Origin of the sequence: Oricola nitratireducens, from assembly GCF_014904745.1 — a bacterium.
GTDB classification, from domain to species: Bacteria; Pseudomonadota; Alphaproteobacteria; order Rhizobiales; family Rhizobiaceae; genus Oricola; species Oricola nitratireducens.
The window spans coordinates 54,761-170,103 of sequence record NZ_JACZCS010000050.1; the positions used below are offsets into that span (position 1 = coordinate 54,761).

General features: G+C 62.6%; 101 protein-coding genes and 2 tRNA genes (2 of these 103 running past the window's edge). 40 read left to right on the forward strand and 63 right to left on the reverse strand.

The annotated features are described in order from the left end of the window. The 3 genes in view from IG169_RS20850 to IG169_RS20860 are tightly spaced (at most 16 nt apart) and all read left to right on the forward strand, a layout consistent with a single transcriptional unit that may run on beyond the window. On the forward strand, positions 1–65 hold the 3' portion of the coding sequence (locus IG169_RS20850; protein ID WP_193178505.1) for a hypothetical protein. Its footprint begins 199 nt before the window's first position; 65 of the gene's 264 nt are visible here — the last part of the coding sequence; its start codon lies beyond the left edge, outside the window; its stop codon occupies positions 63–65. A gap of 13 nt (positions 66–78) precedes the next feature. After that, positions 79–1,044, forward strand: a complete 966-nt coding sequence (gene lipA / locus IG169_RS20855; RefSeq protein WP_193178197.1) for a lipoyl synthase — start codon at positions 79–81, stop codon at positions 1,042–1,044. A 16-nt stretch (positions 1,045–1,060) separates the two neighbouring features. Continuing rightward, positions 1,061–1,534, forward strand: a complete 474-nt coding sequence (locus tag IG169_RS20860; protein WP_193178198.1) for a type II toxin-antitoxin system RatA family toxin — start codon at positions 1,061–1,063, stop codon at positions 1,532–1,534. Here IG169_RS20860 and IG169_RS20865 read toward each other — a convergent pair. Together IG169_RS20865 and IG169_RS20870 are read right to left on the reverse strand one after the other, a co-directional pair. Next, positions 1,531–2,067 carry a CinA family protein gene (locus tag IG169_RS20865; protein WP_193178199.1) on the reverse strand — a complete coding sequence of 179 codons (537 nt, stop codon included), beginning with the start codon at positions 2,065–2,067 and terminating at the stop codon, positions 1,531–1,533. The genes IG169_RS20860 and IG169_RS20865 overlap by 4 nt on opposite strands. Next, positions 2,060–3,289, reverse strand: coding sequence for a bifunctional 2-C-methyl-D-erythritol 4-phosphate cytidylyltransferase/2-C-methyl-D-erythritol 2,4-cyclodiphosphate synthase (locus IG169_RS20870; protein ID WP_193178200.1), 1,230 nt, complete (start codon positions 3,287–3,289; stop codon positions 2,060–2,062). Before IG169_RS20870 ends, IG169_RS20865 begins: the two co-directional genes overlap by 8 nt. 159 nt (positions 3,290–3,448) lie before the next feature. Between IG169_RS20870 and dusB the strand changes: the two genes are divergently transcribed. The 10 genes from dusB (at position 3,449) to hflX (ending at position 16,419) form a co-directional block, all read left to right on the forward strand. Then, positions 3,449–4,480 carry a tRNA dihydrouridine synthase DusB gene (gene dusB / locus IG169_RS20875; RefSeq protein WP_193178201.1) on the forward strand — a complete coding sequence of 344 codons (1,032 nt, stop codon included), beginning with the start codon at positions 3,449–3,451 and terminating at the stop codon, positions 4,478–4,480. Beyond that, entirely contained in the window at positions 4,480–5,631 is a 1,152-nt protein-coding gene (locus tag IG169_RS20880) for a two-component system sensor histidine kinase NtrB (protein ID WP_193178202.1), read from the forward strand. The genes dusB and IG169_RS20880 overlap by 1 nt, the downstream gene beginning before the upstream one ends. Further along, complete coding sequence (ntrC, locus tag IG169_RS20885) at positions 5,628–7,082, forward strand: nitrogen regulation protein NR(I) (protein ID WP_193178203.1); 1,455 nt, start codon at positions 5,628–5,630, stop codon at positions 7,080–7,082. The genes IG169_RS20880 and ntrC overlap by 4 nt, the downstream gene beginning before the upstream one ends. A gap of 90 nt (positions 7,083–7,172) precedes the next feature. Beyond that, a complete protein-coding gene (locus IG169_RS20890) occupies positions 7,173–9,509 on the forward strand; it encodes a sensor histidine kinase NtrY-like (protein WP_193178204.1) in 2,337 nt (778 codons plus the stop codon). Next, positions 9,506–10,867, forward strand: coding sequence for a nitrogen assimilation response regulator NtrX (gene ntrX / locus IG169_RS20895; protein WP_193178205.1), 1,362 nt, complete (start codon positions 9,506–9,508; stop codon positions 10,865–10,867). The genes IG169_RS20890 and ntrX overlap by 4 nt, the downstream gene beginning before the upstream one ends. 27 nt (positions 10,868–10,894) lie before the next feature. Continuing rightward, positions 10,895–12,271 (forward strand): Trk system potassium transporter TrkA, encoded by a 1,377-nt coding sequence (trkA, locus tag IG169_RS20900; RefSeq protein WP_193178206.1) that lies wholly within the window; start codon positions 10,895–10,897, stop codon positions 12,269–12,271. 40 nt (positions 12,272–12,311) lie between these two features. Further along, the gene (locus IG169_RS20905; protein WP_193178207.1) at positions 12,312–13,796 is read left to right on the forward strand and encodes a TrkH family potassium uptake protein; all 1,485 of its coding nucleotides are present in this window, start codon (positions 12,312–12,314) and stop codon (positions 13,794–13,796) included. Between the two features lie 15 nt (positions 13,797–13,811). After that, on the forward strand, positions 13,812–14,675 hold the full coding sequence (locus IG169_RS20910; protein WP_193178208.1) for a D-amino-acid transaminase: 864 nt from the start codon (positions 13,812–13,814) through the stop codon (positions 14,673–14,675). Positions 14,676–14,815: 140 nt separating this feature from the next. Then, positions 14,816–15,067 (forward strand): RNA chaperone Hfq, encoded by a 252-nt coding sequence (gene hfq / locus IG169_RS20915; protein ID WP_193178209.1) that lies wholly within the window; start codon positions 14,816–14,818, stop codon positions 15,065–15,067. Then, complete coding sequence (hflX, locus tag IG169_RS20920; RefSeq protein WP_193178210.1) at positions 15,064–16,419, forward strand: GTPase HflX; 1,356 nt, start codon at positions 15,064–15,066, stop codon at positions 16,417–16,419. Before hfq ends, hflX begins: the two co-directional genes overlap by 4 nt. A gap of 73 nt (positions 16,420–16,492) precedes the next feature. Here the strand turns inward: hflX and IG169_RS20925 are convergent, their stop codons facing one another. The 14 genes from IG169_RS20925 to IG169_RS20990 all read right to left on the reverse strand — a co-directional run bounded on the left by IG169_RS20925 (position 16,493) and on the right by IG169_RS20990 (position 31,199). Beyond that, the gene (locus IG169_RS20925; protein ID WP_210326130.1) at positions 16,493–17,263 is read right to left on the reverse strand and encodes a hypothetical protein; all 771 of its coding nucleotides are present in this window, start codon (positions 17,261–17,263) and stop codon (positions 16,493–16,495) included. Positions 17,264–17,594: 331 nt separating this feature from the next. Beyond that, positions 17,595–18,428: a nucleoside triphosphate pyrophosphohydrolase gene (gene mazG / locus IG169_RS20930; RefSeq protein WP_193178211.1), complete on the reverse strand. Its 834-nt coding sequence runs from the start codon at positions 18,426–18,428 to the stop codon at positions 17,595–17,597. 76 nt (positions 18,429–18,504) lie between these two features. Next, positions 18,505–19,593, reverse strand: a complete 1,089-nt coding sequence (locus IG169_RS20935) for an imelysin family protein (RefSeq protein WP_193178212.1) — start codon at positions 19,591–19,593, stop codon at positions 18,505–18,507. A 319-nt stretch (positions 19,594–19,912) separates the two neighbouring features. Then, positions 19,913–21,295 (reverse strand): NAD(P)/FAD-dependent oxidoreductase, encoded by a 1,383-nt coding sequence (locus tag IG169_RS20940; RefSeq protein ID WP_193178213.1) that lies wholly within the window; start codon positions 21,293–21,295, stop codon positions 19,913–19,915. Next, entirely contained in the window at positions 21,292–22,773 is a 1,482-nt protein-coding gene (locus IG169_RS20945; protein WP_193178214.1) for an aldehyde dehydrogenase family protein, read from the reverse strand. The genes IG169_RS20940 and IG169_RS20945 overlap by 4 nt, the downstream gene beginning before the upstream one ends. Before the next feature lie 15 nt (positions 22,774–22,788). After that, positions 22,789–24,294: an aldehyde dehydrogenase family protein gene (locus IG169_RS20950; protein WP_193178215.1), complete on the reverse strand. Its 1,506-nt coding sequence runs from the start codon at positions 24,292–24,294 to the stop codon at positions 22,789–22,791. 10 nt (positions 24,295–24,304) lie between these two features. Continuing rightward, entirely contained in the window at positions 24,305–25,330 is a 1,026-nt protein-coding gene (locus IG169_RS20955; RefSeq protein ID WP_193178216.1) for an aminoglycoside phosphotransferase family protein, read from the reverse strand. Beyond that, a complete protein-coding gene (locus IG169_RS20960) occupies positions 25,327–25,671 on the reverse strand; it encodes a cupin domain-containing protein (RefSeq protein ID WP_193178217.1) in 345 nt (114 codons plus the stop codon). Before IG169_RS20960 ends, IG169_RS20955 begins: the two co-directional genes overlap by 4 nt. A gap of 10 nt (positions 25,672–25,681) precedes the next feature. After that, positions 25,682–26,041 (reverse strand): cupin domain-containing protein, encoded by a 360-nt coding sequence (locus tag IG169_RS20965; protein WP_193178218.1) that lies wholly within the window; start codon positions 26,039–26,041, stop codon positions 25,682–25,684. Continuing rightward, positions 26,038–27,315, reverse strand: a complete 1,278-nt coding sequence (locus IG169_RS20970; RefSeq protein ID WP_193178219.1) for a nucleotide disphospho-sugar-binding domain-containing protein — start codon at positions 27,313–27,315, stop codon at positions 26,038–26,040. Before IG169_RS20970 ends, IG169_RS20965 begins: the two co-directional genes overlap by 4 nt. A gap of 32 nt (positions 27,316–27,347) precedes the next feature. Then, positions 27,348–28,409 (reverse strand): ABC transporter ATP-binding protein, encoded by a 1,062-nt coding sequence (locus tag IG169_RS20975; RefSeq protein WP_193178220.1) that lies wholly within the window; start codon positions 28,407–28,409, stop codon positions 27,348–27,350. Beyond that, entirely contained in the window at positions 28,406–29,197 is a 792-nt protein-coding gene (locus IG169_RS20980; protein WP_193178221.1) for an ABC transporter permease, read from the reverse strand. The genes IG169_RS20975 and IG169_RS20980 overlap by 4 nt, the downstream gene beginning before the upstream one ends. Then, a complete protein-coding gene (locus tag IG169_RS20985) occupies positions 29,190–30,020 on the reverse strand; it encodes an ABC transporter permease (protein WP_193178477.1) in 831 nt (276 codons plus the stop codon). The genes IG169_RS20980 and IG169_RS20985 overlap by 8 nt, the downstream gene beginning before the upstream one ends. A 114-nt stretch (positions 30,021–30,134) precedes the next feature. Beyond that, positions 30,135–31,199, reverse strand: coding sequence for a polyamine ABC transporter substrate-binding protein (locus IG169_RS20990; protein ID WP_193178222.1), 1,065 nt, complete (start codon positions 31,197–31,199; stop codon positions 30,135–30,137). Positions 31,200–31,368: 169 nt separating this feature from the next. Here IG169_RS20990 and IG169_RS20995 point away from each other — a divergent pair, with 169 nt between their 5' ends. Further along, entirely contained in the window at positions 31,369–32,328 is a 960-nt protein-coding gene (locus IG169_RS20995) for a GntR family transcriptional regulator (RefSeq protein ID WP_246717489.1), read from the forward strand. Positions 32,329–32,420: 92 nt separating this feature from the next. Continuing rightward, positions 32,421–33,599, forward strand: a complete 1,179-nt coding sequence (locus IG169_RS21000; protein ID WP_193178223.1) for a glycosyltransferase — start codon at positions 32,421–32,423, stop codon at positions 33,597–33,599. A 189-nt stretch (positions 33,600–33,788) separates the two neighbouring features. On the opposite strand, the gene IG169_RS21005 is transcribed toward IG169_RS21000, so the two are convergent. The 9 genes from IG169_RS21005 to IG169_RS21045 form a co-directional block, all read right to left on the reverse strand. Continuing rightward, positions 33,789–34,283 carry a YbaK/EbsC family protein gene (locus tag IG169_RS21005; protein ID WP_193178224.1) on the reverse strand — a complete coding sequence of 165 codons (495 nt, stop codon included), beginning with the start codon at positions 34,281–34,283 and terminating at the stop codon, positions 33,789–33,791. Between the two features lie 2 nt (positions 34,284–34,285). Then, the gene (locus IG169_RS21010; RefSeq protein ID WP_193178225.1) at positions 34,286–35,107 is read right to left on the reverse strand and encodes an MBL fold metallo-hydrolase; all 822 of its coding nucleotides are present in this window, start codon (positions 35,105–35,107) and stop codon (positions 34,286–34,288) included. Then, positions 35,100–35,894, reverse strand: a complete 795-nt coding sequence (locus tag IG169_RS21015) for a TatD family hydrolase (protein WP_193178226.1) — start codon at positions 35,892–35,894, stop codon at positions 35,100–35,102. The genes IG169_RS21010 and IG169_RS21015 overlap by 8 nt, the downstream gene beginning before the upstream one ends. Positions 35,895–35,898: 4 nt before the next feature. Further along, positions 35,899–37,443, reverse strand: coding sequence for a methionine--tRNA ligase (gene metG / locus IG169_RS21020; protein WP_193178227.1), 1,545 nt, complete (start codon positions 37,441–37,443; stop codon positions 35,899–35,901). Between the two features lie 84 nt (positions 37,444–37,527). Beyond that, positions 37,528–38,589: a DNA polymerase III subunit delta' gene (locus IG169_RS21025; RefSeq protein ID WP_193178228.1), complete on the reverse strand. Its 1,062-nt coding sequence runs from the start codon at positions 38,587–38,589 to the stop codon at positions 37,528–37,530. A gap of 5 nt (positions 38,590–38,594) precedes the next feature. Next, on the reverse strand, positions 38,595–39,350 hold the full coding sequence (gene tmk, locus IG169_RS21030; protein ID WP_193178229.1) for a dTMP kinase: 756 nt from the start codon (positions 39,348–39,350) through the stop codon (positions 38,595–38,597). Beyond that, positions 39,331–40,506, reverse strand: a complete 1,176-nt coding sequence (locus IG169_RS21035) for a D-alanyl-D-alanine carboxypeptidase family protein (protein ID WP_193178230.1) — start codon at positions 40,504–40,506, stop codon at positions 39,331–39,333. Before IG169_RS21035 ends, tmk begins: the two co-directional genes overlap by 20 nt. Before the next feature lie 108 nt (positions 40,507–40,614). Further along, entirely contained in the window at positions 40,615–41,505 is an 891-nt protein-coding gene (locus IG169_RS24275) for a septal ring lytic transglycosylase RlpA family protein (protein WP_281435951.1), read from the reverse strand. 197 nt (positions 41,506–41,702) lie between these two features. Beyond that, positions 41,703–42,104 carry a hypothetical protein gene (locus IG169_RS21045; protein WP_246717490.1) on the reverse strand — a complete coding sequence of 134 codons (402 nt, stop codon included), beginning with the start codon at positions 42,102–42,104 and terminating at the stop codon, positions 41,703–41,705. A gap of 132 nt (positions 42,105–42,236) precedes the next feature. Here IG169_RS21045 and IG169_RS21050 point away from each other — a divergent pair. The 3 genes from IG169_RS21050 (at position 42,237) to IG169_RS21060 (ending at position 46,581) form a co-directional block, all read left to right on the forward strand. Beyond that, positions 42,237–42,326, forward strand: a tRNA-Ser gene (locus tag IG169_RS21050). A 594-nt stretch (positions 42,327–42,920) separates the two neighbouring features. Next, a complete protein-coding gene (locus tag IG169_RS21055) occupies positions 42,921–43,757 on the forward strand; it encodes a universal stress protein (protein WP_193178232.1) in 837 nt (278 codons plus the stop codon). A 124-nt stretch (positions 43,758–43,881) separates the two neighbouring features. Then, positions 43,882–46,581: a cation-translocating P-type ATPase gene (locus IG169_RS21060; protein WP_210326131.1), complete on the forward strand. Its 2,700-nt coding sequence runs from the start codon at positions 43,882–43,884 to the stop codon at positions 46,579–46,581. On the opposite strand, the gene IG169_RS21065 is transcribed toward IG169_RS21060, so the two are convergent. Together IG169_RS21065 and IG169_RS21070 are read right to left on the reverse strand one after the other, a co-directional pair. After that, positions 46,582–47,604, reverse strand: a complete 1,023-nt coding sequence (locus IG169_RS21065) for a sodium:calcium antiporter (protein WP_193178233.1) — start codon at positions 47,602–47,604, stop codon at positions 46,582–46,584. 131 nt (positions 47,605–47,735) lie between these two features. Further along, positions 47,736–48,674, reverse strand: coding sequence for a Crp/Fnr family transcriptional regulator (locus tag IG169_RS21070; protein ID WP_193178234.1), 939 nt, complete (start codon positions 48,672–48,674; stop codon positions 47,736–47,738). 89 nt (positions 48,675–48,763) lie between these two features. On the opposite strand from IG169_RS21070, the gene IG169_RS21075 reads away from it, so the two are divergent. After that, the gene (locus tag IG169_RS21075; RefSeq protein WP_193178235.1) at positions 48,764–49,585 is read left to right on the forward strand and encodes a universal stress protein; all 822 of its coding nucleotides are present in this window, start codon (positions 48,764–48,766) and stop codon (positions 49,583–49,585) included. On the opposite strand, the gene IG169_RS21080 is transcribed toward IG169_RS21075, so the two are convergent. Both IG169_RS21080 and IG169_RS21085 read right to left on the reverse strand, forming a co-directional pair. After that, entirely contained in the window at positions 49,582–50,019 is a 438-nt protein-coding gene (locus IG169_RS21080; RefSeq protein ID WP_193178236.1) for a L,D-transpeptidase, read from the reverse strand. The two genes, IG169_RS21075 and IG169_RS21080, sit on opposite strands and share 4 nt — an antisense overlap. Before the next feature lie 49 nt (positions 50,020–50,068). Next, on the reverse strand, positions 50,069–50,731 hold the full coding sequence (locus IG169_RS21085) for a phosphoribosyltransferase (RefSeq protein WP_193178237.1): 663 nt from the start codon (positions 50,729–50,731) through the stop codon (positions 50,069–50,071). An 81-nt stretch (positions 50,732–50,812) separates the two neighbouring features. Here IG169_RS21085 and IG169_RS21090 point away from each other — a divergent pair, with 81 nt between their 5' ends. Beyond that, the gene (locus tag IG169_RS21090; protein WP_193178238.1) at positions 50,813–51,844 is read left to right on the forward strand and encodes a glucokinase; all 1,032 of its coding nucleotides are present in this window, start codon (positions 50,813–50,815) and stop codon (positions 51,842–51,844) included. A 16-nt stretch (positions 51,845–51,860) separates the two neighbouring features. On the opposite strand, the gene IG169_RS21095 is transcribed toward IG169_RS21090, so the two are convergent. The 4 genes from IG169_RS21095 to IG169_RS21110 form a co-directional block, all read right to left on the reverse strand. Beyond that, complete coding sequence (locus IG169_RS21095) at positions 51,861–52,796, reverse strand: 1-phosphofructokinase family hexose kinase (protein WP_193178239.1); 936 nt, start codon at positions 52,794–52,796, stop codon at positions 51,861–51,863. Continuing rightward, on the reverse strand, positions 52,796–53,479 hold the full coding sequence (locus IG169_RS21100) for a CBS domain-containing protein (RefSeq protein WP_193178240.1): 684 nt from the start codon (positions 53,477–53,479) through the stop codon (positions 52,796–52,798). Before IG169_RS21100 ends, IG169_RS21095 begins: the two co-directional genes overlap by 1 nt. A gap of 11 nt (positions 53,480–53,490) precedes the next feature. After that, positions 53,491–55,887: a phosphoenolpyruvate synthase gene (gene ppsA / locus IG169_RS21105; RefSeq protein ID WP_193178241.1), complete on the reverse strand. Its 2,397-nt coding sequence runs from the start codon at positions 55,885–55,887 to the stop codon at positions 53,491–53,493. Positions 55,888–56,011: 124 nt separating this feature from the next. Next, on the reverse strand, positions 56,012–56,335 hold the full coding sequence (locus IG169_RS21110; protein WP_193178242.1) for a c-type cytochrome: 324 nt from the start codon (positions 56,333–56,335) through the stop codon (positions 56,012–56,014). Between the two features lie 351 nt (positions 56,336–56,686). On the opposite strand from IG169_RS21110, the gene IG169_RS21115 reads away from it, so the two are divergent. From IG169_RS21115 to IG169_RS21130, 4 genes are all read left to right on the forward strand, one after another. Beyond that, the gene (locus IG169_RS21115; protein ID WP_193178243.1) at positions 56,687–57,829 is read left to right on the forward strand and encodes an NAD(P)H-dependent glycerol-3-phosphate dehydrogenase; all 1,143 of its coding nucleotides are present in this window, start codon (positions 56,687–56,689) and stop codon (positions 57,827–57,829) included. Then, a complete protein-coding gene (locus tag IG169_RS21120) occupies positions 57,826–58,608 on the forward strand; it encodes an HAD family hydrolase (protein WP_193178244.1) in 783 nt (260 codons plus the stop codon). Before IG169_RS21115 ends, IG169_RS21120 begins: the two co-directional genes overlap by 4 nt. Before the next feature lie 3 nt (positions 58,609–58,611). Further along, complete coding sequence (gene ggpS, locus IG169_RS21125; RefSeq protein ID WP_193178245.1) at positions 58,612–60,132, forward strand: glucosylglycerol-phosphate synthase; 1,521 nt, start codon at positions 58,612–58,614, stop codon at positions 60,130–60,132. A 78-nt stretch (positions 60,133–60,210) separates the two neighbouring features. Further along, positions 60,211–61,431, forward strand: a complete 1,221-nt coding sequence (locus IG169_RS21130) for a glycosyltransferase family 87 protein (protein WP_193178246.1) — start codon at positions 60,211–60,213, stop codon at positions 61,429–61,431. 49 nt (positions 61,432–61,480) lie between these two features. Here IG169_RS21130 and IG169_RS21135 read toward each other — a convergent pair whose 3' ends face one another. The 4 genes from IG169_RS21135 to IG169_RS21150 form a co-directional block, all read right to left on the reverse strand. Continuing rightward, positions 61,481–62,551, reverse strand: coding sequence for a BMP family ABC transporter substrate-binding protein (locus IG169_RS21135; protein ID WP_193178247.1), 1,071 nt, complete (start codon positions 62,549–62,551; stop codon positions 61,481–61,483). A 71-nt stretch (positions 62,552–62,622) separates the two neighbouring features. Beyond that, the gene (locus IG169_RS21140; RefSeq protein WP_193178248.1) at positions 62,623–63,543 is read right to left on the reverse strand and encodes an ABC transporter permease; all 921 of its coding nucleotides are present in this window, start codon (positions 63,541–63,543) and stop codon (positions 62,623–62,625) included. Between the two features lie 11 nt (positions 63,544–63,554). Next, positions 63,555–64,634, reverse strand: a complete 1,080-nt coding sequence (locus tag IG169_RS21145; RefSeq protein WP_193178249.1) for an ABC transporter permease — start codon at positions 64,632–64,634, stop codon at positions 63,555–63,557. Continuing rightward, positions 64,634–66,211, reverse strand: a complete 1,578-nt coding sequence (locus IG169_RS21150) for an ABC transporter ATP-binding protein (RefSeq protein WP_193178250.1) — start codon at positions 66,209–66,211, stop codon at positions 64,634–64,636. Before IG169_RS21150 ends, IG169_RS21145 begins: the two co-directional genes overlap by 1 nt. 234 nt (positions 66,212–66,445) lie before the next feature. Between IG169_RS21150 and IG169_RS21155 the strand changes: the two genes are divergently transcribed. Further along, positions 66,446–67,699 carry a UbiH/UbiF family hydroxylase gene (locus IG169_RS21155; RefSeq protein ID WP_193178251.1) on the forward strand — a complete coding sequence of 418 codons (1,254 nt, stop codon included), beginning with the start codon at positions 66,446–66,448 and terminating at the stop codon, positions 67,697–67,699. Here the strand turns inward: IG169_RS21155 and IG169_RS21160 are convergent. Continuing rightward, positions 67,641–68,609: an AEC family transporter gene (locus IG169_RS21160; protein WP_193178252.1), complete on the reverse strand. Its 969-nt coding sequence runs from the start codon at positions 68,607–68,609 to the stop codon at positions 67,641–67,643. The genes IG169_RS21155 and IG169_RS21160 overlap by 59 nt on opposite strands. A 136-nt stretch (positions 68,610–68,745) precedes the next feature. Between IG169_RS21160 and hspQ the strand changes: the two genes are divergently transcribed. After that, positions 68,746–69,093, forward strand: coding sequence for a heat shock protein HspQ (gene hspQ / locus IG169_RS21165; protein WP_193178253.1), 348 nt, complete (start codon positions 68,746–68,748; stop codon positions 69,091–69,093). 4 nt (positions 69,094–69,097) lie between these two features. Here hspQ and IG169_RS21170 read toward each other — a convergent pair whose 3' ends face one another. Together IG169_RS21170 and IG169_RS21175 are read right to left on the reverse strand one after the other, a co-directional pair. Then, positions 69,098–69,760, reverse strand: a complete 663-nt coding sequence (locus tag IG169_RS21170; RefSeq protein ID WP_193178254.1) for a DsbA family oxidoreductase — start codon at positions 69,758–69,760, stop codon at positions 69,098–69,100. Next, complete coding sequence (locus tag IG169_RS21175; protein ID WP_428982275.1) at positions 69,757–71,571, reverse strand: extracellular solute-binding protein; 1,815 nt, start codon at positions 71,569–71,571, stop codon at positions 69,757–69,759. Before IG169_RS21175 ends, IG169_RS21170 begins: the two co-directional genes overlap by 4 nt. 223 nt (positions 71,572–71,794) lie before the next feature. Here IG169_RS21175 and IG169_RS21180 point away from each other — a divergent pair, with 223 nt between their 5' ends. Beyond that, positions 71,795–72,424 carry an invasion associated locus B family protein gene (locus tag IG169_RS21180; RefSeq protein WP_193178256.1) on the forward strand — a complete coding sequence of 210 codons (630 nt, stop codon included), beginning with the start codon at positions 71,795–71,797 and terminating at the stop codon, positions 72,422–72,424. Positions 72,425–72,493: 69 nt separating this feature from the next. Here the strand turns inward: IG169_RS21180 and mfd are convergent, their stop codons facing one another. Both mfd and IG169_RS21190 read right to left on the reverse strand, forming a co-directional pair. Next, a complete protein-coding gene (gene mfd / locus IG169_RS21185; protein ID WP_193178257.1) occupies positions 72,494–76,021 on the reverse strand; it encodes a transcription-repair coupling factor in 3,528 nt (1,175 codons plus the stop codon). After that, the gene (locus tag IG169_RS21190; RefSeq protein WP_193178258.1) at positions 76,018–76,308 is read right to left on the reverse strand and encodes an FAD assembly factor SdhE; all 291 of its coding nucleotides are present in this window, start codon (positions 76,306–76,308) and stop codon (positions 76,018–76,020) included. Before IG169_RS21190 ends, mfd begins: the two co-directional genes overlap by 4 nt. A gap of 99 nt (positions 76,309–76,407) precedes the next feature. Here IG169_RS21190 and recG point away from each other — a divergent pair, with 99 nt between their 5' ends. Beyond that, positions 76,408–78,516, forward strand: a complete 2,109-nt coding sequence (gene recG, locus IG169_RS21195; protein WP_193178259.1) for an ATP-dependent DNA helicase RecG — start codon at positions 76,408–76,410, stop codon at positions 78,514–78,516. Here recG and glmU read toward each other — a convergent pair. Beyond that, entirely contained in the window at positions 78,513–79,859 is a 1,347-nt protein-coding gene (glmU, locus tag IG169_RS21200; RefSeq protein ID WP_193178260.1) for a bifunctional UDP-N-acetylglucosamine diphosphorylase/glucosamine-1-phosphate N-acetyltransferase GlmU, read from the reverse strand. The two genes, recG and glmU, sit on opposite strands and share 4 nt — an antisense overlap. Before the next feature lie 240 nt (positions 79,860–80,099). On the opposite strand from glmU, the gene IG169_RS21205 reads away from it, so the two are divergent. Further along, positions 80,100–81,035: a DMT family transporter gene (locus IG169_RS21205; protein WP_193178261.1), complete on the forward strand. Its 936-nt coding sequence runs from the start codon at positions 80,100–80,102 to the stop codon at positions 81,033–81,035. Here the strand turns inward: IG169_RS21205 and IG169_RS21210 are convergent. Then, a complete protein-coding gene (locus tag IG169_RS21210; protein ID WP_193178262.1) occupies positions 81,032–81,799 on the reverse strand; it encodes a cytochrome c biogenesis CcdA family protein in 768 nt (255 codons plus the stop codon). The two genes, IG169_RS21205 and IG169_RS21210, sit on opposite strands and share 4 nt — an antisense overlap. Before the next feature lie 210 nt (positions 81,800–82,009). Here IG169_RS21210 and IG169_RS21215 point away from each other — a divergent pair. Further along, a tRNA-Lys gene (locus IG169_RS21215) sits at positions 82,010–82,085 on the forward strand. 489 nt (positions 82,086–82,574) lie between these two features. On the opposite strand, the gene IG169_RS21220 is transcribed toward IG169_RS21215, so the two are convergent. Further along, complete coding sequence (locus IG169_RS21220; protein ID WP_193178263.1) at positions 82,575–82,931, reverse strand: VanZ family protein; 357 nt, start codon at positions 82,929–82,931, stop codon at positions 82,575–82,577. Between the two features lie 672 nt (positions 82,932–83,603). Here IG169_RS21220 and IG169_RS21225 point away from each other — a divergent pair. Beyond that, the gene (locus IG169_RS21225) at positions 83,604–85,772 is read left to right on the forward strand and encodes a methyl-accepting chemotaxis protein (protein ID WP_343225689.1); all 2,169 of its coding nucleotides are present in this window, start codon (positions 83,604–83,606) and stop codon (positions 85,770–85,772) included. 127 nt (positions 85,773–85,899) lie between these two features. Here the strand turns inward: IG169_RS21225 and IG169_RS24280 are convergent, their stop codons facing one another. Together IG169_RS24280 and IG169_RS21230 are read right to left on the reverse strand one after the other, a co-directional pair. Continuing rightward, positions 85,900–86,028, reverse strand: coding sequence for a hypothetical protein (locus tag IG169_RS24280; protein WP_281435953.1), 129 nt, complete (start codon positions 86,026–86,028; stop codon positions 85,900–85,902). A 97-nt stretch (positions 86,029–86,125) separates the two neighbouring features. After that, on the reverse strand, positions 86,126–86,419 hold the full coding sequence (locus tag IG169_RS21230) for a hypothetical protein (RefSeq protein WP_193178265.1): 294 nt from the start codon (positions 86,417–86,419) through the stop codon (positions 86,126–86,128). Between the two features lie 139 nt (positions 86,420–86,558). Here IG169_RS21230 and IG169_RS21235 point away from each other — a divergent pair, with 139 nt between their 5' ends. Continuing rightward, entirely contained in the window at positions 86,559–87,491 is a 933-nt protein-coding gene (locus IG169_RS21235) for an endonuclease/exonuclease/phosphatase family protein (RefSeq protein WP_193178266.1), read from the forward strand. A gap of 7 nt (positions 87,492–87,498) precedes the next feature. Here the strand turns inward: IG169_RS21235 and IG169_RS21240 are convergent, their stop codons facing one another. From IG169_RS21240 to tpiA, 4 genes are all read right to left on the reverse strand, one after another. Further along, positions 87,499–89,151 (reverse strand): sulfatase-like hydrolase/transferase, encoded by a 1,653-nt coding sequence (locus IG169_RS21240; RefSeq protein ID WP_193178267.1) that lies wholly within the window; start codon positions 89,149–89,151, stop codon positions 87,499–87,501. Between the two features lie 143 nt (positions 89,152–89,294). Further along, positions 89,295–90,923: a CTP synthase gene (pyrG, locus tag IG169_RS21245; protein ID WP_193178268.1), complete on the reverse strand. Its 1,629-nt coding sequence runs from the start codon at positions 90,921–90,923 to the stop codon at positions 89,295–89,297. Between the two features lie 96 nt (positions 90,924–91,019). Continuing rightward, positions 91,020–91,454: a preprotein translocase subunit SecG gene (gene secG / locus IG169_RS21250; RefSeq protein ID WP_193178269.1), complete on the reverse strand. Its 435-nt coding sequence runs from the start codon at positions 91,452–91,454 to the stop codon at positions 91,020–91,022. Between the two features lie 77 nt (positions 91,455–91,531). Beyond that, a complete protein-coding gene (gene tpiA, locus IG169_RS21255; RefSeq protein WP_193178270.1) occupies positions 91,532–92,293 on the reverse strand; it encodes a triose-phosphate isomerase in 762 nt (253 codons plus the stop codon). A 139-nt stretch (positions 92,294–92,432) separates the two neighbouring features. Between tpiA and IG169_RS21260 the strand changes: the two genes are divergently transcribed. The 6 genes from IG169_RS21260 to lexA all read left to right on the forward strand — a co-directional run bounded on the left by IG169_RS21260 (position 92,433) and on the right by lexA (position 98,736). After that, complete coding sequence (locus IG169_RS21260; protein ID WP_193178271.1) at positions 92,433–94,325, forward strand: peptidylprolyl isomerase; 1,893 nt, start codon at positions 92,433–92,435, stop codon at positions 94,323–94,325. Between the two features lie 10 nt (positions 94,326–94,335). Further along, on the forward strand, positions 94,336–95,355 hold the full coding sequence (trpD, locus tag IG169_RS21265) for an anthranilate phosphoribosyltransferase (RefSeq protein ID WP_193178272.1): 1,020 nt from the start codon (positions 94,336–94,338) through the stop codon (positions 95,353–95,355). A 13-nt stretch (positions 95,356–95,368) separates the two neighbouring features. Next, entirely contained in the window at positions 95,369–96,187 is an 819-nt protein-coding gene (gene trpC, locus IG169_RS21270) for an indole-3-glycerol phosphate synthase TrpC (protein WP_193178273.1), read from the forward strand. A 1-nt stretch (position 96,188) separates the two neighbouring features. Further along, entirely contained in the window at positions 96,189–96,695 is a 507-nt protein-coding gene (gene moaC / locus IG169_RS21275) for a cyclic pyranopterin monophosphate synthase MoaC (RefSeq protein ID WP_193178274.1), read from the forward strand. After that, positions 96,674–97,912: a molybdopterin molybdotransferase MoeA gene (locus tag IG169_RS21280; protein ID WP_193178275.1), complete on the forward strand. Its 1,239-nt coding sequence runs from the start codon at positions 96,674–96,676 to the stop codon at positions 97,910–97,912. The genes moaC and IG169_RS21280 overlap by 22 nt, the downstream gene beginning before the upstream one ends. A 104-nt stretch (positions 97,913–98,016) precedes the next feature. Beyond that, positions 98,017–98,736 carry a transcriptional repressor LexA gene (gene lexA / locus IG169_RS21285; RefSeq protein ID WP_193178276.1) on the forward strand — a complete coding sequence of 240 codons (720 nt, stop codon included), beginning with the start codon at positions 98,017–98,019 and terminating at the stop codon, positions 98,734–98,736. Here the strand turns inward: lexA and IG169_RS21290 are convergent. Beyond that, a complete protein-coding gene (locus tag IG169_RS21290; RefSeq protein WP_193178277.1) occupies positions 98,730–100,958 on the reverse strand; it encodes a ComEC/Rec2 family competence protein in 2,229 nt (742 codons plus the stop codon). The genes lexA and IG169_RS21290 overlap by 7 nt on opposite strands. Before the next feature lie 316 nt (positions 100,959–101,274). Between IG169_RS21290 and gltX the strand changes: the two genes are divergently transcribed. Together gltX and gltA are read left to right on the forward strand one after the other, a co-directional pair. Beyond that, positions 101,275–102,696 (forward strand): glutamate--tRNA ligase, encoded by a 1,422-nt coding sequence (gene gltX / locus IG169_RS21295; protein WP_193178278.1) that lies wholly within the window; start codon positions 101,275–101,277, stop codon positions 102,694–102,696. A gap of 179 nt (positions 102,697–102,875) precedes the next feature. After that, a complete protein-coding gene (gltA, locus tag IG169_RS21300) occupies positions 102,876–104,165 on the forward strand; it encodes a citrate synthase (protein ID WP_193178279.1) in 1,290 nt (429 codons plus the stop codon). Positions 104,166–104,210: 45 nt separating this feature from the next. Here gltA and lpxB read toward each other — a convergent pair whose 3' ends face one another. The 11 genes from lpxB to pyrH form a co-directional block, all read right to left on the reverse strand. Then, positions 104,211–105,398 (reverse strand): lipid-A-disaccharide synthase, encoded by a 1,188-nt coding sequence (lpxB, locus tag IG169_RS21305; RefSeq protein ID WP_193178280.1) that lies wholly within the window; start codon positions 105,396–105,398, stop codon positions 104,211–104,213. Continuing rightward, entirely contained in the window at positions 105,398–106,285 is an 888-nt protein-coding gene (locus IG169_RS21310) for an LpxI family protein (RefSeq protein WP_193178281.1), read from the reverse strand. The genes lpxB and IG169_RS21310 overlap by 1 nt, the downstream gene beginning before the upstream one ends. A 3-nt stretch (positions 106,286–106,288) precedes the next feature. Further along, the gene (gene lpxA, locus IG169_RS21315; protein ID WP_193178282.1) at positions 106,289–107,125 is read right to left on the reverse strand and encodes an acyl-ACP--UDP-N-acetylglucosamine O-acyltransferase; all 837 of its coding nucleotides are present in this window, start codon (positions 107,123–107,125) and stop codon (positions 106,289–106,291) included. Positions 107,126–107,130: 5 nt separating this feature from the next. Next, positions 107,131–107,610, reverse strand: a complete 480-nt coding sequence (gene fabZ / locus IG169_RS21320) for a 3-hydroxyacyl-ACP dehydratase FabZ (RefSeq protein WP_193178283.1) — start codon at positions 107,608–107,610, stop codon at positions 107,131–107,133. An 11-nt stretch (positions 107,611–107,621) separates the two neighbouring features. Further along, on the reverse strand, positions 107,622–108,695 hold the full coding sequence (gene lpxD, locus IG169_RS21325; protein WP_343225690.1) for a UDP-3-O-(3-hydroxymyristoyl)glucosamine N-acyltransferase: 1,074 nt from the start codon (positions 108,693–108,695) through the stop codon (positions 107,622–107,624). 36 nt (positions 108,696–108,731) lie between these two features. Beyond that, entirely contained in the window at positions 108,732–111,071 is a 2,340-nt protein-coding gene (bamA, locus tag IG169_RS21330) for an outer membrane protein assembly factor BamA (protein WP_193178284.1), read from the reverse strand. Positions 111,072–111,265: 194 nt separating this feature from the next. Next, entirely contained in the window at positions 111,266–112,414 is a 1,149-nt protein-coding gene (rseP, locus tag IG169_RS21335; RefSeq protein ID WP_193178285.1) for an RIP metalloprotease RseP, read from the reverse strand. A gap of 74 nt (positions 112,415–112,488) precedes the next feature. After that, complete coding sequence (locus tag IG169_RS21340; RefSeq protein ID WP_193178286.1) at positions 112,489–113,310, reverse strand: phosphatidate cytidylyltransferase; 822 nt, start codon at positions 113,308–113,310, stop codon at positions 112,489–112,491. Then, positions 113,307–113,999, reverse strand: coding sequence for a polyprenyl diphosphate synthase (uppS, locus tag IG169_RS21345; protein ID WP_246717517.1), 693 nt, complete (start codon positions 113,997–113,999; stop codon positions 113,307–113,309). Before uppS ends, IG169_RS21340 begins: the two co-directional genes overlap by 4 nt. A 105-nt stretch (positions 114,000–114,104) precedes the next feature. Continuing rightward, a complete protein-coding gene (gene frr / locus IG169_RS21350; RefSeq protein ID WP_193178288.1) occupies positions 114,105–114,665 on the reverse strand; it encodes a ribosome recycling factor in 561 nt (186 codons plus the stop codon). A gap of 20 nt (positions 114,666–114,685) precedes the next feature. Continuing rightward, positions 114,686–115,343, reverse strand: partial view of a UMP kinase gene (pyrH, locus tag IG169_RS21355; protein ID WP_193178289.1) — the 3' portion only. The gene runs 74 nt beyond the window's last position; the window shows 658 of its 732 coding nt (coding positions 75–732); its start codon lies off the right edge, out of view; the stop codon is at positions 114,686–114,688.

Genomic DNA, 115,343 nt, shown 5'->3' on the forward strand with positions numbered 1-115,343 from the left:
GCGCCTTGTTCGGCGCCGTCTGGTTGCTTATTTTCAAGGCGTTGGCGCTCGCGTCACGCAGCTAGATCAGAGGACGACATGGTCACAGTGGTCGATACAGTCGAGGGCGCGAAAAAGCCCCGCCATCCGGAAAAGGCACACCGGCCGGACCAGCCGGTCCAGATGCGCAAGCCGGAATGGATTCGGGTCAAGGCGCCAACATCGCGCGGCTATTCGGAGACCCGGGAGATCGTGAAGTCGCACAACCTCGTCACAGTGTGCGAAGAGGCCGGCTGTCCCAATATCGGCGAGTGCTGGGACAAAAAACATGCCACCTTCATGATCATGGGCGAGATCTGCACACGGGCCTGCGCCTTTTGCAATGTCGCGACCGGCAAGCCCGCGCCGCTCGATGTGAGGGAACCTGAAAACGTCGCCCACGCGGTCAAGACGATGGGCCTGACCCACGTCGTCATCACGTCTGTCGATCGGGACGATCTCGAAGACGGCGGCGCGCAACATTTCGTCGAGGTGATCCAGGCGATTCGCGAGCAGGCGCCCGGCACGACCGTCGAAATCCTGACGCCCGATTTCCTGCGCAAGGAAAAAGCGCTGGAAAAAGTGGTTGCCGCCAGGCCGGACGTCTTCAACCACAATCTGGAAACCGTGCCGTCGAACTACCTCACGGTGCGGCCTGGCGCGCGCTATTTCCATTCGATGCGGCTGTTGCAGCAGGTCAAGGAAATCGATCCGACCATCTTCACCAAATCCGGCATCATGGTCGGGCTCGGCGAGGAGCGGAACGAGGTGCTGCAGCTGATGGACGACCTGCGGTCTGCCGATGTCGATTTCCTGACGGTCGGCCAATATCTGCAGCCGACAAAGAAGCATCACCCGGTTATCCGCTTCGTGCCACCGGACGAGTTCAAGTCACTGGAAACGATCGCTTATTCCAAGGGATTCCTGATGGTCTCGGCGAGCCCGCTGACGCGTTCGTCGCATCATGCCGGCGATGATTTCGCACGGTTGAAAGCCGCCCGCGAGGCAAAGTTGCGCGCCGCCTGAACGACAGCGAAACCCGATGCCGAAATTCCAGGATACGACCACCGTACCGCATAGCGCCGCGCAGATGTTTGCGCTCGTCGCCGATATCGAGCGCTATCCCGAGTTCCTGCCGATGTGCGAAGCGCTGAAGATCCGCGAAAGGCGCGAGCGCGGGGAGATGACTCTGCTGGTTGCCGACATGACTGTCGGATACAAGATGGTGCGCGAAACCTTCACCTCGCAGGTACTGCTGAAGCCCGCCGAAAGCATCATCGACGTTTCCTATGTCGACGGTCCGTTCCGCTATCTCGACAACCGCTGGCGCTTCGTGGACCGGGCCGACGACGGAAGCGACGTGAAGTTCACGATCGATTACGAATTCAAGAGCCGGACGCTTGGCGTGTTGATGGGCGCGATGTTCGACAGGGCATTCCACATGTTCTCGAACGCCTTCCAGAAACGCGCCCTGGAAATCTACGGCACCCCGAACCGCAACGCCGCCTCCGCCTAATCGACTGGCGGCACTTCCGGCGCCAGTTTGACCGTTTCCGTCAGGATCTCGATCGCCGTCATCACCGTCGCATGGCGAATGAAAGCGCGGCCGTGGTCGGGAAACACGGCCTTGTGGACAAATGTCGGGGCCCAGCCCGCCGAACAACTGAACCAGACCAGTCCCACAGGCTTCAGGTCGGTGCCGCCGTCCGGTCCGGCGATGCCGGTAACGGCGATGGTCACATCGGCATTGGCGCGGGAAAGCGCCCCTTCGGCCATGGCCGATGCGACTTCGCTGGAGACGGCGCCATAGCGCTCGATCATGTCCGGCGGAACGCCGAGCATGTCGGTCTTGGCCTCGTTCGAATAGGTGACGAAGCCGCGATCGACCATCGCGGAGGACCCGGCGACTTCCGTCAGCGTCGCGGCAATCAGCCCGCCGGTGCAGGATTCCGCCGTCGCGATCGTGACGTTCTTCTCCTTGCAGAGCGCCAGGAGCGCGCCGACATGGTCGAGAACTTCGTCGCCGGCATCATCGCCAAAGTCATTCATTGCTTGCGTTCCCCCTGGTTGCGAAGACTGCCGTGGCTGTTGCGAGCGCGACGATGCCCTCCTGTCTTCCGATGAACCCGATCCGTTCGTTTGTCGTCGCCTTGACGGAAACCCTCTCTATATCGATGCCAACGACCTTGGCAATGGAAGCGCGCATCGCCTCGCGGTGCGGTCCGATTTTCGGGGCCTCGCAAAGAAGCGTGACATCACAATGGGTTATCCGGCCGCCGGCATCGCGGACGAGATTGGCCGCGTGGTCGAGGAAGATATCGGAAGAGGCGCCTTTCCATTGCGGATCGCTCGGCGGGAAGTGGCTGCCGATATCGCCGGCGCCGATGGTCGCCAGAAGCGCGTCGGTCAGAGCGTGAAATCCGACATCGGCGTCGGAATGCCCGGAGAGCTTTCGGTCATGAGGGATTTCGACGCCGCACAGAATAATGTGATCGCCGGAGACCAGCTGGTGCGTGTCGTAGCCGTGACCGACCCGCACGTCGGGAAGGGCGGGGCTTTCATCTGCTTTCAACATCCGTTCGGCCTCCGTGAAGTCTTCCGGGAATGTGAGTTTGGCGTTTGCGCTTTCGCCGAGAACGATCCGGACCGGCAATGACGCCCATTCGAAAAGCGAGGCATCGTCGGTGAATTCGAAATCATGCTCATTGGCTGCACGCTTATGGACTTCGAGGATCGTCTCCAGCGGAAAGACCTGCGGTGTCTGCGCCCGGTAGAGGCCTTTTCGTGGTACGGTGCGCTCGATCATGCCGTCCGCGTCCGCCGCCTTGACGGTTTCGTAAACAGGTAACGCGGGAATGACGCCTGTCCGGGGATCGTCGCGGACAGATCGCGCCAGAGCGTCGAGCAGGACGGCAGAGACAAACGGCCGCGCCGCATCGTGGATGAGGACATGGGTCGGCGGATTTTCCGATTCGGCTAAAGCAGCCAGTCCGAGGCGGACGGAGTCCTGACGCGTCGCGCCTCCCGCCACGGCGTTCGTGTCCGTGGCAACCCCGTTCAGCGCCGCGTCGAGAAGCGCCTTGTCGTCCGCATGACGGACAATGACGACAGGGCAATTCGCATCCCACGCCCGGAACGCCTGAAGCGTGCGCGCGATAACGGCAACGCCACCGAGCAGGCGGTACTGTTTCGGGCCGCTGCCCGGCGCGGCCGCGCGTTCGCCGCGACCGGCGGCGACGATTACGACCCCAAAACTCAGCGTACCCTGCATTTTGGCCTTTTCATTGGGCGTTTGTAGCTGCAAAAGCGGCTTGCGAAAAAAATCCTCGATCCGGCCTGCTTTAACACACGGCGGCGATTGCACAACCGGCGCTGTGTGTCTAGTATTTAGGCAGAAGAGAATTCTGCCTAACATTCAGCCACAGGCGTTATGAACGAAATTGCGGTACCTCTGAAGGTCGGACCGGTCGAAGTCAGGAATCGGATTTTCCTCGCGCCCATGTCGGGCGTGAGCGATCTGCCGTTCCGCAAGCGTGCCTTCGAGCACGGAGCCGGTCTCGTCGTTTCCGAGATGGTGGCCAGCGAGGAGCTTTGCAAGGCGCGGGCCGAAAGCCGCATGCGGGCAAGCAATGGCGGATTGCCGATCCACATGCTGCAATTGGCCGGACGCGAAGCGAAATGGATGGCCGAGGCCGCCCGTATCGCGGAAGGCGAGGGCGCTGATATCATCGATATCAACATGGGCTGCCCCGCCAAGAAGGTGACCGGCGGTTATTCGGGATCGGCGCTGATGCGCGATCTCGACCACGCGCAGGCGCTGATCGACGCAACGGTCGGAGCGGTTTCCGTACCGGTCACGCTGAAGATGCGGCTTGGCTGGGACGAACACACGATCAACGCTCCGGAACTTGCGAAGCGCGCCGAAGACGCAGGCGTCCGAATGATCACGATCCACGGGCGTACTCGCGCGCAGCTCTACAACGGACGGGCCGATTGGCGACGCGTCGCAGACGTTCGCGACGTCGTCAGCATTCCGCTGGTGGTCAATGGCGATATCGGTTGTCTCGCGGACGCCCGCCGGGCGCTTGCGCTGTCGGGGGCCGATGCGGTGATGATCGGACGAGCGGCATACGGCCAACCCTGGCTGCCCGGGGAAATCGCGCGCGAGGCGGGCTTCTCCGGCGCCGGGTGCATAGCCGCACCGGGGCGCGACGATATGGCGGCTTACGTGACGAACCACTACGAGGACATGCTGTCCCAATACGGCGCCGAAACAGGCACTCGCCATGCCCGCAAGCACCTTGGCTGGTATCTCGACCGGCACGCTCCGATATCGCGCGACATGAGCGCGATCCGAAAACAGATCATGACAAGCAACCGCTCAGAAGAGGTTATCCGTTTGATTTCAGTTGTCCTGTGCGAAACCAGCAATGAAACGGTGTTGCCGGCGGAGGCCGCGTAATGGCGTTCACCTTGCGGAAAAAGGCGGAGCTGCCGGATCCCGGCCGCGCGCTGAAGGTTCTCGATACGCTGCGCGACCCTGTCGTGCTGATCGACGCGAACGATTTCATCGCCTTCTCCAATCTGGAGGCGGAGTATTTCTTTTCGTCGTCGCAAGGCCAGCTGGCGAAGTCCAAGATTCAGGATTTCGTTCCGTTTTCCAGTCCTTTGCTGGCGCTTATTGAACAAGTTCGCGAACATGAATCGCCGGTCAATGAATACCGTGTAGATCTGTCGTCACCGCGGCTCGGCTCCGACCGTGTCGTCGATGTCCATGTAACACCAGTAGTAGACGAACCGGGCGCGATGGTGATCGTCTTCCGCGAACGGTCGATGGCCGACAAGTTCGACCGGCAGATGACGCACAGGGGAGCCGCGCGGTCGGTGACGGGGCTTGCCTCGATGCTCGGCCACGAAATCAAGAATCCGCTGTCGGGCATTCGCGGCGCCGCGCAGTTGCTGGAGGCCGCCGTCAGCGACGAGGACCGCGCCCTGACAGGTCTGATCCGCGACGAGACCGACCGGATCGTTTCGCTCGTCGACCGCATGGAAGTCTTTTCCGACGAGCGGCCAATCGAACGCGAACCGGTGAACATCCATGTCGTCCTCGACCGGGTGCAACAGATCGCCGCCTCGGGATTTGCACGCGGAATCGAATTCGTGAAGTTCTACGACCCGTCGCTGCCGCTTGTCCTCGGCAACAAGGACCAGTTGATCCAGGTGTTCCTCAATCTCGTGAAAAACGCGAGCGAGGCGTGCGAAAACCGCGAGCATGCCCAGATCCGGCTGCGCACTGCATTCCGGCCGGGCGTGCGGCTCTCGATCCCGGGCGCCAATGAACGTGTCGCGTTGCCGCTCGAATTCAGTGTCGAGGATAACGGAACAGGCGTTCCGGAAGACATCCAGATGCACATGTTCGACCCGTTCATCACGACCAAGCAGAACGGTTCGGGCCTTGGGCTCGCGCTGGTCGCGAAGATCGTCGGTGATCATGGCGGGGTGATCGAATGCGACTCGCAGCCCAACAAGACTGTTTTCCGCATCCTGATGCCGGCCGCGCCGGCCTCTGCCATTGATCATATCCAGACCGTGTCGGGAGAAAAGCAATCATGAAGGGTACCGTCCTCGTCGCAGATGATGACGCCGCCATCCGCACTGTCGTCAGCCAGGCCCTGTCGCGGGCCGGATACGATGTCCGCGTAACTTCGAACGCATCGACGCTCTGGCGCTGGGTGACAGCGGGCGAGGGCGATGTCGTCGTCAGCGACGTCGTCATGCCGGACGACAATCTGTTCGACCTGCTACCCCGCATGCGCAAGATCAGACCGGATTTGCCGGTGATCGTGATGAGTGCGCAGAACACATTCATGACGGCGATCAGGGCCTCGGAGAAGGGCGCCTACGAATATCTTCCCAAACCGTTCGACCTGGTCGAAATGACCGGGATCGTCGGTCGTGCGCTGGCTGAATCGCGGCGCAAGAGCGACGACGGCCAAGCGGCGGCCGCGCCGAAGGAACATGAGGGCATGCCGCTCGTCGGTCGCTCGGCGGCAATGCAGGACATCTACCGCGTCCTTGCGCGCATGATGCAGTCCGACCTCACGGTGCTGATCAACGGGGAATCCGGCACAGGCAAGGAGCTTGTCGCGCGCGCATTGCATGAATATGGCAAGCGCAAGAACGGCCCGTTCGTCGCCATAAACATGGCCGCGATCCCGCGCGACCTGATCGAATCCGAACTCTTTGGCCATGAGAAAGGCGCGTTCACCGGTGCGCAGGCGCGCTCCACGGGCCGGTTCGAGCAGGCCGAAAACGGCACGCTGTTTCTGGACGAGATCGGCGACATGCCGATGGATGCGCAAACGCGGCTGCTGCGGGTGCTGCAGCAGGGCGAATACATGACCGTCGGCGGCAGGACGCCGATCAAGACCAATGTCCGCATCGTTGCCGCGACCAACAAGGATCTGCGCGCGCTGATCAATCAGGGCCTGTTCCGCGAAGATCTCTACTATCGCCTGAACGTCGTGCCGTTGCGCATGCCGCCGCTGCGCGAACGGCTGGAAGACATCGGCGATCTAGTGACGCACTTCCTTGCGAAAGTTCAGGGCGAAGGCCTCGAAGCAAAACGGATATTGCCGGAAGCGCTGCAACTGATGACGCGCTATCACTGGCCCGGCAACGTGCGCGAGCTCGAAAACCTCATCCGGCGTCTGAGCGCGCTTTATCCGCAAGAAGAAATCACGCCCGAGATCGTCGCCGCGGAACTCGACGCCGGCGAAGGCGCGGACCATGCGCCATCGGGTCTGCTGAACGGAGACGTCACGATTTCGCAAGCTGTCGAACACAACATGCAGGATTATTTCCGCTCGTTCGGAGACGGCCTGCCGCCGCCAGGCCTCTATCAGCGGGTTCTGGCCGAACTCGAGCAACCGTTGATCCTGGCGACGCTTGCCGCGACGCGCGGAAACCAGATTCGCGCGGCCGAGGTCCTCGGGCTGAACCGCAACACCTTGCGCAAGAAGATCAAGGAACACGGACTGAGCGTCTTCAAGGGCGGCGTATAAAACTGTTTGCGTTGTGGCGGTTTGTTGCAAAACCGCCACAATCTGTTGCATGTTGGCTACGCTGACCTATCGGAACTCAAGCGAGTCACCATGCCACTGATGCAGAGCGCCAAGGGCGCCATCGATCTTGGTGTTCACGATCGTGCGCACGCGCGTCGATCGCAGATTCGCGGCATCGCGATCGTCATCTGCGCCCTGGTGACGGCGGGTGTGTCGTTCGCCGTGCTTATCGGCTTGACGCCGATCCAGCCGACCAACAAGGTTACGCTGTCGGCGATCGCCATCAACGGTTTCTTCGTGTTCGCGTTGTTGTGGCTGATCGGCGCGGAATTGCGCCGAATTCTCAAGGCCCGCAAGGCGGGGAAGGCCGCCTCCAGGCTGCATGTGCGCATCATCGGACTGTTCGCCCTGATCGCCGCGGTTCCGGCCATCGCCATTGCCGTCGTAGCCAGTATCACGCTCGATCTCGGTCTGGATCGCTGGTTCGAGATCCGGACCAAGACGATCGTGGATTCATCGCTTCAGGTCGCCGAATCCTACATCAACGAGAATGCGATCAACCTGCGCGACGCCACGATCAACATGGCCTTCGCGCTCGACAGCCAGCGCCGTCTCTACAGTCTTGACCGGGAAGGTTTCCGCCAGTTCCTGACCCAGCAGGCGCGCGGCCGCGGCATGCTTGGCGCCTCCGTCATCCGGCCCGACGGCACCGTGATCCACAGCGCGGACATCAAGGTGGAGCGGCCGTTGCCGGCGCCGCCCAAGGATGCGCTGGAGGCGGCCAAGGACGGTAACCCGGTCATCATTCCGCCGGGTGTGACCAATCTCGTCGGCGCGATCATCAAGCTTCGCGAAATCCCGAATGCGATGATCTACACGATCCGCACCGTCGACGCGAAAGTCCTTGACGCGGTGCAGCTCATGAAGCAGAACCGGGACGAATATACGGGGCTCGAGAACAACCGCACGAACGTGCAGCTCGCCTTCGCCATCCTCTATTTCGGCCTCACGTTGATCATGCTGTTGTCGGCCATCTGGACCGGCATCGCGGTGGCGAACCGTCTTGTGCGGCCGATCCGGCAGCTGATCGGGGCGGCGGAAGAGGTGTCGGAGGGCAATCTCGACATTCGCGTCCCGGTCCGCGCCTCCGATGGCGATGTCGGATATCTCGGCGAGACCTTCAATTCGATGCTCGGCCAGTTGAAGGGACAGCGGGACGAAATCCTTCGCGCGACCGACGTGATCGACGAACGCCGCCGGTTTTCGGAAGCCGTGCTTTCAGGCGTTTCCGCGGGCGTGGTCGGCGTCGACGACGACGGCTGGATTACTGTCGGAAACCTGTCCGCAGCCCACATCCTGGGCACCGGCGACACGATTGCGGCGGGCACGCGATTGGCCGACATCTCACCGCATGTCGCCGAGGCGCTGGACGAAGTGCGCAAGAGCGGGCGGTCGGATGCGCGCAAGCAGGTAACCTTCCTGGACCGAGGCGGGCGCGAGCGGGTGCTCAATGTCCAGATCACACTCGACCGGGAAGTCGGCCCGAGCGAAGAGGCCGGCGTCGATGCACCTATACGTCACACGCATGTGATCACGATTGACGATATTTCCGATCTCGTGGAAGCACAGCGTTCGACAGCATGGGCCGACGTGGCGCGCCGGATCGCCCACGAGATCAAGAATCCGCTGACGCCGATCCAGCTTTCCGCGGAACGGTTGAAGCGCCGGTACGGCAAAGTCGTCGGGGACGATCGCGAGGTGTTCGACCAGTGCACGGACACCATCATCCGGCAGGTTGGCGACATCGGCCGCATGGTGGACGAGTTCTCCTCGTTCGCGCGGATGCCGAAACCCGTCATGGAGAAGAAGGACCTGCGCGAGACGTTGCGCGAGGCGACGTTCCTCGTGGAGGTCAGCCGCACGGGAATCACGTTCGAACGCGATTTCGACAAGCAGGAACTCGTCTGCGACTTCGATGATCGCCTCGTCGGCCAGGCGATCGGAAACATCATCAAGAACGCTTCGGAGGCAGTGGAGGCGCGTCAGGCCGCCAACGCATCCGGCGAACGCGAAGACGGCCACATTCTTGTTCGGGCCTATCACAGCGTCGCCGGCGAAATAGCCGTTGACGTGATTGACAACGGCAAGGGTTTGCCGATCCACAACCGGGCCAAGCTGCTCGAGCCCTATATGACCACCCGGGAGAAGGGGACGGGGCTGGGTCTCGCGATCGTCAAGAAGATCATGGAAGACCATGGCGGGCGGCTCGAACTGCACGATGCGCCCGCAGATTTCTATGAGGGACGCGGCGCGCTGGTCCGGCTGGTATTTCCGGACGCCGGTGCTTCGGCTATCGAAGCCCGGCCGCAGACGGCAGCCGATGACGCAGCGGACACGGCCCGGCCAATAGCCGAGAGGACAGCATGAAAGCGGACATTCTGATTGTCGACGACGAACAGGACATTCGGGAAATCGTTGCCGGTATTCTCGAAGACGAGGGGTATGAGGCGCGTACCGCCCATGACAGCGACAGCGCGCTTGCCGCGATCGCCGACCGCGCTCCGCGGCTGATCTTTCTCGACATCTGGCTTCAGGGAAGCAAGCTCGACGGCCTGGCGCTGCTGGACGAGATCCAAACCATCCATCCGGGCTTGCCGGTGGTCATGATTTCCGGGCACGGCAACATCGAAACCGCCGTTTCCGCCATCAAGCGCGGCGCCTACGACTATATCGAGAAACCGTTCAAGGCGGACCGGCTGGTTCTCATTGCCGAAAGGGCTTTGGAGACGTCGTCGCTGAAGATGCAGGTAAAGGACCTCAAGCGGCGATCGAGCGAGTCCAGCGAACTCATCGGCAATTCGGCCGCGATCAACTCGCTTCGCCAGACGATCACGCGCGTGGCGCCGACCAACAGTCGAATCCTGATTACCGGACCTTCCGGATCCGGCAAGGAACTCGTTGCCCGCGTGATCCACGCCCAGTCCGGTCGCGCCTCCGGTCCCTTTGTCGTCATCAACGCCGCCGCGATCACGCCGAGCCGCATGGAAACCGAACTGTTCGGCACGGAACCGAATGGCGGCGAACGCAAGGTCGGCGCGCTGGAGCAGGCCCATGGCGGCATCCTCTACATCGACGAAGTCGCCGACATGCCTCTGGAAACGCAAACGAAAATCCTGCGCGTCCTGGTCGATCAGGAGTTCGAGCGCGTCGGCGGCGTGCGGCGGGTCAAGGTCGATGTGCGCATCATTTCATCGACGGCGTTCAACCTCGAGGAACTCATCGAGGCGAAGCGGTTCCGCCGCGACCTGATGAACCGGCTGGCAGTCGTTCCGATCGACGTTCCGCCGCTCGCCGCGCGGCGGGAGGACATTCCGATCCTCGTGCAGGCGTTCATGAAACAGATCAGCGACCATACCGGTATCCGGCCGAAATTCATCGGCGACGACGCCATGGCGGTGCTGCAGACCCACGACTGGCCGGGCAATATCCGCCAGCTTCGCAACAACATCGAGCGGCTGATGATCCTGACCCGCGACGAGGCGGAGGATACGGTCATCGGCGTCGACATGCTGCCGGCCGAGATCGGAGAAAATCTGCCGCGGGCGCCGACGGCCGAGGATTCGCATATCATGGCGCTGCCGCTTCGCGAGGCGCGCGAGCGTTTCGAACGCGACTATCTGCTTGCACAGATTTCGCGATTTGGCGGAAACATCTCGCGCACCGCGGAATTCGTTGGTATGGAGCGTTCCGCTTTGCACCGCAAGCTGAAGTCGCTTGGCGTCTGACGTAAACAAACCGGGACGGAATTCCATATGCGGGTAATCATTTGCGGCGCTGGCCAGGTCGGCTATGGCATCGCCGAACGTCTCGCCGCCGAAGCCAATGACGTGTCTGTCATCGACATGTCGGCGGCGCTCGTGCAGCGCATTCGCGACACGCTCGACGTGCGGGGATTTGTCGGCCACGGCAGCCATCCCGACGTGCTGGAAGCGGCCGGCGCGGACCAGGCGGACATGATCATCGCGGTCACGCTCTACGACGAAGTGAACATGACCGCATGCCAGGTTGCGCATTCGCTTTTCGACGTGCCGACGAAGATTGCGCGCATCCGCTCGCAGAGCTATTTGCAGGCGCATTACAACAATCTGTTCTCGCGCGAGCATCTTCCGATCGATGTCATCATCTCGCCCGAACGCGAGGTTGGCGATGTCGTGTTGCGGCGGATCGCTTCGCCGGGCGCGACGGATATCGTGCAATTCGCCGAAGGCAATGTCACGATGATGGCGATCGAGTGCCGTGACGACTGCCCGGTGATCAACACGCCGCTCAGCCAGCTGACGGAACTCTTTCCCGATCTGTCCGCGACCGTCGTCGGGGTATGGCGCAACGAGCGTCTTTTCGTGCCGCATTCCGCTGACCAGCTACTCGCGCGCGACCTCGTTTACGTGATTTCGAGCCGCCAGCAGGTCAAACGCACGCTCAGCCTGTTCGGTCATGACGAGGCGGAGGCGCGCAGGATCATCATTGCCGGCGGCGGCAATATCGGCCTCTACGTGGCTGCCCAGCTGGAAGCGCGTCAATCGCGCGCCAAGGTCAAGATCATCGAGGCGGATCACGCGCGCGCGGTCACGGTCGCCGACCAGTTGCGCCGCACGGTCGTGCTGCATGGCAGCGCACTTGATCAACAGGTACTGGTCGAGGCCGATATCGAGGACAGCGAACTCATGGTGTCGCTGACCAATGACGATCAGGTCAATATCCTGTCGTCGGTGATGGCGAAACGCCTCGGCTGCCAATCGACCCTCGCGCTGATCAACGATCCCTCCTACCAGGGCTTCACCGAAAGCCTGAGCATCGATGCGCATATCAATCCGCGCGCGGTGACGATCTCGCGCGTTCTCCAGCATGTGCGCCGCGGCCGTATCCGGCAGGTCCACAGCGTGCAAAAGGGTCCCGCCGAGGTGATCGAGGCGGAAGCGCTGGAGACATCGCCGCTGGTCGGCACGCCACTCAGGGAACTCGAACTGCCGGAGGATATCCGCATCGGCGCGATTTACCGCGACGGCGAGGTCCTCAAGCCGGACGGCTCGATCAAGATCAAGGCCAAGGACCGGGTCGTCATCTTCGCGCAGTCCACTGCGGTCCGCCGCGTCGAGCAGATGTTCCGCGTGAGCCTCGAATTCTTCTGATGCACCGCCGGGACCGCGATATTTCAGGCGGGACAACGCCGTGCGGACCGTAATCTTCCTGCTCGCCTTTGCGTCCGCGCTGTTTTTCGGCTCTCTGGCAGCGCCGATCCTCGTCGGTTTCGCCTTCGGCGAGGCGGACCAGGTGGTCCGGCTTTCGATCCTCGCATCGAGCGGCGCCTTCGTCTCCACGGTCGTGATGACGGCGTCGCTCGGCTACCGGCATGCGCTGACGCCGAACAGGCTGATTCTCGCCATGGTTCTGGTCTGGCTTTTGCTGGCGCTGATCGGCACGACGCCTTTCGTTCTTGTCATGGGCCTGCCGTTCGAGCAGGCGCTTTTCGAGAGCGTCTCGGGATTGACGACCACCGGCGCCTCGACATTCGCGGCGCGCGAGACCATGCCGCAGTCGATCCTGTTCTGGCGGTCGCAACTGGAGTGGACCGGCGGGTTCTTGACGCTGGCTTCGCTTTTCCTCGTCCTGTCGCCGCTCGCGATCGGCGGCCTGCCGAAACATTCAGTGGCGGCCCATTGGCATCAGGATCTTGCGAGCGACCGTGACGACGGCGTCGATCACCTGAAGCATTACCTGCCGTTGCTCGCCGCCTATGGCGTCGCCTCGGCGCTTGTGTTCTTCGCGTTCGTCGCCAGCGGAGCGGACAGCCTGGGCGCCGCGCATCTGACGATGACGAGCATCTCGACCGGCGGCTTCAATCCACACGACGCGGACCTCGAATCGCGGCACGGGCTCGGTACACTCGCCGTGATGGGGCTGGTGCTTGCACTATCGGCGACAAGCCTTTTCTGGCAGCGCTACGACCTCGGCAATCCGGCGCGGATAATCTGGCGCAACAAGGAAGCCCGATGGGTCATCGCCCTGATCGCCGGGCTTACGGTTCTCTATATCGCGGCGTTTCGTTCGGTTGGCGGCATGGCCGGGCCCGGCGGGCAGGCGACAGCAGTCATCGAGAGCTTTTTCGCCGCGGCATCGGTGATCTCGACTTCGGGGCACGAGATTCGGCCGGGCGTGATCGCGCTGCTGCCGGAAGTGCTGGTGTTCTCGATCACGTTTCTCGGCGCCGCCGTCTTTTCGACGGCTTCGGGCCTGAAGGTTCATCGTCTCGGCGCGATGCTCGTCCAGTCTTTCAGGGAACTCAGCCTTCTGATTTATCCGAGTTCCATCACGCCGACGCGGATCGCAAACGCCGACTATGACGAGCGGACAATCGTCGAAACCTGGCCGGTGCTCATACTGCTTCTTGTCGTAACGGCAATCGGCGTGTTCGCACTTGCCGACGGGCAGGGCACGTTCGAAGCATCCCTGCTGTCGGCGATGGCGCTGGTGCTGAATGCCGGTGCGCTCTACGAAGCTTATATGCCTGTCGGGGCGTCGCCGGAAATGTGGCCCGAATATCGCGATTTCAGCGTTTTCGAACGGCTTGTCGGTTGCATAATCATGCTGCTTGGCCGATTGGAATTCGTGGCCGTCTTTGCAATCCTCAATCTCAAATACTGGTTGAGCCGCTGAATTTCGGAGTTTGCCGTGTCTCGCATCGCCTATGTCAACGGAAGGTACCCGCTCCATCGGGATGCCATGGTGCATATCGAGGATCGGGGCTATCAGTTCGCGGACGGGGTCTATGAAGTATGCGAGGTCGCACGCGGCTACATCATCGACATGACACGCCATCTCGACCGGCTGGCGCGGTCGCTATCGGAATTGCAGATTGGCTGGCCGGTGGACAGGAATGCCCTGGTTGCGATCATGCGCGAGGTCGTGCGGCGGAACCGGGTTCACGACGGGCTTGTCTATCTGCAGGTGACGCGTGGCGTCGCGCGGCGCGACCACGTGTTTCCATCCGCCGACACGAGGCCCTCTCTCGTCGTCACGGCGCGGCGCAGCGATCCCCAGGTTGCGCGGGCGCGCGCGGGCGAAGGGATTTCGGTCATCACCGTACCGGAAAACCGCTGGGAACGCGTCGACATCAAATCCGTCGGACTGCTGCCGAACGTGCTCGCGCGCCAGAAGGCGAAGGAAGAGGGCGCCGCCGAAGCGTGGTTCGTCGACCCCGACGGGTACGTGAAGGAAGGCGCCGCGACCAATGCCTGGATCGTTACGGCGGACGGCGTTCTCGTGACCCGCCCGGCCGATTTCGGCATCCTGCGCGGGATCACGCGGACCACGGTCATGGACGTCGCCGCGGCGCAGGGACTGAAGGTCGAGGAGCGCGGGTTCAGCGTTGAAGAGGCCAAAAACGCACGCGAAGCCTTCATCACCGCCGCGACCACGCTCGTGATGCCGGTGGTTCGTATCGACGGAACAACCGTCGCCAATGGCCATCCGGGCTCGGTATCGCTCGCCTTGCGCGACGCCTTTTTCGACGCCGCCGAGAAGACGCCGGTGTGATCGCGATCCTGCCGAAGCGAATTCCATTGCCGCATCATTAATTTACCGATTGAAAAAAATCGGCGGGGTTTTTACCATAGCGGATTGAAGCTTGCCGAAAACGCGAATATTCCCATAATAGTACAACATACGGAAAAGACATGGCCGAGCGCTCCCAAAATCTGCAAGACCAGTTTCTTAATGCGGTTCGCAAGCAGAAGATTCCTCTGACGATATTCCTCGTGAACGGAGTAAAACTGACGGGCGTGGTCACTTCGTTTGACAATTTTTGTGTATTGCTGCGCCGGGATGGCCACGCGCAGCTCGTCTACAAGCACGCCATCTCGACGATCATGCCGGGGCAGCCGGTGAACATGTTCGAGACCGAAGAAACAGCCGCGAAATCCGATTGAGCGAACATACCGAGAAACCCCCGCAAAACCTCCGCCAGCGCAAGGCAGAAGGGGAGGAACGCGAGCGCGCGCCGACCGTCGCAATCGTTCTGGAACCCGAGCTTCGCGCGCAGGCGCAGGGGACCGAAGCGCGACGTAGCGCCGCCAACCGGCTGCTCGAGGCCGAAGGCCTCGCCGAAGCGATCGATCTCGAAATCGTCCACAGCGCCATCGTGCCCGTCTCCAAACCGCAGCCGGCAACGTTGCTGGGTACGGGGAAGGTCGACGAAATCGCCGGCATCGTCGCCGCGACGGACGCGGGACTGGTCGTCGTCGATCATGCGCTGACACCGGTCCAGCAGCGCAATCTCGAAAAGGAATGGAACGCCAAGGTCCTCGACCGGACCGGGCTCATCCTCGAAATCTTCGGGCGCCGCGCGCAGACGAAGGAAGGCGCGCTGCAGGTGGAGCTGGCGCATCTCAATTACCAGCGCGGCCGGCTCGTGCGAAGCTGGACGCACCTCGAGCGGCAGCGGGGCGGGGCCGGTTTCCTGGGCGGTCCGGGCGAAACGCAGATCGAGGCCGACCGCCGCATCCTGCGCGAAAAGATCAAGCGGCTCGAACGGGAACTGGAAACCGTGCGGCGGACGCGCACGCTGCATCGCTCGAAACGCAAGAAGGTGCCGCTGCCGATCGTGTCTCTGGTCGGCTATACCAATGCCGGCAAGTCGACGCTTTTCAACCGGCTGACCGGGGCAGGGGTCGTCGCCGAGGACATGCTGTTCGCGACGCTCGATCCGACGCTCAGACGCGTACGGCTTCCCGGTGGAACCTGGGTGATCCTGTCCGACACGGTGGGCTTCATCTCCGACCTGCCGACGCATCTGGTCGCCGCCTTCCGCGCAACGCTGGAGGAAGTCCAGGAAGCCGACGTGGTGCTGCATGTGCGCGACATTTCCAGTGACGTCGCCAAGGAGGAGGCCGCCGACGTGGCGCAGATCCTGCGCGATCTCGACGTCAATCCGGAAGACGAGGAGCATGTGATCGAGGTCTGGAACAAGATCGATGCGATCGATCCGGCCACCAAGGAAGAATTGATCGCGCGCGCTGCCGCCGGGGCGCCCGGACAGGCCTCGGTTCCGGTTTCCGCGATCACGGGCGAGGGCATCGATCACCTGCTCAAGGAAATCGAGGACCGCGTCGCCGGAAAGCTAGTCGCGCGGCGCTTCTCGATTTCGCCCGACCGTTACAGCGATCTGGCTTGGCTCTACGAACACGGACAGGTGCGGAACCGCGAGACGGGCGAAGACGGGACCGTGACGGTCGAGGTCGACATGACGGCCGAGAACGCCGCCGCCTACGAGAGACGGTAAGGCACGCGCCGGCGGTTCCGCGCGCGATGCGGGGAGACCGGATTTCCGATGAATGGCAAGCTGGCATGCGTGCTCAAGACGTATCGCCGCGTCCCGCGTCAAGCACGAGCGAATGGCATTCCCTCAGCACGTCGTCGACCTCGTGAAAGGCCCGCTTGCGGTGGCCCGGCGGACGGCCCGGCCGCATCGGATTGAAGCGAGGCGAGCGGTTGAGGCCGAGATCGCGCTTCGCTTTCCAATGAGCGAGGCGGCGGGCCTGGCCGTCGAGATCGTCCAGCGCGCGCTTCAGCGATATCAGGCGGCGGCAGAGGCCGGTGGCGTCGACCGGATCGCCGGGCGTGGGCACGGGCCTTGCCGGCGTCTCCGGCCGGCGCAGATAGACCGGCACCGACCAGTCGCAGGAAAGGGAGCGGACACGCGGGATCGTGCCGGCATAGCGCCTGCGTTGGAAATCGAAGCGCTTGAGGGGATCGAGGAGCGGGAAGGCGGGGATCGCCGTCGCGGCTTTCGCGGAAGCGCGTTCGGGGTCTGCCGCGGGATTGCTAGGAGGGCCGATGACGACCCAGCCGGTGGGGCAGGGCTTCGCGCCCGCCCCGCCGGGTTGGCCGTTTGCCGGCGATGCCGATCGGAGGAACTCGACGACGAGGTCCCGCGCCGCGATGATCACAAGACGACGGAAAGCAGCTTCGGCGGGGCGCAGGATGCGCATGACATGGTTGCGCAGATGGCGCGGCAAAACCGCCGCCATTTCGCCATCGGCCAGCCCGGCCATGACGAACAGCATCGCGACGATGCGCCGGAGCGCGTCACGGTTGCGTTCGATTGCCCGGGGCCAGTTGATCATTCCAAGTTCTCCGCGCTTCGCCTTTCACGGAGAAGGGTAACGGAGGCGGGGAAGCGGTGGATAAGTCGGCAGCCGTTTTTCCGTGCCCGGTCTGGAACGCGTCCCGTCTCGTCCCGGACAACCGAGTCCCCTGGCCGTGGATCCTCGGGGCGACGACGGCGCTGCGCTTGTCTTGGGTCAAGCCCGAGGATGACGACTTGGGATTACGATAGACGCTAATCGCCTGGGTCTGCGACTAGCTGTGAAGCCAAACCATGGCTGGTCATCCTCGGGCTTGCCCGGAGGTTTCACGGCTAAACGCCGGAATTACACGCATCGCGAGGAGCGGCATTCAGTCGGCTGTTTTGGCTTCCTGCCAGAGCGCTTCCATCTCTTCCAGCGTCGCGCCGGCCGTGTCGCGCCCGGTCGCCTGGAGCCGCTTTTCGATATAGCGGAAGCGGGTGAAGAATTTCAGGTTAGCCGCCTCCAGCGCGGCCTCCGGCTCGACATCGAGATGACGACCGAGATTGACCAGCGCGAACAGCAGGTCGCCATATTCCTCCTTGATCTCGCGCTCCTGACCGGACTGCATGGCGTGACGGAGCTCGCCGATTTCCTCCTCGATCTTGTCGAGGATCGGCGGCGCGGTGTCCCAGTCGAAGCCGACGCGCGCGGCCTTGCGCTGCAGCTTGATGGCGCGCATCAGCGCGGGCAAGGCGCGGGGCACGTCGTCGAGGAGGGACGGGCGGTCGACCTCTTCGGCGCCGGCCGCGACCTGCGCGGCCTCGTGCCTTGCCGCCTTCTCGGCCTTCTCCTCGGCCTTGATCTTCTCCCACATGCCCTTGGCGAGTTTCCTGCCGCGCACGCTGTCGTCGCCGAACACGTGCGGATGACGGCGGATCATCTTCCTGGTGATCGCCTCGACCACGTCGCCGAATTCGAACCGGCCGGCTTCCTCGGCCATGCGGGCGTGATAGACGACCTGCAAGAGGAGATCGCCGAGCTCATCGGCGAGATCGACCATGTCGTCGCGCTCAATCGCATCGGCGACCTCGTAGGCTTCCTCGATCGTATATGGCGCGATGGTCTCGAAGGTTTGTTCGACGTCCCACGGACACCCGGTATCCGGATCGCGCAAGGCGGCCATGATTTCAATGAGGCGGGATATGTCGCGCGAAGGGGTCATGCGTCATGCGTAGTGCAAAGCGCGTTTGGCGGCGAGACGCTTGCCGCGCGGCTCCACAGGAAACACGGCCGGCCGGTCAATCGCCGTCGACGAAGGAGAATCCCGCGGACAGACCGATCGCGTCGCCATAGTCTTGGCTGAACCGTTTCTTCAGGTCGGAAAGCGTCGCGCGCAAGCGTTCCAGCTTCTCGCGCTGGCCCGGATCGGCGAGGGCGGCTTCGATAGGATCACCGATGTCGGCGGTTATCCCGATCGCGGTGTCAAGATCGCGCCTGATGTCCTCGGCGATCTGCCGGTCGGCCTCGGGTAACATCGTCGCCATGTTGCCGTTGTCGAACAGATCCTTCAGGCCGCGCAGATAGGCGCCGATGGCCGGAAGTGTGTTTTGCGACCGCCAGAAAAGCGCGAGCCTCGGTTTGTCCTTTTCCGGCGTCTCGCGCAGAAAACTTTGCAGCCGGACGTCGCGGATGGTCTCGGTGCCGTGCACCAATACGCCGAGGATCTGCGCCAGTGCTTCGCGCTCGTCGTGCAGGACGCGGTTGGACGGACCCGGATGCATCCAGACATCGGCGATTCCGTCCGGCTTCCGCCATGCCGTATCGAGCTCGCCGCCAATCGTCTTCAGATTGAGCGCGACGAGAGCGGCATAGTGACAGCGCCTGGCGCCATCAGGGCCGGACAGGATGTCCGATCCGGTGCCGTACAGGGCGTATTCGAGCGCGCTCAGCCCCTGAACGGCGACGCTTTTGGCCACGAGATCGTCGAGCGTCTGCGGATAGCCGCCACTTCCGGCGAACATCGCCTGCAACTGCTTCAGGCCGGTGCCGCGCGGGTCCGGGTAGAAGAGCACGCGTTCGAAGCGGTTCTCGGCGGTGACCGGGCCAAAACGGACCATCTCGATGCCCGCCCATGCAACGACGGCGTCGGAGAACGTCTCGCGCGCGACCGCGAGGCTTTCGCGCGACGGCATTTCGCACAGCGCGTCGATCCGGCCATTCAGCTGTTCCGCGGCAGCATGGAAGCGCGCATATCCCGGGCGGATGAAATCGTTGATCACGTCGGCCATCACGTCGCGAATGGGAGAGCCGGCCGCCGATGCGGCCGTGCAGGCCTGAAACGTCGCAACGAGAAGGAGAAGGGGTGCGCATAAGCGTCTGCGATACATCGTGCTTCCAATCATTCGACTGAGCCGGCATCGCGCGGATCATTCGGCTCTGGGAACCGAATAGCGGGCGCAGCTATGGTTTTTATGACAACCCTGTATGTTTGTCGCATAAGATGGATTATGGAACTGACGGGTTGTTTGATCCTTGTTGCGATCAAATGCAAAACCGCATGTTCTTGACGCCGCATTGAGCGATCAAACTGCGGTTTGCGGCTTATTCGCCGGATTCTCGCGCAGCAACTCATGGCCAACGGACTCAGGAAAAGACTCGCGCAATCTGTCGTGTTTTCCGAGACTTAAAGCCGTTATTTGATCTTTTTCAGGAAGCAAAGCCGATGCCCAGTGCATCAAGCAGACGCAGGAACGGCGGACGGCGGCCGGTCAAATCCTCCTCCGCCAGACCCTTCTGCGCCAGTTGAACGGCGAGACTGCGCAAAGGTTCTGGCGGGAAAGGAACCGGCCAGCGCCGCGTCATTTTCAGGCGCGTGCGCTCGGTGTCCCTGCCCGCAAGCAGATCCAACATGGTCAGCGCCGCAAAGCGGCTCGCCGACACGCCCTGCCCGGTAAACCCCATTGCGTAGGCAACCTGTCCTCCGAATGCGCGGCCGGCAAAGAATGTTGTCCGGGCGGAGGTATCGATGATCCCGCCCCAGGCGTGGGTGAACTTAACATCGGCGAGACTGGGGAATGTTGCCGCAAACTGGGTGGCCAGCCGCTCGAAGCTTTCATCACGTTGCAGATTGGCGGCGTCGCGGCGGCTGCCGTAGTGGTAGATGGCATCATATCCGGCCCAGAGCATCCGACCGTCCGGTGTCTTGCGAAAATAGTGAAACTGGTTGCCGCTGTCGGCAATGCTGAAGTCACCAGTCCAGCCTATGCTCGCCCACTGCGCCGCACTGAGCGGCTCGGTGACAAGCGAATAATCATAGATCGGGATGAAGGCGGCTTTCAGCCTTTTGAGCAATGGCGCCGCCGCATTGGTCGCAAGCACGACCCTGGACGCCATGACATGGGCTTGCGGTGTCTGCAAGACGATGTCCGCCCCTTTGCGTGAGACCCCGGTAACGGCGCTATTTTCAAATATCTCAACACCGTTGGCAAGGCAGACACGCCGCAACTCGCTGACGGTCCTCGCCGGGTGAATCAGGGCGTAGTTGGGTTCGAACAACCCCGCCACATAGGCCGGACTGTCGAGCTTCTCCGCCAGCGCTTCGCCGGATAACAGCGTGCATTCTATCCCGAAGCGCCGGTAGTTTCGGGCCATCGCTTGCAGACCTTCGACCTGCCACGGTGTGGCGGCGACATTGAGTTTGCCCGAGAGCCTGAACCCTGCATCGATGCCGTACTCTTCGAGATCCCGTTCATAATCGACGAGATTTTGCCTGCCCAGCCGGATCAGGGTTTCGGCTTCGCGCGGATGCCGGGCAAGGGCATTGGAGACGCCGTGCGATATCGACGGCGCACAAAACCCACCGGTGCGGCCGCTGGCTTCCCGACCGCATCGCCCAGCTTCGAGCAGCACGATGCGTGCGCCGGGCTGCTGTTCCCTGGCCTTGAGAGCAGCCCAGAGACCGGTAAATCCACCGCCGACAATTGCCAGGTCACAGCTCGTATCCGCAGTCAGCGCAGGACTTGCAGCCCCGGCATCGATTGCGCTGGTCCAGTAAGGCTCGGTGCTGGTGTTGGAAAGGGCCGCGATCATGGCTTGAGGTACCAGCCCCAGCTTCGCGTGTGGTCATAGCGGGTGATCTGCTTGATCTCGCGAAATCCCATGAAGCCCGCCTTGCCGAGTTCCCGCCCGATGCCCGAGGATTTGTAGCCGCCCCACGGCAGCTGAGTGAATGTCGGTTGCGAACAATTGATCCAGATGACGCCGGCGCGCAATTTCGATGCGACGCGTTCGCAGCGCTCGAGATCATCCGACATCACCGCTCCGGCCAGGCCATAGGCGCTGTCATTGGCAAGCGCCAAAGCTTCGTCTTCCGTGTCAAAGGGATTGACGCAGACAACGGGACCAAAGATCTCTTCGCGCCAGATGGCGGCATCGGTGGGCACATCGGCAAAGATCGTCGGCGCAATGTAATAGCCGGTGTTCATCCCTGCCGGCCGGCCGCCACCGGTCACCAGACGCGCCGTGGTGGATTTGCCCGCTTCGATCGCAGCAAGAACCTTGTCATATTGCTGTTTTGACACCACGGGCCCGAGCTTCACGCCTTCAGCCCCGCCCGGTCCGATGCTGATAGCTTCCGTGGCTTCCACCAGCCGTTCCATCAGCCTGGGATAGAGCCCGCGCTGAACCAGGACGCGCGACGTCGCGGAGCACACCTCGCCCTTGTTCCAGAAAATTCCGAACAGGATCCATTCGACCGCTTTCTCAATGTCGCAATCCTCGAAAATGATGAAGGGAGACTTGCCGCCCAGTTCGAGCGAAACGGTGCGGATTCCGGCGGCAGCCGCCGTCATTACCTTGCGGCCCGTCGGCACCGATCCGGTGAACGCCAGTTTGTCGACCAGCGGATGATCCGCCAGCGGCGCGCCGGCCTCTGGCCCGGTGCCGGTGACCAGATTGAAGACACCGGCAGGCAAGCCTGCCGCGTTGATGATCTCGGCCAATATCGCGCAGCTGACAGAACAGAATTCCGACGGCTTGAGCACGATGGTGCAGCCCGCGGCCAGTGCCGGAGCAACCTTCCACACCGCCATCAGCAACGGGAAATTCCACGGCGTGATCGCGCCGACGACGCCCAGGGGTTCTGTAACGACGGTGCCGGTGAACGCATCATCGCCGAGATCGACGGACTGCGCGCCATCCGCTTCATGACTCTCGGCAAGATCGGCGTAATAGTTGAACACGACGGCGGCGTCGCCGACATCCCATTCGGCCTCGGGGATCGGCTTGCCGTTGTCGCGGGTTTCCACTGCGGCGATCTCGGTCAGCCGTTCGGTGATGCCCCGGGCGATGCGGCGAAGAGCGGCCGCGCGATCTGCCGCCGGCATCTGCGGCCACGGCCCCTGATCGAAGGCCCGGCGCGCGGAGCGCACAGCCCGATCAACATCCTCTGCGGTGCCAGCCGCGATGCGGGCAAAGGCCGTCTCCGTGGCGGGGTTGATCGCCTCAAAACTTCCGCCTGCGTGCGGTGCGACGAATGCACCGTCGATGTAAAGCTGGGTTGTCTGCATCGGAGGTCTCCAGTCTCAGGATATCTTGCGCCCGCCGGCATCGAGGAACCAGTCGTCGGGATACGGATACCACCAGTCCTGGCGCACGGGTTTGTGATCGAGGATCACCATCTTGGAGCGGCGGAAGGCATCAAGCCCCATGCGCCCAAGCTCGCGCCCGAGGCCGGAGTTCTTCCACCCACCAAAGGGCAATGCGTCATTGTCGATCATCGGATTGTTGATCCAGACCATACCGGCTTCGAGCCGTTCGTGGGCTTCATGGGCCTCTTCCAGCGAGGTGGTGAAGACGCTCGCGCCAAGGCCGAATTCCGAGGCATTGGCACCGGTGATTGCAGCGTCGAAATCGCGGACGCGGACAATCGCCGCGACCGGCCCGAAACACTCCTCGTGCAGGATATCCATCTCCGGCGTGCAGCCGGTCAGAATCGTCGGTTCATAAAACCAGCCGACGTTGTGCTCTGGCGGGACCCGGCCGCCACAGACGACCTTTGCCCCCTTGGCCACAGCGTCAGTCACCAGCCGCTCCACCTTGTCGCGGGCAGCCTCGCTGACCAGGGGACCGATTTCGGACTTGTCCAGCCCATTGCCTATCCGCAAGCGCAGGGTTTCCGCCTTGAAGGCATCGACAAAGGCGTCATGGACGCTGTCCACCACATAGAGCCGCTCGGTCGAGGTGCAAACCTGGCCTGACATGTGGAAGGCGCCGGTCACAGCTCCCGCGGCGGCAACCTCCAGCGGCGCATGGGCCGTGATGATCATCGGGTCCGAGCCACCGGCTTCGATCACCGCGGGTTTCATTTTGGCGGCAGCCGCTGCGGCGACCGCCTGTCCAGCGGCGACCGAGCCGGTGAAGGCGACCGCGTGGGTCTTGCGGCTCTCCACCAGGGTCTTGCCGACCTCGGCTCCGCCCGGCAGGCAGGCAACAAGCCCTGCGGGCAGATCGGCAAACATCTCCATGAAAGCCAGCGTCGACAGCGTCGTTGCCTCGGCGGGCTTGATCACGCAACCATTGCCGGCAGCCAGCGAGGCGGCCACCGTCCAGCACATCAGCAGGATGGGGAAATTGAACGGCATGACATGCACCGACACGCCGAGCGGTTCATATCTGGCGAACTGCAGTGATCCCGCCTGCGTCGTCCCCGCGATCTTGCCCGCTTCATCACGGGCCATTTCCGCATAGTAGCGAAAGATCGGCGCGCAATTGGCGATCTCGCCGATCGCCTCCGGATAGGGTTTGCCCATCTCACGGCTCATCAGGATGGCGCACTCGGTGAAATCAGCCGCGTCGATGCGGTTGGCAAGGGTGTGGAGCGCCTTGGCGCGGGATTTCGCGTCCACGGTCTTCCAGGCCGATTGAGCCTGGTTGACCTTGTCGAGAACCATGTCGATCTCGTCCGGCGTGACGTTGGCGCGCAAGCCGACGTCCGCAAGTGTCGCAGGATCGACCACACGCCTCCCCTGTCCCAGGGATGGGTGGAACTCCGGATTCAGGAAATAACAGGGTTTTTGAATGTCCAGCATGGCAATTCCTTCAGGAAAGAGTGGCCAGCATCCGGCCGGCGTCGCGCCATCCGGGGAGCTTGGCATCAAGATAATCCGCGATCCCGGTGAGGCCGGCCGCTGTCAGCGCTTTTTGCATCTGGATTGCCACGCGGGGCATGAATGCCAGATAGCCGGGTTTGCCGTCGCGCCGCATCAGGCGAATGAACTGTCCCATCAGCCTTGTGTGCCGTTGCGCGCAAAGCAAATGATAGCGCTGCAGGATGTCATCGCGCGTCCCGCAAATGGCTGGCGCCGCGTCCAGATATCGCTCAAGCATCGCCTGCTCCAGGCCGGGGGCAAGATCCCGGCGTGCATCCTGCAACAGCGACGCCAGATCATATTCCGCCGCCCCCACGACACCGTCCTGAAAGTCGAGCAGACCGCAGGCTGCAACGCCCGGGCGGTCTTCGAGCAGCATCAGGTTGTTGATGTGGAAGTCCCGCAAAACCAGGGCCCGAGGCGCTTCGGACAGAGGCGCAAGCGCCCTTTTCCAGATCGCGCGGAATCCGGCGTCGAATTCGCCAGTATCGAGTTCAGCGGCGATCTCGGGAACAAGCCAGTGGGAAAAGCGAGAGATTTCCTCGAGCAGCATGTCCATGTCATAGTCGGGAACAGTCACCGCGCATGCTTGGGGGTGACTGTGCAACCTCAACAGCGCATCGATCGCCAACTGGTAGAGCGCGGTCTCATCATGTCCCTGGGCAAGAAGCTTGCCGTAGGTGTCGACGCCAAAGTCCTCGATCAGAGCCAGACCGACGGCTGGATCCGACCCATAGACGCGTGGCGCGCTCAACCCCAGGGAATTCAGATGACGCGCCAGACGTATGAACGCGGCATAGCCGACCGGATCGGTGCGATCCTCCATCAACAGTCTGCCTTCCCCGGTCAGGCGGCAGTAGCTGCGCGGCGAGGCATCGCTCGGCAAGGGTTCAAGTCCGGCATCGGACAGGCCGTGGCGCGCCAGAAAGACCGCAACCGGCGGTGCCAGACGTGGAAGGGTTGCTGCCATGTTCATCGGATCATGTAGACCTTCTTGATGGTCTCATGAACGGTGCAGACGCCCTTCCAGTCCTGCGGGAAAAATGCGGCGGTGTCCGGCGTGACCTCGATCACGTCGCCGCTTTCATGAACGTAGGTGCATCGCCCTTCGAGGAAGTGGCAGAATTCATCGCGGGTGACATGACATTCCCATTTGCCGGGCGTGCAGATCCAAAGGCCGCATTCGGATTGTCCTTCGGGACCCTTGTGCAGGACCACACCGCTGACCCGGGACTCACCCTCGATCATGGTCGGGATTACGCCCCAATCCACGGTTTCCGTCACCTCGAGGGGGTTGCGCATAACAGGCGTTTTCATCGGTCTGACCTTAGCTGAGCATGTAGATGTTTCGGATCGTCTCGTGGATTTCGGCCTCGCCGGTCCAGCCTGCGGGAAACAGGACGCAGGTGCCGGCCGCCACCTCAATCACCTCGCCATCGTCTGACCGGTAGGTGGCGCGCCCCTTGACGAAATGGCAGAACTCGTCGCGCGGGACCGACAGCCGCCAGCGTCCAGGCGTGCAATCCCAGATCCCGGTTTCGGGACTGTTGTCCGGTCCCTTGGCCAGCAAACGGCCGGTGGAATGGGAGGCCCCGGACAATGCATCCGGCTGGGCGCCCCAATCCACGAGATCGTCAAAGTCACAGGCTGCGTGAATATGCGGCGCACTCGACGCAAGATTGGTCATTTCGCCAACTCCGCCAGCAGCTTTGCCGCCTTCACCGGACCTTCGCAGGACTGCATATGGGTGGATATGCTGGCCAGTCGCTCCTGCATGGCGGTATCGGTCAGGCAGGCTTCGATCCTGGACACCAGCTCATCGTCGGTCCAATCGTACCGGTCCGACCTGAAACCGTAGCCGGTTTCCTGCACGCGCATCGCATTGTCATGGCCGTCCCAGACATAGGGCATGATGATCGCCGGCTTGCCGAAGAACAGGCATTCGGTGAACGAATTGTTGCCGCCGTGATGGATAACGGCATCCACCTGCGGAATGACCGACGGCTGCGGGAACCAGCTATCGATGATCACATTGGGCGGAATATCCGAATAGGCGTCCTTGTAATCGCCCACATTGACAAGCGCGCGGTAGCGCGACTTGCCGACCAGTTCAATGAGCCGCTTAAGCAACTCCGTATCACCGGCCCCCAGCGAACCGAACGAAATGTAGAGCAGCGGACCGTCATTGTTGGCCTTGAATTCCGGTACCGTGTAGTGCTTGTCCTTGCGCACGCAGCCCTCAAGGTATTGGAACCGCGCCGGATCGAGCGGCACATCGCGCTTGTAAGTCAATGGCTGGGGATAGAGCATCAGGTTCAGGTAAGGCGATGCTTCGAAGAACTCGCCCAGCTTGTAGGGCGTTTCCCCGCACTCGACCAGAAACGCGTTGAAATCATCGTGGATTGGCTTGATGACCTCTTCAAACCGGGCGCGGAAAGCGGCATGGCCGGCCTTGTCGTTCTCCGACATGCCTGACAGATGCGGCGGGATCGCCGGATCCTCAATCTCGTTTTCCGAGCAGGAAATGACGCGGACCCAAGGCACGCCGTACTGCTTGATCGCCGGAAACAGGATCACGTTGTCGACAGCGATCACGTCCGGCTTGATCTTCGCCAGCACGCCCGGCAGGTCCTTCTGCGCCCATTTGGCGCTGTCGACGATCGCCTCCCAGCACTCCTTGACGTAGTTGTCGATCTGGTCGATCGGAGCTTTGCGGAAATTCGGAATGTGGCCGTTGATGAAGTCCTCCCAGAACTTTGCCATCTGCTCGGGCGGCATCGGCTCGGAGAGCGCGACGGGATGGGCCTCGAAACCGTAACCTTCATAGACCTCCACAAAGCCGGGGTCCGAGAGGAAGACAGCCTTGTGTCCCATGGCGGTGACCGCCTGCGCGATGCCGACGGAGTTGAGCGCCGGGCCAAACGCGGCCTCGGGGAAGAAGGCGAAGGTTTTCTGTTCCATGATGTCTCCTCTGTTCGTTGTCCTCGGGCCCTTCAGGCCGGAAAGATGTGAGTGTCCCGCGCCAGCCAGCCCAGCGTGATGCGCTGACCGATCTCCGGGCGGTGATTGTCGGCGACGTCGGCGGTCATGCGGGCGACCACCGGGGTGTCCGACAACTCGGTCTCGACGTGCAGAAGCAGGTCGAGACCGTGATAGGCGATGTCCGATACGGTTCCGTCGAAATGATTGTCGCCGGCGTCGCCGAGGAACAGCCGCTCGGGACGCACGGCGGCAATGGCGTCGCCCTCGCCCACTCCGTCGCTCACATGGGCGGTGGCGATCGCTGTGCCGTCCGGTGCGGCGAAGCCGTTGTCGGTGCGCTTGACCTTCAGGAAGTTCATTACCCCGATGAAGTCGGCGGCATAGCGTGAGCCAGGCAGTTCGTAGATGTCCTTCGGTGAGCCCACCTGAAGCAGCGCGCCGTCCCTCATGATGGCGATCCGGTCGGCCATCACCAGCGCCTCCTCCTGGTCGTGGGTGACCATGATGAAGGTGATGCCGAATTCATGCTGCAATCGCTTGAGCTCGAGTTGCATCTCGCTGCGCAGCTTCTTGTCGAGCGCGCCCAGCGGTTCGTCGAGAAGCAGCACCTTGGGTCGCTTGACGAGCGCGCGCGCCAGCGCCACGCGCTGGCGCTGGCCGCCTGACAGCTGATCGGGTTTGCGCTTGGCGAGGTGGCTGAGCTGGATGACGTCGAGGATCGCGTTGACCCGCTCGGTGATTTCCGCCTTTGGCAGTTTTTCCATTTCCAGTCCGTAGGCGATGTTCTGCGCCACGGTCATGTGCGGAAACAGCGCGTAGGACTGGAACATCAGGTTCACCGGGCGCTGGTTGGGCTGCATGTTCGCTATCGAGGATCCCTCGATGAGGATGTCGCCGCCGCTCAGGCTTTCGAAGCCGGCGAGCATGCGCAGAAGCGTGGTCTTGCCGCTGCCGGAAGCGCCGAGAAGCGCGAAGAACTCGTTCTCCCTGATGTCGAGCGAAACGTCATCCACGGCCTTGACCGCGGAGAAGTATTTTTCGACGTTGCGGATGCTTAGAAATGCCTGGGTCATTGGCCGGGAAGACCTCCCTTGTTCAGTCGCTGCGACAGTGCGAGCGCGACGACCGAGACGGATATGACGATGGTTGCGAGTGCGTTGATCTCCGGCGTGACGCCGAATCGGATCATCGCGAAAATCTGCATGGGCAGCGTGATCGACGAACGCCCCGCGCCCGCCGTGAAGAACGCGATGATGAACTCGTCGACCGAAAGCGTGAAGGCGAGCAGCCCGCCCGCGACGATCGCCGGCATCAACACCGGAATGACAACCCGGTAGAGCGTGATCATGGTCGATGCGCCAAGATCGGCGGACGCTTCCACGATCGACCAGTCGAAGCTCTTGAGCCGCGCACGCACGACCGCGCAGACGAAGGCCAGGTTGAAGACCACGTGGCTGACGGTGATCGTGTGCAGACCCATCTTGATGTTGAGCAGCGAGAACATGCTCAGAAGCGCGATCGCGAGCACGATGTCTGGAATGATCATCGGTGCGAATATGATGGTCTCGAGCCACTTGCCGTTGCGGCGGCGGATTTCCACGCCCACCGCCAGAAGCGTGCCGAGGATGGTCGCCAGGATCGTCGAGGAGACGGCGACGATCAACGTGTTGCCGGCAGCCTTGAGGATGTCAGCATCCTCGAGCAGCGATCCGTACCATTTGACGGAAAAGCCGGTCCAGGCCGTGGGCAGGCCGCCCTCGTTGAAGGACAGCCCCACCAACACCGAGATCGGGATGTAGAGAAAGGCGAAGACAAGGCCGAGGATCAAGAGCATCAGCCGGAAGGTGTTGCGGTCAGCCATCGCTTTGCCCCTTGCCGTTGGAGGCGCGCTCGGCGACCACCGCCTGCGCCATCAGAAGCCCGAGCATGACGAGGATCAGCACCATCGAGAGCGCCGCGCCGAAGGGCCAGTCGTTGGCGGTGAGGAACTGGGCGTAGACCAGATTGCCGATCATCTGGAACTGGCCGCCGCCGAGCAGTGCCGGCGTGACGAAATTGCCGATCGACAGCACGAAGACGAAGACGAAGCCGGTGGCGATCCCGGGAACGGTCATCGGCAGCGTGATGCGGCGGAATGTCGTCCAGGCCGAGGCGCCCAGATCACGCGAGGCCTCGGTGACCTCCGGGTTCATCCGCGACAGCGGCGCGTAGCAGGCGAGGATGACGAAGGGCAGATAGTTGTAGACGAGCCCGACGATGACGGTCTGCTCGGTGTAGAGCATGCTCGGCAGCTCGCCGTTGTAACCCAGCCAGCGGGCGATGTTGACGATCAGGCCCTCGCGATTGAGCAGGACGATCCAGGCATAGGTGCGCACCAGATAGTTCGACCAGAAGGGCAGTACCGCGAAAAACAGAAGAGTGGGCTGGCGCCGGCGCGGCATGGCCGCGATCGCATAGGCTGCGGCGTATCCCAGCACGCAGGCGATCGCGGCGGAAAGTCCGGCGATGCCGGCCGATTTCAGGAAAATCCTGAAGTAGAGCGGATCGAAGACCAGCGCGAGGTTTTCGAGCGTCCAAGTGTATTCGATGCCGCCATAGATGCCCCGGCGGAAGAAGGCGAGCACCAGGATCAGCGCACAGGGAATGACCATGAGCGCGGTCAGCCACAGGAGCGCGGGGGTCATCAGCAGAAGGGGACGGCGGTCAGTGGTCATGGGGAGAGCCTGTGCCGGCCGGGCCGGCATTCGACAGGAGGCGCTTCCCGGACATGGGGTGTCCGGGAAGCATCGGCTGGGAGATCAGTTGGCGGCCTTGATTTCGGACACGATGCGCGAATATTCGCGCTGCGCGTCGCCGACATCACGAAGCTGCTCGTATTTCAGCATGTCCGCGGGCTTGAAGGCCATGTTCGGATAGGTCTCCAGCAGTGACGGATCGACACCTTCCATCGCGGCCTGATTGGGCACCTTGTAGAGAATGTTCTCCGCCGCCCAGCGGTGGTTGGCTGCATCGAGGATGTAGTTGACGAAGGCGTAGGCCGCATCCTTGTGTTCGGAGGCCTTGAGGATCACCATGGTATCGACCCAGAGGTCGGAACCTTCCTTCGGGATGACATACTTGATGTCTGCGTTCTCGCCGATGCCGTAGTTGCACCAGCCGTCCCAGGCCTGCACCAGTTCGGCTTCGCCCGACACCAGCTTGGCGTAGAAGGTGGTGTCGTCATAGGCGAGCAGGGTTTTCTTCGCCTCGATCAGCAGATCGCGGACCTTGGCCATCTTGTCCGGGTCGGTCTCGTTGACAGAGTAGCCCAGATCGAGCTGGCCGGCGGCAAGCAGCCAGCGGTCGGTGGCGAGCATGGTGGTCTTGCCGGCCACGTCTTCCGACGGCTTCAGCAGGTCGTCCCACGACGTCGGATCCTTGACCAGGTCGGAGCGGTAGCACAGGCCGGTCGTGCCCCAGGCGTAGGGCACCGAGAAAGCGTTGCCGGGATCGTGCGGCAGTTCCGTCGCCTCCTTGTAGAGGTTGGCGAGATTGGGGATCTTCGAATGATCGAGCGTTTCGGCCAGCCCCAGGTTGTGCAGCACCTCGGCGAATGGCGAGGAGACGAAGACCACGTCATAGCCCGCGCCCTTGGAGGCGATGAGCTTGCCCATGATCTCTTCATTGGTGGCGTGCAGGACAAGTTCGGCTTCGTTCCCGGTCTGCGAATTGAACTTCTCGATCGCGTCGGGGGCCATGTAGCCGTCCCAGTTCGAAATGGTCAGCGGCTCTGCCATGGCCGGCGCACCAAGGGCCGCAACCATTGCGGCCGCGAAGACGCCATTGCGCAAGAAGGCACGGGTGCGCGGGGAATGTCTGGTCATCAAGTTCACCTCCAGGGTCATTGTTGAGACGCCGGTGCGGACGCCCGGCTGTTTTTGACTTGCGATTCTTGGTGATCGCCTCTACTCAAGTATTAATGTCGCAAAAGATACGTCAATTTGTTTTTGCAGTCTTTTTTCGGCAGGCGCGCCAGATACCGAAGTTGAAGCGTTGCGCCGCCTGCCCTGGAGGCATTGGATGATGCGGACCCGGAGCAATACGCGGCAGAACCATTTGAAACTGGCGCGGCGGATCATAGAGGTCGCGCTGGAGCGCGGCATGAACCGCGGCGACCACTTGCCGGAAACCACATTATCGGAAGCCTGCGGCGTCTCCCGAACGCCGATACGATCCGCTCTCAAGTTACTGGAATCAAATGATATTGTACTAAGGCGGGAAGAAGGAGGCTATTTTCTCAATCATTCGCCGGAAGAAATCGGGATCAACGGCATATCGCGACTCGACGACATGGAGGGCTCGCTCGCCGCACGCATCCTGTCCGATCGGGCCGAGCGGCGCATCACCGATGTGCAGTCTGTGAGCGCCCTCGTCCGTCGCTACAACGTCCCGAGATCTGCTGTACTAAATGCGCTAAAAATACTGAGTATTGACGGAGTCGTCGCGCAGTTGCCGGGCCGGGCTTGGGCCTTCCAGCCGTTGCTCGACACGCCCAATGCGCTCGCCGAGAGCCTTTCCTTCCGGCTCGCGCTCGAACCGCAGGCGATCACGGCGCCCGGCTTCGATATGGACAGCCAGAAGGCCGGCTTGCTGCGCCAGCAGATGGAGGATTTTCTCAGGCGCCGCGACGGAAGCATGAGTTCGGTCGAGTTCCTGCATCTCGATTGCGCCTTTCACAGCCTGATCGCGGAAAGCTCGGGGAACCGCTTTGTCTGCGGCGCGCTTCTGGCGCACCAGCGCCTGCGACTGACCACGCAAAAGGATCACAGCATTCCGGATTTCCGGCTCCGGCAATCGCTGGAAGAGCATCTCGACATCCTTGACAGCCTCGAAAGGATGCAGCACCAGCTGGCGGCCGACCAGATGGTGCTGCACCTGCGTCGCTCGCAGATCCGCAAACCGCAAGCCGTCAACCGCGGGTTGCTGCCACTCGCACGGAAGGGAATGGCGTGAACAAACCCGTAATCGCCCTCTTTCCGGAAGCAAGTTTCGGATCCGCTCTCAACTGCGTCGGCATTGCCCAGCAGCTGCAGCGTCAGGGCGCCATGCCGGTCTTCATCTGCCATCAGGGCTTTACCGGCGTCTTTGACGAGTACGGGTTCAAGGAATACCAACTGCCGGCTTCGCCGAAGGCAACCAGCCAACGCACGGAAGAAACCTGGCAAGCCTTCATCAACGCCCATCTCGAGCATTTCAACCAGGATCCGACCACCCAGTTGCAGACCTATGTCCGTCCAACCTGGGATGCCATCGTCGACTCGGCGATCCATGCCGAAAAGGGCCTCGAATCCCTCATCAAGCGGATCAGGCCCGATGCCTTCGTGCTGGACAACGTGATCATGTTCCCGGCCATCGCCAATGCCGGCGTGCCATGGACCCGGGTGGTCTCCTGCGCGGAAACGGAAATCCCCGACCCTGCCGTGCCGCCCTACCTGTCGGGCATGGCAGCCGATGACCCGGAACGCGGGCACTTCGAGGCAGCCTATCTCGAGGCCACCGCCCCGGCCCACCGGCGCTACAATGCCTTTCGCAGGCGTCGCGGTCTTGCCGCCCTGCCCCCGGGCCGGTTTCTGGAAACCTCGCCGCATCTCAATCTGCTGCTCGCACCGGAGGCGGTCCGGTATCAGCGCCAGCACCCGCTGCCCGAGGATCTGTTCGTGTTTCTCGAAGGTTGCGTGCGCGAGGAAGCGCAGTTCGACCCGCCGCCCCTGCCGGTCAATGACGAGCCGATTATCTATCTCAGTTTCGGCAGCCTCGGGGCCATCGACACCGAGCTCATCGGTCGCATGATCGAGGTTTTCGCCACTTTCCCCGCGCGTTTCTTCGTCAACGTTGGAGGCTTTATCGAAAGCTATCAGAAAGTGCCCGACAATGTGTATCTGGGCAGCTGGTTTCCGCAGCCCTCCATCGTCGCCCAGGCCGACCTCTTCATCCACCACGGCGGAAACAACAGTTTTTGCGAAGCGCTCTATTACGGCGTGCCGTCGCTGATCATGCCCTATTGCTGGGACGGGCACGACAATGGCTTGCGGGCGGCGCAAACCGGCACCGGGATCCACATGCAGCGCGACACATGGACACCAGAGCAGCTATGCGATGCGATGCTCACATTGCTGCATGATAAAAGTCTACGAGAGCGGATGCTGCGGATTTCCCGGCACATGACGAAAGCAAACGGGGCTTCGATGGCGGCGAGCTCGATTCTACGCGCACTCGGACAGTGATCTCGCCTTAGGTTCTGTCACAAATCGCAATACCGATTTGCAGGCCCTTGGTTGTAACAATCGAAGCTGCATAGCTGATGCAACACGACGCCGGCATGAATATCGCCGGCCAGATGCGTTGTCTGGCGGGCGATACCGCCCGAAAGAGTTTTAGCAACAGTGCCGAAACCGCATTATCTGGAACTGATATCAGGAACGGACCGAGACGATCCTGGGCGATATGGCGTCGGCCAGAGCCTTCGGGTCGACGCTGAACACGCTGTCCGGCCGTCCGGCCGCCGCCCAGACCGTGTCATAGTCCAGCAGGCTTTCATCGAGATATGTGGCGATCGGCGCCTTGTGGCCGACCGGTGCGACGCCGCCGATGGCGAAACCGGTCTCGTCGCGCACGCGGCGGCCGTCACAGCGCTTTAGCTTCAGTCCGTACTCGCTTGAAATATAGTCGAGATCGGCGTTGTGGTTTCCGGAGACAAGCAGCAGAACCAAGGCGCCCGTGGATGCGTCCTCGAAGACCAGCGACTTGACGATCTGGCCGACTTCACAGCCGCAGGCCGCTGCCGCGTCTTCGGCGGTCCTTGTCGATTGTTCCATAATCCGGAGTTCGATTTCGAGGCCCAGACGCTCGGCGTCATGCGCGACGCGCTCCATGCTCGATCCCGGTTTCGGAACGATGGCTCCAGACATTCTCAGGCTCCCAGTTCGATGACCAGACCGTCATGGGCCGGTTCGACATGATCGGGTGTTTCGCGTTTCACCGTCTCGTAATCCATCGGAATGTGCATGTGCGTCAGATATGTCCGCCTAGGCTTCAGCACGTCGATGACCTCGAGCGCCTCCTCCAGCGACATATGGCTCGGGTGGCGGCGGTATTGCAGCGCGTCGACGATCAGCACGTCGAGACCCTGCATGCGCTCGAGCGTTTCGTCGGGATAGGAACTGACGTCGGAGCAATAGGCAAAATCCCCGATGCGAAAGCCGAGCGAGTGGATCGAGCCGTGACGCTGCAATAGCGGTTCGAAGACGATCGGACCCGCCGGTCCCGTGACCGGAAACGGAACCTGATGGTCAATGGGATGCCGTTTCAGGATCGGCGGATAGGAACTGCCCGGCGGCGTCTCGAAGCAATAGCCGAAGCCCTCGACCAGCCTTGCATAGGTGTCGTCGTCGGCCCAGACGTCCATGAGACGTTTCTGCCACAAGACGAAGGTGCGCAGATCGTCGATGCCGTGAATGTGGTCGGCATGGGGATGGGTGTAGACGACGCCGTCCATCTGGCGGACCTGGGCGGCGAGCATCTGCTGGCGGAAATCGGGCCCGGTGTCGATGACGACGCAGGTCTTTTCGCCCGACGGAAGGATGCGTTCGGCGAGCAGCGAGGCGCGCAGGCGGCGGTTCCTCGGATTGTGCGGATCGCAATTGCCCCAGTCGCCGTTCAGCCGCGGCGTGCCCGGCGACGAGCCGCAGCCAAGCACCGTGTAGCGCATGATGGCATTACCGGCGTCAGGCATCGTGGCGCGGCACCTTCGCAAACAGGCGGTAGAAGTTTTCCGTCGTCGTCGCGGCGATCTCGTCGAGCGTGACGCCGCGCGTATCGGCGAGAACCTGCGCCGTGTTGACCACATAGGCCGGCTCGTTGCGTTTTCCCCGGTATGGCGGCGGCGCGAGATAAGGCGCATCGGTTTCGACCAGCAACCGGTCTGCCGGCAGGTCTTTCGCGATGTCGCGGATGGCTTGCGAATTCTTGAAGGTCAGGATGCCGGAAAAGGAAACGTAACCGCCGAGCGCGATGCCGGTCTCGGCCAATGCGCGGCCCGACGAGAAGCAGTGCAAAATGAAGGGGAAGGCCCCCTTCCCTTCGGTTTCCCCGGTCAGGATCGCGGCCATGTCGTCATCGGCGTCACGGGCATGGATGACCAGCGGCAGGCCGGTGCGTCGCGCCGCCTCGATATGGCGGCGAAAGCCTTCGGCCTGCGCTTCGCGCGGCGCCTTGTCGTAGAAATAATCGAGGCCGGCCTCGCCGATCGCCACGACCTTGTCGCCCTCCGCCAGGCGCACGAGATCGTCGGCGGTGACGTCGAGTTCCTGATCGGCCTGATGCGGATGCGTGCCGACGGAGCAGAACACGTCCTCATAGGAGTCGGCAATAGCGCGGATGCCGTCGAACTTCTTCACCCGTGTGGAGATGGTGACCATGCGCACGATGCCGTTGTCGCGGGCGCGCTGGACGATCGCGTCGCGCTCCTCGGCGAAATCCGGAAAATCCAGATGGCAGTGACTGTCGACAAGAACTGTCATAAGCCTATGACTCTGCTTCCTTTTCCACATAACGCGGGAAGACGCCCGACGGCGCGGGCAACTCCGTGCCCGGCACCAGCATCTTGTCGAGGCTGGCGAAATCGCGCGCATCGGCCGGCGCCGCGACGAGATCGAGCAGCTTGCCGGTCGCCTCCGGCATGTAGGGCCGGGCGAGGATCGCGATGCGGCGCACGGTCTCGGCAACGACATAGAGCACCGTCTTCATGCGGTCCGGATCGGTCTTGCGCAGGGCCCATGGGGCCTGGGCGTCGATATAGCGGTCGGCGGCGGCGACGATGTCGAAGGTGGCCTCGATCGCCTTGTGGATAGCCTGCCTGTCCATGGCATCGCGCGCGGCGGCGAGCGCCGGGGCGCCCGTCGCGAGCAGCGTCTCGTCTTCGGCCGTGAACGCACCATGCTCGGGTACCTTGCCCTCGCAATGCTTGGCGATCATCGACAGCGAGCGCTGCGCCAGGTTGCCAAGGCCGTTGGCGAGGTCGGCATTGATGCGGTTGACGATGGCCTCGTGGCTGTAGGAGCCGTCATTGCCGAACGGCACCTCGCGCATGAAGAAGTAACGCACCTGGTCGAGCCCGTAGGCGTCGATCAGCGCGAAGGGATCGACAACATTGCCGACCGACTTCGACATCTTCTCGCCCTTGTTGAACAGGAAACCGTGCGCGAAGACGCGCTTCGGCAGCTCCACGCCCGCACTCATCAGGAAGGCCGGCCAGTAGACCGCGTGGAAGCGAACGATGTCCTTGCCGATGATGTGCATGGCCGGCCAGTAGCCCCAGCGATCAGCGTTTTCGTCCGGAAAGCCGGCGGCGGTCAGGTAGTTGGTCAGCGCGTCGACCCAGACATACATGACATGGCTGTCGTTGCCGGGAACCGGAACGCCCCAGTCGAAGGTGGTGCGCGAAATTGACAGGTCCTTCAGACCGCCCTTGACGAAGCTCGCGACCTCGTTGCGGCGTTCGGCCGGCAGGACGAAATCGGGATTCTTTTCGTAAAGCTCCAGCAGCTTGTCGCCATAGGCGGACAGGCGGAAATAGTAGCTTTCTTCCTCGACCCACTCGACCGGCGAACCGAGCGGTTCGCGGCGCACGCCGTCTTCGCCGAGCGTCGTTTCGCTCTCGTCGAAATAGGCTTCCTGGCGCACCGAATACCAGCCGCCATATTTGCCGAGATAGATATCGCCATTGGCTTCCATCCGCCGCCACAGTTCCTGGACGGATGTCTTGTGGCGTTCCTCGGTGGTGCGAATGAAATCGTCGTTGGAGCAGCCGAGCGCCTCGACCATGCGGCGGAAAACGGCCGAGTTCCTGTCGGCCAGCTCGATCGGCGCGATGCCTTCCTTTTCCGCGGTCTGCTGCATTTTCTGGCCGTGCTCGTCGGTCCCGGTCAGGAAGAAGACGTCCTTGCCGTCGCAGCGGGCGAAGCGGGCCAGCACGTCGGTCGCGATCGCGGTGTAGGCGTGGCCGATATGGGGAACCCCGTTGGGGTAGAAGATCGGCGTCGTGATGTAGAAACGTTCTTTGGCGGACATGTGTGCTCAAGTGAAATGAGAGTGGCGAGGTGCCCTGCTCTATCCGATTTCATCCGGAAAAGAAAAGGCGAAGGCGTTGAAAAATCAGCCGGCGCGAACGGCTGAAATAAGGTCGTGAACATCCGATAGCATCGACAGAAAGTCCTGCTTGCGGTCCAGATTGAACGCATCGGAAAGGCGCATGTGATCCTGGATCGCCATGTCGGCGATCGCGATCCTTTCGGCGGCGCGCAAATTGCCGCGCCGCGCCGCCATCGTCGCCTCGTTGCGCAGCCGGTCCAGGACCAGCTCGCGCAGGATGTCGCGGTGGACCTCGTTCTTGCGGGCGCCGGCGATCTCGGCGAGCTTGTGCGCCTGCGCCACATCCGGGCGCGGCGATTTCAGGAAAGCCTCGAGCGCTTCCATCAGGTCCAGCCCGCCGAACTGCGCGAAGACGAGGGCGCGGCGCGCGCTGCCGCCGCCGAGCGCGGCGATACGATCGAGCGTCGTTTCGTCGAAATCGGCACCGAGCTGACCGCGAACGATATGCCGGATATCCGCATCGGACAGGGGCGCGAATTTGAGGATCTGGCAACGCGACCGGATCGTCGGCAGAAGGCCGCCCGTCCCGTGCGCGATCAGAATGAAGACCGACCGCGCCGGCGGTTCCTCGAGAAGTTTCAGCAGCGCGTTGGCAGCGTTGCGGTTGAGATCGTTGACCGGGTCGATGACGACGACGCGATAGCTGTCCGCCCCGGCGGCCGTCATCGCGAAGAAGCGCTGCAGGCGGCGGATCTCGTCGACGGTGATCGCCGTCTTGAAACCGGTTCCCTGATCGTTTCGCGGCCGCGAGAGGTAGAGGAGTCCGGGGTGGGCGCCCTGCGCGATCTGTCGAAAAACCGAGGATTGCGGGTCGGGCGCGGGCAATGCCGTATCGGTTATGGCTCGGCGGCTGTCGAGCAATCTGTTTGCAATATGAAACGCTATCGTCGCCTTGCCGATGCCGCGCTCGCCCTCGAAAATTAGCGCGTGATGCAGCTTGTCGTGCGCGATCGATTCAGCGAGAAATTCCAGTTCGCCGGAATGTCCCTGCACGGAGACGCTGAGTTGCGGCGGTGTTATGCCTTCCAGAGCGTCGTGCGTTTCCGGCACATCAATCGCGGTCATGCCGCCTATTCCTTCATTCCGAGGAGTCGTCCCTTCGGATCGACAGCCCGAGGAGACTCGTCCGTCTTATCGAGCTCTGCCGTTCCTATCACAGCGGCGACCGTATCCCAGACGCGTTTGGCGACATCTTCCGGTTCGCCGGACGCGTCCACCACGCGGCATCTTTCCGGCTCGTTTTCGGCGATCTTCAGGAAGGCCGCGCGGCGCAGTTCATGCGCGGAGATATCTTCCTTTTCATAGCGGTCCACCTGGGCCGACGGATCGCGGCGCGCATGCGCGCGCTTCAGGCCCTCTTCCGGCGCCAGGTCGAGAATGATCGTCAGATCCGGCACGACGCCGGCGATCGCAACCCGCTCGAGCGCCTCGACGAAGGCGGGATCGAGGTTTTCGCTCGCGCCCTGATAGACGCGGGTCGAGTCCATGAACCGGTCGACGAGCACGATCCGGCCCTGCTGCAGGGCCGGACGGATCTTCTGTTCGACATGGTCGTTGCGGGCCGCCGCGAACAGCATCGCTTCCAGATAGGGACCGAAGGGTTCGGCCGCGCTGGTGTCGAGCACGACGTGACGCACCGCTTCCGCGCCGGGCGTTCCACCCGGTTCGCGCGAGACGGTGACGGCGAAGCCTTCGCCGCCGAGTTTTTCGGCCAACCGCTTGATTTGCGTCGACTTTCCGGCCCCGTCACCGCCCTCGAAGGTGATGAAGAGCCCTCGCCTCGGCGCGGCGGCCGGAGGCGCGGCATCAGCGCGGGATCCAGCCAAGCAACAGCTCCGTCAATGCGTCGAACGCCCTGCGATGGATGGGGCCGATACCGACGCTTTGCGCCGCGTAAAGCGGCGTTTCCTGGGAAAGATCGTCTCCGATCCAGATCTTGAGCGACGCGATCTTGTCTCCGGCATGCACCGGCGCCGGAACCGGGCCGGTATAGACGACGCGCGCCTTCATCCGGTCGCGGTCGGTAATCGGCAGCAGGATTTCCAGATCGTCCTTGACCGTCACCGGCACCGTCATCTGTGCGCCGCCATAGAGGCGGACATTGCCGATGATCTCGTTTTTCTTGAAGATTTCGTAGGGCTCGAAGGCGCGAATGCCCCAGTCGAGGAGCTTGCGGGCCTCCTCACCGCGCGACCGCTCGTCGGGAAGACCGCTCATCGCGGCGATCAGGCGACGTCCGTCGCGTTTCACGGACCCGACGATGGCATAGCCCGATTCTTCGGTGTAGCCGGTCTTCATGCCGTCCGCGCCGATATCCATGGCGAGCAGCGGATTGCGGTTGCGCTGCAGGATCTTGTTCCAGGTGAATTCGCGCAGCGAGTAGAATTTGTAATATACCGGATATTCGTGCTGGATGTAACGGGCGAGCTTGGCGAGATCGCGCATCGTCACCTTCTGGTCGGGATCCGGCAGGCCGGTCGAATTGCGGAAGACGGAATGTTCGAGACCGATCTTGCGCGCGCGCGCGGTCATTACTCGGGCGAAGTTCTCTTCCGAACCGGCCATTCCCTCGGCAATGACGATGCAGCCGTCATTGGCGGACTGGACGATCACGCCCTTGATCAGATCCTCCAGCCGGATCGACGAGTTGAGCTCGGCGAACATGGTTGACCCGCCGGAGACCGCCCCGCCCTTGCGCCAGGCGTTCTCGCTGACCAGGAATTCGTCATCCATCGTCAGCCGGCCGTTTTTCAGTGCGTTGAAGACGACTTCCATCGTCATCAGCTTGGCAAGCGACGCCGGCGGCACCGGCTTGTCGGGGTTCTTGGAAAAAAGCACGGTCCCGGTATCCGAATCGACGAGGATCGCTTCTTTGGCCCGCGTCTCGAACAATTGCGCCGCCGCCGGCGCGGCCCAGCACATGACCAGGATCAGCGCCAGCGCAAGGCGGGGAACGGAAAAACGCGAAACTCGAGCGTCCATGGAACTTTCCGGAAAAACGAAGCTTTATACCGGGATAGCAAATCCGGCATCGGTTAAGCAACGCCGCGAAGACAATTGAGGTTTATTTCCGGAAGAACCCCGGCCCGCTCAGCGCGACTTCCAGCCGGACGCCGTTTGGCCGAGGGAGGTCATCACGAAGGCGCTGGCAACGCGCATCGACGCGTAGGCGGAAATCGCGACACCATCGGTCGAAATATCCGGACGTTCGCCCGGCAACGGGATATCTTGGGGAATGACGACCTGGGGCGGCCTGGACCCGGTGGACGCGACCGTCGCCGTTTGCGGCGGAATGGTATCGGCGCTTGCCAGCAAGCCGCGGACCGGGCTTGGCACGTTCGTCGGCGTCGGGCCATTCATCGCGATCATCACGCCGGTCGCGGGCTGGCCGAAACGATCCGGCGACGGATAACCGGGCACGCCGCGCACCGACGCCATCAGGAAAGCATCGTCATGGCCGTCCAGCGGGGCCCTGCCCGCATATTCGACCTTCACCTTTGCGGTGCCGCCATGGGTGTAATCGAGCAGTTCGGCGGCACGCTTCGACAGATCGATCACGCGGTCGTCGGCGAACGGTCCGCGATCGTTGACGCGAACGATCAGCGAGCGGCCGTTTTCCAGATTTGTGACGCGCGCATAGCTCGGCAGCGGCATCGTCTTGTGAGCCGCCGTCAGGTGGTTCATGTCGTAGACTTCACCATTGGCGGTCAGCCGGCCGTGAAAGGCCGCGCCATACCAGGATGCGCGTCCGACCTGGACCTTTTTCGGGTTGGCCGTCGGATAATAGGTCTTGCCGGCGACCGTATAGGGCTTGCCGATCTGTTCGCGGCCGCCGCCGCGCGGCAAGCGCGGGCCTTTCGCGACGCGCGGGCTCGCCTCGACGCCGAACGTCCGGGCAGAGAAGAATTCCGGTCCCGACGTCTTGCCGTTCGCCAGATAATAGCCGTCTTCTGAACCGAGGCCGAGCTTCGGCGTGGTCATGGAACACCCCGATACAAACAGGGAAATCGCCGCGAAAGCGGCAAAGGTGGCAGGTGGCGTGGATAGCTGTCGGGAACGCATGGCGGCAACGAGTTACACAAAAACGGGCTTTTGGCCAATCCCGTGAAGGCATGACGGTCACACGATATGTGGCAGCTGCTTATGTTTCCGTTAATTGCGCGCCATGTTTGCAGAATTTACGGCTCGATCCGCGCGCGGCCGCTATAACCGTCGTCTCGACGCCATTGCAGGCGCGTCTCGCTGACCGGCCGCAGGCGGAAGCAGTTCACCTGCGACTTGTACCAGGTCGGAAAACGCTGACAGAGCTTGCCGCCATCGACCCACCATTCGCCCGTTTCCTTCGGCGCGAAATATCTGCCGAGGCCAAGACCACTGCCGTCGCCGGTGACCTCGCCGCTGCGCCGATAATGCAGCGGAAATTCCCCGCCGAGCGGCACCGAGAGATAGACACGCTTGCCGGCGACCAGCGACCGGACCGCCTGGTCGTTTTGCAGCCAGTCCGCCGAGGCGGCCGTAGCCATCGTGATGGCCGCCCCTGCCGCGATTGCGGTGGCGAGCGATCTTGCCGAGAAAATCATGCCGTCCCTCCGTCGATTTGGGATTGCTACGCGACAGGAGGCGGAACGGATTGGCGAAATCACGGAACAAATAACGGCCGACTGTTTTCGGTGTTGCGCGAATTTGCGGTTTCATGCGAAGACGCGGCTTCCGGAGAGGTGGCCGAGCGGTTTAAGGCACCGGTCTTGAAAACCGGCGTGCGGGAGACCGTACCGTGGGTTCGAATCCCACCCTCTCCGCCACCGATTGGACATAAGGTACTGACTTTATTATTCTTTCCTGGGATGCCGAAAAGTCGCCCCCTATTTGCTCCCCCTTCTTTGCATCCCGCCACTTGCGAATTGAATCAACCACACCGGAATGCTCAACGGCGCGATAGTCGCTGACCATGGAAATCTCCTCCCTGTCGCTGCCATAAAATGTGATCGGCAGCCCTGCATCCTCAGCAAGCGTCATTGAATTCAGGGTTCGCCTGCTTGATCAGCGCCGCTCGAGTGGTCCGGTTTGATTGTTCGCGCATGACCACTCGCCAGAAAATCGCGGTCCCGACAGCCGTCAAGGTCCGAAGATCAGGCAGTTACAGCCCGTGTCGCATCGCGGTAGAAGGTAACCGCCATTGATTGACGTCAAAGCAGCCGCCATGCGGCTCTGCCACCTTGCCCCAGCGTCGCGGGCGCCGCCATGATACGGGCAAATAACAGGTTTCGTTTCATGAAACAGCGTATTGCAAAGGGCGGGCCGCTGCGCAGAAGATGAGATTCCGCCGGACGCGATCCGGAGCGAGTTTTACAAGCCCGGCAACACCGGGCGCACAAGGGCAAGAAAGGCCGGACACCATGTTCCCGAAGACTCTTCTGACCGTCGTCAGCAGCGAACAATCGACCGATGGGCTGGGCGAAGCGATTTCGCTTTGCCAGGAATTCGGATGCCATCTTGCCGTCACCGTGATCGGTATCGCGCTTCCCGCAAGTACGACGGCCTACGGGGCCGTACCGGCGGAAATCTGGTCGGAAGAACGTGAAAAAGGGCGCGCCGCGGCAGCCGAAAAGGCCAACGCCATCGAGGCCATCCTCAAGCAGGCCGGCGTTTCCGGCGATGTTGCGCCCTATTTCTGCGAGGAGGGACAGATCGCCGAAATCGTTGGCATGCGCGCACGCTACACCGATCTCGGGCTTGTTTACGAAGCGGCCGATTCGAACCAGCAACTGTCGAAGAAGACGCTGGAAGGGCTCTGCTACCAGAGCGCGCGTCCGTTCCTTGTCGTCCCGAAGGGAACCAAACCATCGCTCAAGCCGAAGCGCGTCATGATCGGCTGGAATTCGTCACATGAGGTGGCCGGCGCGGTGTATTCCGCCCTCGATCTCCTGATTGCCGCCGAAACCGTACATGTCGCGATGGTCGATCCGGAAGGCGGCGAATTCGATCAGGGCGAAGAGCCGGGCGCCGATATCGCGACCTATCTCGCCCGCCACGGCGTCAATGTCACCGTCGATGTGCTCGCATCTGCCGGCAAGAGTATTTCGGAGACGCTGCTGCAGCACGGGAGCGACGTCGCCGCCGACCTGATCGTGGCCGGCGCCTACGGACATTCCCGGCTGCGCGAATTCCTGTTCGGCGGCGCGACCCGCGACCTGCTGGCCAATGACAGGTTCCCGGTGCTGATGTCGCACTGACCCAGCGAACCGATATAACAGGTGCCGGTGGCCATGAAATTCGGCAACCGGCGCCATATTTCTGCGTTAGTGCGAATGGTCGGAACCAAGCGCATAGCAATCGGATTCAAACCAGGTCGATGACATGAGCCGCGACGAAACCGGAAAGGCGCTCACCGCTCCGCCCGATCCCTTTGCCATGCAGCCTGATGCGCTGCTGAGCGCCCTCGCCGTCGACGGCGCGCATGGCCTGACCAGCGACGAAGCGGCCCGGCGCCTTGCTGTATACGGCCCGAACGCCCTTCGCCGGCGCGAGCGGGCAAGCATTTTCGGTGTCCTCGTCAACCAGTTCAAGAGCCCGATCGTATTCCTGTTGGTCGGCGCAGCGGCTCTTGCGCTCGTCTTTGGCGAAACGGTGGAGTTCTTCGCGATCGCCGCGGTACTCGCGATCAACGCAGCGATCGGCTTCATCACCGAGATCCAGGCGGTGCGCTCGATGGAGGCGCTCCGCGAACTGACGAGCCGTTCGGCGCTGGTCCGGCGCGACGGCACGATCATCACGATATCGGCGGAAAAGCTGGTGCCGGGCGATATCGTCGTCATCGATGCCGGCGACGTCGTGGCCGCGGACATGCGACTGATCAGTTCCGCCAATCTGTCGGTGGACGAATCCGCGCTGACCGGCGAATCGCTGCCGGTCGCAAAATCACTGGCGCCGGTGGATCCCGATACCGTGCTCGCGGACCGCACGCCGATGCTGTTCAAGGGCTGTCCGATCACCGGCGGCACCGGCGAAGCGGTCGTGACCGGCACGGGTATGAACACGGAACTCGGCAGGATCACGCAACTGGTCGAGGAGGCCACGCCGGAACGCTCGCCGCTCGAACGCCAGCTTGACCGGTTGAGCCGCCACCTGATCTGGCTGACGCTGGCCATAGCGGCGCTGGTCGGCGTCGCCGGCGTGGTCGCCGGCCAGGACATCACGCTGATGGTCGAGTCCGCCGTCGCGCTCGCGGTGGCTGCGATTCCCGAAGGCCTGCCGATCGTCGCGACGCTGGCGCTGGCGCGCGGCATGCTGCGGATGGCGAAGCACAATGCCCTGATCGAGCGCCTCTCGGCGGTCGAAACGCTCGGGGCGACGACGGTCATCCTCACCGACAAGACGGGAACGCTGACAGAGAACCGGATGCATGCCGACAGGGTCGTGACGGCGACCGGCGAGATGACTTTCGAGCGAGAGGCCGGTGCGTTCATTCTTGACGGACGCCCGTTCCAGCCTGTTGAGACGCAGGATACCGGGTTGCTCCTGCGCGCCGCGGCCCTGTGCAACAACGCCTCGCTCGGCCTCAACGGCGCAGCCGCCGCGGGAGATCCGATGGAGGTCGCGCTTCTCGAGCTTGCGTCGGCGGGCGGCATGCAGCGCGGCGATCTCCTGCGCGACTACCCGGAAGTCGCCGAACACGCCTTCGACACCCACACAAGAATGATGGCGACCGTGCATTCGCATGACGATCGCTTTCTCGTCGCGGTGAAAGGCGCTCCCGAAGCCGTGCTGGACTGCATAAGCGTTGTCGCCAACGGTTCCGGTACATTGCCCTTCGACCGCGAGCAACGGCGGCACTGGTCGACGGTTTGCGAGGTTCTCGCCCTGCAAGGCCTTCGCCTTCTGGCGATCGCCGGCAAGGAGATGCCCGGACGCGACGACCCGGTCTATGACGGCCTGACGCTTTACGGCGTGATCGGTTTCCAGGACCCTCCGCGCTCCGACATCTCGGGCGCAATCGCGGATGCAAAGCGGGCCGGGATTTCCGTCGTCATGGTCACCGGCGACCACGCGGCGACCGCGCAGCATATCTCCGAGGCGGTCGGGCTCTCGTCAACGCAGCAGAAGGCCGTCGAAGGCCGCGATCTCAAGCCCTACGAAGAGATGACGGCGGAAGACAAGATCGAGGCGCGTTCAACCCGGATCTTCGCCCGCGTCGATCCGGAGCAGAAGCTGTCCCTGATCCGGCTGCACCAGGAAGCGGGCGAGGTCGTCGCCATGACCGGCGACGGGGTCAACGACGCGCCGGCGTTGCGCAAGGCCGATATCGGGATCGCGATGGGGCTGCGGGGAACCCAGGTCGCCCGCGAAGCGGCAGACCTCGTGCTGCGCGACGACGCCTTTTCCACGATCATCCACGCGGTGCGCGAGGGGCGGCTGATCTACACGAATATCCGCCGTTTCACGACCTATCTCCTGTCGTGCAATCTCAGCGAGATCCTGATCGTCGGCCTTGCCGTGCTGAGCGGGTTGCCCCTGCCGCTGCAGCCGTTGCAGATCCTTTTCCTGAACCTCGTCACCGACGTGTTTCCGGCCTTCGCGCTCGGCACCATCGACGCGGACCGCAACGTGCTGGCGCGGCCGCCGAGACCGCCCTCCGAACCGATCCTGGCCCGGCCGCAATGGATCGCGATCATCCTGCACGGCAGCGGCATCGCCGCCGTGACGCTGATGACCCTGGTGCTGGCGCTGTACTATTTCCGGCTGGAGGGCGACGAGGTCACCACGATGTGTTTCCACACGCTCGCACTGGCGCAGCTCTGGCATGTCTTCAACATGCGCAACTGGCGCGAAAAGCTGCTGGCAAGCCAAGTGACCCGAAACCACTATGTCTGGCTCGCGATCGCGCTTTGCATCGCCATCCTCGCCGTCGCCAACCTGCAGCCGACGCTCGCCGATGCGCTAAGCCTGGCGCCGCTTCCCGGGAAGATCTGGCTTGCGGTGATGGGTCTCAGCCTAGTGCCCGTCGTCATCCGCGAAATCGCCGCAGCTCTGATGCGGCTGCGCCGCAACGGCTGGTAGCTACCGGCGCACCCAATAGAGCACCAGCGTAAACGCGAACACGCCCAGAACGGCGATCGAATCGTGCCCGAAACCCCAGATGCTCCGGCGGCTGCGCACCAGCAATCCGGCGATGTAGATAATGGTGACGATCAGGCCGGATACGAGCGCCAGGTCGAGCACCGGGTTGAATTCGGCCAGGATCGGGCCCTTGCGGTAGAGGATGTCGGCCGGCCAGACCAGCGCCAGCATCAAGAGGTTGCTGCCGAAAATGTTGGAAATGGCCATCGTATAGGCGCGAATGCGCACGGCGGCGACGGTTGTGCTCAATTCCGGCAACGATGTCACCGCCGCGAGCAGCGTCACGCCAACCAGGCCGGTTCCGAGCCCGGTCTGCTCCGCGATGCGCTCCGACATCAGCACGGACAATGCGCCGGAAACGAGGATGGCAGCGGTCAGGAGCGCGAAACGGAGATTGAGCGCCCCTGCCCCGAGATCGGGAAAACTGCTGACGAAGGGACTTTCCTCATCCGCCGCCTCGCCCGATTCCGGCACATGAACCGGCGTCCACGGGTCGTTTTCGTCGTGGCTGCGCAGCAGTCCGAAGGTGGCTAAATAACATATGCCGAGCAGCGTCGCGCCGATGCCGACATTGAGAACCGTAAAGGTTTCCCCGATCAGCAAAACGGCCAGGAGAAGCGCCAGAAGAAAGGCCAGCGCGACCCCTTCCAGGACGGTCGTCGTCTTGCGTGGATAGGACGTGATCGCGGCGCCGCGGGCAAAGCCGTCGGCGAGCGCCAGGATCGCGAATTGCAACGTTACGCCGCCGAGGAGATTACCGAGCGCGAGGTGGGCATCACCGCCGCCGGCGGCAAGCGCCGTCGTCACGATCTCGGGCAAGGATGTCGCGGTGGCGAGAAAGACCAGACCCATCATCGCGCGACCGATCCGCATCCGGTCGGCGATCTCGTCGGCATAGGCGACCAGCCTGCCGCCGCTGAACCAAACGCCCGCCGCCGCAAGCGCAAACAGCGCCAATGTCAACGGTAACGGCGTTTGAGGTATCAGCCCCTGCACAATCGAACCCTCGGATCCCGGAAGCGGGATGGTTGTAACACGGACCCGCTTGATGCCAATCGGCCGGTCGAAACCGTCAACACGATAACGGCGTGAAACTACCGGATCCTCGGGGCTACCCCCAACATGGCTTCGAGATCGTCTCTCGATTCGCTGGTATGATCCACCAGCCCCGCCGAGTCGAGCAGTTCGAAACTGTTCGCGTCAAGCGGCCGGATCACGTGCTTGCGGACAAGGGTCTGGATATTGCGGCTCAGGGTTTCCGGCGTCGTGCCCAGATAGGCGGCGATGTCGCGCCGCCCGACCGGAAGGGCGATAACCGTCCTTTCCGACTTCGTGCCGTTTTCGCAATAACTGCCGGCCGACCGTTTGGACAGGATAAAAAGGAAAACGGCAATGCGCTCCATGGTAGTGTGGGCAGATGTCATGGCTGCCCATTCTCGGGTCGCATCAAGTTCGTCGAGAACGGTCAACAGCAGTTCGTGCTTAACCTCCGGAAACCGCAGGAGAAAACTCTCGAAGGCCTGACGATCGATGCAACACAGGCTCACATCGGTCGCGGCCTCGTACGAGAAGCGCGAGTTGTCGCTGAAGGCACGGCCGAAGAAATCCGACGGGAACAGCAAACCGACGATCTGTTGCTGACCCGACACCGACATCTTGGTCAGCTTGACGACACCGGTCACCACATTGCCGACGATCGTGGCATCATCGCCCTGGGCAACGATCACCTGTCCCTTTCGAAATTCGCGAAGATGGGAAAGGCGTCCGAGTTCCTGCATGGCCTCCTGCGAGGCGGCGCGGCAAATGGACCGATTACTGACGGCGCAATCTTCGCATTTCCAGCATGAAGTTGGCGAAAACACGATGTGGTTCATATTGCGCCGGCGTGATCCCGAGTGCTGTTTTGAGGCAGGACACCATTCTCCGCCAAGGATGTCAAATTCATGATTGGCCTGCATTCTCTTCGTACAGGAAGGATTTGGCGCAAAATTTTTCCAATTTGGCAGACCGGCGCGAGGATTGATCGCCGTCAATGCCGCCGCATCCGGCAGCACCGATTATTGTCGGCGACAACTGCGAGAAATCCGGTGCAGAGGCAGGCCTGCCTGGCAAGGAAGTACAAATGTCCTTCAACAGCATCCTCGTCCACATGGAATTCGACGGGATATCGAATGCGCGACTGCAATATGCAACCGACATGGCCGGCGATCTCGACGCCTTGCTGATCGGTTTCGCGGCAACGGCGGTTCGTCCCGTTCACATCACGGAAATGGGTGTCGAGACCGACGACACCTATCGCGAGGAGGCGGTCATCCGGAACCGGAAACGGTTCGACGACTTGAAGGCCGAGTTCTTCGCTACTGCCGGTGACGGGCCGAATTCGGCCTGGCGGCAGTCGGAAGACTTGCCGACCCGGGCCCTGACGGCGAATGCGCGGGCCGCCGATCTGGTCATTTCCGGCACCCCCCATGGCGCGATACCCGGCGACATCTATCGCGCCGTCGATCCGGGCGATCTTGTCTGCGATTCAGGCCGGCCGGTTCTGTTCGTCGCCGAAGGCGCGGTCTTCCGGCATCCGCATTGCGCGGTCATCGGCTGGAAGGACACGCCGGAAGCACGCCGGGCGGTGGCTTTCGCGCTCCCCTTCCTGCAATTGTCGAAACGCATCCTGGTTCTATCGGTCGGGGAAGAAAAGAACGGCGGCGCCGAAGAAGGGCTGAACGACGTCGTCCGGTTCCTGATGCGGCACGGGATCGACGCCGACGGCAAGTTCATGGCTGGCAAGAACGGTCCGGAAAATTTCGTCGAGACCGTGCGGGCCGAACAGGCCGACCTGGTCGTCACTGGCGCCTATGGCCACAGCCGAATGCGCGAGCGGATCTTCGGTGGATTTACGCGCACCCTCCTCATGCAACAGGACCTGAACCGCCTGATGATCGGCTAGCGGTTTATGACGATGGCCGTGGCCTTCATGCCGATGGTGCGGATCAGACTGAACAATTTCCTCGCATTGTCCGGATGCAGCCGGATGCATCCATGCGAGACCGGCCGGCCCAGATGGGCGATATCCGTCGTGCCGTGGATGGCGTAACCGCCAAGAAAGAAGACGGAATACGGCATCGGGGCATAGTCATATTTCGTCGAGTACCAGACACGCTCAAGCCGGTAGGGATGAAATGTGCCGACCGGCGTTCGATAGCCCCGGCGGGCGGTCGAAACCGGCCAGTCGTAAAGCGGGCGGCCGCCGCGGCTGACGACCATCACCTGATCGGACAGGTCGATGGACACGATCAGCCGGGCAGCCAATGCCGCCGGTTGGCCTTGCGCCAGTAGCGCAAGGACGAATACGGGAAATATCAGGAAACGCGGTACTCGCATGGCGCGATCCTGGCGCAATTGCGTGAATATGGCGTTTATGAAAATCCGGTCAGGCGTCGCCGCGGCCATCCGCTTTGTGGCTTTGACGAAGGATTTCAATCACTTCCGCGTCCTCGACTTGCGAAAAGTCAACATAATGCGCCCCAACAGCGAAGAACGGGGCCGGTGTCGACAGGCAGACCACCTCATCGGCATGCTGTTCCAGCCGGCGGATCGCGTCCGCCGGCGCAACCGGCAAGGCGAGGATCAGCCGTGCAGGCTTTTGCTTGCGGATCAGGCGCAACGCGGAATTGGCCGTCGCTCCGGTGGCCACGCCGTCATCGACGACAATGACGGTCTTGCCGGCAAGCGGCGTCGGCTTGCGGCCCCCATAGTAGGCCTCGCGGCGGCGTTCGATTTCCGGCAACTGCTTGCGGGCCAGTTCCTCCACGTCGGCGTCGGTCAGGCCGAGTTCGGCCCTGATATCCTCGTTGACCGTCACCTGCATCTCTTCGCCGTCCGTGACCGCGGCGACGGCAAGCTCCGGCTGCATCGGCGCGCCGACCTTGCGGACGAGAATCACGTCGAGGGGAATGCCGAGACCTTCGGCGATCTCGTCGGCGACCGGAACGCCGCCGCGCGGAAGAGCAATGACGACCGAATTGTCCTTCTCGACCTCCGGGAGTCTCGCCAGAAGTTGCCGGCCGGCTTCGCGCCTGTTCTGGAATCGCATTATCGATACCTTTCGATTAGAACATGCTCCAACGGCAAAGCACTGGTTGCATTGACGGCGATCAAGCGATGAAAGACGGTGATGGTGCACATTGCCGCCTTCGACGACAGGAAAGAAAAGGGATCGGGCCTGATGACTGTTAGCAAGCGGACCGCGCTTATCGGCGATATCGGCGGCACCCATGCGCGTTTCGCGATTTGCGACATCGACGAGTTATCGGTGGCGCATTTTGCCGTGTTCGAGACGAAGATGTTCCCGTCCTTGCCGGAGGCCGTAACACACTATCTGGAATCGGTGCCGACAAATCCCGACATCGCCGGCTTCTCGATCGCCGATCCGCTCACCGGTGACCGCATGGGGATCGAGAACTCCACCTGGTCTTTTTCCGCGGCCGAGGTGCAGGCCGCATGCGGCGCGGACAGGATCCACTTCGTCAACAACTTCGAAGCGCTCGCGCTCTGCCTGCCCTATCTGAACGCTCATGATCGCCGCCAGATCAGCGGCGGCCACGCCGTCGAAGGCGCCCCAATGGCCTTGCTCGGAACAGGCGGCGAATTCGGCGCCGCCGTTCTGATCGACGTTTCGGGGAAACGAATTCCCGTTGCGGGCCTCGCCGGTCACACCGCCTTTACAGCGTCAAACGAGCGCGAAATGGCGATACTGTCCCGTGTGGCTGATGAGCACGGCTACGCGCCATTGCAGTCGGTCCTCACGGGACACGGCATCGAGGCGATTCATGCGGTTCTGTGTGGAATGGAGGGTTTGTCTCCGCTCAAGGTTTCGGGAACCGATATTATCAACCTCGCATTTGAGGACGACGACCCGCTGGCACGCGCCACGCTCGATTGCTTCGCGTCCATCCTCGCCCGTGTCGCCGGCGACCTCGCGTTGCTTTATGGCGCGCGGGGCGGCGTCTATCTCGGCCGGGGAATTACGCCGAAAATCGCCAAGGTTCTGGACAGCGAACTGTTCCGCAAAGCCTACACCGACAAGGGCGCCAAGTCGGACTACCTGGCATCCGTTCCGGTCTACGCCATCATGGCCAACGATGCAGGCCTGCGCGGCGCTGCACTGGCGGTGTCCGAACGCTTCCCGATGGAATCCATGGTCTGAGCGGCGGCGCCGCGAGTTAACCGTGCGCGGTCGTGACGCCGTTTTCGTAGAGCGCGAAGACGTCGTCACGCCGGCACAGCACGGTGCCGGGCGTCATGACTGCGGCGGAGCCAGCGGCGATCCCGAAGCGAAACGCCTCGTGCATCGAGTTGCCCTGCTCTAGCCACCACACCATGGCGCCGACGAAACTGTCGCCGGCGCCGACCGCCGAGGCTTCGCGCACATGCACCGAACGCATGCGCACCACGCCGTCCGCGTTGACGAGGATCGCGCCGGACTTGCCCATCGAGACAGCGATATTTTCCGCCGCGCCCTTTTTGACGAGTTCCGAGGCGGCGGCGCAGGCATGGCGTTCGTCGAGCCGCTGACCGACGAGCTTTTCCAGTTCGCTCATGCTCGGCTTGAGAAGGAAAACGCCGCCGTGGTCCATCGTGTGGCGGAGCGCATCGCCCGATGAGTCGAGGACGAAGCGGATGCCCTTCCTCTTCGCGGCGTCGGCCATGCGGCTATAGGTATCGACCGGCGCGCCGAGCGGCAGGCTTCCGCTGGCGACGATATAGTCGCCGTCGTAGTTCTCGATGAAATCGTGAACTGGCTCGATTTCCTTTGGATCGACCGACGGGCCTTCCGGCACGAACCGGTACTCGAAATTGGTGTCGAGTTCGTGGACCATCAGCGCGATGCGGTTCGACCCGGCCATCCCGATACGGTGGCGGCCGATATCGTATTGTGCGAGGAGCCCGTCATAGAGCGGGCCGGTAATGCCACCGGACAGATAGACCAATTCGACCCTGCCGCCGAGTTCGGCAATCACCCGGGCGACATTCGCGCCCCCACCGCCTGCATAGTGCTTCTGGTTCTGGGTGCGCGTTTTCAGAGTCGGGCGCACATGTTCGGCGTCGCAACTGACGTCGATGGCCGGATTGAGCGCGATTGCCAGAATGCGTTCCATCAGTCCCGATCCGTTTTCGTTTCCGCTTCTGCACGCGCCTTGACGACGATCTCGTTGGCGACGCTGCGCACATTTGCCAGGCTTATGGCGGCGACGCGCGCCGCCTCGCGCTGGTCGGCATGCTCGACGGTTCCCTCAAGCGTCACCTGACGGTCCCTGACCGTAACCCGGATCGCGTCCGGCGCAAGGCCCGTCGCAACGCGAATGCGCGTCTCGATCGCGCGGCGGATTGCATCATCGCTCCGTCCCGCATCGTCGGGCGCGGCCTCGAGGATGGCAAGCATCAGGTCCGCGCGACTCACCAGGCCGACCACGCGATCGCCGCGCATCACCGGCACGCGCTTGATGCCGTATTTCTGCATCAGATAGGCGATCCGCGTGACAGGCGTGTGTTCGTCGACGGTCACCGGACGCACGGACATGACGTCCGATACCATCCAGCTTGCGGCCCTGGCGTAATCATGCGCGGTTTCAGCCGCCTCGCCCGTCAGCGGATGTCCGCCGCCGAGTTCCGCGTGACGCAGCAGGTCACCCTCGGTGAGAATGCCGACCAGCTTGCCGCCGTCGTCCATAACCGGCAGTCCGCTCACATTGTTGGCGAGCATCAACTCGATCGCATGACGGATGCCGTGTCCCGGCCCGACCGAGACGACGTCGACCGTCATCACATCCTGAGCGTTCATGACGCCTCCGCTCAGGCGGCGCTGCTTTTGCGCGCCGCCTCGGCTTCGGCGACCTTCCTCTTCACCGCAATGAAGCTGTCCGGCGTGACCGACATGGAGTCAATTCCGCATTCGACGAGGAATTCGGCGAATTCGGGATGGTCGCTCGGCGCCTGGCCGCACAGACCGACCTTGGCGCCGGCGGCATGCGCTTCGCGGATGACGTTGGAAATCATCCACTTGACGGCATCGTCCTGCTCGTCGAACAGGCCGGCCAGCGTATCGGAATCGCGGTCGACGCCCAGCGTCAGCTGGGTCAGGTCGTTGGAGCCGATGGAGAAACCGTCGAAACGCTCCGCGAACTGCTTCGCCAGGATGACGTTCGACGGGATCTCGCACATCACATAGACGAGCAGCCCGTCTTCGCCCCGCTTCAGGCCGTTTTCGGCCATGACTTCCAGAACCTTGTCGGCCTCGTGCACGGAGCGGCAGAACGGGATCATCATGGTGACGTTCTTGAAGCCCAACTCGTTGCGCAGCCGCGCCATCGCCTGGCACTCCAGCGCGAAGCCTTCGCGATAGGCCGGCGAATAATAACGCGACGCGCCGCGGAAGCCGATCATCGGATTTTCTTCCTTCGGCTCGAAACCGGCGCCGCCGAGAAGACCGGCATATTCGTTGGTCTTGAAGTCGCTCATGCGCACGATGACCGGTTTCGGATGGACGGTCGCCGCAATGCGCGCCAATCCGCGCGCGAGCTTGTCGACGAAATATTCCGACTTGTCGGCATAGTCGTGGGTCAGTTCCTCGATCCTGGCACGCGCCTCTTCATCCCTGACCTGATCGAAATGGATCAGGGCCATCGGATGGACCTGGATCTGGTTGTTGATGACGAATTCCATGCGCGCCAGCCCGACACCGTCGGACGGGATCTGCCACCAGCGAAACGCAGCCGACGGATTGGCCATATTGAGCATGACCTGGGTGTCGGTCGCCGGAATATCGCCGAGCGACTCGGTCTTTTCGGTGTACTCGGCGACGCCCTCATAGACGAAGCCCTCGTCGCCCTCGGCGCAGGACAATGTGACCTCCTGCTCGCTGTGCAGCACATGCGTCGCGTCACCTGTGCCGACGATCGCGGGCAGACCCAGTTCGCGGCTGACGATAGCGGCATGTGACGTGCGGCCGCCATGGTCGGTGATGATGCCAGCGGCGCGTTTCATGATCGGCACCCAGTCCGGGTCGGTCGTGCCCGTTACGAGGATCGAACCGTCGATGAAGGATTCGATGTCGTGCGGGCTTTCGATCAGGCAGACGCGGCCGGCGATGACCGAGTCACCGATGGAGAGCCCCTTGGTCAGGACATCACCCTTGGACTTAATCGTGTACGACTTGAAAGACGACAGGTCGCGGCGCGCCTGCACCGTTTCCGGCCGCGCCTGGACGATCGACAGTTCACCCGTCTCGCCGTCCTTGGCCCATTCCATGTCCATCGGGCAGCCGTAATGCTCTTCGATGATGACCGCCCAACGCGCAAGCGTCAGAATCTCTTCGTCGTCGAGCACGAAGGCGGCGCGCTCCTTCTTCGACGTCGGCACGTTTTTCGTCTTCTCTACCTCGTTCGTGTAGATCATCTTGATCGACTTCGCGCCGAGCAGCTTTTCGACGATGGGCTTCAGAGAGGTATCCTTCAGCAGCGGCTTAAAGATCACGAATTCGTCCGGATCGACCGCGCCCTGGACGACATTCTCTCCGAGGCCCCAAGCGGCATTGATGACAACGACCTTGTCGAAGCCGGTCTCCGTATCGATGGAAAACATCACGCCTGACCCGCCCTTGTCGGAGCGCACCATCTGCTGAACGCCGATCGACAGGGCGACCTTCAGGTGATCGAAGCCCTTGACCTGGCGATAGCTGATCGCGCGGTCGGTGAAGAGCGAGGCATAGCAACGCCGGCAGGCGTCGAGCAACTCGCGCTCACCCTTGATGTTGAGATAGGTCTCCTGCTGACCGGCGAAACTAGCGTCCGGCAGGTCCTCGGCGGTCGCGCTCGATCGCACCGCGACGTCGACGGCATCGCGTCCGCAACGCTTTGACAGGTTCCTGTAGAACTCGGCGATTTCCGCGGAGAGTTCGGCCGGGAATTTGCCGCGCAGGATCTTCTTGCGGATGTCCGCGCCGGTTTCAGCCAGCGACGCGTGGCCGTCGGCATAGTCCTGCATGGCGGAGGCGATCACGGGCTTGAGGTCGTTGGCGTCAAGAAAGCGCCAGTAAGCCTCCGATGTCGTCGCGAAGCCGGCTGGAACGGCGATCCCCTTCGATCCGAGCTGGTTGAGCATTTCACCGAGCGAGGCATTCTTGCCACCCACCAGCGGGACATCCTTGCGGCTCGCATCTTCAAGCCAGATCACGGTTTCGGAATTGGTCATCGCTGCGTGCTTCCCTGTTTTCGAGACAATGGCGCCTACACAATCATTGCGTCACCAATACTGCATTGACTGACATCAAATCGATTTTATGCATCTATGTTTGCGGCGGCATGCCCCGACGGCATTACTTTTCTTTCAGTTCGGCCTTTCGGAGCGACATGAGATATTCAACGACATCGGCCTTTTCGTTGTCAAACAGGCGGAATGTCGTCATCGGGAAGTGGTCTTCCTTCAGGAACCTGGTGAAATAGGCGCGGTCGCGCCCTTCCCTGAGAACGATTTCCTCGAAAGGCGGCGCCATCACCGGGTCCGGTTTGTCGGTCGCGCGCAGATGGCACAGCCGGCACCACTGTTCGATCACCGCTTCGCCACGTTTCACGGCGGCGTCATCGGCGCGGGACGCTGATGCGGATAGCGCGAATGCGATCAAAAGGGCGAATCGCAGCATCGGGACAACGGGCCTCCTCCCCCAAATTTGGCCATACCGACCGGCCGACAAACGCAACTGCGCCGCATATCGGGCAAAAATATGCCGATTTCGGCTTGTTTGGCAGCCAAACGGAACCCTTTCACGGCCAAACGGTTGATTTTCAAGCTAGGGGGTTTATGTCAAAGAGCATGAGTGTGCACTGCACAATTTCATCAAGCTGCCGTCTGCTGCGAACCAAACGCACCCTGGACGGCGAATTTCCGGCGCAACTTCGCCGTGAGTTTTCAGCCACGAACCTTCTGCATGCCGGCACTGCTGCGCGCTATTGCCGGACCTATTCGATCTGACCTTTCAACGGGACGACGACACATGACCAAACCGCTTGTCGACAGACGATCTGTCATCGCAGAGACGCGTCCATATTCACGTATCGCCGTCATTGGCGCCGGCGCATGGGGGACTGCGCTGGCAACCGTCGCGCGACGCGCCGGACGCGATGTGACGCTGTGGGGACGCGACCCCGCCGTCCTCCGCTCGATCACCGAAAACCGGCAAAATGTCCGTTATCTTCCCGGTATCGACCTGCCCGAAGGCATCACGGCGACAAGCGACATGGCCGTCGCGCTTTCAGGCGCCGACGCCGTCATGCTGGTCACGCCGTCGCGCACGATCCGGGAGATGAGCCGGACTGTCGGCCGACACCTTGCGCCGGGAACGCCCGTTGCCTTGTGCGCGAAGGGGATCGAGGCCGGCACCGGACGGCTGCTCGCCGACGCCGCGGCCGAGGAAATGCCGGGGCATCCCATCGGCGCGATATCCGGTCCGACCTTTGCCCATGAAACGGCGATGGCCTATCCGACCGCTGTCACGGTGGCATTCGATTTCACGCACGAGGACAGGATCAGCCCGAGCGAGAGCACGGCAGCCAGGTTCGCGCTGTCGCTGAGTTCCGAGACCTTCAGGCCCTATATCTCCGACGACCTGACCGGCGTCGAGATCGGCGGCGCGGTCAAGAACGTGATCGCCATCGCCTGCGGCATGATGACGGGCGCGGGCTTTGCCGAAAACACCCGGGCGGCGCTGATCGCGCGCGGCATGGACGAAATGAAGACGCTTGCCGAAGCGCTCGGCGGCCGCCGTGAAACGGTGACCGGGCTTTCCGGCGCCGGCGACCTGACGCTGACCTGTTCGAGCCGGACATCGCGCAACATGTCGCTCGGCATCCAGTTGGGCGAAGGCATCGCCCGCGACGCCTGTTTCGGTGGCAAGCCGGTCGTCGTCGAGGGCGAGATCAACGCGATATCGGTGATGGACCTCGCGCACCGGATGGGCATCGCCATGCCGATCTGCGATGCGGTCCATCGTGTTCTGCACCAAGGCGCCGATCTCGACACGACATTCGCGCAGCTCTGGTCGCGGCCGATCATGGCGGAACCGAAGGCGCTCGACATCACCATCGAACACCCCGTCATGCCGGCCCCTGTCGGCGGACTTGCGGAGACTGCCGCATGAACCAGCACCAAACGATCACACCACCCGCCCTGCATGAACGGGATTTCGTCCTGGCGACCGACCTCGACGGAACCTTTCTCGGCGGCAGCGAAGACGACCGCGAAACGCTCTATGGCTGGATCGAGGACAACCGGGCGACGATCGGGCTGGTTTTCGTGACCGGACGCGATCCGGAATTCATCGCCGATATCTGCGACGGCACCAGTGTTCCATGGCCCGACTACGTCATCGGCGACGTCGGAACGACGATCGCCAGGGTCGATGCCGGCGGCTCCATCGCGCCGATCGGCGCGCTTGAGGAGGATATCGCCCGGCGCTGGGGAGACCAGGGCGACACGGTTCGCGAGATACTCGACGGCCATCCCGGCCTGACATTGCAGGCAACGCCCTTCCGCTATCGCGTAAGCTACGACCTCGACGCCGCCGGATATCATCCGGGCGCCGAGGACAAAATCGCGGCGCTCGGGCTCGATCACCTGATTTCCGACAACCGGTTCTTCGACGTTCTTCCCAAAGGCGTCAGCAAGGGCCCTTCCCTCAAGCGCCTTGTCGCCCATCTCGGGATCGACGGGCAGCGCGTGCTCGCAGCCGGCGACACGCTGAACGATCTCTCCATGCTGGAATGCGGCCTGCCGGCGGTCGCGGTCGGAAATGCCGAAGACGCTCTCGTCGAACGCGTTTCTCCGCTCGACCATGTCTTCATGGCATCGGCCCACGGCGCGGGCGGCATCCTGGAAGCCGTCGCCGCGTTCAACCTCCATCCGACACCGAAAGGATAAACCATGCCCTCCGACCTTGTTATCGTCTACCACCGCCAACCTTATGAGGAGGTGGTCAAAGACGGGAAAACCGTTTTCCGCGAAAACAAGAGCCCGAACGGCATCGTGCCGACCCTGAAAAGCTTCTTCGGCCATGTCGAAAAAGGCTCATGGATCGCCTGGAAGGAAGCGGAGGATCCCGCCAATCCCGAGTTCGAACGGACGATCGAGATCAGCGACGCGAACGGAAACTACTCGGTATCGCGGCTGCCGCTGACCGCAAAGCAGGTGTCGAGCTTCTACCACGTCACCTCGAAGGAGGCCTTCTGGCCGATCCTGCATTCCTTCAAGGAAAAGTACAATTACGACCCGGTCGACTGGCCGACATTCCGCGAAGTGAACTGGGCGTTCGCGGAAGCCGCGGCGGCCGAGGCCAATCCGGATGCGGTGGTCTGGATCCACGATTACAATCTGTGGCTGGTTCCGGGTTACCTGCGGCAGTTGCGGCCGGATGTGCGGATTTCCTTCTACCATCACACGCCGTTTCCGGCGCCCGACATCTTCAATGTCCTGCCGTGGCGCAAGGAGATCGTCCAGAGCCTGCTGGCCTGCGATGTCGTCGGCTTCCATATTCCGCGCTATTCGTCGAATTTCGTCCAGGTCGCTCGGTCGCTGTTCGATGTCGACGTCGCCAAGCGGGAAAAGGTTGCCGGTGAACTCGTCTCGGATGGAACGGCGCTGGTGGAGCGCTCGGTTCCGACCGAAATCGAGTTCGAAGGCCGGCGCATTCTCGTCAGCGCCTGCCCCGTGGGCGTGGACGTCGATTTCATCAGCGAGCGCGCCAATTCCCGCGACACCGCGAAAAAGGTCGAGATCATCCGCAAGGAACTCGGCGATGCGAAACTGCTCCTGAGCGTGTCGCGCACGGACTACACGAAAGGCGGCATCGAGCAGCTGCTGTCATTCGAGCGGCTTCTCGAACGGCGTCCGGACCTGCGCGAGAAGGTCCGGCTGATGCATGTTTCAGTAAGCGCGAACCGCAAAATGGCCGCTTATGGCCAGATCCAGGGGGAGATCGAACAGATCGCGGGCCGCATCAACGGCCGGTTCGGTTCGCTCGAATGGCAACCGGTCGCGCTGATATCCACGGCGGTGCCGTTCAAGCATCTCATTGCATACTACCGGGCCGCGGACGTCGCCTGGATCACACCGCTTGCCGACGGCATGAACCTCGTCGCCAAGGAATTCGTCGCCGCGCGCACGGATGAGGACGGTGTGCTGGTCCTGTCGGAATTCGCCGGCGCGGCCGTCGAGATGGCGGCGGCGGTCGTCACCAATCCGTTTTCGCACAAGTCGATGGATTCGGCGATCGACCAGGCAATCGCAATGGATCGCAACGAGAAGCGCAAGCGCATGCAGGCGCTGCGGACGACGATCCGGAAATACGATTTGCGCGCCTGGGCGGAGGAACAGCGCCGTCTGTTCGACGCCGTGGACCATGCCGGCAACGAACACGCGACCGGACGGACGCTTTCGGCCGCCTGACCGGCCACGTCCGGATTGCGGTTAACCTCGTCTCAAACCGGCAACGCTAGACTGTACCGATCCAGGAACGGGTCGGACATGGCGCGCATTATTGATACGCTTCGCACGGGAAGCTGGCTGCAAAAGGACCGGATGCTTTTCTATCCGCTGGTGATCCTCGTGATCACCGTCGCGGCGACGGCATATGTGCTTTATTCAAACGGCGGCACGCTTCCGAACGGTTCGCCCTTCGGTTCGGATTTCGTCAGCTTCTGGGTCGCCGCGCGTGAAGCGCTTTCCGGTCATCCGGAAGTCCCCTATCTGGCCGACCGTTTCGCAGCGGCGCAGAACGCGATTTTCGGCGACGGCAATTTCTACGCTTTCTTCTATCCGCCGCATTACCTCGCCTACATGCTGCCCTTCGGCACGCTTCCGTATTATCCGGCGCTTGCCGCATGGACCGGGCTGAGTTTCCTTGCCGCGCTGGCCGTCATCCGCGCCATCGCCGGGAAACGGCCCGAGGCGCTGCTTCTGGCGCTGGCCTTTCCGGCGACGTTCCTGACTTTCGCCCACGGCCAGAATGCCTTCCTGTCGGCGGCGCTGTTCGGCGGTGCGCTCGTCATGCTGCCGCGCCGTCCCGTGCTGGCGGGGATCCTGTTCGGATTGCTGACCTTCAAGCCGCAACTCGGCCTGCTCATCCCGCTCGCGCTGATCGCCGCCGGCCAGTGGCGCACGATCGTCGCGGCCGCTGTCACGGCAGTAGCCGTCGCGGCGCTGTCGGCTGCGCTGTTCGGCGTCGAAACATGGTCGCTGTTCCTTGCCCAGGGCAGCAGCGCGATGGATGCCCTGCGCGAAAACCTCGTCGGCTGGAACAAGATGATTTCCACCTACGCGATGCTGCGGCTCTCGGGGATGGCCGACATGCCGGCGATGGCGCTTCAGGGCCTGGTTTCGCTGATCGCCGCGGGTGCGACCGCATGGGCGTGGCGCCGGCGCAGCCCGGTGCCTTACGAACTGCGATGCGCGTTGCTGCTGACGGCGTCGCTTCTCGCCACGCCGTTCGGACTCAATTACGATCTCTTCGTGCTCGCTCCGGCAATCGCCTTTGTCGCGGCCTTTGGTCTGCGGGCCGGTTTCCCGCCTTTCGCGAAGACCATCCTCGCCATTGTTTACCTGTCGCCCTTCGCGGTGCTCTGGCTGATGGCGGACATGATCGCGATCGCGCCGTTCATCCTTGCCGGGCTGTTCCTGTTTCTTCTCGCCGCCACGATCTCGCCCGGCCGCGGCGCCCATCATACCGGGCCTGTGGCCGCGGAATGAAAAAGGCGCCCCGAAGGGCGCCTTTCGATTGTGCGTATCGCGTGAGCGATTATTGCGGCAGCGTGTCGTCGACGCCCTCGACATAGAAGTTCATGCCGAGCAGCGTGCCGTCATCGGAGACTTCGCCGTCCTTGAGCCAGACGGTTCCGTCCTGCTTGTTGATCGGACCGGTGAAGGGATGCAGTTCGCCGGACTTGATCTTGGCTTCGGTCTCCTCGGCCATCGCCTTCACGTCGTCGGGCATGTTGGTGTAGGGCGCCATCGTCAGGATGCCGTCCTTCAAGCCGTCCCAGCTCTGCTGGCCGCCCTTCCAGGTGCCGTCCATCGCCGCCTTGATTTCCTTGACGTAGTAAGGACCCCAGGTGTCCGTGATCGCCGACAGCTGGGCGTGCGGTCCGGCCTTGATCTGGTCGAATGCCTGGCCGAACGCATGAATTCCGCGCTCTTCGGCGACCTGCATCGGACCGGTGGAATCGGTGTGCTGGGTGATGATGTCGACGCCCTGGTCGATCAGCGCCTTGGCGGCGTCGGCTTCCTTGCCGGCGTCAAACCAGGTGTTGACCCAGACGACCTTGAGCTTGAAATCCGGATTGACGGAGCGCGCTCCGAGCAGGAACGAGTTGATGCCCATCACCACTTCCGGGATCGGGAACGAGGCGATGTAGCCGGCAACACCGGTCTTCGACATCTTTCCCGCGATCTGGCCGATGATGTAGCGGCCTTCATAGAAACGCGAATTGTAGGTGGTCAGGTTCGGTGCGGTCTTGTAGCCGGTCGCGTGCTCAAACTTGACGTTCGGGAACTTTTCGGCGACCGCCACGGTCTGGTCCATGAAACCGAACGAGGTGGCGAAGATGATGCCGCAGCCAGAGCGGGCGAAACGGGTGAGCGCGCGTTCGGCGTCAGGGCCTTCCGGCACGTTTTCGACATAGACGGTCTCGACCTTGTCGCCGAGTTCCTTGTCGACCATCTGCCGGCCCACATCCTGCGCCTGCGTCCAGCCGCCATCGGTCTTGGAACCGACATACATGAAGCAGGCCTTGTACTTGTCGGCCGCCTGCGCGCCGCTGGCGAGCGTAAGCGCCAGCGCCGTGGTCAGGCCGAGGACGAGCTTATTCATTTGTACACCTCTCTACGATTTTGCCGGACCAACCCGGCGGGTTTGGATTGCTGGCGCGCCCGCTCGCCCCGTCAGCGGTCGGGCACGAAGGGCTGTCCCAGCGATGCCGGAGTGTTCATCACGGTCAGCCTTCTGTTTCCGGAGATTATGACAAGAACGACGATCGTTGCCAGATAGGGCAGCGAAGAAAGCAACTGCGACGGGATGCCGAAACCGAGCGCCTGGGCATGCAACTGGCCGATCGTCACCGCGCCGAACAGATAGGCGCCGCCAAGAACGCGCCATGGGCGCCACGAGGCGAAGACGACCAGCGCAAGCGCGATCCAGCCCCTGCCCGCGGTCATGTTCTCCACCCATTGCGGCGTGTAGACCAGCGACAGATGCGCTCCCGCCAGGCCGGCGCAAGCGCCGCCGAACAGCACCGCCGCATAACGGTAGCCGAGCACCGAAATGCCAAGAGCATGCGCCGACTTGTGGTTGTCGCCCACCGACCGGAGCGTCAATCCGGTGCGGGTCCTGAACAGAAACCACATCACACCGGCGGTCAGGGCGATCGACATGTAGAAAATCGGGTCCTGACCGAACAGCAGCCGGCCGACCAGCGGAATGTCGGCAAGACCGGGGATGTGAATGTTGGCGAGCCGCACACCGGGCGAGCCGACAAAGCCCTCTCCGATCATGCCGGACAGGCCGATGCCGAGCAGCGTAAGGGACAGGCCGGTCGCCACCTGATTCGTCGCCAGCGACAGCGTCAACACGGCAAACAGCAGAGACAGGAGTGCGCCGGCGATAATGGCTGCGAGTATTCCGATCCACGGCGATCCGGTCAGCGCCGCGGCGGCGAAACCGCAGACCGCGCCGATGACCATCATGCCTTCGACCCCGAGATTGAGGACGCCGGACCGTTCCACGACCAGTTCGCCCATCGCTGCGATCAGCAGCGGCGTCGCGGCGGTCGCGATGGTCAGCAGGATATTCTGTGCGATTTCCATGATGCCGCCCCTTACGCCTTGACCTTGCCACGCCAGACAACACGCACCTGGTACCGGATCAGCGTGTCGCAACCGAGCACGAAGAACAGCAGCAGTCCCTGGAAGACGCGGGCCACCTTGTCCGAGATGCCGAGAGCCATCTGCGCGCCCTCGCCGCCGAGATAGGTCAATGCCAGCACGAAGCCGGCCGCCACGGCCCCCAGGGGATTGAGCCGGCCGAGGAAGGCGACGATGATCGCGGTGAACCCGTATCCGGGCGAGATGGTCTCGCGAAGCTGGCCGATTGCGCCGGAAACCTCGCAAATGCCGGCGAGGCCCGCCAACCCGCCCGAAAGCAGAAAAGCGAAATAGACCATCTTGCGCGAACTGAATCCGGCAAACCGGCCGGCCCGGGGGCTTTCCCCAAGCACGCGGATCTCGAAACCCTTGATCGTGTAACGCATCATCAGCCAGACCAGCACGGCAGCGACCACCGCGAAGACGATGCCGTAATGGGCGCTGCCCTGAGAAGGCGCGATCTCGCCAAGGCGCGCCGCCGGCGGGAAGCGGATGGAGCCGGGGAAGTTATTGCCGGCGGGGTCACGGAAGACGCCGCGCGCCAGCCAGTCGAGGAACAGTTGCGCCACATAGACCAGCATCAGGCTGGTCAGGATCTCGTTGGTATTGAACCGCGTCTTGAGGAATGCAGGCACCGCCCCCATTGCCGCGCCGCCGGCGAAGCCGAACAGCAGCATGAGCGGCAGGGTCAGGAAATTCTGGAAACCAGGCAGCAATATCGGAATCAGCGAACCGGCGATCCCGCCCATGATGAACTGGCCTTCGGCGCCGATGTTCCAGTTGTTGGAGCGGTAACAGACGGACAGTCCGACGGCGATCATGATCAGCGGCGCCGCCTTGATCGCCAGTTCGTGCAACTGCCAGACCTCGGTCAGCGGCTCGACGAAATAGGTATAAAGTGCGGCCAGCGGCGGCTTTCCGAGCGCGGTGAAGATGATCGCGCCGGCGACGAGCGTCAGCAACAGCGCGATGAAAGGCGAGAGCGCGCTGAACAAGACGGAATGCTGCGGCCGCTTGATGAGTTCGATGCGCATCACACGACCTCTTTTTCATCATGAGCGACGTGGCCGGGTTCGGAGCCGCCCATCAACAGACCGATACTCTCGTATGTCGCCTCTGCGATCGGCACCGGCTTCGACATTGCGCCGTTGTGCATCACGGCGATGGCGTCGGAGATTTCGAACAGCTCATCGAGATCCTGGCTGATGACCAGCACGGCGGAACCACTGCGCGCGAGCTCGATGAGGGCCTGGCGGATGCGCGCGGCCGCGCCGGCATCGACGCCCCATGTCGGCTGATTGACGACCATGATCGCCGGTTGGCGGTCAAGTTCGCGGCCGATGATGAATTTCTGCAGGTTACCGCCCGAAAGCGATGCCGCTTCGGGATCCTCCGCACTCTTGCGGACGTCCATTTCCTCGATAACCCGTTTGGATGCCGCCTCGACAGCGCCCGAGCGGATCGTGCCGAGCGGGCCGAGAAATGCCGACTGATCGGTGCGATAGCGCGACAGGAGCAGGTTTTCAGACAGGGCCATCGCCGGCGCGGCGCCGTGGCCAAGGCGTTCCTCCGGCACAAAGGCCGTACCGGTCAGCCGCCGCCGCGATATGCCCATCCGCCCCACATCCTTGCCGCGCAGACGGACCGATCCGGCTGCGTCCTGCAACACCTCGCCGGAGACAGCCTCGAAAAACTCGCCCTGGCCGTTTCCGGCGACGCCGGCAATGCCGATGACTTCGCCTGCGCGCACGGTCAGCGATATGTCGCGCAGCGGCATGGCGAACGGCGTCGCGGCGGGCCGGCTCAGGTTGCGGATCTCGATCAGCGATTCGCCGGGGCCGCCCTGTGACGCCTCCCGCACGACCTGGTGGATCTCGGTTCCGACCATCATACTCGCAAGTGACGAGGCGGTTTCCTCGCGCGGATTGCAGTGGGCCACCACCTTGCCGTGCCGCAGCACGGTTGCGCGGTCGCACATGCGTTTCACCTCTTCCAGGCGGTGCGAGATGTAGAGGATCGACTTTCCTTCGTCCCGCAGCCGTTCCAGCGTCTCGAAAAGCTTGTCGGCTTCCTGCGGCGTGAGCACCGATGTCGGCTCGTCGAGAATGATGAGGTCCGGTGTCTGAAGCAGGCATCGAATGATCTCGATGCGCTGGCGCTCGCCGACGGACAGGTCTCCGACCATAGAAAAGGGATCGAGCGGCAAACCGTAGCTGTAGGACAGGGCCTGCGCCTTGGCCGCAATCGTGCGGATCGGAATATCGTCATCGAGCGACAGGGCGATATTTTCCGCCACCGTCAGCGAGTCGAACAGCGAAAAGTGCTGAAAGACCATACCTATACCGAGGGCGCGGGCCTGCATCGGATTGACGATGGCGACGGGCTGGCCGCGCCACTTGATTACGCCGCCGTCCGGCTGCAACGAGCCGAACAGCATCTTTACCAGCGTGGATTTGCCGGCGCCGTTCTCGCCGAGGAGCGCGTGGATCTCACCGGGGACGATATCGAAGTCGACACCGTCATTTGCCTTCAGTGTGCCGAAAACCTTGGTGATCCCCTCAACCTGGAGAAGGGTTTGCGGCGCGGCTGTGGTTGCTTCGGCGTCCGTCAAGGAGGCGTGTCCCGGCTTGCAAATTGTTGCTGGACGAAGCTAAGCGCATTCAATCGAGGCGCGCAAACCTGAAAACGCAATCAATTGCCATTTTCCGGGGATTTTTTACCGACTGGTCAGCGACCGAGAGCGCCGCTGCGTCAGTTGGCCCTTCTTCCGGACGGCGAACGGGACTGGACAGGACGGCCCGTCTTCGCCACTTGTTGGGACAGAAATGCCCGAAAGGAATTCGTCGTGAACAGAAGCGATATCGTCGTTGTCGGCGGCGGGCCGGCAGGAATGGCCTCGGCGCTGATAGCAGCTCGACAAGGATATAACGTCGCGCTCGTCGCGCCGTCCGGAACCTTCATCGACAGCGACGACCGCACCACCGCGCTGATGATGCCAGGTATCGACATGCTGAAGGATCTGGGCGCATGGCCGGAACTCGAGGCCGAGGCGACGCCGCTCAGGACCATGCGCATCGTCGACGGTACCAGGCGGCTGATCCGCGCGCCGACGGTGACGTTCGAGGCGCCGGAAGTCGGCGAGGAAGCGTTCGGCTACAATCTCGTGAACCGGGCCTTGAACACGGCGCTTCACCACGTGATCGAGCAGACGCCGGCCATTCGCTGCATCGACTCCATGGCGAGTTCCGCCTCTTTCGGCCCCGACGAGGCAACAGTCGCCCTCGCCAATGGCGAAACGCTTCACACGAAACTCATCATTGCGGCCGACGGGGTCAACTCGCTGCTGCGCGAGGCCGCCGGAATCGGCACGCGAAAATGGACCTACCCGCAAACCGCCGTCGTGCTGACCTTCGCGCATTCGCGCGACCACGGTTTCACGTCGACGGAATTTCACATGGAGTCGGGGCCTTTCGCGCAGGTGCCGATGCGCGGCAAGCGCTCAAGCCTCGTCTGGGTCGTCGAGCCAACGGAAGCCGAACGCATCGCCGCCCTTGAACCGGAAACGCTTGCCGGCATGATCGAACGGCGGATGCAGTCCATGCTCGGGCGCGTCAGCGGCGTTTCGAAGCCGCAGTGCTGGCCGTTGTCGGGAATGATCGCGCACAGATTCGCCGCCGAGCGCCTGATGCTGGCCGGCCAGACCGCACATATCTTCCCGCCGATCGGCGCGCAGGGCCTTAACCTGTCGATGCGGGACATCGCCGATCTCGGCAAATGCCTCGGCGCGGCCGGGACCGATCCGGGCGCTGCAGGAGTAACGGCACGCTACGACCGCCTGCGTCGCGCCGACGTCGCCTCGCGTACCGGCACGGTCGACCTCCTCAACCGGTCGCTGCTGACCGGGTTCCTACCCGTGCAATTCGCACGCGCGGCGGGATTAGGGCTCCTCGCGGCCGTGCCGCCGCTCCGCAACATCGTCATGCGGGAAGGCATGGCACCGGGCGCGGGCTTGCGCAGCCTGTTTAAGCGGCGCGGACCGTTCAGGGAAACAGATCCGGCGGAATCAAGCCGTTCGTCATCGCGTACAGAAGCGCCGTGACCGAAACGACCGAGGCGGTGGTCGTAATCAATACCGAGGCGGATGCGCGCTCGACCCAGACGCCATATTGCTGGGCGATGACGAAGACGTTCGTCGCGGTCGGAAGCGCAGCCAAAAGCACGCCCGAATAGACCCATGTCGGCGGGAAATTGCCGAGCCAGCTCAGCATCACGTAGACGATCAGCGGATGGATGGCGAGCTTGATCGCGACGATGAAACCCATGTCGGACGGCACACGCCTTACAGGGCGCAGCGCCAGCGTCACGCCCATGGCGAACAGCGCGCAAGGCGCGGCCGCATTGGCGAGGTAGTTGAGCAGGGTCTGCGCCGCCGCCGGGGGCTGGAAGGACAGTGCCGCCGCGCCCACGCCGACGATGGTCGCCAGGATGAAGGGATGCGTGAGCACACGCTTCACGACACCGAGTGCGAGGTGCAGCGGCGTCTCGTGCGTGCCATCCTTGCCGGAAAGCGCCATCATCAGCGGCGCCATGATGAAGTGCAGCGTATTGTCGAAGCAGAAGACCAGGGCCACCGGCACCACCGCCTCCTCGCCGAAGGCCAGAAGCGCCAGGCCCGGCCCCATATAACCGATATTTCCGTATGCCGCGGCCAATCCCTTGATCGTGCTTTCGGGGATGTCACCGCCGGAGCGGACGACCGCGATCACGAACATCAGCGCAAACACTGTGTAGGTGCTGAAGGTCGTGCCGACAACGAAACGCCATTGCGTCAGCTGTTCGACCGGGGTGCGCGACAACAGGTTGAAAAACAGGGCCGGCAGCGCGATGTAAATGATGAAGGTGTTCATCCACCCGAGCGCGTCGAGCCTCTGGCGGGTGATCTTGGCGGCAATGAATCCGAGCAGGATCAGGCCGAAAAACGGCAATACCAGTCCGATGACATTCGCCATTGATTCCCTTCCCGGATTCCCCTGCCGCCTCGCGAAGGATTCCAGCACCTATTAGGCGATGCCAGTGTGGTCAAGCCGACGCTCGCGCAAAATCCCGACCCTTGAAAAAGGTACTGCGCTGTCACACATCATGAGCATGGAAAAGCACAAAGCAATAACCGTGACCGCGCGCTATGCGATCGGCGATATCGTTCGCCACCGTCTGTATCCGTTCCGCGGCGTGATCTTCGACGTCGATCCGGAATTCGCGAACACGGAGGAATGGTATGAAGCCATTCCGGAGGAGTTGCGGCCGCGCAAAGACCAGCCCTTCTATCACCTCTTCGCCGAGAACGCGGAGACGGAATATGTGGCCTATGTTTCCGAGCAGAACCTTCTGCCGGACGACAGCGGCGAACCGGTGCGCCATCCGCAGGTGCCGGAAGTGTTCGAGTGGGTGTCGGACGCGAAACGCTATTCGATCCGCCCCGGTCTCGAGCACTGACGCGTCAGCCGCCCGACTCGCCTTTCCTTGCCGCGATCTCGGATATCGCACCGGCAATCGTTTCGGGGTCCTGAGCACCCATCACGGCATATTTGTTGTCGATGATGAAACACGGGACCCCGCTCACACCCATCGACTGCGCGAGCGCGATCTCCTGCTCGACGGCCTCCCGGTCGGAATCGCTCGCCAGAAGCGTTTCGACGATCGACCCGTCCATTCCGCATTCACGGGCGACGCCGAGGAGAACGCCGTGGTCGGCGATGTTCGCCCCTTCCAGGAAATACAGTTCGAACAGGCGATCGACGACGCGCGCCTGAACGCCCTCGCCCGCATTCTGTGCCCAGCGGATCAGGCGGTGGGCGTCGAGCGTATTGGGCGAGACCCTAATCGCATCGAAGCGGAACGGGATGCCTTCCATGGCGCCTGCTTCCTCAATGTTGCGGTAAAGCGCCCTTGCACGCTCCAGTCCGCCGAACTTCTCCGCCAGATAGATATCGCGATCCTTGCCTTCGGGCGGCAACGTCGGATCGAGCTGGAAGGGGCGCCACTGGATCGTGACGGCGATCGCCGGATCGAGTTCCGAAAGCGCCTTCTCGAACCGCTTCTTGCCGATGAAACACCAGGGGCACATCACGTCAGAGATGATGTCAATGTGGATCCCGGTCATTGTACCGACCACCATACCGGGAACTGGTAACCGTAGAGCGGAGTCTTTTCCGGGAATTTCAGGTGGTCCCAATAGGCGACCCAGGATTCGCGGATGTGGTAGAGCGGGATGACGTATTGGCCCGAGATCAGGATGCGGTCGAGGGCGCGGACCGCGGCGGCGAAATCCTCGCGGTCGCGCGCGTTGATCAGCGCCTGGATCATCGCGTCGATCGCCGGGTCGGACGCGCCGGCATAGTTGAACGTGCCTTCGACATCGCGCGATTGCGACCCCCAGCGCCAGATCTGCTCGGCGCCGGGCGACAGCGAAGCAGACAGGGTCGCGGCCGTCATGTCGTAGTCGTAACTTTGCCGCCGGGCCTGAAACTGGGCGTCGTCGACCGTGCGGACGGATACGTCGATCCCGAGCGCGCCGGCGGTTCGTTTGTAGGCGAGCGCCATCTTCTCCTCGCCGAGGCCGGACGTCATGATCTCGAAGGCCAACTGCTTGCCATCCTTCATCAATTTCCCGTCCTGAATCGAATAACCCGCTTCCATCAGTTTCTTCAGCGCTGCGCGCAGGACATTGCGGTCGCGGCCGGACCCGTTGGTTTTTACCGGGTGGTATGTTCCGTCCATCACCGAGGGCAGGACGGCATCGGGGAACGGCGCCAGTAGCGCCTTTTCGCGCGCATCGGCGGGGCGGCCGATGGCGGAGAGCTCATCGGAGTTCTGCCAGAAAGATTCCGTGCGCGTGTAACGGCCGGAGAACAGGTTCCTGTTGACCCATTCGAAATCGAACAGCATCGCCAGCGCCTGGCGGACATTGCGGTCGGAGAACTGCTCGCGGCGCGTGTTGAAGAAGAAACCGAGCATGCTTTGCGGCTTGTTGGAGACGAAGGAGGCCTTCTTCACCTTGCCTTCCTTGACGGCCGGAAAGTCGTAGGCCGTCTCCCACTGGGTCGGATCACCTTCGGGATAGACGTCGAACAGGCCCTTCTTGAAGGCCTCGAACAGGGCCGTCTGATCGCGGAAATATTCGACCGTGATCTTGTCGTAGTTATCGAAGCCACGCTTGGACGGAAGATCTTTCGCCCAATAGTCCGGATTGCGCCTGAAAACGATCCGCGTGCCGGGTTCGACGCTGTCGACGAGATAGGGACCGCTGCCAACCGGCGGCGTCAATGTCGACTGATCGAATGTCGCGACGTCGGTCGCATGCTTCGGCAGGACCGGCATCATCGCGATGATCAGCGGGAATTCGCGGTCCGCCTTGTCGTTGAAGGTGAACTTTACCTTGTTTTCGCCGGTCTTTTCGATCTTTTCGATCTTGTCCATCCGGCTGTTGTATGGCGGTCGGCCCTTTTCCGTCAGAACCTGGTAGGTGAAGATCACGTCTTCCGGCGTGATCGGAACGCCGTCCGACCACCGCGCCTTCGGATTGATCGTGAACTCGGCCCAGGTTCTGTCGGGATCGGTCTCGATCGATTGCGCGATCAGCCCGTACATGGTGAAGGGCTCGTCGCGCGAGCGTTGCATCAGGGATTCATAGACGAGATTGCCATAGTCCGGGTCGACGATGCCGCGCGCGGTCGTGCGCATGCTGGCGAGAATGAACGGATTCAGATTGTCGAACGTGCCGCGCACGCCATAGGTGATCGATCCGCCCTTCGGCGCGTCGGGATTGGCGTAGGGGAAATGGGTGTAATCGGCGGGCAGCGCCGGCTTGCCGTGCATGGCGATGCCATACATCGGCTCGGCGCCCGCATTCGACGCCATGACGGCTGCAACCAAAGCGAAAAATCCGAACCAGCGGCTGATCCGAAAGCCCATATGCGCTTCTCCATGTGTCGGCATCGTGCAGATTCGGAAACTAACACGGGCATTGGGCGAATTCAGCACCGGGCGGGAAATTCATCACATTCACCACGCGGGGCTGGAATTGATAGCGTTGCATGTGTATCACACCGCGCGAAACGCCTCGTCATGGTGTAGCCTTAATTACACAGCACCGGTCCGCTCGACCGAATATCGCAAATAAAAAGGATGCAGCTTCATGCGCGCCAATTTGATCAAGACAATTGCCTTCCTGATGTCAGCGAGCGTCGCTGCGGCGGGCGCGGTGTCGTCCGCCTCCGCACAGCAGCAGAACGCACAGCAGCAGGTGCCGCAGGGCTGGTTCAAGGTCTGCTCGAAACAGGAAGACAACGACATCTGCAACGTCCAGTTCATTCGCGCCGCCAATACCGGCCAGTTGCTGACCGCCGTGAACCTTATCCAGATCACCGGCAAGGTGAACCGCGCCATCTTCCAGATCGCCGTTCCGACCGGCCGCGTCATTCCGGCCGGTATCGGCATGCAGATCGACGGCGGACAGACCCAAAAGATCAACTATGCGATTTGCCTGCCGGATCGCTGCATTGCCGAAGCTCCGCTGACCGATGCGCTTGTCGCTTCGCTGAAAAAGGGCGGCGAGCTGACGCTCACCTCGATCAATTTCCAGAACCAGCCGAACCCGATCCAGGTTTCGCTCTCCGGTTTCACCGCCGCGTTCGATGGCGAGCCGCTGAAGCAGTCGGAAGTCGAAAGCCGCCAGCAGCAGCTGCAGCAGGCCATCGAGAAGCGGCGCGAGGATTTCCAGAAGCGGCTGCTCGAGGAACAGCAGAAGGCCAAGCAGGGCAACTGAGTACCTGTCACAGCAATCAAAACAAAACGGGGCCGCGAGGCCCCGTTTTCGTTTCCGGAGTGCGGTTTTCTATGCGGCCTTCTCGGTCACCGCCTCGGCAAGACGCGCAAGCTTGGTCGCGAGGATCGCGCTGCCCGCCAGACGTTTCGCCGGAGTCGGCCAGTCGCGCGAAAAGAAGATCGACTGGTCGGGCCGGATCTTCGCCATCGAGCCCTGCTCGCCGATGAAAGCGACAAGCCCGGCCGGATCTGCGAATTCCTTGTTGCGGAACTGGATCACGGCACCCTTCGGGCCGGCGTCCAGCTTCTCGACATTGGCCTTGCGGCACAGCGCCTTGATGTAGACGACCTTGAGGAGATGCTCGACGTCGTCAGGCATCGGCCCGAAGCGGTCGGTCAGTTCCGCGCCGAATGCGTCGATATCCCTGATCTCCTCGAGTTCGCCGAGCCGGCGATAGAGCGACAGACGCAATTGCAGATCGCCGACATAGGATTCCGGGATCATGACGGAGGTTCCGACCGCGATCTGCGGCGACCACTGGCCGTGGTCGTCGACCACCTCGCCCTTCATCTCCATCACCGCTTCCTCGAGCATCTGCTGATAGAGCTCGAAGCCGACCTCCTTGATATGGCCCGACTGCTCCTCGCCGAGCAGATTGCCGCCGCCGCGAATGTCGAGATCGTGGCTGGCAAGCTGGAAGCCGGCCCCCAGAGAATCGAGCGACTGCAAAACCTTCAGGCGCCGTTCCGCCGTCTTGGTCAACATCTTGTTGGCCGGCAAGGTCAGGAGCGCATAGGCGCGGACCTTGGACCGGCCGACGCGGCCGCGGATCTGGTACAGCTGCGCCAGGCCGAACATGTCGGCGCGGTGGACGATCATGGTGTTGGCGGTCGGGATATCGAGACCGGATTCGACGATCGTGGTCGACAGCAGCACGTCATAGCGCCCGTCGTAGAAGGCATTCATGATGTCGTCGAGTTCGCCCGGCGCCATCTGGCCATGGGCGACCGCGACCTTCAGTTCGGACACATGCTCGTCCAGGAACGCCTTCACGTCCTTGAGGTCGGAGATGCGCGGGCAGACATAGAAGCTCTGGCCGCCGCGATAGCGTTCGCGCAGCAGTGTCTCGCGGATGATCAACGGATCAAACGGCGACACGAATGTGCGCACGGCAAGCCGGTCCACCGGCGGCGTCGAGATCAGCGACAATTCGCGCACTCCGGTCAGCGCCAGTTGCAGCGTGCGCGGAATCGGCGTCGCCGACAGCGTCAGCACATGGACGTCGGACTTCAGCTCCTTCAGCCGTTCCTTGTGCTTGACGCCGAAATGCTGCTCCTCGTCGACGATCACCAGACCCAGGTTCTTGAAGCTGATGGACTGGCCGAGCAGCGCATGCGTGCCGATGACGATGTCGACGCTGCCGTCGGCGATGCCCTTCTTGGCTTCGGCGAGCGCCTTCGGCCCGGCGAGGCGCGAGGCATGGGCGATATTGACCGGCAGGCCGCGGAAGCGCTCCGAGAAGGAACGGAAATGCTGGCGGGCCAGCAGCGTGGTCGGCACCACGACGGCCACCTGCACACCGTTCAGGGCCGCCACGAAGGCGGCACGGATCGCAACCTCGGTCTTGCCGAAGCCGACATCGCCGCAGACCAGCCTGTCCATCGGCCTGCCGGCGACGAGGTCGCCGACAACGGCGTCGATCGCGGTCAACTGGTCGTCGGTTTCGTCATAGGGAAAGCGGGCCGAAAATTCATCGTAAAGGCCTTCCGGCGGACGCAGGACCGGTGCGGTGCGCGTTTCGCGGGCGGCTGCGATCCTGATCAGATGCCCGGCCATATCGAGCAGGCGTTTCTTCAGTTTCGCCTTGCGCGCCTGCCAGGCGCCGCCGCCAAGCCGGTCGAGCACGGCGGTACTGGCATCCGATCCGTAACGCGACAGGAGTTCGATGTTTTCGACCGGCAGGAACAGCCGTCCGTCGCCGGCATAGACGATCTCCAGGCAGTCATGCGGCGCGCCTGCGGCTTGAATAGTGCGCAGGCCGACGAACTGGCCGATGCCGTGGTCGACATGGACGACGATGTCGCCTTCGGCCAGCGCCGAGGCTTCCGAGATGAAATCGGACGCCTTCTTACGCCGGCGGTGACGCACCAGCCGGTCGCCGAGAATGTCCTGTTCGGCGACAAGCGCGAAGGCTTGGGTCTCGAAGCCGTGTTCGATCGACAGGACCGCGGCCGGAATGCGGGTACGGTTGAACGCCATCGCGACGCCGATGCCGGACACCGTCTCGATGCCCTCGAGCGAATGTTCCTCCAGAATCTGGATCAGGCGGTTCAGCGAGCCCTCGCTCCAACCGGCCAGGAACACGCGCTTGTCGTTCGCCCTCAGGCCGGCGATGTGCCGTGCCGCCATGTCGAAGACATTGGCTTGCTTGTCGGCCCGTTCGAGCGCGAAATTGCGTCCGGAGGCGATGCCGAGGTCGAAGACGGTCACCCCGGCGGTTTCCGGCACGCCGAATGGCGACAAATCGATCGTCAGCCGGGTCGACGCCCGCTTGATCGCCTCTTCCGGCTGCAGGTAGAGCGAGTCCGGCGGCAAGGGCTTGTAGGGAACACCGTCGCCGCCGAGCGCGCCGTCCGACTGGCCTTGTCTCGCCTGATAATGATCCTCGATCATGGTGCGGCGCTCGGTCAGCGCCTCCCTGGTCAGGTTCTCCATCACGACCGGCGCGTCCGGCAGGCAATCGAACAGCGTCGTCAGTCCTTCGTGAAAGAGCGGCAGCCAGTGCTCCATGCCCGCGAAACGCTGCTGGCTGGTGATCGAGGCGTAGAGCGCATCATCGCGGGTCGGCGCACCGAACGTCGAGAGATAGCCCTGACGGAACCGCGCGACGCTTTCGGCCGTCAGCGAAATCTCGCTTGCCGGCTGGAGGATGAATTCCGTCTTCTGGCCGGTCGTGCGCTGGGTTGCCGGATCGAAGGCGCGCACGCTTTCCAGCGTGTCGCCGAAGAAATCCAGCCGGACGGCTTCCGGCGTTCCCGGCGCGAAGATGTCGAGGATACCGCCGCGCACGGCAAATTCGCCGACTTCACGAACGGTCGGGACGCGCTCGAAACCGGCCGTTGCGAGCGTGGTGACGATATCGTCCATGCGGACATGCTGCCCGGGTTTCGCCGATATCATTTGTCCGGCGATCGCGTCGGGAAACGGCATGCGCTGAAGGATGGCGTTGGCCGTCGTCAGCACGACCGCCGGAGACGGTTTCCCGCGCAGTTGCGCGAAACGCGTCATTGCCGCAAGGCGCCGCGCGGAGACATCCGATCCCGGCGACACGCGGTCATAGGGCAGACAATCCCAGGCCGGGAAGTTGATGACCTCGATATCGGGCGCGACGAAGGAAAAGACCTGCTCCCAGTCGGCAAGGCCCGCGCCGTCGCGCGCGACATAAATCACGGGACCGCCATTGGCCGCCGCCTTCGAGCACAATGCGTTGACGACGAAGGGTTCGGCTCCGGCGGCAACACCGGAAAAGACGACGCGCCCGGCGTCGGCCGGAATGTCGGGCACGTCGATCCAGCCTTTTTTGGCTTTCGCGCTCATGGCAGATCTATTCCGTGGAATTCGCAGATCGCACGAAACAGCGGGGTGTCGTGCGATGCCGGAACGGGCCCCTCGCCCGTGAACCACTTGAAAAGATCGCGGTCGAGGACTTCGAGCAGGTCCTCGAAAACCACCAGATCATCGGCCGTCATATGTTCCGAGTGCGCGTCAGCGAACTTGCCGAGCAGCAGGTCCATTTCCTTCATGCCACGATGCCATGCGCGGAATTTCGCGCGGCGGCGGCGCGCATCGAGGTCGGTGACGGTTTCCGGTCCGGACGGGATCATGGCTGCATCTTTGCGGTCAAGGAGGATGGACGCGATATAACGCCGGGACTGGCACTTGTCAGCCTTGATCGGCCCTTCACCGGGATTAAAGATGGCGGCATGCGCCCGAATGTCCTCGATCCCCTGTTTGCGCCCGTCAGCGTTGTCGACGGTATCGGCCCGCGGATCGCGAAACTTCTGTGCAACCTGCTGCCGGTCCCGGAATCGATGCAGGAACCGCGCGTTCTCGGGCTCGTCTTCCATCTGCCGCACTCGATCATCGACCGGCGCAAGCAGCCGGGGATCGCCTTTGCGCCGGAAGGCGCGATCGTGACGCTGAAGGTGCGGATCGACCGCCACCAGCCCTCGCCGCGCGGGCGCAGTAATGTACCCTACCGGGTTTTCGCCCATGACGAGACGGGCGAGATCGGCTTCGTCTTCTTTCATTCCAAACCGGCCTGGCTGGAAAAGACGTTGCCCGTGGGCGAGATCATGCTCGTTTCCGGCCGGGTGGAATGGTTCAACGGACGCCCGACCATGGTGCATCCGGACCATATCGTCAGCGAGGCGAACGCCGCCGACCTGCCGCTCGTCGAACCGGTCTATCCGCTAACGGCAGGCGTTTCGCCCAAGGTGTTGCGCAAGGCGATCCTGTCGGCGCTGGAACGCGTTCCCGACCTGCCCGAGTGGATCGATCCGCATGTCGTTGCAAAACATGGGTTTTCCGGGTTTCGGGAGAGCCTGGCGCGATTGCACGGACCGCGCGACGAGGCCGATGTCGATCTGCAGAATCCCGCGCGACGGCGCCTCGCCTATGACGAACTGCTCGCCGGACAGTTGGCGCTCGGCCTGGTGCGCCGGAAACTGAAGAAAACCGCCGGCCGCGTTTTCCAGGGCAGCGGCGATCTCGCCGCGCGCATTCGCGAGGCCTTCGGCCATCGCTTGACCGAGGCGCAGGAGCGCTCGCTTGGCGAAATCCGTATCGACCAGGAGAAGCCCGAGCGGATGCTGCGGCTTCTGCAGGGCGATGTCGGTTCGGGCAAGACCATCGTCGCGCTGCTTGCGATGGCGAACGTCATCGAATCGGGCGCGCAGGCGGCGATGATGGCGCCCACGGAAATCCTCGCCCGCCAGCACTTCGCATCGATCAGCCCGCTGGCGCGCGCCGCCGGGCTGCGCATCGAGATCCTGACGGGGCGCGAAAAGGGCAAGGCGCGCGATGAAACGCTAGCCGCGCTGAAGGCCGGCGACATCGACATTCTCGTCGGCACGCACGCGCTGTTCCAGGAAAGCGTGCAGTTTCGCGATCTCGGCCTCGCGGTCGTCGACGAGCAGCACCGGTTCGGCGTGCACCAGCGTCTGTTGCTTTCCTCGAAGGGTCAGCACTCCGACATGCTGGTGATGACGGCGACGCCTATCCCTCGGACGCTGGTTCTCACCGCTTACGGCGACATGGACGTCTCCAAGCTCGATACCAAGCCGCCGGGCCGCCAGCCGGTAAAAACCGTCACCGTTCCGCTCGTCCGGCTGGACGAAGTCGTCGATCGGGTCCGCAACGCCATCGCCAACGGTCAGAAGGTCTACTGGATCTGCCCGCTTGTCGAAGAAAACGAGGAGTTGAAGGTCGCTTCGGCGGAGGAACGGTTCGATACCCTGAAAAAGGTCATCAGCGCGCCGCTCGGTCTCGTCCACGGCCGCATGAAGGGCGACGAGAAGGACGCTGTGATGCAGGCCTTCAAGCAGGGCGACATCCGGCTTCTCGTCGCAACCACGGTGATCGAGGTCGGTGTCGATGTGCCGGACGCGACGATCATGGTGATCGAACACGCCGAGCGCTTCGGCCTCGCCCAGTTGCATCAGCTGCGCGGGCGGGTCGGACGCGGCAGCGATCATTCCACCTGCCTGCTGCTCTACAAGGAGCCGCTCGGCGAAGTGGCGCATGCCAGGCTGGCGATCATGCGGGAAACCGAAGACGGGTTTCGGATCGCCGAGGAGGACCTGAAGCTGCGCGGCGAAGGCGAAATCCTCGGCACGCGGCAATCGGGCGCCGCGAATTACAGGCTCGCCTCGCTGGCCGACCACGCCGATCTTCTCGAGATCGCGCGCGACGACGCCCGACTGGTCATCGAAACCGATGCCGATCTGCACTCGGAACGCGGCAAGGCACTGCGCACCTTGCTCTACCTGTTCGAGCGCGACGAGGCGATCCGGCTTCTGCGGGCGGGCTAGGCCTTCTTCGCGGCCTTGAGCCGGGCACGCAGCTTCAGCGCCATGCCTTCCTTGTTCTCCTGGCGCGCCCGCCCGAAGGCGACGGCATCGTCCGGGACGGACATGGTGACCACGCTGCCGGACGCGATGTAAGCGCCGTTGCCGATGCGAACCGGAGCAACGAGCGAAGAATTGGAACCGACGAAGGCATTTTCGCCGATTTCGGTCAGGTGCTTGCCGAAACCGTCATAGTTGCAGGTGATCGTTCCCGCGCCGATATTCGCCTTGGGGCCGATCACGGCGTCGCCGATATAGGTCAGGTGGTTGACCTTGGCGCCCTCGCCGATGACGGATTTCTTGACCTCGCAGAAATTGCCGACCTTGGAGCGTTCCCTGAGATCGGCGCCCGGTCGCAGGCGCGCGAACGGACCAACCTCGGCGCGCTCGCCGATGGTCGCTTGCTCGAAATGGCAAAAGGCGTGGATCCGCGCGCCGGACCGCACCGTCACGCCCAGACCGAAGACGACATTAGGTTCGATGACGACATCGGGTTCGATAACCGTGTCATGGCTGAGGAAAACGGTCTCCGGCGCGATCATCGTCACGCCACCCGCCAGCATGCGATCGCGCGCGCGGCGCTGCCAGATCGCCTCGACGGCCGCGAGATCGGCCCGCGTGTTGACCCCGATCACGTCCTCGACCGGCGCCTCTATAGCAACGACATCACGGCCCTGCTTGCGGGCGATCTCGACCGTGTCGGTCATGTAATATTCACCCTTGGCGTTGGCGTTGCCGACCGCGTCGAGGAATTCGAGAACATGGCGTCCGGAAAACGCCATTATCCCTCCGTTACAGAGGCTTATGCCTTTTTCTTCGTCCGATGTATCACGTTCCTCGCGGATCGCCAGCAAGTGACCGCCGGCCTCGATCAGCCGGCCGTAGCCGAACGGATTTTCGGGCCGGAAGCCGACGACGACGACCGCAGCGCCCCCGGCGAGCTTCGCGCGCGCTTCCTGCATGACCTGCGGGCGCACCAGCGGCGTGTCGCCGAACATCACCAGCACGTCGTCATAGCCCCTGGCGATCGCGTCACGCGCCGCAAGGACCGCATGCGCCGTGCCGAGTTGTTCCGTCTGCTCGTGGAAGCTGGCACCCTCCAGCGCACCGGCGAGCGCGTCGCGGACATCATCGCTGCCGTGCCCGACGACAACGGCGATAGCCTCGCTGCCGGCTGCCCGCGCGGTCTCCGCCACATGGGCCGCCATCGGAATGCCGGCGACCGGATGCAACACTTTCGGCAGGGCGGATTTCATCCGGGTCCCCTGACCGGCTGCAAGGATGATGGTTAGGCAGGTGCGCGCCATGGGTTCAGGCCTCCGGACGGGTAAGATATGCGGCTCAGCGAGCCGCATAGCGGGATTCCCGCGCAAGTTCCATACGACGTGACGGATTTCGGTATTCGCGCGCTTACCGCCGAACTTCGGAAAGACCAGAGACGGCCATCGTTTCACGGAATCGACGACCGTCCCCGACTCCTTGTTTTCACGCAATTCCGGACGGAATACCGGTTTCCACTTTTCCCGGAATTGCTTTAAGGCGGTCACATGTCGACCAACCAGCCTTCGCCCTCGCCGCTTCCCTATGTCGTGATGCTGGCATCGCCGCTCTTCTTCTCCACCAATCTCATTTTCGGCCGCTACGTGACCGGAGAAGTGGCGCCGTTCCTTCTCGCAACGATGCGCTGGGGGGCGGTCGCGCTGATCCTGTCCCCGCTTCTGGTCATGCACCGCGCGTCGGTCGTTCCGCTTGTGCAAGCGCAATGGCGACGGCTCGCCCTACTCGGAATCCTCGGCATGGGCATCTGCGGCGGCGGCATCTATCTCGCGCTGAAATATACCACGGCGACCAATGCGACGCTGATCTACACGACATCGCCGGTGCTGATCCTGCTGCTCGAGCGCATTTTCACCGGGCGGCGCAGCCATGCGCGCGAAGTCGTCGGCACAGCGGTCGCTTTTACCGGGGTCGCCGTCATTGTGCTGCGCGGATCGATCGAAACCGCCCTGTCGCTCTCGCTCAATATCGGCGACCTGCTGGTGTTCGCCGGCGCGGTAAGCTGGGCCGGCTATTCGATCCTCTATCGGTCCGAACCGGTCCGCCAGATCGGCAACATGCCGCTGTTCGGGCTCGTTGCGATCTTCGGGGCGCTCTCCAACCTGCCGGTCGCCCTGTGGGAAATCGGCCAGGGAGACGCCCTGCCGACGGCGCCGCACAGCTGGGCGGCAATCGGCGGAATTGTCTTCATCTCGTCGCTGCTCGCCTTTTCCACCTACCAGTTCGGCGTGCGCGCGCTCGGCGCCTCGATCGCGGGCGTCTTCATGTATCTGCTGCCGCCTTATGGCGTCGGGTTGGCGATCACCTTTCTCGGCGAAGACTTCCAGCCCTTCCATGCGGCGGGAATAGCCCTGGTCATGGCGGGGGTGATCATCGCGACCTTCCCGGCGAACCTGCTTCGCAGGCTGAAGGCGAAAACCGCCTAGCCGAGCGTTCCGAGAACGGGGAAACGCTCCAGCAACCAGAACGACATCGACTGCATGCCGCCGGTCAGGAACAGGATGCCGGCAAGCACCAGCAATCCGCCGATCACCTTCTCGACGGTGCCCAGATGGCTGCGGAACGACTGCATGAAACGCATGAACGCGCCCGAAAACACGGCCGCCAACAGGAACGGGATGCCGAGGCCGGCGGAGTAGACCGCCAGCAGCGCGGCGCCCTCGGCGACACTGTCCCTGGCGCCGGCCAATGTCAGGATCGGCCCGAGGACGGGCCCGATGCAGGGCGTCCAGCCGAAGGCGAAGGCAAGCCCCATGACATAAGCGGCAAACGGATTGGCGGGCGCGCCGCGCGTCTGGAACCTTGCCTCGCGCGAGAACAGGGCGATGCGGAAGACGCCAAGGAAATTCAGCCCCATGACGATGATGACGATACCGGCCGCGATCGCCAGCCAATCCTGATATGCACGCAGGAAGACGCCGATCGTGCTGGCTCCCGCGCCAAGCGCAACGAAGACGGTCGAAAAACCGGCAATGAAGGCGAGAGCGGCGGCAATCAGGGGCAATCTGACGGCCGCGACGGGCGCCTCGGCCACAGCGGCGCCATCCGGGCCTGGCGCGCCGCGAAACTGGTCGACGGAAACGCCCGCCATGTAGCACAGATAGGGTGGCACCAACGGCAGGACACAGGGCGAAAGAAATGAGATCGCACCCGCGCCGAGCGCACTGACATAGGAAACGTCGATGGACATGTATGCTCCGGTCCGGTGTCTGTCTTCGCCGGCCAATCGGCGGCCAGCGCCCGTCTCTTAGGACATAAGCGGCTCACGGTGAAATCACCATTGCGCGCGGCGTCGAATTGCCACGTTTTTTCAACCTCCGGCCGGTGAAACCGGGTTGACCGGATAGGACGTCATCCCTATGAACATCCCGACTTGACGGCAGGTACGCCAGCCGATCGGGAGCGCGTAGCTCAGCTGGTAGAGCAACTGACTTTTAATCAGTAGGTCCAGGGTTCGAACCCCTGCGCGCTCACCAAAAACCACCGAATATCTGAAAATTAAATGCCATTTTCCAGTGTGGAGCAGAAAAGCGTCTCCACCTGCCGAGATGCTTTTGGAGGCCTTTGACGGCGACAAGCGGATTGCCGTTGTTACCTCCACTGATGCTATCGATGATTTGCCTGCCGGCCGTCCAAACAAAGGCCTCGCAGAAGTGTGATGCGAATGAGAGTTCGACGAGGCAGGACGGGTCAAGGTTCTCACAGAGGACTTTTGATGAGCCTCAAGGAAGAATAGCCACGATTGCGGCGCGTAGTGCCTCTCGGTCACGGAGATAAGAGATGCTCGTTGTTCCTCACGGATTTGAAGACAGTGATCTTACGACCAAAATCATCGTTACCGCTGTCTGCGGGGCCGCGATTTTGGTCTACGTTGTCAGTTGGATGAGACGGAAATAAGCGATCGCCGTGGTGGCTGTCTCAAGCTGCCGAGCTTCGTTTCCCGGAAGATATGATTCCCCGGCTCATCAAGGCTGTTGGCGGCGCAAATGCCGGTGCATTTTATGAGCAATCCAGCCAAGGCCCAATCCGGCGCACGCGCCGGTCGCCTTCACGAGAGCATCGTCGATTTGTCCATGACGATCCGGGCGCAAGGTCTGCATCCACTCCAGGCCAAACACGCTGATCATAACGATGATGGCGGCCAGCCAGATCCGCTTGGGATACGCAGCGGCGAACAGGAGGCCGGTGACCATAAACGCCGCCATTCGCTCGACATCCGCGGGCAACGCGGTGTGCGGTCGCAGCTCTATCGGTGAAAGCGTAAAGAAAGCCAGCATGAGCAAAACAAGCCAGGCGACGATGCGAAGGGGCTTTTGTGTCATCCGCTCTCCATAAACGAGTGTTTGCGAGTTGGCGGCCCGAAATTCATTCGTCGCGCCGCCCCGGTGGTCCTTTTACAAGCTTTGATGCCAACACCGTGTCCCGACAATGACGCGCAAGTTACAATTCCGTATGGTTGAAGGGCCTATTCAACCGGAGCTGCATTGCGGTCCAAGCGCCCAAGTTACAGGTGTGATCCTGATTGGTTGCCGGATAAACGCAGCTCCAGGCAGGTCGGATAGTTGATCAAAACATCCAGGGTCCGAGCCCCTGCGCGCTCACCAACAGTCCCGCAATTGTTTCCGCGGAACGGTCGCCTAGCTGCGTGTCATCAAGCTCGCCGGCGTCTCTCCATCAATCTTCGCGAAGGCGCTCCGGCGCTTGTCGCACAGCACGTCTGTTCCTTGAACGCGTCCGCTGAAGCGCCCTGGTCAGTTCGGGCATGGACCTGACCTTACGGTATGTTTTTACTGCCTTTTTCGCCCACAGCGTTAAGCTCGGCGTAACGCTTACTCGCGATCATAGGCCGTCAGTGATTTTCAACGGGATGGGACGGGACGGTTATGGTCGGGGGATTTTCTCTCACTGCGAAGAAGGATTCTCTTCTTTCTATCAAGGTCAAATTTGCGGGGCTTGTTGTCGGCGCAGCCTTGATTTCCTGCGCGGCGGTCGGCGTGATCAGCTACGAGATCGGTAAGAGCGGCTTGATCGACGCCAGCAAGATTAGGCTGGACATGATCGCCGAAAACCAGGCGGCGACGATTTCCTCGGGCATGGTGCGTATCGAACAGGCTCTGTCGGACATTTCGAAGAACAACGCGCTTGGTGACGCGATCGATTCGGCAGCGGCCCTGCTCAACGCGGAAGCACCGGACATCCGGGCAAGTTTCCAGGCACCCGGCATGAGCGTCGAGGAACGCGCCAATTTCGAGGGCGGCGGCCTCAAGCTGATGTATGCGGTGCAGTACGGCAAGATCCACGGTTCGCTGTTCAATGCATGGCAGAACACCGGCGCCAGCGACATCTATCTCGTCAACACCAAGGGCGACATCGTCTTTTCCGCAACCAAGGGACGGGAGTTGCTCACCAATGTCGCGGACCCGGGTAACGAACCGCTGGCGGAGCTCGTCAAAGAGACCGAGGCCGGCGAACTGACCGAAACGCACAAGCTCGGTTTCACTCCCTACGATAGCGAGGATGGCGCGGTGTCGGCATTCGTGGCGCGTCCGCTGGTTTTCAACAGCTGGGGCACGATCAGCCAGAAGGGAACCGTCATCTTCCGGATCTCGGCGCAGAAACTCGCCGCTTTCGTAAAGCCGAAAGGGCTCGGAGACACGATCGACGAGGCGTTCCTGCTTGGCGGCGACGGCAAATTCCGCGCCGGCACGGCACCGGCGGCCATCAAGACGAAGACACCCGCCGATCTGGTACAGGCCGCGGCTGCAGCGAACGCCGGATCCATGTTCGTCACGGCGGGCAATACGGACATGTTCTATTCCTTCACGCCGATCAGCATCTTCGGACAAAAACATCTGCTGGCGATCGGCCAGTCGAAGGAAGCGATTCTCGCTTCGGCCAACACCCTCGCCCTGATGGCATTCCTTGCGACAATTGCCGTCGTGGCCGTCATGAGCATCGCCGGCTATCTGGTCTCGGCAGGGATGACGAAGCCGCTGATCGACCTCGCCGGGCTGATGAACCGCCTGACATCGGGCGACACATCGATCGAGATCGCGTCGACCGCCCGCAAGGACGAAGTCGGCGCAATGGCGCGGGCGCTGGAATCGTTTCGCAAGAACGCGCTGGAAAAGGATTCCATCGAAGCCGAGGCCGTTCAGCGCGACCGCCAGATCACCGAGGAGCGACAGCTTCGCGACGCCGAAAAGGAAAGAAGCGCCCGGGAGCTCGAAATGGTCGTCTCGGCGCTCGGCACCGGCCTTACCAACCTTGCCAACGGCCGGCTTGCCTGGCGTATCGACGAGCCGTTCCCGCAGTCTCTCGACGAGTTGCGGGTCAATTTCAACCGGTCGATGGACCAGCTCGAAACCACGATGAAAGCCATCCGCACCAGCGCGGATTCGATCCGCAGCGGGTCGGGGAGCATGCGCGAATCATCGGAAAACCTCTCGAGACGCACCGAACGCCAGGCGGTCACGCTTGAAGAGAGCGCCTCGGCGCTCGCGGAGATGACCAATTCGATCAACATGGCGCTCGACCGCTGCAATACGGCCGTCGAAGTCACAAGCGACACGATGCAGAACGCCGAGAAATCGTCCAAGGTGGTCAAGGACGCCATCGTCGCAATGCGGCGAATCGAAGGATCGTCCGGTGAAATCCGCAATATCATCGACCTTATCGACCAGATCGCGTTCCAGACGAACCTTCTCGCACTGAATGCCGGCGTCGAAGCGGCGCGTGCCGGCGAAGCGGGCCGCGGATTTGCGGTTGTCGCCGAGGAAGTGCGCGAACTGGCACAACGGTCGGCAAATGCCGCCAAGGAAATCAACCAGCTGATCGGCCGTTCGACGCAGGACGTCGAGGACGGCGTCGCGCTCGTCCTCGAAACCGGCGAGAGCCTCGGCGTCATCGAAACCAATATCGAGGCGATGAACGGGCATATCGGCGTGATCGCCAATACCTCGCGCGAACAGGCGACCCGCCTCGGAGAAATCAGCGCATCCGTCGGCGAACTCGACCAGTTCACGCAGCAGAACGCGGCGATGGTCGAGGAAACCACGGCGTCCGCCTTCTCCCTGTCCGGCGAGGCCGACGAACTGAGCGAGCAGGTCGGGCATTTCTCGGTGAGTGCAGACCACGAGAAGACACGCCGCCAAGCGGCGTGATCCTTTCAAAGCTATCAATGAGCGCGGGGGCATCGCATCATAAAATGCGGTGCCCCTTCCCATTTTTAGGGCCGGTCATTCCGGGGGACGACGGAGATGGCCGAAACGGCCGACGCTCAGATTGCGCTCAGAAGCCGAATGATCGCGCAAGGCCGATGATCTCGCGGATCACGGCATCAGTCGCATACCCGTTGTTCTGGGCAAAATCCCAGACAACGAAGATCACCAGAGCAGCAAGAACGACAAGCGTTTTCATACCGTCAGGATATCACCCGAATCACCAAAGGGAAATGCCCCGACGGAAGGCTGTCCGCCTATCGTTAATCGCGACAGGCGCACCGGCGCGGCCCGGTTCAAAACACCTTGTGCCAGGGATGCCCGGCAGGCGCAGCCTGCGGATGCGATTTCAGGAAATGGTGCAAGACGTGCAGCAGCGTCCTGACATGTTCGCAGTCGCCCTTCTGCTGGGCGGCGCGGATGTCGTCGACGATCATCCGGCCGATTTGTTCGGTGCCGTGCTCGGCATGCGCGAGATATTGGCCGTAAGCAATCGCGGCCATTTCGGGCATGTGTTCATGCTCGGCAATGGCGAGCACTTCCTCTTCGGTGAGGTCGCAAAATCCAAGACAATCTTCGAGCGAGATCATTTGTCAATTAGAGCATATTTTCCGGATCGATGACAGACATGCGGCGTGCGCCCCGCGACGAACCGGCGGTGTGACAAGAACCGTGGAGCCGGTCTACGCTACCTGCAAGTCCGGTCCGGGAACGAACGATTACAGGCCCATGCGTATCGCCACTTTCAATGTGCAAAATCTCCGCCTTAGCGGTTCGCCGGCCGGCGCACGGCTGTCCGGCGCGCAGGACAGGGACGATTCGGGTGCGAGCATGGCGGATGACCGAGCTCTCGATCCGATCGACCGTCTTCTCACCGCAGCGGTTCTGAAACGGGCGGATGCCGATGTCGTCGCGCTGCAGGAGGTCTTCGACCAGGAAACGCTCGACCATTTCCACGACCGCTATCTCGTGAAGGAAGGAGCTGCGCCCTACCCGCACCGTATCTGCATCCCCGGCAATGACGGGCGCGGATACGATGTCGCATTGATGAGCCGGATCGAACCGGAGGACGTGACCAGCCACGCGTCGCTGACGCCCGCCGATCTCGGCCTCGAATGCCTGCCAGGCCGCGATCCCGCCGAACCGGTCTTCCGGCGCGATTGCCTCAGCGCGAGATTCCGCGATCTGGCGATTTTCGCCACCCATTTCAAGGCGCCCTATCCCGACCCGGAAAGCGCGTGGAGCGCGCGGCGGCTGGAGGCGCTGGCGGTCCGTCGGTTGATCGAACGCCGGTTCGAAGGCAAGGAAGACGCCTTCTGGCTGGTTCTCGGCGACCTCAACGAACCCATGGAAGAGCCCCGCGGCGAACGCGCGATCGCGCCGCTGCTCGGGGATTTCTCGAACGATCTCGTGCAGCGCATCCCGGCGGAGCGCCGGTGGTCATATCATTTCGAGGACAGCGGCATCTATTCCCGGCCCGACGCCATGCTCGCCTCGCCCGCGCTAGCGCAGGCATGGCCGGATGCGCGACCCGATTACCTGCGCGAGGGGCTCGGACGGGATGCGGGGCGCTATTCGGGCAAACGCCTGCCCGGCGTCGGCTTCCACCGGCCGCATGCCAGCGACCATGCAGCGCTGGTGATCGAATTCAAAGGCTTGTGACCGCGGATCAGGACGCCGGTCCGCGGTATTTGGCGGTCAGTTCCGGATCCACCTCGCCGCTGTCGTAAACGCCGAGCAACACGCCCTTGCGGCGCGATTTTCCCCGCCCTGCAATGATCTGGTCATCGGAAATCGTCGTGCGCTGGGCCATGCGCCGCGCCCAGCGGGCGAGCCGGTCATACATCATGTCGATGACGTCCTGATGGTCCGGGCTCGCGCCGAGGTCGACATATTCCTCCGGATCGCTCTGCAGGTCGAACAGCATGGGCCGCAGACCGCCTTCGGCATGCATGAACTTCCATTTCTTGTCGGCGATCATGAAGAGGCGCGCATCGCGCGGCGCCATGCCGAGCTTCGCCGCCATCGGCGTCGCCGAATAGTCGTATTCGCTGACCGCGAAGTCGCGCCAGTCCTCCGGCTTTTCGCCACGCAGGAGCAGACGCAGAGACCGGCCCTCGACAATGTGGTCCGGCACCTTGCCGCCGGCCGCCTCGATGAAGGTTGCGGCGAGATCGATGCTTTCGACCAGTTCGTCGCAAACCGAGCCGCGCGTGGCATCGGCCTCCGGCGACGGATCGTAAACGATGAGCGGCACCTTGACCGACTGTTCGTGGAACAGATCCTTTTCGCCCAGCCAGTGATCGCCGAGGTAGTCGCCGTGGTCGGAGGTCAGGACGATCATCGTGTCGTGCAGCCGTCCGGTCTCTTCGAGATATTTCATCAGGCGGCCGAGTTCGTCGTCGCACTGTTTGACAAGGCCCATATAGGCGGGGATCACCTTCTCGCGCACTTCGTCGCGCGAAAACGCCTGGCCGATCGCATTGCCCATGAAGGCGCCGTAGACCGGGTGCGGATCGTCGCGCTCGCCCGGATGGCGGACCGCCGGCAGGATCTGGTTGTGACCGTACATGGCGTGATAGGGCGCGGGCACGATGTAAGGCCAGTGCGGCTTGATGTAGGAGAGATGGCAGAGCCATGGCGCGGTCTCGGTCTCGCGCTGCCGCAGGAAGTCGATCATCCGGCTGGTGAGCCAGGGTGTCTCGGAATCGTCGTTGTCGATGTTGGCGGGCTTGTCGGCATGCTTCATGAACCAGCCCGACGCGATCTCGCCGTCGTCCGCGACGCCGGAATTGGCGAAATCGTGCCAAGGGTTCGACCCGGCATAGCCCTTCGATTTCAGATATTCGTTATAGGGCGAACGTTTCGAGTCGTAGAAGCCGTCCGGGCCTTCGCTCCATAGCCCGTCATCGCGCACGAAAACGTCGAAGCCACATTCGGAAACACGCGCGCCGATGATGCCATCGCGGGCGATGCCCAGACGGGTCATGCCGTCCTCGTCGACCTTCATATGGGTCTTGCCGATCAGCCAGGACTGCATGCCGATCCTGCGCAGGTGATCGCCCAGCGTCTGCTCGCCGACCTTGAGCGGGAAGTTGTTCCAGGCCGCGCCGTGGCTGTGGACGTAGCGGCCGGTATAGAAGCTCATCCGCGAGGCGCCGCAGACCGGCGATTGCACATAGCAGCGCGAAAAGCGGACACCGCGCGCCGCCAGCGCATCCATATGCGGCGTCTCGAGATAAGGATGGCCGGCGCAGCCCAGATAGTCGGAGCGAAGCTGGTCATACATGATGAAGAGGATATTGCGGATCTTTCGCGTCATCGACTTCCAGTGCTCGTCTTACATGCGGGAGCCGTCTTCTCCCGGTTCCGGCGGTCATGTGACTGCAAGTCGGTGCGAAAGTCTATTCCGGCCACCGCCGATTCCGTGGACGTGTACAGGAACGGGCGGCCCGAAGCCGCTGATCAGACCAGCCGGCTCTGTTCCAGCGCGGCCTCGATGAAGCTGCCGAAAAGCGGGTGCGGTTCGAAGGGGCGCGATTTCAGTTCCGGATGGTACTGCACACCGATGAACCACGGATGGTCGGAATATTCGATGGTCTCGGGCAGAACGCCGTCGGGCGACAGGCCGGAGAAGACAAGGCCGCAACCCTCCAGACGCTCCCGATAGTCGATATTGACCTCGTAACGATGGCGGTGGCGCTCCGAAATGTCGGTCGTGCCGTAGATATCAGCGATCTTCGTGCCTTCCTTGAGGGTCGCCTTGTAGGCGCCGAGGCGCATGGTGCCGCCAAGATCGCCGGCCTGAGTGCGCTTTTCGAGCATGTTGCCCTTCAGCCATTCGGTCATCAGGCCGACGACCGGTTCCTTGGCGGGGCCGAATTCGGTGGAAGACGCGCCCGCGATGCCGGCAAGCGAGCGCGCCGCCTCGATACAGGCCATCTGCATGCCGAAACAGATGCCGAAATAGGGAACCTTGCGTTCGCGCGCGAAGGTGGCCGCGGCGATCTTGCCTTCGGCGCCGCGTTCGCCGAAGCCGCCCGGCACGAGAATTCCGTGCACGTTCTCCAGATAGGTCGCCGGGTCCTCGCTTTCGAAGACCTCCGACTCGATCCATTCCAGATTGACCTTCACCCGGTTGGCCATGCCGCCGTGATGGAGCGCCTCGATCAGCGATTTGTAGGCGTCTTTCAATCCGGTGTACTTGCCGACGATGGCGATGGTCACCTCGCCTTCCGGATTGTGGACCCGGTCGGAGACGTCTTCCCAGACCCCCATGCGCGGCTGCGGCGCGGGCTCGATACCGAAGGCGGCCAGCACCTCCTCGTCGAGGCCTTCATCGTGATAGGCTTTCGGAACATCGTAGATCGAAGCGACATCGAGCGCCTGGATGACGGCGGATTCGCGCACATTACAGAACAGCGAAAGCTTCTTGCGCTCGGCTTCCGGGATTTCACGGTCGGCGCGCACGAGCAGGATGTCCGGCGCGATGCCGATGGAGCGCAGTTCCTTGACCGAATGCTGGGTCGGCTTGGTTTTCAGTTCGCCGGCGGCCGGAATATAGGGCATCAGCGTCAGGTGGACATAGACCGCATTGCCGCGCGGCAGGTCGTTGCCGAGCTGGCGGATCGCTTCCATGAAGGGCATGGCCTCGATGTCGCCGACGGTGCCGCCGATCTCGCACAGGACGAAATCGTAGCCCTTGTTGCCGTCGATGACGAAATTCTTGATCTCGTCGGTGACGTGCGGAATGACCTGCACCGTCGCGCCGAGATAATCGCCGCGGCGCTCCTTGGCGATGATGTTCTGGTAGATGCGCCCGGTGGTGATGTTGTCGTTCTGGTTTGCCGAGCGGCCGGTGAACCGCTCGTAGTGCCCCAGATCGAGGTCGGTTTCGGCGCCGTCGTCAGTGACGAAGACCTCGCCGTGTTGATACGGCGACATCGTGCCGGGATCGACATTGAGGTAGGGGTCGAGTTTCTTCAGCCGGACGCTGTAGCCGCGCGCCTGCAAAAGCGCGCCGAGAGCGGCGGAGGCGATACCTTTTCCAAGGGAAGAAACCACGCCACCAGTGATGAATACATACCGTGCCATGGGACTCGACGGATATCCCCTCGAAAACGATTCCGCAAAGGAAAAAACGCCTCGCGTGGATTTACCCACACGAGGCGTCGGTGACTGGAATAAAGATCAGTTGTTGGGAACCGCAGGAGCGGCAGGGGTTTCCGGCGTCGCCGGCGCGTCTGCGCCTGCAGCCGGCGCTTCACTGCCGGCCGCCGGAGCCTGGTCCTGTCCGCCGAGAAGATCGAGAACGCCGCCGGAGTTCGGAACGGGCTGTTCCGTTCCATTCTGCTGCTGCACCTGCGCGGGAACACGGTCGAGAATATCGGTCGGATTCGCGCCGTAGCGTGCGATCAGGCCAAGACCGATCGAGGTCGCGAAGAATGCCGCCGCCAGAATCCCTGTCGTGCGGGTCAGCGTATCGGCCGCACCGCGCGCCGACATGAAGCCGCCGGTTCCGCCACCGCCCATGCCGAGCGCACCGCCTTCGGAGCGCTGCAGGAGCACGACGCCCACAAGGGCGACCACGACCATGAGATGGATGACTATCAGGACGGTTTGCATTTGGTTTGTCTTGTTCTTTCGTTTCGCCGCGCGTCTCTACACGCTCAACCCGGTAATTTGAAGGCCTTATCGGCCCGTCATGCGTTTATTCCGTCACAGATGGCGAGAAAGTCCGCCGCTTTCAAGCTTGCGCCGCCGATGAGGCCGCCATCGACATTGGCAATGGCGAAGATTTCTGCCGCATTGCCGGGCTTCACCGATCCGCCGTAAAGAATGCGCACAGCCTCACCTTCGGCGCCAAAACGCGAAGACATCGTCTTGCGGATGAATGTGTGCATCGCGCCAATGTCATCGTTCGACGGAACGAGGCCGGTGCCGATCGCCCAGACCGGCTCGTAAGCGATGACCGCATTGGTGGCCGTCATGGCGGCGGGAACCGAACCGGCAAGCTGTGCGCCGACGACCTCCTCCGCCTTGCCTGCCTCGCGTTCCTCGCGGGTTTCGCCGACACAGATGATCGCCGTCAGGCCGGCGCGCCAGACAGCCTCCGCCTTGGCTGCGACAACCGCATCGGTTTCGCCGTGATCGGTGCGGCGCTCGGAATGGCCGACGATGATGAAGGACGCTCCGGCGTCGGCAAGCATTTCGGCGGAGATGTCACCGGTATGCGCGCCGCTTTCCTTCGCATGGCAGTCCTCGCCGCCAATGGACAGCGCGCTTTCGGCGGCCACCGCGGCGGCACGCTCGACCAGGGTCGCGGGCACGCAAAGCAGCGTTTCATGCGGAAGGGTGTCTTCGGCATCCAGTCCCGCGCAGACATCGCCGATCTCGTCGAGCGAAGCGGCAGTGCCGTTCATCTTCCAGTTTCCTGCAACGATTGGTGTCACGCCCGGCGTCATGGCTTTCCCTTTCTCATATCCTCGCGTCCTGTTAACGCTTCGGCGCTCCGAGGAAAAGGCCCGCCCGCCCCCGGACGTGCTTGCGTCGCCCGCCAAGCACTCCTAAAAAGCGCGGGAAACGAAATCAGGTCCATCAAACATGCTCGACGGTCTCCGCAAATCCTCCCAGTCCTGGGTCGCCAAGGCGCTTCTCCTCCTGCTCCTTGCGAGTTTCGGTATTTGGGGCGTATCGGGCCAGATGCTTAGCGGCGTCGCCGCCGATGCCGTCGTGACAGCCGGAAAGACAAAGGTTTCCGGGCTTGACTACCGCCTCGCCTATGACAGGCAGATCAACGTCTACTCGCGCCAGCTCGGCGAACGGATCACACGCGACCAGGCGCGCGCCTTCGGCATCGACCGCGCCGTGCTCGGACAGATGGTCGCAGGCGCCGTCCTGGACGAGCAGTCACGGGTGATGCAGCTCGGCCTTTCGCAGGACCGTCTCGCCAAGCTGATCGCCGAGGATCCGGCGTTCCAGGGCGTGAACGGCAAATTCAGCCGCGACAATTTCCGAATGGCGCTGCGAAGCATCGGCATGGACGAAGCCGATTATATCCGCAATCGCGAAGAGGTCGCCGTCCGCCAGCAGATCGTGGAAGCGGTTTCCGACGGCATCAAGGCGCCGCAGGTGATGCTGGAAGCATTCGCCAAGCACAGCGGGGAAAAACGCGACGTCGAGTTCATCACTGTCGGCGAAGGCTCGATCGAGCCGGTCACGGCGCCGGACGAAGCGACGCTGAAGTCGTATTTCGAAACCAAGAAGAACGCCTACCGCGCGCCGGAATACCGCAAGATCGAATATGTGCGCCTGACGCCGGAAGCGATCATCGACGAGGCGTCGGTTTCAGAAGACGACATCAAGGCCGATTACGAGGCCCACAAGGACAAGTACACCACGGCGGAGACGCGGACGATCGAGCAGATCGTCTTTCCCGACGAGGCAGCCGCCACGGCCGCGCATCAGCGCATCCTCGCCGGGCAGAGCTTCGAGGATGCCGTCAAGGACGCCGGCAAGACGATGGCCGACGTCCAGATCGGGACTTTCGAGAAATCCGCCCTGCCCGAGCCGGCCGTTGCCGACGCGGCCTTCGCGCTCGCCAATCCCGGCGACGTCAGCGACGTGGTCGCCGGCGCCTTCGGACCGGTCATTCTGCGCGTGACCGCGATCAATCCCGCTTCCGTCGAGCCGCTCGACAAGGTGAGCGGCCAGATTCGGCACGAACTCGCGCTTATTACCGCTAACGACACGCTGCTCAACATTCACGACGCCTATGAGGATGCGCGCGCCGCCGGCGACACCATGCAGGAGGCGGCTGCCCGCCAGAAGCTTCCGATGCAGATCATCGAGGCCGTCGACGCCGAGGGCCGAACGCCGTCCGGCGAGACGGTGACCAGCGTGCCGGAACAGAAGGACATGATCGCCGCCGCGTTTGATAGCGAGGTCGGCGTCGACAATCCGCCGATCAATGCCGCCAATAGCGGGTTCCTCTGGTACGAGGTCGTCGACGTGACGCCTGCGCGCGACCGTAGCTTCGACGAGGTCTCCGACAAGGTGAAGGCGGACTGGATGGCCGAGGAAACCCAGCGCCGTATCGCCGACAAGGCAAAGGCGCTCGCGGACCGGCTGGCGAAGGGCGAAACCCTTGCCGCGATCGCCGAATCCGAAGGCCTGAACGTTCAGAACAAGTATGGCCTGCAGCGCGGCGCCAACGACGCCGATCTCGGCGCCAACGGTATCGCCGAAATCTTCGACGGCGGCCCGCAGCACAGCGGAACCGCGCCGGCGCCGTCCGGCAACGCCTATCAGGTGTTCAGGGTGACCGGCGTATCGGAAGCCGTCGGCGGCGCCGAAAACCTCGGCGCGGGCGTTCGCGACGGCGTACGCAAGAGCATCGCCGACGATCTGCTTGACCAGATGGTCGCCGAACTGCAAACGATCTACCCGGTTCAGGTGAACCAGAATGCGATGCAGCGCGCGATCAGCGCACGGTAAAAAGGTTCCCATGGACGATCTCAAACCCTTCATTGCGAAAGCGGCGAACGGCGAGGCTCTTTCGAGAGAGGAAGCGCGCGCCGCGTTCGACGTGATGATGTCGGGCAACGCCACGCCGTCCCAAATCGGCGGCTTCCTGATGGCGCTCAGGGTGCGCGGCGAGACGGTCGAGGAAATAACCGGCGCCGTCACCGTCATGCGCGAGAAGATGACACGGGTCGACGCCCCGGCGGGCGCCATCGACATTGTCGGCACCGGCGGTGACAATTCCGGCAGCTACAACGTGTCGACCTGTGCCGCTTTCGTCGCCTGCGGCGCGGGCGCGACGATCGCCAAGCATGGCAACCGCTCGCTTTCCTCGAAATCCGGCTCCGCCGAGGCGCTCGCCGAACTCGGATTCGATCTGGAAGCCAGTCCGGCGACGATCGGCCGATGCATTCGCGAAGGCGGGCTCGGCTTCATGTTCGCTCCGGCGCACCACGCGGCCATGCGTCATGTCGGTCCGAGCCGGGTCGAACTGGGCACGCGCACCATCTTCAACCTGCTCGGCCCGCTCTCCAACCCGGCCGGCGTCACGCGCCAGGTGGTCGGCGTCTTTTCGCCGGAATGGGTGGAACCGCTCGCCGAGGTTCTCAAGGCGCTCGGATCGGAACATGTCTGGGTCGTACATGGCGACGGGCTGGACGAACTGACGACATCCGGCACGACGCAGGTAGCGGAACTCAAGGGCGGCGCCATCTCGACCTTCACGATCACGCCTGAGGATGTCGGGCTGAAGCGTGTCGGGATCGCGGACCTCAAGGGCGGCGATCCGAAGGCGAACGCGGCAGCACTGCGCGAGGTCCTCTCCGGCGCGAAAAACGCCTATCGCGATATCGCCTGCCTCAACGCCGCGGCCGGGCTCATCGTTGCCGGGCTCGCCGGCGATCTCGCGGAAGGACTGCGGAAGGCCGAAGATTCGATCGACCAGGGTCACGCCAAGGCCGTCGCAGACAGGGCGACGCGACTGTCACGTGGCGAAACGGTTTAAGGTGTCTGCATAGATGACTGATATCCTTAAAAGAATAGAGGCTTACAAACGCGAGGAAATCGCCGCCGCGAAAGCCGCTCTCCCCGTGGCGGAGCTCAAGGCGCAGCTTGCCGACGCTGCACCGCCGCGTGGATTTCTCGCCGCGCTCGAAGCGCGCAAGACCGACGGCACGTTCGGCCTGATCGCCGAGATCAAGAAGGCGAGCCCGTCCAAGGGGCTGATCCGCGCCGATTTCGATCCGCCGGCGCTGGCGGCGGCCTATGAACGCGGCGGAGCGGCCTGTCTCTCCGTCCTGACCGACAAGCCCTCCTTCCAGGGATCTCCCGATTTCCTGGCGGCGGCGCGCGCGGCCTGTTCGCTGCCCGCCTTGCGCAAGGACTTCATGTTCGAGCCCTACCAGGTCTACGAGGCCAGGCACTGGGGCGCCGACGCGATCCTCATCATCATGGCATCGCTGAGCGACGACGAGGCACGCGCGCTCGAGGATGCCGCCTTCGAACTGGGCATGGACGCGCTGATCGAGGTCCATGACGAGGATGAGACCGAGCGCGCGCTCAAGCTGTCGTCAAAGCTGCTGGGCGTGAACAACCGCAATCTGCGCACGTTCGAGGTCGATCTCGCGACCTCCGAGCGGCTCGCTTCCATGGTGGGCGGCGACAGGCTGCTGGTCGGCGAAAGCGGCGTTTTCACCCATGACGACTGCCTGCGCCTGGCGCGGTCCGGCATCTCGACATTCCTCGTCGGCGAAAGCCTGATGCGACAGGACGACGTCGAGGCGGCGACGCGCGCCCTGCTGACCGGCAACGCGGCGGCAGACCGGAAGACGGCCTGACATGACAGACGCGAAAACCGGGACAACCGGCAATCTCACCCATCTGAGTGCCGAAGGCGCGGCCAACATGGTCGATGTCGGCGGCAAGGACGACACGGTGCGCGAGGCGGTCGCCGAAGGTTTCGTGACGATGACGCGCGAAACGCTCGATACGATCCTCGCCGGCAACGCGAAGAAGGGCGACGTTATCTCGGCGGCGCGCATCGCGGGCATCATGGCCGCCAAGAGAACCCATGAACTGATCCCGCTTTGCCATCCGCTTCTACTGAACAAGGTGTCCGTCGACATCGAGCCGCACCCCGATCTTCCCGGATTGAGGGTCGAAGCCCTCGCCCGGCTTAGCGGCAAGACCGGCGTGGAGATGGAAGCGCTGACGGCCGCGTCCGTCGCCTGCCTGACGATCTACGACATGGCCAAGGCGATCGACAAGGGCATGGAAATCGGGCCCGTCCGCCTGCTGTCCAAGACCGGCGGAAAGTCAGGCACATGGAAACGGGGCGCGGATTGAGCGGTACGCTGATACCCGTCGCCGAAGCGCGCGCGCGGCTGCTGTCGGACGCCGGGGCGCTGGAAAGCGAAACCGTTGCCATCGACAATGCAGGCGGCCGCGTCCTTGCCGGTGACCTCAAGGCGCTGCGCACGCAACCGCCGATGTCCGTATCGGCAATGGACGGCTATGCGATACGCGCCGCCGATATCGAAACCGCACCGTCGGAGCTCACCGTAATCGGCGAGGTGGCCGCGGGGCACCCGTTCGAGGGCGCCGTCGGCCCGGGCGAGGCCGTGCGGATTTTTACCGGCGGCGTCGTGCCCGCGGGCGCCGACACGGTCACCATCCAGGAAAACGTGACCGTGCTCGACGGCGGCCGCGTTCGAGCCAACCAGGCCGAGCCGACGGGTCGCAACATTCGCCGGGCCGGGCTCGACTTCACCGAGGGCGAGACCGTACTTGCCGCCGGTACGATGCTCGATGCCGGCGCCTTGTGCCTTGCGGCCGCGGCCAACCACCCCGCCCTCGCCGTCGTCCGCCGGCCGCGCGTCGCGATCCTCGCCACCGGCGACGAATTGCTGCCGCCGGGTTCCGAACCCGGCCCGGGCCAGATCATCGCCTCCAACGGATATGGCGTCGCCGCGATCGCACGCGATGCCGGCGCGGAGGTGCTCGATCTCGGCATCGTGCGCGATCGCGAGGACGAGCTTGCCGACGCGCTCGACCGCGCGGAGAATTCGGGCTGCGACATCCTTGTCACGCTCGGCGGGGCTTCCGTCGGCGACCACGATCTCGTCCAGAAGGTCTTTGTCGCCAAGGGCATGTCGCTCGGCTTCTGGAAGATCGCCATGCGCCCCGGCAAGCCGCTGATGTCCGGGCAATATGCCGGGATGCGCATTCTCGGCCTGCCCGGCAATCCGGTGTCGTCACTCGTCTGCGCCCATCTGTTCATGAAGCCGCTGATCGAAAAGCTCGGCAACCGGCCTTTCAGCCAGAGGCGGGAGACTGCGATCCTTGCCGCGCCGCTTCCGGCCAATGACAAGCGCGAAGACTATATGCGCGCCGAAGCGTGGCGCGACGCGTCGGGGGCGCTCCACGTCAAGGCGTTCGCATTGCAGGATTCCTCCATGATCAGCACATTCGCGCTGTCGGACGCGCTGATCGTACGGGCGCCGAAAACGCCACCCGCCGACACCGGCGACAGCGTCGACTCCATTCTTCTGAAATCGATCTAAATTCGCCTCTCATTTAAACGATTGTTAAACACTTGCAGAACACATATGGAACAGATATAGGCCGTTCTGTGTTTGTTTATATTTGATTCCACGAGGGCGAGACGATGCTGACACGCAAACAACTCGAGCTTCTGATGTTCATCAATGAACGTCTGAAGGAATCCGGCGTGCCGCCTTCCTTCGACGAAATGAAGGACGCGCTCGATCTCGCCTCGAAATCCGGCATCCACCGCCTGATCACGGCGCTTGAGGAGCGCGGTTTCATCCGCCGGCTGCCGAACCGGGCACGAGCCCTCGAAGTCATCCGCCTTCCCGACAACATGGCGCCATCCGGCGGACGGCGCGGATTCTCTCCCAGCGTCATCGAAGGCAGCCTCGGCAAACCTCAACCGGCTCCGATGCCGAAAGCGCCTGCCCGTTTCGCCGACAATACTGATGGCGGCGTCGTGCCGATCCCGGTCATGGGAAAAATCGCCGCGGGCGTTCCGATTTCAGCGATCGAACACCAGACGCGCACGCTCTCCCTGCCGCCGGACATGCTTGGCAGCGGCGAGCACTACGCGCTGGAAGTCGAGGGCGATTCGATGATCGAGGCCGGCATATTCGACGGCGACACCGCGATCATCAAGAAGGGCGAGAGCGCCAATGCCGGCGACATCATCGTTGCGCTTGTCGATGACGAGGAAGCAACGCTGAAACGGTTCCGCCGGAAGGGCGCCTCGATCGCGCTTGAGGCAGCGAACCCGGCCTACGAGACACGCATCTTCGGGCCGGACCGCGTCCGGGTCCAGGGCCGGCTCATCGGGCTCATCCGCCGCTACTGAGCGCTGTCACTGCGCCGCCATTCGGGCAGATTGCGTGCGGGGCGTGAATATCGTCGGTGATCCAGCCATGGCCGGACCGGGCCGGGCAAGGCAAACCGGACAGTCAAATCGTTTTCCGCTTCTCCGGACGCCCTGCGGATTTCCGCCGCACCATAAAGCGCAAGCATCTGCGCCGAAATTACCGGCGTCCCGTTCGCACAGCTTTGCGGCGACGGGGCTTTTGCGAAAATAACCATGTCGTAATGCGCGCACGCCGTTTCGACGGAGACCGCCTCCGTGGATATCTGCCCCTGTTTCCCGCCGATTGGCTCCACGACATAGGCGACCTTAAGCGGCGGATCCGCGGAACCCATATGCGCGACGCAAAGCGTATCGTCGCATGCCATGACCGCCGAGTCGCCGGGTTTGACGACATCCGATGCGCCGTAGGCATCTTTCCACTGATCGAGAATGAAGGCGTTCGGCCGGTTCCGGTTGACATGCAACACCGTTTTCCCGCCGCCATTGCTGTCGAGGACCGCGAACTGGCGCGCATCCTCCGATATCACGGCCAGCGGCGGTTTCTGCACGGACCAGACCAGCGACGCGCCGAGGAAGACCGGGACGGCGACCCATCGAAGCCGGGTCGAGAAAAGACAGACAAGCACGAGGCCGGCCGCAAAGGCGAGCAAGGCGACCGGTGGCATCTGGCCGGTTTTTACGGCAGGCGAAATGGCGGCCACCCGTTCAGCGATCTCGATCACCAGCTCGGCCGCCCAGGCCATCGCCTTGAATGGATAGACGTGCAGGCCGAACGGAATCAGGACCACCGCGGCGACGGCGATCGGCATGACCAGCAACGTGACGATCGGCATTGCCGCGAGGTTGGCTAAAAGGCCATAAGGCGCGATCCGTCCGAAGTGATAGGACGCGAAGATGCCCGTCGCGAGGCCGGCGACCAGCGAAGTCACCGCGATCCCCAACGCATAGCGAGAAGCAGTGCCCGCGAGCGCCGCTGTACGGGATTGCGCGGCACGGTCCGGACGCCTGCGCTCGCGGTGGTGCGACCAGTCCTGCCAACCGGCATAGACGGCGATCAGGGCTGCCGTGGCGGCAAAGGACATCTGGAAGCCGGGCCCTGTCACCTCATGCGGAGCGACCACGACGACCGCGATGGCGGCCAGGGCAAGATTGCGCATGGTGACGGCGTTGCGATCGAAAGTGAGCGCGAGCAGCATGATCGCCAGCATCACGAAGGAGCGCTGCGTGGCGACGCCGGCGCCGGCAAGAAAGAGATAGAATGCCGTCGCCGCCAGCGCGCCGGCGGCCGAATACTTCTTGACCGGATGACGCGACGACCAGTTCGGCGCGAAGGCGAAGCCGAGCCGAAGCGTCGCCATCACCGTCGCCGCCACGAGCGCCATGTGCAGCCCCGAAATAGACAGGATATGGGCAAGTCCGGCGACGCGCAGCGCTTCGGTGACATCGTCCGGGATGCCGGACTTGTTGCCGGTGACGAGCGCCGTGGAGACCGCACCGGCGCGTCCGGGCGCCGAACGGCGGATTTCCCGGCTGATGGACTGGCGAAGCCGCTCGAGCGCCAGCGTCACCCTTGCAAGCAGACGGACCGGTTCGGCAAGCCGCACCGGTTTCGGCTTGCCGAGAAAGAAGCCGTTCGCGCCCAATCCGTCAAAATAGGAATGGAATGCAAAATCGTAACCGCCGGGATGGGCCGGTCCGGACGGGGAGGTCAGCCGCACAACTCCGTGAATGCCGCCGCCGATCGCAAATCCCTGCGCCCCGCCGGCCGCCGTGACGCGGATCCGGTCGGGCGCGTAGCGCAATTCGGGCCGCTCGGTCCGGATGACATCGACGGTGAAGCGGGTTCGCCCGTTTGCGCGTTCCTCGATGGCGAGGATGCGCCCTGTCAGCCGCGTCGTCACGTCGGAACCAAGAACGGGCGTCGGATCGAGCCTGGTGTGGGCTTGCGCCAGCGCCATACCCACAACACCGACAAACAGGGCAAGCGCTGCGTGTCGCGCATGGCCTGCACTGCCGCGCAGGACAACCAGAAGGACAGCGAGGACCACGAGACCCGACGCGAGGTTCCACGGCGCCGGCTCGACCGGCAGGCTGAAATAGACAAGAACGCCACAGATCAGCGCGACCGGCAGGAAAAGGAACGCCGTCCCGAGCCCCGCCTCGCGTTGCAAGGCCGCCTGAAACGACCGGCAGGCCGCCATCCGGATTGCCCGCGCGGACGGCAACGCCGGTAATCGGACACGTCGCCGCCGGCGCAAGGCTTCCGGCAAATCACCGATACCGGCCGGCGGCGGAAGATCATCCGCCGGCGGGCGAAGGAACACACGCTCGTCGGACGTCGTGCCGGCTGTTCTTTCCGTTGTGTCACTCATCGGGCGTCCGTTCGGCGTATGCGAGACAACGGTCGCGCCGGAAGGGGCCGCAAGCTTGCGCTCGGCGCGTCGTGTGCTAGACGTGCAGCAAATTCCGCACCAGGCCGCTTCAAAGGCCCGCTACTCAAGACAATCGGAGCACAGCATGACTGGCGAGGTCGTCACCCGTTTCGCCCCCTCCCCAACCGGTTTTCTCCATATCGGCGGCGCGCGCACCGCCCTCTTCAACTGGCTCTATGCCAAGCATACCGGCGGCAAGATGCTTCTGCGCATCGAGGATACCGACCGCGAGCGTTCGTCGCAAGCTGCGGTTGAGGCGATCCTGGACGGGTTGCATTGGCTCGGGCTGGAATGGGACGGCGAGCCGTTTTCTCAGTTCGCCCGCGTGGAGCGGCATCGCGAGGTCGCGCTGGACCTGCTCAAGCGGGGCAAGGCCTATTATTGCTATGCCTCCCAGGAGGAACTCGCCGACATGCGCGAGAAGGCGCGCGCCGAAGGGCGTCCGCCGCGTTATGACGGGCGCTGGCGCGACCGCGACCCGTCCGAAGCTCCTGAAGGCGTGTCGCCGGTCATTCGCATCAAGGCGCCCCAGGAAGGCGAAACGCTTGTGCGCGACATGGTGCAGGGCGACGTCCGCTTTCCCAACAAGGACCTAGACGATTTCATCATCCTGCGCTCGGACGGCACGCCGACCTACATGCATGCGGTCGTCGTCGACGACCACGACATGGGCGTGACGCATATCATTCGCGGCGACGACCACCTGACGAACGCCGCGCGCCAGACGGTCATCTTCCAGGCAATGGAATGGGACGTGCCGAACATGGCGCATATCCCGCTCATTCACGGCCCGGACGGCGCCAAACTGTCGAAACGTCACGGCGCGCTCGGCGTCGAGGCCTACCGCGCCATGGGGTATCTGCCGGAAGCACTGCGCAACTACCTTGCACGGCTCGGCTGGAGCCATGGCGACGACGAGATCATGTCGACGGAAGACATGATTTCATGGTTCGACATCACCGACGTCAACAAGGGCGCGGCCCGGTTCGACTTTGCCAAGCTCGAGGCGATCAACGGCCACTACATCCGCGCTGCCGACGACGCCTATCTGATCGAACGCATCGTTTCGCTGCTGCCGGAACTGGACGGTACCGAGAAGATCCGCGCCAAGCTCGACGACAAGCATCGTGCGCAATTGCTGGCGGCGATGCCGGGTTTGAAGGAACGGGCGAAGACACTGACGGAACTGATCGACAGCGCGGCTTATCTCTTCGCCGAGCGCCCGCTCGATTTCGACGAGAAGGCCGCCAACATCCTGACCGACGAAGCACGGGCGGTTCTCGGAAAGATCCTGCCGCAAATGGAAGCGGTAACGGAGTGGAACGCCGATGCCATCGACGCCGTTGTCCGGGCCTTCGCGGAGGCGGAAGGGCTGAAACTCGGCAAGGTCGCTCAGCCGTTGCGCGCCGCGCTCACCGGGCGCAGCACGTCGCCGGGCGTCTTCGACGTGCTGGCCGTTCTGGGGCGCGAGGAATCGCTTTCACGGATACGCGATTGCGCGCCCTGACGGCTTTTTCCGGCATTCGCGAAGGCCTATAATGCAACGCAGCATAGGCCTATCGACCGGCTTGGCAGCAGGCTGCAATTAAGGTAGCAAACCGCACAAAAGAACGATAACTGAGGCTTGTTGCATCGCAATATTTCACGCCATTTCCGTGAAAGTTTTAAACCGAGAAGGGAGACATCATGTCTAAGGATACCGCAAAACTGTCATTTTCGGGTGGAGAGCATGAGTTTTCCGTACGCGAAGGCACAATCGGACCGAGCGTGATCGATATCTCGTCTCTGTACAAGGAGACCGGCGCCTTCACCTACGATCCGGGCTTCACCTCGACAGCATCCTGCGACTCGCAAATCACCTTTATCGACGGCGACGAAGGCGTCCTGCTGCATCGCGGCTATCCGATCGAACAGCTCGCAGAGCACGGCGATTTCCTGGAGGTTTGCTATCTCCTGCTCTATGGCGAACTGCCGACGAAAACGCAGAAGGAAGACTTCGATTTCCGGGTAACGCGTCACACGATGGTGCATGAGCAGATGAACCGGTTCTTCACCGGTTTTCGCCGCGACGCGCACCCGATGGCAGTCATGTGCGGCACGGTCGGGGCGCTGTCGGCCTTCTATCACGACTCGACCGACATTTCCGATCCGCATCAGCGCATGGTCGCTTCGATGCGGATGATCGCGAAAATGCCGACGATCGCGGCCATGGCCTACAAATACCATATCGGCCAGCCCTTCGTTTATCCGCAGAACGATCTCGACTATGCGTCGAACTTCCTGCGCATGTGCTTTGCCGTGCCGTGCGAGGAGTACAAGGTCAATCCGGTGCTCGCGCGCGCCATGAACCGTATCTTCATCCTGCATGCCGACCACGAGCAGAACGCCTCGACTTCGACGGTTCGCCTTGCCGGTTCGTCCGGCGCCAATCCGTTTGCCTGCATCGCCGCCGGAATCGCATGCCTCTGGGGTCCGGCGCATGGCGGCGCCAACGAAGCCGCGCTGAACATGCTGGCGGAAATCGGCTCCGTCGATCGCATCCCGGAATACATCGAGCGGGCCAAGGACAAAAACGATCCGTTCCGCCTGATGGGCTTTGGTCACCGCGTCTACAAGAACTACGATCCGCGCGCCAAGATCATGCAGAAGACGACGCACGAGGTTCTGGGCGAACTCGGCATCAAGGACGATCCGATGCTCGAGGTCGCGATGGAACTGGAGAAGATCGCGCTTCACGACGAATATTTTGTCGAGAAGAAGCTCTATCCGAATATCGACTTCTACTCCGGAATCACGCTGCGTGCGCTCGGCTTCCCGACCAACATGTTCACCGTGCTGTTCTCGGTGGCGCGCACCGTCGGCTGGATCGCGCAGTGGAAGGAAATGATCGAGGATCCGCACCAGCGTATCGGCCGTCCGCGCCAGCTTTACACCGGTGCGCCGAAACGCGACTACCTGCCGATAAACAAGCGTTGATTTGCCGATTGCCGAAACCGGCCGTCCTGCGGGATGGCCGGTTTTTTATTGCCTGGCACCAGAACCGTTCGAAATCGCGTCGAGCACAATCCCGGCCGCGCGCGCGCCGGGGCTCTCCTCAACCGCCATCAGGTCACGTACCGTTCGAAACCCGTCGATCTGCAACGCCGCCGCCTTGCTTTTCGGCGTCACCAACTCCTCGACGCGGCGGGCAAGCATGCCGGGCCGGATCAGATAATCGATATATTCCGGAATGATCGGCCGATCGGCGATGATGTTCGGCAGCGCGGCAGACCATATCGTGATCATCGAGGCAGCGAGACGCATGAACGGGTCAACACGATAACAGCTTATCGCCGGGATACCGGCAAGCGCCAATTCCAGCAGCACGGTACCCGAGGCGGCGAGCGCGGCATCGGCGGTCCGGAAGGCGGCGATCTTGTCCTCATGCGAGGAGGTGATCAGCGGCCCGACCCGCCATCCGGCGGTTTCGCGCTTCAGCGTATCGGCGAGGCGCGGCAGGGTCGGCATCAGGACGCGGAAACGATGGCCGCGTTCGTAAAGTGTCGCGACGGCCTTTTCGAAATCAGGCAAAAGCGCCCTCACCTCTGCGGCACGCGATCCGGGCAGGACAAGAAGGTCGAAGCTTTCCTTTTCGCCGGCAGCGGCCTTCTTGCGGCGTGCCGACCATATGGCGGCGAGATCCGCGTCGACCGCCAGCGGATGGCCGACATAATGGGTTTGCGGCCCGCCCAATTTCTCCATGACGTCCGGTTCGAATGGCAGGATCGCAAGCACGTGGTCGATATGCTCCGCCATCACCCGCGCGCGCCCCGGCCTCCACGCCCACACCGTCGGCGCGACATATTTGATGATCGGCGTTGCCGGAAGCGCCTTTTTCACGCGCTTTGCCACACGATGCGAGAAGTCCGGACTGTCGATCATGACAATGGCGTCGGGTTTCGCGGCGATCAGCGCGGATGCGGTCTGGCGGATGCGGACAAGCAAGCGCGGCAATGTCGCGAGCACACCGGAAACGCCGGTGATCGCGATCTCGGACGCATCGAAGACGCTCTCGAGGCCGAGCGCGCGCAAGCGGTCTCCGCCGACGCCGACCAGCCGCGGCCGGCTGCCGGTCCGCGCCGAAATGGCATCGACCAGATCGACGGCAAGGTTTTCGCCGGACTGCTCGCCGGCAACGATCCCAATGACGAGCGGGCGAGAATCCGCCATCAATCTTCCCCGGCTTTCTCCGGCATCTCCGGATCGATGCCGACGATAAAGAGAGACGCCCTTTTCGCCTGGTCGCAGGTTGTTGCGAAGTCCGAAATGAGCGCTCGCTCCGCCTGCACGGCGATGCCGTTCAAACCCGCTTTTTGCGCATTCTCGACTGTCGCAGACCCGATCGTCGGCAAATCCGCCCGCAGGTCCTGCCCCGGCTTTGCCAGCTTGACGAGAACGCCGCCGCGTTTGCCCTTGATCCGGCCCAGCGCGCGGAGTTCGGCCACACGCTGCAGCATCATGTCAGTACCTTCCGCGCCTTCCAGGGCAACAATCCGTTTTCCGACCGCGACGCATGCCTGGCCGGCATCAAGCGCGCCCAGCGCCATCGCGCCCTTCACGGCAACTGCGATTGTCTCCCGGTCGCGCCGCGACGGTCGCGGCCCGGCGATTTGTCCCCTGTCCGCCAGCAATTCCGGAACCAGTTCGTGCACGCCCCGCACCGGAAATCCGGCCTCCTCGATCATGGATATCACACTGCGCAACAACGCGTCGTCACCGTGGCGCAGTTTCGGCAGTATTCTGGCGGCAAGGCGCAATGTCGTCCAGTCGGGCCTCAGCCGCCACAAATCGGGACGCGCCTTCACGCCGCCGACCATCACCACTTCCTGAGGGTTTACGCGCCGCAATGCGGATAAAAGCACACCCACTTGAGTGGTGTAGACCGTTTCATGTTCGTAGCGCAGGAGTTCGCTGTCCGCTTCCCCCTCAATCGCGAGGATGAAGGGATTGCGGCCGGCTGCGGCGAGGCGTTCAGCAACAAAGACCGGGATCCGCCCGTTGCCCGCGACGATTGCAACGCGGCCCGGTGCCGCCCGGTCACGCAAGCCGGGCGCCATGTCTCATATGCCGTCTTCCAAACGCGCGCGGCGTCCGGTCAACGGTGTGACAAATTTACGTTTGCTGTCACTGAGGACGAACTCGGCGAGATCGCGCACCGGTTCGTTGTCGGGATAGTCGGCAAGCAGGCGCTGGGCATTTTCGCGGAGCGGCCGCCCATTGTCGGCGAACAGTTCCTTGTAAGCATGACGCAGGGCATTGATGTTGTCCCGTGACATGCCGGACCGTTTCATGCCGACCAGATTGAGGCCGGCCAGATAGGCCCTGCTCCCGACAACCATGCCATAGGGAATGACATCGTTCACGACGGCAGCAATGCCGCCGATAAAGGCGTGGTGACCGACCGTGCAGAACTGGTGGACCCCGGCCCCGCCGCCGATGATCACGCGGTCGCCGATGGTCGTGTGCCCGCCGATCATGACATTGTTGGAGAAGGTCACGTAATCGCCGAGCACGCAATCGTGCGCGACATGCGAATAGGCGAGGAACATGCAATTGTCGCCGACGATCGTTTCGCCACGCGCGTTTCCGGTGCCGATATGCATCGTCACGCCTTCGCGGATCGTGTTGTTGCGTCCAATCACTAGTTTCGTGCGTTCGCCCCTGTATGCCGTGTTCTGCGGCTCGGCGCCGAGCACGGCATGCGGAAAGACACGGGTTCCGGCGCCAATGGCCGTATCGCCGGTCACGACGACATGGCTCATCAGTTCGACGTCGTCGCCGATCACGACATGCGGGCCGACATGGCAGAACGGGCCTATCCTGACCCCTTTTCCCAACTCGGCGCCCGTCTCAACGAGTGCGGTTGGATGGATGGAAGGCGACTGGGATTTTGTCACGATAATCAGCTTTCCCCGTCTTCAGGCGAGAGCATCGCGGTGACTTCGGCTTCCGCTACTTTTTCGCTGCCGACCATTGCCACACAACTGTAACGGCAGATCATGCCGCGTTTCTTGACCAGCGTGACATGATATTCGACGACATCGCCAGGCACCACCGGGCGGCGGAACTTGGCATTGTCGATCGTCATGAAATAAACGATCGCCGGCTTGTCCAGATCGAGCGCCCGTATGCCGATTGCGCCGGCGGTCTGCGCCATTCCCTCGATCAACAATACGCCAGGCATGATCGGACGACCGGGGAAATGGCCCTGGAAATGCGGCTCGTTGACGGTGACATTCTTGATTCCGACAGCCGAGCGACCGCTATCGATGTCTACGATCCGGTCAATCAAGAGAAACGGGTAGCGGTGCGGCAGCAATTCCATGATTTCCTTGAGATCGGCCGTCTCAAGTTGTGCTTCCCGCTCGGTGTTATCGGTCATAGGTCAGCCTGTCATTCATCGCGTTTCGGCTTCTTATCGGCGAGCGCAAGTTTGCGCAACTTGGCTGTCTGCCTGAAGAAATCCTTGAACGGCATTGCCGGCACGCCAGCCCAGCGCTCGTTGTCGGGAATATCGTGCATCACGCCGCTCGCCGCGGCGATCTGGACGTTCGAGCCGATCGTCAGATGATCGGCAATACCGGCCCGGCCACCGAGCATGCAACCGTCGCCGAGGGTCACGCTGCCCGACAAGCCGGCGTGGCCCGCAATGACGCAATTCCGCCCTATGACCACGTTGTGGGCAATCTGAACGAGATTATCGATTTTCGTACCCTCGCCAATCACCGTATCGTCAAGCGTACCACGATCGATCGTGGTATTCGCACCGATCTCGACTCGATCCTGGATGATCACACGGCCAAGCTGGGGCATTTTTTCAAGGCCGCCGGCACCTGGAATAAAACCGAATCCGTCCTGGCCAATCTGTGCACCGCCGTGAACGAGAACCCCGTTGCCGATCAACGCATATTGTATGACCGCCCCCGCGCCGATGTGGCAATCGCGGCCAATCTGGCAGTGATCGGCTATCACCGCATTCGCGCCGATAACGGTGTTCCGGCCAACGGCGGCATGATCACCGACAACAGCGCCGGCTTCGATGACCGCCCCGCTTTCGATAACCGCCAGTGCGGATACACGGGCATCGGGATATTCCGGATGACAACCCTCCGACACGGTCACGCGGGACGGGCCGATGCTGTCGGGATAGAGATGCCTTCCAATCCTGGCAAACGCGGCCTGCGGCGCCCTTACGGCGATTTTCGCCGGCCCTTCGGGGATCGATCCGAATTTGTCCTCGGTACACAATACCGCGGCAGCGTGCGCCAACCGGCTCAGGTCGGCTCCAGCCACGAGTTTCTGCACATAGACAAGCGTTCCGGGACGCGCGTCGCTTACCGATGACAATCCGTCTATCGCGTTGTCGCCAAGAGCGTCGTCCGCCAGCCTGCCATCGCACATTTGCGCGATGGCGCGCGCATTCAGCGTTTCACTGATCTTGAGGAATTGGGGAGCGTCGCTATGCACGGGGGAAAACGGCCCGGCAAAAGCCGGGCCAGCGCATCAGAACGCGGTTGAAACAGAGAAGTTGAACCGCTGTTCCTTGTCGGTCGCTTCCTTCACGATCGGCACAGCATAGTCGAACCGCAACGGTGCGAAGGGCGATTGCCAGATCACGCTGAAGCCGGCGGAAGCCCGCCACTCCATGCCCGTATTCACCGCAGTGGCACTGTCGTGACCGAACAGCGTGGCCGCATCCGCGAAGACAGCGCCCTTGAAGCCGAGGTCCGGCGCCAGGAGAGGCAGCGGGAACTGGGCCTCGGCAGTCGCATTCACAAAAGTCTTGCCGCCGATATGTTCGTTCACGCCAGTGGCGCCACCTTCGATCGGACCGATGCCGTTATAGGCAAAGCCGCGGATCTGGCTCGGCCCGAGGCGGAAATGATCGATCGTGCGAATATCCTGGCCGATACCGGTAATGTTGCCGGCCCCAAGCTTGACCGCGCCGACAAGTTCAGCCTCTTCGGAAAGCGTATGATAATAGCTTCCGCTGAATGTCGTCGCCACATGCTTGGCGTCGCCGCCGAGACCGGCCACCTCCTGCGAAAGCCGCAGATAGAGACCTTCATGCGGATCTTGAACGTCGTCGATCGTGTTGTAGGTCAGGCCATAACGGACCGCAGATTTGTTCCAGGTCGTGCCGTAGGCCGCAATATCATTCTGAATCGACGCCGGCGCACTGGCGGTGTTGACGTTCGAGTATTCGCTCTGATCGAACGAGTACCCGATATCCGCCTTCAGATCCTCGGTGATCGGCAACCCAAAGCTGATCGAGCCGCCCTGGTTCGCCGTGTCATAGGTATTGTAGTTTTGCGTACGACGGAACACGCTGGCCGTCGCTGCAAGGCGATACCCCAGGAAATACGGCTCGGTGAAAGACATGTTATAGGTGCGGTTGTCCACGCCACCGCCCACGCCGACGCGGATCGCCTGACCGCGGCCAAGGAAGTTGCGCTCCAGAATGCTTGCCTCGACAGAGACACCGCCGTTGCTGCTCGTGCCGCCAGTTGTGTAGCCGGCGCCGATGCCGAACTCGCCCGTGGACTTGTCGACCGCGTTGACGACGATGATCACGCGGTCCGGCGCAGATCCGGGACGCGTGGTGATTTCGACACGCTCGAAGTAGTCCAGTGCTTCAAGACGCTTTTGCGCACGGCGCAGCAGGATCTGGTTGAAAGCATCGCCTTCGGAAAGATCGAATTCGCGCCGGATCACATAATCGCGGGTACGCGCGTTTCCGACGATTTCGATCCGCTCGATGAAGGCGCGCTGGCCCTGGTCGACGACGTAGGAAACGTCGATCGTGCCTGTCTCGAAATTACGATTGCCGACCGGCGTGACTTCAGCGAACGGGAAACCGGCCGCCGCCAAGCGCTCGGACATCTTGATCAGGGTATTCTCGACCTCCTCGGCGCTGTACGTGGCGCCACTGCGGGTGGAGATCGTCCCGCGCAGATCATCAGCGCTCACGCCGCTGACCGTGCTATCTACGTCGACATTGCCGAACGCATAGCGTTCGCCCTCGTCCACCTCGATCGTGATCATCACGTTGCCGGTGTTCGGATCGATGTCGCCGGAAGACGACAGAACCCGGAAGTCGGCGTAGCCGTGATTGAAGTAGAACCGGCGCAACTGTTCTTCGTCGGCCGCCAGACGCTGGTCGTCATAGACGTCGTTGCGGGTCAACCAAGACAGCGGATTGGATTTCTTCGTCGAAATCACGCTCTGCAAACGGCGATCACTGAACGCATTGTTGCCGACGAAATTGATCTGGGTGATCTTCGTCCGATCGCCTTCCTGAATATTGAAAACGACGTTCACGCGGTTCTCGCCGAGATCGACGACTTCCGCGTTCACGGTCACATCGTTACGACCGATACGGCTGTAGGAATCAATAATCGCCTGGACGTCGTCGTCCATCGTCGCCTGGTCGAATGCACCGCGCGGCTGCAGGCGCACGACCGAACGCAAACTGGCGTCCTTCTGCTTGCGATTGCCGCGGAAAATCACCTGATTCACGATCGACTGTTCAGAGACCGAAACTACGAGCGTCGAGCCGGAAACGGAAACATTGACGTCGGAAAACAAGCCGGTCGCAAACAGGCGCTTGACGGCATCGTCGACATCGGCCGCCGAATAGTTCTTGCCGGCCTTAAAACCGACGAAATCCGAGATCGTCGCGGCAGAGACGCGTTTGTTTCCGCGAACCGAAATGGAACTGACAACAGCCGCTTGGGCCGCCTTCGCGGAAATGAGGTTGAGCGCCAAGCCGCCGCCCACCGCAGGAGTGAGCGCCAATGCCACGGCCGATACGGCGCTTAACAACTTCTGTGCCGGCTTCATTGGGTTGTTTCCCCTATTCCCGTGTTCGCCCCCAAACCGGGTGTCACTTAGATAAATCATTGAATTCACCGTAATACAGCCTTTGAACTCACACGCAAGGGTTCAGGTTAAAATCCGTTTACGATCCGGCTGCGAGTGGCAAAATCGTCACGCGCCACCTTCAGCTATGGTAAACATTTTGCCTAAAATTCGACCTAGCTCCCCCCAAACAGCGTCGAAATGTCGTTCCAGGTCGCAAAGACCATCAGACCGAGAATCAAGCCGAATCCGATGCGATAGCCATACTCTTGCGCCCGTTCCGGCACCGGTTTCCCCCTTAGCGCTTCAAACAGATAGAATACAAGATGCCCGCCATCCAGAATCGGCACCGGCAACAGGTTCAGCAGCCCGATCGAGATGGACAGGATTGCGGCCAGATTCAGCAGTGGGACAAATCCGAGCGTAGCGACCTGGCCCGACATCTGCGCCACGCGGATCGGCCCGCCGATCTGGTCCGCCTTCTCGCGCCCGGTGAAGACGCCCGCGATATAGCCCCCGGTCCGCTGGATCACGAACCAGGTCTCATGCACCGCCATGGCAAATGATTCGCCGACCCCGTATTTCTCGATGCGGTGGCCGCCCGTCTTGGCGTTGTTCACGACGCCGATGACGCCCTGCTCCATCTTGTTGCCGAAGCGGTCCTTGATATCGAGGAGTTTCGGCGTGACATCGAATGTCAGTTCCTTGCCGTCGCGTTCCATCACCATGACGATGGTGGTTCCGGCGCGCACCGACACATAACGCTGCACATCCGAAAACTGCTTCACCGGAATGCCGTCGAGACTGACAAACCGATCGCCGGGCTGCAGTCCGACCTGCTCGGCAACGCTGCCCGGGCGGATTTCGGATACGACCGGATCGGCGATGCCGCGCCCGAAGACCGAGAAAATCGCGGTGAAGATGACAATGGCCAGCACGAAGTTGGCTGCCGGCCCGGCAAACACCGTCGCCGCGCGGCGGCCGACAGACTTGTTCTGGAAAGCGACCGCCCTCTCCTGTGGCGTCAGGTCCGAATCGTCGAAGCCCTCCGGCGTCGAGGCGGCGTTCATGTCGCCGACGAACTTCACGTAGCCGCCCAGCGGAATCAGCGACAACCGCCAGCGCGTGCCGCGCTTGTCGTAGAAACCGGCGATTTCGGGACCGAATCCGACCGAGAACACCTTCGCACCGATACCGCACCAGCGGCCGACCAGGTAATGCCCGAGTTCATGGACGAAAACCACAACGAGCAAAACAAACAGAAACGGAAGCACAGTGCCGATCAGAAAGCCGTTCGTCGAAAACAATCCTGTTACAAAATCCATCACACCCATCCGTCCCTGATCCCGGTTCGCTCGAAAACGCACCCAATTCGGGCGTCAGCAAGGCACCGCTTGTTTCACATCGCCGCAAAGAATGCGTCCGATGGCCGCGCAAAACCGGACGCGAGAATGGAAAGAATCCACAATGCGATTGCCGCGAACACCAGCCCGTCGACACGATCCATCACGCCGCCATGGCCGGGAATGATCCGGCTCGAATCCTTGACGCCGGCGCGGCGTTTCACCCACGATTCGAAGAAGTCGCCAACCTGCGAGACGGCCGAAAGCACGACCGCAAGAAGTGCCGCTAGGTAAAACGGCCGCAGCCCGGCAAGCGCGAAGACCGCTTCAGCGGCGACGACCGACGCGACGAGCCCGCCGATCGCTCCGGACCATGTCTTGTTCGGCGAAACCGCCGTCCAGATCTTTGGCCCGCCGAAATGGCGCCCGGCGAAATAGGCGCCGATATCCGTCGACCAGACGGCTGCAAACAGAAAGAGCACCGCCACGAGGCCGGACACGGACGGCCCGGATTCTCGTAGCATGATCAACGCAACCAGCGCGCCGCCGGAATAGAGGAAACCGGCAACGGACCAAAGTCCGCCGACAAGCACCATCGAAGCGACCGCAAAGAGCAATGTCGCGGCAGCCCAGACGAGCGGCATCGCACCATTGGGCACGACAAGCGCGCCAAGAAAGACGAGACCGAGAAAGAAGAAGCCGAGAAGCCGGATCCGGTCATCCCCGTTCGGACAGACGACGTCGACCCATTCGGCCCAAACAAGCATCGCAATCGCTGTGGAAACGATCGCAAAGAGCCAACCGCCGACCAATGTCGCGAACAACACGACAGCGCCCAGAACAAGGGCAGACAGCACCCGCTCTCTGAGATTGCTCACAGCGCGACATCTTTCGCGGCGGGTACGCCGCCGTACCGGCGCGACCGCGAGGAGTATTCGTCGAGCGCTTTTTGCAGCCAGGACCTGTCGAAATCCGGCCACATGCAGGGCAAGAAGACGAACTCGGAATAAGCCGCCTGCCAGAGCATGAAATTGGAAAGCCGTATCTCGCCGCTCGTCCGGATGACGAGATCGGGATCGGGTTGGCCAGCGGTATCAAGCGCCTCGGAGATTTCGACCTCGCTGATATCGTTCGGATCGCGTCCCTCGGCGGCATATCTCGCGGCCAGGACGGCAAAGGCGCGGCAAATTTCGTCGCGGCCGCCGTAGTTGAAGGCAATGTTGAGATTGAGCGCTGTGTTGTGGCGCGATTTCGTTTCCGCCGTCTCGATCAGACCGAGGATATCGGGCGACAGGCCTTCACGATTGCCGAGAATGCGGATGCACACACCATTGGCGCACAATTCGGCAAGATCGCGGGTGATGAACAGCCTCATCAGTCCGAGGAGGTCGCGAACCTCGGACGGCGGCCTGGACCAATTCTCCGAAGAGAAGGCGTAGAGGGTGAGATGACGAATGCCGAGTTCACCGGCGGCGCGTACTGTCTTGCGCACCGCTTCGACGCCGGCCTTGTGCCCGAAACCACGCGGTCTGCCGCGCGCAGCCGCCCAGCGGCCGTTGCCGTCCATGATTATGGCGACATGGCTGGGAATTACGGCGTCCTGGTTTTCGTTGTCACCGGCCAATGCGATGCGCCTCACTCCTGCATGCGGACATTGCGCATACCCTGCGGACTAAACCTGCATGATTTCCGACTCTTTTTCCGCCAAAAGAGAATCGATCCTGGAAATGGTCTGGTCCGTCTGTTTTTGAACGTCGTCGGACTTCGTCCGGCTGTCGTCCTGGCTGATCTCGCCGTCTTTTTCCAGGCGCTTCAATGTCTCCATACCATCACGGCGGACGTGGCGCACCGCGATACGCGCATTTTCCGCATATTGATGGGCAATCTTGGCCAGTTCGCGTCGACGCTCTTCGTTCAGTTCCGGCAACGGAACGCGAATGGTCGTGCCGTCGGTCATCGGATTGAGGCCGAGCGTCGATTCGCGGATCGCCTTCTCGATCGCCGATACCATTGATTTGTCCCACACCGAGACCGAAAGCATGCGCGGTTCGGGAACCGTGATATTGGCAACCTGATTGATGGGCATTTGCGAACCATAGGCATCGATCGTGATCGGCTCGAGAAGCGAAGGCGATGCGCGGCCGGTCCGCAATCCGCCGAGATCCCCCTGGAACGAAGAGACCGCTCCCTCCATTCGGCGCTTGATATCCTCGATATCGAATTCCTGGCTCATTTCCTTGTCCTTTTCCTGCCTTACAGCGGTCGCTTGTCTGTCACCAATGTCGACCGGCCACCGCCGCGAAGAATATCGGAGAAACCACCACACTCATGAATCGAAAAGACAACAATGGGAATGCGGTTTTCGCGGGTCAAGGCGACGGCGGCCACATCCATCACCGACAATCCGCGGGCGATCACCTCGTCGTGGGTGATGCTGGTGAACCGTTCGGCGTCGGGGACCTGCTTCGGATCGGCGGAATAGACCCCGTCGACCTGGGTTCCCTTGAACAGGGCATCCGCGCCGATTTCGGCAGCGCGCAAGGCGGCCGCGGAGTCCGTCGTGAAATAGGGATTGCCGGTGCCGCCCGCGAAAATCACCACCCGCCCCTGCTCCATGTATGCCATGGCCTTGCGCTGGGAAAAGCTCTCGCACAACTGCGGCATCGCGATGGCCGAGAGGACGACTGCATCCACGCCCTTCTTGACGAGAGACGTTCGCAGCGCCAGCGAATTTATGACGGTGGCCAGCATGCCCATATGGTCGCCGGTGACGCGGTCTCCCCCCTTGGAGGCGACGGCCACGCCGCGGAAAATGTTGCCGCCGCCGATCACGACAGCGACCTGCACTCCCATGTCGATGGCATCCTTGATGTCACCGGCGATTCGGTCAGCGACTTCGACATCGATACCG

Excerpts from the sequence above, each read along its gene's own strand:
- rseP (WP_193178285.1), bottom strand. The coding sequence starts at position 112,414 with ATGGATTTTGTAACAGGATTGTTTTCGACGAACGGCTTTCTGATCGGC.
- mfd (WP_193178257.1), bottom strand. The coding sequence starts at position 76,021 with ATGAGCGCGAAAGCCAAAAAAGGCTGGATCGACGTGCCCGACATTCCG.
- lpxB (WP_193178280.1), bottom strand. The coding sequence starts at position 105,398 with ATGGCGGATTCTCGCCCGCTCGTCATTGGGATCGTTGCCGGCGAGCAG.
- lexA (WP_193178276.1), top strand. The coding sequence starts at position 98,017 with ATGCTGACACGCAAACAACTCGAGCTTCTGATGTTCATCAATGAACGT.
- IG169_RS21110 (WP_193178242.1), bottom strand. The coding sequence starts at position 56,335 with ATGCTGCGATTCGCCCTTTTGATCGCATTCGCGCTATCCGCATCAGCG.
- IG169_RS21170 (WP_193178254.1), bottom strand. The coding sequence starts at position 69,760 with ATGACCGGGATCCACATTGACATCATCTCTGACGTGATGTGCCCCTGG.
- IG169_RS21120 (WP_193178244.1), top strand. The coding sequence starts at position 57,826 with ATGAACCAGCACCAAACGATCACACCACCCGCCCTGCATGAACGGGAT.
- IG169_RS20865 (WP_193178199.1), bottom strand. The coding sequence starts at position 2,067 with ATGAATGACTTTGGCGATGATGCCGGCGACGAAGTTCTCGACCATGTC.
- lipA (WP_193178197.1), top strand. The coding sequence starts at position 79 with ATGGTCACAGTGGTCGATACAGTCGAGGGCGCGAAAAAGCCCCGCCAT.
- IG169_RS20890 (WP_193178204.1), top strand. The coding sequence starts at position 7,173 with ATGCCACTGATGCAGAGCGCCAAGGGCGCCATCGATCTTGGTGTTCAC.
- IG169_RS20955 (WP_193178216.1), bottom strand. The coding sequence starts at position 25,330 with ATGAACATGGCAGCAACCCTTCCACGTCTGGCACCGCCGGTTGCGGTC.
- IG169_RS21175 (WP_428982275.1), bottom strand. The coding sequence starts at position 71,571 with ATGGGCTTTCGGATCAGCCGCTGGTTCGGATTTTTCGCTTTGGTTGCA.
- IG169_RS20945 (WP_193178214.1), bottom strand. The coding sequence starts at position 22,773 with ATGCAGACAACCCAGCTTTACATCGACGGTGCATTCGTCGCACCGCAC.
- IG169_RS21010 (WP_193178225.1), bottom strand. The coding sequence starts at position 35,107 with ATGCCTGACGCCGGTAATGCCATCATGCGCTACACGGTGCTTGGCTGC.
- IG169_RS21080 (WP_193178236.1), bottom strand. The coding sequence starts at position 50,019 with ATGCGAGTACCGCGTTTCCTGATATTTCCCGTATTCGTCCTTGCGCTA.
- IG169_RS20935 (WP_193178212.1), bottom strand. The coding sequence starts at position 19,593 with ATGTATCGCAGACGCTTATGCGCACCCCTTCTCCTTCTCGTTGCGACG.
- IG169_RS21085 (WP_193178237.1), bottom strand. The coding sequence starts at position 50,731 with ATGCGATTCCAGAACAGGCGCGAAGCCGGCCGGCAACTTCTGGCGAGA.
- hfq (WP_193178209.1), top strand. The coding sequence starts at position 14,816 with ATGGCCGAGCGCTCCCAAAATCTGCAAGACCAGTTTCTTAATGCGGTT.
- IG169_RS20990 (WP_193178222.1), bottom strand. The coding sequence starts at position 31,199 with ATGACCAGACATTCCCCGCGCACCCGTGCCTTCTTGCGCAATGGCGTC.
- IG169_RS24280 (WP_281435953.1), bottom strand. The coding sequence starts at position 86,028 with ATGAAAACGCTTGTCGTTCTTGCTGCTCTGGTGATCTTCGTTGTCTGG.
- IG169_RS21095 (WP_193178239.1), bottom strand. The coding sequence starts at position 52,796 with ATGGAACGCATTCTGGCAATCGCGCTCAATCCGGCCATCGACGTCAGT.
- IG169_RS21190 (WP_193178258.1), bottom strand. The coding sequence starts at position 76,308 with ATGATCCCGTCCGGACCGGAAACCGTCACCGACCTCGATGCGCGCCGC.
- IG169_RS21260 (WP_193178271.1), top strand. The coding sequence starts at position 92,433 with ATGCTCGACGGTCTCCGCAAATCCTCCCAGTCCTGGGTCGCCAAGGCG.
- bamA (WP_193178284.1), bottom strand. The coding sequence starts at position 111,071 with ATGAAGCCGGCACAGAAGTTGTTAAGCGCCGTATCGGCCGTGGCATTG.
- dusB (WP_193178201.1), top strand. The coding sequence starts at position 3,449 with ATGAACGAAATTGCGGTACCTCTGAAGGTCGGACCGGTCGAAGTCAGG.
- IG169_RS21115 (WP_193178243.1), top strand. The coding sequence starts at position 56,687 with ATGACCAAACCGCTTGTCGACAGACGATCTGTCATCGCAGAGACGCGT.
- IG169_RS21160 (WP_193178252.1), bottom strand. The coding sequence starts at position 68,609 with ATGGCGAATGTCATCGGACTGGTATTGCCGTTTTTCGGCCTGATCCTG.
- IG169_RS21015 (WP_193178226.1), bottom strand. The coding sequence starts at position 35,894 with ATGACAGTTCTTGTCGACAGTCACTGCCATCTGGATTTTCCGGATTTC.
- IG169_RS21145 (WP_193178249.1), bottom strand. The coding sequence starts at position 64,634 with ATGCGCATCGAACTCATCAAGCGGCCGCAGCATTCCGTCTTGTTCAGC.
- IG169_RS20940 (WP_193178213.1), bottom strand. The coding sequence starts at position 21,295 with ATGATCGCGGCCCTTTCCAACACCAGCACCGAGCCTTACTGGACCAGC.
- frr (WP_193178288.1), bottom strand. The coding sequence starts at position 114,665 with ATGAGCCAGGAATTCGATATCGAGGATATCAAGCGCCGAATGGAGGGA.
- IG169_RS21000 (WP_193178223.1), top strand. The coding sequence starts at position 32,421 with ATGCCGGTCTTCATCTGCCATCAGGGCTTTACCGGCGTCTTTGACGAG.
- IG169_RS20970 (WP_193178219.1), bottom strand. The coding sequence starts at position 27,315 with ATGGAACAGAAAACCTTCGCCTTCTTCCCCGAGGCCGCGTTTGGCCCG.
- IG169_RS21140 (WP_193178248.1), bottom strand. The coding sequence starts at position 63,543 with ATGGAAATCGCACAGAATATCCTGCTGACCATCGCGACCGCCGCGACG.
- mazG (WP_193178211.1), bottom strand. The coding sequence starts at position 18,428 with ATGACCCCTTCGCGCGACATATCCCGCCTCATTGAAATCATGGCCGCC.
- IG169_RS21180 (WP_193178256.1), top strand. The coding sequence starts at position 71,795 with ATGCGCGCCAATTTGATCAAGACAATTGCCTTCCTGATGTCAGCGAGC.
- ntrC (WP_193178203.1), top strand. The coding sequence starts at position 5,628 with ATGAAGGGTACCGTCCTCGTCGCAGATGATGACGCCGCCATCCGCACT.
- pyrG (WP_193178268.1), bottom strand. The coding sequence starts at position 90,923 with ATGGCACGGTATGTATTCATCACTGGTGGCGTGGTTTCTTCCCTTGGA.
- IG169_RS20880 (WP_193178202.1), top strand. The coding sequence starts at position 4,480 with ATGGCGTTCACCTTGCGGAAAAAGGCGGAGCTGCCGGATCCCGGCCGC.
- trpD (WP_193178272.1), top strand. The coding sequence starts at position 94,336 with ATGGACGATCTCAAACCCTTCATTGCGAAAGCGGCGAACGGCGAGGCT.
- IG169_RS24275 (WP_281435951.1), bottom strand. The coding sequence starts at position 41,505 with ATGACCACGCCGAAGCTCGGCCTCGGTTCAGAAGACGGCTATTATCTG.
- gltX (WP_193178278.1), top strand. The coding sequence starts at position 101,275 with ATGACTGGCGAGGTCGTCACCCGTTTCGCCCCCTCCCCAACCGGTTTT.
- IG169_RS21045 (WP_246717490.1), bottom strand. The coding sequence starts at position 42,104 with ATGATTTTCTCGGCAAGATCGCTCGCCACCGCAATCGCGGCAGGGGCG.
- IG169_RS20925 (WP_210326130.1), bottom strand. The coding sequence starts at position 17,263 with ATGATCAACTGGCCCCGGGCAATCGAACGCAACCGTGACGCGCTCCGG.
- tpiA (WP_193178270.1), bottom strand. The coding sequence starts at position 92,293 with ATGACGCCGGGCGTGACACCAATCGTTGCAGGAAACTGGAAGATGAAC.
- trkA (WP_193178206.1), top strand. The coding sequence starts at position 10,895 with ATGCGGGTAATCATTTGCGGCGCTGGCCAGGTCGGCTATGGCATCGCC.
- fabZ (WP_193178283.1), bottom strand. The coding sequence starts at position 107,610 with ATGACCGATAACACCGAGCGGGAAGCACAACTTGAGACGGCCGATCTC.
- IG169_RS21075 (WP_193178235.1), top strand. The coding sequence starts at position 48,764 with ATGTCCTTCAACAGCATCCTCGTCCACATGGAATTCGACGGGATATCG.
- gltA (WP_193178279.1), top strand. The coding sequence starts at position 102,876 with ATGTCTAAGGATACCGCAAAACTGTCATTTTCGGGTGGAGAGCATGAG.
- IG169_RS21035 (WP_193178230.1), bottom strand. The coding sequence starts at position 40,506 with ATGGACGCTCGAGTTTCGCGTTTTTCCGTTCCCCGCCTTGCGCTGGCG.
- uppS (WP_246717517.1), bottom strand. The coding sequence starts at position 113,999 with ATGGACGGCAACGGCCGCTGGGCGGCTGCGCGCGGCAGACCGCGTGGT.
- IG169_RS20965 (WP_193178218.1), bottom strand. The coding sequence starts at position 26,041 with ATGACCAATCTTGCGTCGAGTGCGCCGCATATTCACGCAGCCTGTGAC.
- ntrX (WP_193178205.1), top strand. The coding sequence starts at position 9,506 with ATGAAAGCGGACATTCTGATTGTCGACGACGAACAGGACATTCGGGAA.
- IG169_RS21290 (WP_193178277.1), bottom strand. The coding sequence starts at position 100,958 with ATGGCGGCCTGCCGGTCGTTTCAGGCGGCCTTGCAACGCGAGGCGGGG.
- IG169_RS21240 (WP_193178267.1), bottom strand. The coding sequence starts at position 89,151 with ATGACGCGAAAGATCCGCAATATCCTCTTCATCATGTATGACCAGCTT.
- ggpS (WP_193178245.1), top strand. The coding sequence starts at position 58,612 with ATGCCCTCCGACCTTGTTATCGTCTACCACCGCCAACCTTATGAGGAG.
- IG169_RS21280 (WP_193178275.1), top strand. The coding sequence starts at position 96,674 with ATGGAAACGGGGCGCGGATTGAGCGGTACGCTGATACCCGTCGCCGAA.
- IG169_RS21055 (WP_193178232.1), top strand. The coding sequence starts at position 42,921 with ATGTTCCCGAAGACTCTTCTGACCGTCGTCAGCAGCGAACAATCGACC.
- ppsA (WP_193178241.1), bottom strand. The coding sequence starts at position 55,887 with ATGACCAATTCCGAAACCGTGATCTGGCTTGAAGATGCGAGCCGCAAG.
- IG169_RS20870 (WP_193178200.1), bottom strand. The coding sequence starts at position 3,289 with ATGCAGGGTACGCTGAGTTTTGGGGTCGTAATCGTCGCCGCCGGTCGC.
- metG (WP_193178227.1), bottom strand. The coding sequence starts at position 37,443 with ATGTCCGCCAAAGAACGTTTCTACATCACGACGCCGATCTTCTACCCC.
- IG169_RS21230 (WP_193178265.1), bottom strand. The coding sequence starts at position 86,419 with ATGATCTCGCTCGAAGATTGTCTTGGATTTTGCGACCTCACCGAAGAG.
- IG169_RS21060 (WP_210326131.1), top strand. The coding sequence starts at position 43,882 with ATGAGCCGCGACGAAACCGGAAAGGCGCTCACCGCTCCGCCCGATCCC.
- secG (WP_193178269.1), bottom strand. The coding sequence starts at position 91,454 with ATGCAAACCGTCCTGATAGTCATCCATCTCATGGTCGTGGTCGCCCTT.
- IG169_RS21025 (WP_193178228.1), bottom strand. The coding sequence starts at position 38,589 with ATGACCGCGATTGATGTGCCGGAAACGCACGACGCTCTGGAAGGCATA.
- IG169_RS21220 (WP_193178263.1), bottom strand. The coding sequence starts at position 82,931 with ATGACACAAAAGCCCCTTCGCATCGTCGCCTGGCTTGTTTTGCTCATG.
- trpC (WP_193178273.1), top strand. The coding sequence starts at position 95,369 with ATGACTGATATCCTTAAAAGAATAGAGGCTTACAAACGCGAGGAAATC.
- IG169_RS21310 (WP_193178281.1), bottom strand. The coding sequence starts at position 106,285 with ATGGCGCCCGGCTTGCGTGACCGGGCGGCACCGGGCCGCGTTGCAATC.
- IG169_RS20980 (WP_193178221.1), bottom strand. The coding sequence starts at position 29,197 with ATGGCTGACCGCAACACCTTCCGGCTGATGCTCTTGATCCTCGGCCTT.
- IG169_RS21135 (WP_193178247.1), bottom strand. The coding sequence starts at position 62,551 with ATGAATAAGCTCGTCCTCGGCCTGACCACGGCGCTGGCGCTTACGCTC.
- moaC (WP_193178274.1), top strand. The coding sequence starts at position 96,189 with ATGACAGACGCGAAAACCGGGACAACCGGCAATCTCACCCATCTGAGT.
- IG169_RS21210 (WP_193178262.1), bottom strand. The coding sequence starts at position 81,799 with ATGTCCATCGACGTTTCCTATGTCAGTGCGCTCGGCGCGGGTGCGATC.
- IG169_RS21205 (WP_193178261.1), top strand. The coding sequence starts at position 80,100 with ATGTCGACCAACCAGCCTTCGCCCTCGCCGCTTCCCTATGTCGTGATG.
- IG169_RS21005 (WP_193178224.1), bottom strand. The coding sequence starts at position 34,283 with ATGTCTGGAGCCATCGTTCCGAAACCGGGATCGAGCATGGAGCGCGTC.
- IG169_RS21090 (WP_193178238.1), top strand. The coding sequence starts at position 50,813 with ATGGTGCACATTGCCGCCTTCGACGACAGGAAAGAAAAGGGATCGGGC.
- IG169_RS21100 (WP_193178240.1), bottom strand. The coding sequence starts at position 53,479 with ATGAACGCTCAGGATGTGATGACGGTCGACGTCGTCTCGGTCGGGCCG.
- IG169_RS20950 (WP_193178215.1), bottom strand. The coding sequence starts at position 24,294 with ATGCTGGACATTCAAAAACCCTGTTATTTCCTGAATCCGGAGTTCCAC.
- IG169_RS21235 (WP_193178266.1), top strand. The coding sequence starts at position 86,559 with ATGCGTATCGCCACTTTCAATGTGCAAAATCTCCGCCTTAGCGGTTCG.
- IG169_RS20985 (WP_193178477.1), bottom strand. The coding sequence starts at position 30,020 with ATGACCCCCGCGCTCCTGTGGCTGACCGCGCTCATGGTCATTCCCTGT.
- glmU (WP_193178260.1), bottom strand. The coding sequence starts at position 79,859 with ATGGCGCGCACCTGCCTAACCATCATCCTTGCAGCCGGTCAGGGGACC.
- IG169_RS20975 (WP_193178220.1), bottom strand. The coding sequence starts at position 28,409 with ATGACCCAGGCATTTCTAAGCATCCGCAACGTCGAAAAATACTTCTCC.
- recG (WP_193178259.1), top strand. The coding sequence starts at position 76,408 with ATGCGCCCGAATGTCCTCGATCCCCTGTTTGCGCCCGTCAGCGTTGTC.
- IG169_RS20860 (WP_193178198.1), top strand. The coding sequence starts at position 1,061 with ATGCCGAAATTCCAGGATACGACCACCGTACCGCATAGCGCCGCGCAG.
- IG169_RS21130 (WP_193178246.1), top strand. The coding sequence starts at position 60,211 with ATGGCGCGCATTATTGATACGCTTCGCACGGGAAGCTGGCTGCAAAAG.
- IG169_RS20960 (WP_193178217.1), bottom strand. The coding sequence starts at position 25,671 with ATGAAAACGCCTGTTATGCGCAACCCCCTCGAGGTGACGGAAACCGTG.
- hspQ (WP_193178253.1), top strand. The coding sequence starts at position 68,746 with ATGGAAAAGCACAAAGCAATAACCGTGACCGCGCGCTATGCGATCGGC.